The 115343-nt window shown below is 63.2% G+C and carries 107 protein-coding genes and 1 tRNA gene (2 of these 108 cut by a window edge); 44 read left to right on the forward strand and 64 right to left on the reverse strand.

What is annotated here, in order from left to right; translation table 11 throughout:
* On the reverse strand, window positions 1-1540 hold the 5' end (the start) of the coding sequence (locus tag GVL04_RS00445) for a glycosyltransferase (RefSeq protein ID WP_159699018.1). The gene continues 1844 nt to the left of window position 1, outside the view; 1540 of the gene's 3384 nt are visible here — the first part of the coding sequence; the start codon lies at window positions 1538-1540; its stop codon lies off the left edge, out of view.
* Window positions 1540-2085 (reverse strand): WhiB family transcriptional regulator, encoded by a 546-nt coding sequence (locus GVL04_RS00450; protein WP_159697921.1) that lies wholly within the window; start codon window positions 2083-2085, stop codon window positions 1540-1542. Before GVL04_RS00450 ends, GVL04_RS00445 begins: the two co-directional genes overlap by 1 nt.
* 377 nt (window positions 2086-2462) lie before the next feature.
* Between GVL04_RS00450 and GVL04_RS00455 the strand changes: the two genes are divergently transcribed.
* Window positions 2463-3158 carry a TIGR03089 family protein gene (locus tag GVL04_RS00455; protein ID WP_159697924.1) on the forward strand — a complete coding sequence of 232 codons (696 nt, stop codon included), beginning with the start codon at window positions 2463-2465 and terminating at the stop codon, window positions 3156-3158.
* Here GVL04_RS00455 and GVL04_RS00460 read toward each other — a convergent pair.
* Window positions 3145-3714, reverse strand: a complete 570-nt coding sequence (locus tag GVL04_RS00460) for a GtrA family protein (RefSeq protein ID WP_159697927.1) — start codon at window positions 3712-3714, stop codon at window positions 3145-3147. The genes GVL04_RS00455 and GVL04_RS00460 overlap by 14 nt on opposite strands.
* A 179-nt stretch (window positions 3715-3893) precedes the next feature.
* Here GVL04_RS00460 and GVL04_RS00465 point away from each other — a divergent pair, with 179 nt between their 5' ends.
* Genes GVL04_RS00465 through GVL04_RS00485 form a run of 5 tightly spaced genes read left to right on the forward strand, consistent with a single transcriptional unit; the run spans window position 3894 to window position 9520 of the window.
* Window positions 3894-5081, forward strand: coding sequence for a 5-(carboxyamino)imidazole ribonucleotide synthase (locus tag GVL04_RS00465; protein WP_159697930.1), 1188 nt, complete (start codon window positions 3894-3896; stop codon window positions 5079-5081).
* Entirely contained in the window at window positions 5078-5641 is a 564-nt protein-coding gene (gene purE / locus GVL04_RS00470; protein WP_159697933.1) for a 5-(carboxyamino)imidazole ribonucleotide mutase, read from the forward strand. The genes GVL04_RS00465 and purE overlap by 4 nt, the downstream gene beginning before the upstream one ends.
* Window positions 5642-5661: 20 nt before the next feature.
* The gene (locus GVL04_RS00475; RefSeq protein ID WP_159699021.1) at window positions 5662-7278 is read left to right on the forward strand and encodes an LCP family protein; all 1617 of its coding nucleotides are present in this window, start codon (window positions 5662-5664) and stop codon (window positions 7276-7278) included.
* A gap of 52 nt (window positions 7279-7330) precedes the next feature.
* Complete coding sequence (gene manA / locus GVL04_RS00480) at window positions 7331-8581, forward strand: mannose-6-phosphate isomerase, class I (protein ID WP_159697936.1); 1251 nt, start codon at window positions 7331-7333, stop codon at window positions 8579-8581.
* 3 nt (window positions 8582-8584) lie between these two features.
* Window positions 8585-9520: a peptidoglycan bridge formation glycyltransferase FemA/FemB family protein gene (locus tag GVL04_RS00485; RefSeq protein ID WP_159697939.1), complete on the forward strand. Its 936-nt coding sequence runs from the start codon at window positions 8585-8587 to the stop codon at window positions 9518-9520.
* A 268-nt stretch (window positions 9521-9788) separates the two neighbouring features.
* On the opposite strand, the gene glpX is transcribed toward GVL04_RS00485, so the two are convergent.
* Window positions 9789-10811, reverse strand: a complete 1023-nt coding sequence (gene glpX / locus GVL04_RS00490; protein ID WP_011774031.1) for a class II fructose-bisphosphatase — start codon at window positions 10809-10811, stop codon at window positions 9789-9791.
* 200 nt (window positions 10812-11011) lie between these two features.
* On the opposite strand from glpX, the gene GVL04_RS00495 reads away from it, so the two are divergent.
* From GVL04_RS00495 to GVL04_RS00515, 5 genes are all read left to right on the forward strand, one after another.
* Window positions 11012-11713 carry a DUF4245 domain-containing protein gene (locus GVL04_RS00495; RefSeq protein WP_235036101.1) on the forward strand — a complete coding sequence of 234 codons (702 nt, stop codon included), beginning with the start codon at window positions 11012-11014 and terminating at the stop codon, window positions 11711-11713.
* A 69-nt stretch (window positions 11714-11782) separates the two neighbouring features.
* The gene (locus tag GVL04_RS00500; RefSeq protein WP_011774029.1) at window positions 11783-12397 is read left to right on the forward strand and encodes a carbonic anhydrase; all 615 of its coding nucleotides are present in this window, start codon (window positions 11783-11785) and stop codon (window positions 12395-12397) included.
* 87 nt (window positions 12398-12484) lie between these two features.
* The gene (locus tag GVL04_RS00505; RefSeq protein WP_159697945.1) at window positions 12485-13912 is read left to right on the forward strand and encodes a class II fumarate hydratase; all 1428 of its coding nucleotides are present in this window, start codon (window positions 12485-12487) and stop codon (window positions 13910-13912) included.
* A 144-nt stretch (window positions 13913-14056) separates the two neighbouring features.
* Window positions 14057-14743: a TetR/AcrR family transcriptional regulator gene (locus tag GVL04_RS00510; protein WP_159697948.1), complete on the forward strand. Its 687-nt coding sequence runs from the start codon at window positions 14057-14059 to the stop codon at window positions 14741-14743.
* Entirely contained in the window at window positions 14740-16410 is a 1671-nt protein-coding gene (locus tag GVL04_RS00515; RefSeq protein ID WP_159697951.1) for an MDR family MFS transporter, read from the forward strand. The genes GVL04_RS00510 and GVL04_RS00515 overlap by 4 nt, the downstream gene beginning before the upstream one ends.
* 2 nt (window positions 16411-16412) lie before the next feature.
* Here the strand turns inward: GVL04_RS00515 and GVL04_RS00520 are convergent, their stop codons facing one another.
* The 3 genes from GVL04_RS00520 to GVL04_RS00530 form a co-directional block, all read right to left on the reverse strand.
* The gene (locus GVL04_RS00520) at window positions 16413-16889 is read right to left on the reverse strand and encodes an NUDIX domain-containing protein (RefSeq protein ID WP_159697954.1); all 477 of its coding nucleotides are present in this window, start codon (window positions 16887-16889) and stop codon (window positions 16413-16415) included.
* Window positions 16890-16891: 2 nt separating this feature from the next.
* The gene (locus GVL04_RS00525; RefSeq protein WP_159697957.1) at window positions 16892-17248 is read right to left on the reverse strand and encodes an META domain-containing protein; all 357 of its coding nucleotides are present in this window, start codon (window positions 17246-17248) and stop codon (window positions 16892-16894) included.
* Window positions 17249-17363: 115 nt separating this feature from the next.
* Window positions 17364-17909: an A24 family peptidase gene (locus tag GVL04_RS00530; RefSeq protein ID WP_159697960.1), complete on the reverse strand. Its 546-nt coding sequence runs from the start codon at window positions 17907-17909 to the stop codon at window positions 17364-17366.
* A 97-nt stretch (window positions 17910-18006) separates the two neighbouring features.
* Here GVL04_RS00530 and GVL04_RS00535 point away from each other — a divergent pair, with 97 nt between their 5' ends.
* Window positions 18007-18732: a hypothetical protein gene (locus GVL04_RS00535; RefSeq protein WP_235036102.1), complete on the forward strand. Its 726-nt coding sequence runs from the start codon at window positions 18007-18009 to the stop codon at window positions 18730-18732.
* Window positions 18733-18764: 32 nt separating this feature from the next.
* Window positions 18765-19409, forward strand: a complete 645-nt coding sequence (locus GVL04_RS00540) for a GNAT family N-acetyltransferase (RefSeq protein ID WP_159697966.1) — start codon at window positions 18765-18767, stop codon at window positions 19407-19409.
* A gap of 124 nt (window positions 19410-19533) precedes the next feature.
* On the opposite strand, the gene GVL04_RS00545 is transcribed toward GVL04_RS00540, so the two are convergent.
* Both GVL04_RS00545 and GVL04_RS00550 read right to left on the reverse strand, forming a co-directional pair.
* Window positions 19534-21123, reverse strand: a complete 1590-nt coding sequence (locus GVL04_RS00545) for a PhoH family protein (RefSeq protein WP_159697969.1) — start codon at window positions 21121-21123, stop codon at window positions 19534-19536.
* 44 nt (window positions 21124-21167) lie between these two features.
* Entirely contained in the window at window positions 21168-21974 is an 807-nt protein-coding gene (locus tag GVL04_RS00550; protein WP_159697972.1) for an isoprenyl transferase, read from the reverse strand.
* Between the two features lie 108 nt (window positions 21975-22082).
* On the opposite strand from GVL04_RS00550, the gene GVL04_RS00555 reads away from it, so the two are divergent.
* The gene (locus GVL04_RS00555; protein ID WP_159697975.1) at window positions 22083-22724 is read left to right on the forward strand and encodes a hemolysin III family protein; all 642 of its coding nucleotides are present in this window, start codon (window positions 22083-22085) and stop codon (window positions 22722-22724) included.
* A 54-nt stretch (window positions 22725-22778) separates the two neighbouring features.
* On the opposite strand, the gene GVL04_RS00560 is transcribed toward GVL04_RS00555, so the two are convergent.
* From GVL04_RS00560 to mca, 3 genes are all read right to left on the reverse strand, one after another.
* On the reverse strand, window positions 22779-24935 hold the full coding sequence (locus GVL04_RS00560) for a thioredoxin domain-containing protein (protein ID WP_200846702.1): 2157 nt from the start codon (window positions 24933-24935) through the stop codon (window positions 22779-22781).
* Window positions 24913-25194 (reverse strand): hypothetical protein, encoded by a 282-nt coding sequence (locus tag GVL04_RS00565; protein ID WP_159697981.1) that lies wholly within the window; start codon window positions 25192-25194, stop codon window positions 24913-24915. The genes GVL04_RS00560 and GVL04_RS00565 overlap by 23 nt, the downstream gene beginning before the upstream one ends.
* Before the next feature lie 105 nt (window positions 25195-25299).
* Window positions 25300-26205: a mycothiol conjugate amidase Mca gene (gene mca / locus GVL04_RS00570; protein ID WP_159697984.1), complete on the reverse strand. Its 906-nt coding sequence runs from the start codon at window positions 26203-26205 to the stop codon at window positions 25300-25302.
* A 74-nt stretch (window positions 26206-26279) separates the two neighbouring features.
* Here mca and GVL04_RS00575 point away from each other — a divergent pair, with 74 nt between their 5' ends.
* Together GVL04_RS00575 and greA are read left to right on the forward strand one after the other, a co-directional pair.
* Window positions 26280-26738, forward strand: coding sequence for a DUF4307 domain-containing protein (locus GVL04_RS00575; RefSeq protein ID WP_159697987.1), 459 nt, complete (start codon window positions 26280-26282; stop codon window positions 26736-26738).
* Between the two features lie 152 nt (window positions 26739-26890).
* Window positions 26891-27385: a transcription elongation factor GreA gene (greA, locus tag GVL04_RS00580; protein WP_026542824.1), complete on the forward strand. Its 495-nt coding sequence runs from the start codon at window positions 26891-26893 to the stop codon at window positions 27383-27385.
* A gap of 161 nt (window positions 27386-27546) precedes the next feature.
* On the opposite strand, the gene GVL04_RS00585 is transcribed toward greA, so the two are convergent.
* From GVL04_RS00585 to GVL04_RS00600, 4 genes are all read right to left on the reverse strand, one after another.
* Complete coding sequence (locus GVL04_RS00585; RefSeq protein WP_159697990.1) at window positions 27547-28164, reverse strand: rhomboid family intramembrane serine protease; 618 nt, start codon at window positions 28162-28164, stop codon at window positions 27547-27549.
* 14 nt (window positions 28165-28178) lie between these two features.
* Complete coding sequence (ilvA, locus tag GVL04_RS00590) at window positions 28179-29417, reverse strand: threonine ammonia-lyase (protein WP_159697993.1); 1239 nt, start codon at window positions 29415-29417, stop codon at window positions 28179-28181.
* 3 nt (window positions 29418-29420) lie between these two features.
* A complete protein-coding gene (locus GVL04_RS00595; RefSeq protein WP_159697996.1) occupies window positions 29421-30701 on the reverse strand; it encodes an AI-2E family transporter in 1281 nt (426 codons plus the stop codon).
* Between the two features lie 87 nt (window positions 30702-30788).
* A complete protein-coding gene (locus GVL04_RS00600) occupies window positions 30789-31739 on the reverse strand; it encodes an aldose 1-epimerase family protein (protein WP_235036103.1) in 951 nt (316 codons plus the stop codon).
* 98 nt (window positions 31740-31837) lie between these two features.
* Between GVL04_RS00600 and galT the strand changes: the two genes are divergently transcribed.
* The 3 genes from galT to GVL04_RS00615 all read left to right on the forward strand — a co-directional run bounded on the left by galT (window position 31838) and on the right by GVL04_RS00615 (window position 35447).
* A complete protein-coding gene (gene galT / locus GVL04_RS00605; RefSeq protein WP_159697999.1) occupies window positions 31838-32989 on the forward strand; it encodes a galactose-1-phosphate uridylyltransferase in 1152 nt (383 codons plus the stop codon).
* Window positions 32986-34146 carry a galactokinase gene (galK, locus tag GVL04_RS00610; RefSeq protein WP_159698002.1) on the forward strand — a complete coding sequence of 387 codons (1161 nt, stop codon included), beginning with the start codon at window positions 32986-32988 and terminating at the stop codon, window positions 34144-34146. Before galT ends, galK begins: the two co-directional genes overlap by 4 nt.
* 62 nt (window positions 34147-34208) lie before the next feature.
* A complete protein-coding gene (locus GVL04_RS00615; RefSeq protein WP_159698005.1) occupies window positions 34209-35447 on the forward strand; it encodes an acetyl-CoA C-acetyltransferase in 1239 nt (412 codons plus the stop codon).
* Window positions 35448-35601: 154 nt separating this feature from the next.
* On the opposite strand, the gene GVL04_RS00620 is transcribed toward GVL04_RS00615, so the two are convergent.
* Entirely contained in the window at window positions 35602-36513 is a 912-nt protein-coding gene (locus GVL04_RS00620; RefSeq protein WP_159698008.1) for a Bax inhibitor-1/YccA family protein, read from the reverse strand.
* A gap of 475 nt (window positions 36514-36988) precedes the next feature.
* Here GVL04_RS00620 and GVL04_RS00625 point away from each other — a divergent pair, with 475 nt between their 5' ends.
* The 5 genes from GVL04_RS00625 to GVL04_RS00645 all read left to right on the forward strand — a co-directional run bounded on the left by GVL04_RS00625 (window position 36989) and on the right by GVL04_RS00645 (window position 41989).
* On the forward strand, window positions 36989-38266 hold the full coding sequence (locus tag GVL04_RS00625; RefSeq protein ID WP_200846703.1) for a branched-chain amino acid ABC transporter permease: 1278 nt from the start codon (window positions 36989-36991) through the stop codon (window positions 38264-38266).
* Between the two features lie 9 nt (window positions 38267-38275).
* Window positions 38276-39244: a branched-chain amino acid ABC transporter permease gene (locus tag GVL04_RS00630; protein ID WP_159698011.1), complete on the forward strand. Its 969-nt coding sequence runs from the start codon at window positions 38276-38278 to the stop codon at window positions 39242-39244.
* Window positions 39241-40224, forward strand: a complete 984-nt coding sequence (locus GVL04_RS00635; protein WP_159698014.1) for an ABC transporter ATP-binding protein — start codon at window positions 39241-39243, stop codon at window positions 40222-40224. The genes GVL04_RS00630 and GVL04_RS00635 overlap by 4 nt, the downstream gene beginning before the upstream one ends.
* Window positions 40221-40991 carry an ABC transporter ATP-binding protein gene (locus tag GVL04_RS00640; RefSeq protein WP_159698017.1) on the forward strand — a complete coding sequence of 257 codons (771 nt, stop codon included), beginning with the start codon at window positions 40221-40223 and terminating at the stop codon, window positions 40989-40991. Before GVL04_RS00635 ends, GVL04_RS00640 begins: the two co-directional genes overlap by 4 nt.
* A gap of 143 nt (window positions 40992-41134) precedes the next feature.
* Window positions 41135-41989, forward strand: coding sequence for an aminoglycoside phosphotransferase family protein (locus GVL04_RS00645; RefSeq protein WP_159698020.1), 855 nt, complete (start codon window positions 41135-41137; stop codon window positions 41987-41989).
* Between the two features lie 88 nt (window positions 41990-42077).
* On the opposite strand, the gene GVL04_RS00650 is transcribed toward GVL04_RS00645, so the two are convergent.
* The 24 genes from GVL04_RS00650 to GVL04_RS00765 form a co-directional block, all read right to left on the reverse strand.
* Window positions 42078-43433: an ABC transporter substrate-binding protein gene (locus GVL04_RS00650; protein ID WP_159698022.1), complete on the reverse strand. Its 1356-nt coding sequence runs from the start codon at window positions 43431-43433 to the stop codon at window positions 42078-42080.
* A gap of 223 nt (window positions 43434-43656) precedes the next feature.
* A tRNA-Leu gene (locus GVL04_RS00655) sits at window positions 43657-43730 on the reverse strand.
* A 21-nt stretch (window positions 43731-43751) separates the two neighbouring features.
* The gene (locus GVL04_RS00660; RefSeq protein ID WP_159698025.1) at window positions 43752-44672 is read right to left on the reverse strand and encodes an N-acetyltransferase; all 921 of its coding nucleotides are present in this window, start codon (window positions 44670-44672) and stop codon (window positions 43752-43754) included.
* Window positions 44673-44776: 104 nt separating this feature from the next.
* On the reverse strand, window positions 44777-46231 hold the full coding sequence (locus GVL04_RS00665; RefSeq protein ID WP_159698028.1) for an NAD(P)/FAD-dependent oxidoreductase: 1455 nt from the start codon (window positions 46229-46231) through the stop codon (window positions 44777-44779).
* A gap of 38 nt (window positions 46232-46269) precedes the next feature.
* Complete coding sequence (locus tag GVL04_RS00670) at window positions 46270-47661, reverse strand: S8 family serine peptidase (protein WP_159698031.1); 1392 nt, start codon at window positions 47659-47661, stop codon at window positions 46270-46272.
* Window positions 47658-48614, reverse strand: coding sequence for a Ppx/GppA phosphatase family protein (locus GVL04_RS00675; RefSeq protein ID WP_159698034.1), 957 nt, complete (start codon window positions 48612-48614; stop codon window positions 47658-47660). Before GVL04_RS00675 ends, GVL04_RS00670 begins: the two co-directional genes overlap by 4 nt.
* On the reverse strand, window positions 48611-49294 hold the full coding sequence (locus GVL04_RS00680) for a DUF501 domain-containing protein (protein WP_200846704.1): 684 nt from the start codon (window positions 49292-49294) through the stop codon (window positions 48611-48613). The genes GVL04_RS00675 and GVL04_RS00680 overlap by 4 nt, the downstream gene beginning before the upstream one ends.
* A gap of 68 nt (window positions 49295-49362) precedes the next feature.
* Complete coding sequence (locus GVL04_RS00685) at window positions 49363-50115, reverse strand: septum formation initiator family protein (protein WP_159698037.1); 753 nt, start codon at window positions 50113-50115, stop codon at window positions 49363-49365.
* Between the two features lie 132 nt (window positions 50116-50247).
* Window positions 50248-51528 carry a phosphopyruvate hydratase gene (gene eno / locus GVL04_RS00690; RefSeq protein ID WP_159698040.1) on the reverse strand — a complete coding sequence of 427 codons (1281 nt, stop codon included), beginning with the start codon at window positions 51526-51528 and terminating at the stop codon, window positions 50248-50250.
* Window positions 51529-51644: 116 nt separating this feature from the next.
* Complete coding sequence (locus GVL04_RS00695; RefSeq protein ID WP_235036104.1) at window positions 51645-52253, reverse strand: MazG nucleotide pyrophosphohydrolase domain-containing protein; 609 nt, start codon at window positions 52251-52253, stop codon at window positions 51645-51647.
* A gap of 115 nt (window positions 52254-52368) precedes the next feature.
* Window positions 52369-53511 carry an adenosine deaminase gene (locus GVL04_RS00700; RefSeq protein ID WP_159698046.1) on the reverse strand — a complete coding sequence of 381 codons (1143 nt, stop codon included), beginning with the start codon at window positions 53509-53511 and terminating at the stop codon, window positions 52369-52371.
* Between the two features lie 28 nt (window positions 53512-53539).
* Window positions 53540-54262, reverse strand: a complete 723-nt coding sequence (locus tag GVL04_RS00705) for a DedA family protein (RefSeq protein WP_159699032.1) — start codon at window positions 54260-54262, stop codon at window positions 53540-53542.
* 193 nt (window positions 54263-54455) lie between these two features.
* Window positions 54456-55106: a DedA family protein gene (locus GVL04_RS00710; RefSeq protein ID WP_159699035.1), complete on the reverse strand. Its 651-nt coding sequence runs from the start codon at window positions 55104-55106 to the stop codon at window positions 54456-54458.
* Between the two features lie 88 nt (window positions 55107-55194).
* On the reverse strand, window positions 55195-56505 hold the full coding sequence (locus GVL04_RS00715) for a thymidine phosphorylase (protein ID WP_159698049.1): 1311 nt from the start codon (window positions 56503-56505) through the stop codon (window positions 55195-55197).
* Window positions 56502-56906, reverse strand: a complete 405-nt coding sequence (locus GVL04_RS00720; RefSeq protein ID WP_159698052.1) for a cytidine deaminase — start codon at window positions 56904-56906, stop codon at window positions 56502-56504. Before GVL04_RS00720 ends, GVL04_RS00715 begins: the two co-directional genes overlap by 4 nt.
* Window positions 56907-56908: 2 nt before the next feature.
* On the reverse strand, window positions 56909-58198 hold the full coding sequence (locus GVL04_RS00725) for an ABC transporter permease (RefSeq protein WP_159698055.1): 1290 nt from the start codon (window positions 58196-58198) through the stop codon (window positions 56909-56911).
* The gene (locus GVL04_RS00730; RefSeq protein WP_159698058.1) at window positions 58195-59550 is read right to left on the reverse strand and encodes an ABC transporter permease; all 1356 of its coding nucleotides are present in this window, start codon (window positions 59548-59550) and stop codon (window positions 58195-58197) included. Before GVL04_RS00730 ends, GVL04_RS00725 begins: the two co-directional genes overlap by 4 nt.
* Window positions 59543-61060 (reverse strand): ABC transporter ATP-binding protein, encoded by a 1518-nt coding sequence (locus GVL04_RS00735; protein ID WP_159698061.1) that lies wholly within the window; start codon window positions 61058-61060, stop codon window positions 59543-59545. The genes GVL04_RS00730 and GVL04_RS00735 overlap by 8 nt, the downstream gene beginning before the upstream one ends.
* Window positions 61061-61187: 127 nt before the next feature.
* Complete coding sequence (locus tag GVL04_RS00740) at window positions 61188-62426, reverse strand: BMP family protein (protein WP_159698064.1); 1239 nt, start codon at window positions 62424-62426, stop codon at window positions 61188-61190.
* Window positions 62427-62539: 113 nt separating this feature from the next.
* The gene (locus tag GVL04_RS00745) at window positions 62540-63553 is read right to left on the reverse strand and encodes an NADP-dependent oxidoreductase (protein ID WP_159698067.1); all 1014 of its coding nucleotides are present in this window, start codon (window positions 63551-63553) and stop codon (window positions 62540-62542) included.
* Window positions 63550-63981, reverse strand: coding sequence for an organic hydroperoxide resistance protein (locus tag GVL04_RS00750; protein ID WP_159698070.1), 432 nt, complete (start codon window positions 63979-63981; stop codon window positions 63550-63552). Before GVL04_RS00750 ends, GVL04_RS00745 begins: the two co-directional genes overlap by 4 nt.
* A gap of 44 nt (window positions 63982-64025) precedes the next feature.
* Window positions 64026-64460: a MarR family winged helix-turn-helix transcriptional regulator gene (locus tag GVL04_RS00755; RefSeq protein ID WP_159698073.1), complete on the reverse strand. Its 435-nt coding sequence runs from the start codon at window positions 64458-64460 to the stop codon at window positions 64026-64028.
* Between the two features lie 123 nt (window positions 64461-64583).
* Entirely contained in the window at window positions 64584-65789 is a 1206-nt protein-coding gene (locus GVL04_RS00760; protein ID WP_159698076.1) for an amidohydrolase, read from the reverse strand.
* A 110-nt stretch (window positions 65790-65899) separates the two neighbouring features.
* On the reverse strand, window positions 65900-67033 hold the full coding sequence (locus GVL04_RS00765; RefSeq protein ID WP_159698079.1) for a mannose-1-phosphate guanylyltransferase: 1134 nt from the start codon (window positions 67031-67033) through the stop codon (window positions 65900-65902).
* 253 nt (window positions 67034-67286) lie between these two features.
* Between GVL04_RS00765 and sdhC the strand changes: the two genes are divergently transcribed.
* The 5 genes from sdhC (at window position 67287) to GVL04_RS00790 (ending at window position 71721) form a co-directional block, all read left to right on the forward strand.
* Window positions 67287-67667 (forward strand): succinate dehydrogenase, cytochrome b556 subunit, encoded by a 381-nt coding sequence (gene sdhC, locus GVL04_RS00770; protein ID WP_089594138.1) that lies wholly within the window; start codon window positions 67287-67289, stop codon window positions 67665-67667.
* Between the two features lie 3 nt (window positions 67668-67670).
* Complete coding sequence (locus GVL04_RS00775; protein WP_026542860.1) at window positions 67671-68147, forward strand: succinate dehydrogenase hydrophobic membrane anchor subunit; 477 nt, start codon at window positions 67671-67673, stop codon at window positions 68145-68147.
* A gap of 100 nt (window positions 68148-68247) precedes the next feature.
* Window positions 68248-70047 (forward strand): succinate dehydrogenase flavoprotein subunit, encoded by a 1800-nt coding sequence (sdhA, locus tag GVL04_RS00780; RefSeq protein WP_159698082.1) that lies wholly within the window; start codon window positions 68248-68250, stop codon window positions 70045-70047.
* Window positions 70047-70829: a succinate dehydrogenase iron-sulfur subunit gene (locus GVL04_RS00785; protein ID WP_024820061.1), complete on the forward strand. Its 783-nt coding sequence runs from the start codon at window positions 70047-70049 to the stop codon at window positions 70827-70829. Before sdhA ends, GVL04_RS00785 begins: the two co-directional genes overlap by 1 nt.
* Window positions 70830-70944: 115 nt before the next feature.
* The gene (locus tag GVL04_RS00790; RefSeq protein WP_159698085.1) at window positions 70945-71721 is read left to right on the forward strand and encodes a carboxylesterase; all 777 of its coding nucleotides are present in this window, start codon (window positions 70945-70947) and stop codon (window positions 71719-71721) included.
* Window positions 71722-71724: 3 nt separating this feature from the next.
* Here GVL04_RS00790 and GVL04_RS00795 read toward each other — a convergent pair whose 3' ends face one another.
* The gene (locus tag GVL04_RS00795) at window positions 71725-73026 is read right to left on the reverse strand and encodes an ABC transporter substrate-binding protein (protein ID WP_159698088.1); all 1302 of its coding nucleotides are present in this window, start codon (window positions 73024-73026) and stop codon (window positions 71725-71727) included.
* A 117-nt stretch (window positions 73027-73143) separates the two neighbouring features.
* Here GVL04_RS00795 and GVL04_RS00800 point away from each other — a divergent pair, with 117 nt between their 5' ends.
* The 3 genes from GVL04_RS00800 (at window position 73144) to GVL04_RS00810 (ending at window position 77838) form a co-directional block, all read left to right on the forward strand.
* Window positions 73144-74064 carry a glycoside hydrolase family 43 protein gene (locus GVL04_RS00800; RefSeq protein WP_159699038.1) on the forward strand — a complete coding sequence of 307 codons (921 nt, stop codon included), beginning with the start codon at window positions 73144-73146 and terminating at the stop codon, window positions 74062-74064.
* Window positions 74065-74233: 169 nt separating this feature from the next.
* Window positions 74234-76474: a hypothetical protein gene (locus GVL04_RS00805; protein WP_159698091.1), complete on the forward strand. Its 2241-nt coding sequence runs from the start codon at window positions 74234-74236 to the stop codon at window positions 76472-76474.
* Complete coding sequence (locus GVL04_RS00810) at window positions 76471-77838, forward strand: Gfo/Idh/MocA family protein (RefSeq protein ID WP_159698094.1); 1368 nt, start codon at window positions 76471-76473, stop codon at window positions 77836-77838. Before GVL04_RS00805 ends, GVL04_RS00810 begins: the two co-directional genes overlap by 4 nt.
* A gap of 84 nt (window positions 77839-77922) precedes the next feature.
* Here GVL04_RS00810 and GVL04_RS00815 read toward each other — a convergent pair whose 3' ends face one another.
* The 11 genes from GVL04_RS00815 to GVL04_RS00865 all read right to left on the reverse strand — a co-directional run bounded on the left by GVL04_RS00815 (window position 77923) and on the right by GVL04_RS00865 (window position 89388).
* Window positions 77923-79566: an extracellular solute-binding protein gene (locus GVL04_RS00815; protein ID WP_159698097.1), complete on the reverse strand. Its 1644-nt coding sequence runs from the start codon at window positions 79564-79566 to the stop codon at window positions 77923-77925.
* Window positions 79567-79579: 13 nt separating this feature from the next.
* A complete protein-coding gene (locus GVL04_RS00820; RefSeq protein ID WP_159698100.1) occupies window positions 79580-80554 on the reverse strand; it encodes a carbohydrate ABC transporter permease in 975 nt (324 codons plus the stop codon).
* Window positions 80551-81531: a sugar ABC transporter permease gene (locus tag GVL04_RS00825; RefSeq protein WP_200846705.1), complete on the reverse strand. Its 981-nt coding sequence runs from the start codon at window positions 81529-81531 to the stop codon at window positions 80551-80553. Before GVL04_RS00825 ends, GVL04_RS00820 begins: the two co-directional genes overlap by 4 nt.
* Before the next feature lie 153 nt (window positions 81532-81684).
* On the reverse strand, window positions 81685-83604 hold the full coding sequence (locus GVL04_RS00830; RefSeq protein ID WP_159698103.1) for a polysaccharide lyase family protein: 1920 nt from the start codon (window positions 83602-83604) through the stop codon (window positions 81685-81687).
* 259 nt (window positions 83605-83863) lie between these two features.
* Window positions 83864-84016, reverse strand: coding sequence for a glycine zipper domain-containing protein (locus GVL04_RS00835; RefSeq protein WP_159698106.1), 153 nt, complete (start codon window positions 84014-84016; stop codon window positions 83864-83866).
* Window positions 84017-84038: 22 nt separating this feature from the next.
* Window positions 84039-85124 carry a YihY/virulence factor BrkB family protein gene (locus GVL04_RS00840; RefSeq protein ID WP_159698109.1) on the reverse strand — a complete coding sequence of 362 codons (1086 nt, stop codon included), beginning with the start codon at window positions 85122-85124 and terminating at the stop codon, window positions 84039-84041.
* Window positions 85051-85728 (reverse strand): 2'-5' RNA ligase family protein, encoded by a 678-nt coding sequence (locus GVL04_RS00845; protein ID WP_159698112.1) that lies wholly within the window; start codon window positions 85726-85728, stop codon window positions 85051-85053. The genes GVL04_RS00840 and GVL04_RS00845 overlap by 74 nt, the downstream gene beginning before the upstream one ends.
* Before the next feature lie 4 nt (window positions 85729-85732).
* Complete coding sequence (gene trpS / locus GVL04_RS00850) at window positions 85733-86854, reverse strand: tryptophan--tRNA ligase (protein WP_159698115.1); 1122 nt, start codon at window positions 86852-86854, stop codon at window positions 85733-85735.
* Between the two features lie 20 nt (window positions 86855-86874).
* Window positions 86875-87708, reverse strand: coding sequence for an exodeoxyribonuclease III (locus GVL04_RS00855; RefSeq protein ID WP_159698118.1), 834 nt, complete (start codon window positions 87706-87708; stop codon window positions 86875-86877).
* A 10-nt stretch (window positions 87709-87718) separates the two neighbouring features.
* Window positions 87719-88285 (reverse strand): hypothetical protein, encoded by a 567-nt coding sequence (locus GVL04_RS00860; RefSeq protein ID WP_159698121.1) that lies wholly within the window; start codon window positions 88283-88285, stop codon window positions 87719-87721.
* A 65-nt stretch (window positions 88286-88350) separates the two neighbouring features.
* Window positions 88351-89388 (reverse strand): LacI family DNA-binding transcriptional regulator, encoded by a 1038-nt coding sequence (locus GVL04_RS00865; protein ID WP_159698124.1) that lies wholly within the window; start codon window positions 89386-89388, stop codon window positions 88351-88353.
* A 167-nt stretch (window positions 89389-89555) separates the two neighbouring features.
* Here GVL04_RS00865 and GVL04_RS00870 point away from each other — a divergent pair, with 167 nt between their 5' ends.
* Window positions 89556-90665, forward strand: a complete 1110-nt coding sequence (locus GVL04_RS00870) for a C45 family peptidase (protein WP_159698127.1) — start codon at window positions 89556-89558, stop codon at window positions 90663-90665.
* A 42-nt stretch (window positions 90666-90707) separates the two neighbouring features.
* Window positions 90708-92033 (forward strand): MFS transporter, encoded by a 1326-nt coding sequence (locus GVL04_RS00875; RefSeq protein WP_159698130.1) that lies wholly within the window; start codon window positions 90708-90710, stop codon window positions 92031-92033.
* Between the two features lie 27 nt (window positions 92034-92060).
* Here GVL04_RS00875 and GVL04_RS00880 read toward each other — a convergent pair whose 3' ends face one another.
* The 8 genes from GVL04_RS00880 to glyA all read right to left on the reverse strand — a co-directional run bounded on the left by GVL04_RS00880 (window position 92061) and on the right by glyA (window position 99617).
* Window positions 92061-92894: an ABC transporter permease gene (locus tag GVL04_RS00880; RefSeq protein WP_159698133.1), complete on the reverse strand. Its 834-nt coding sequence runs from the start codon at window positions 92892-92894 to the stop codon at window positions 92061-92063.
* Window positions 92891-93718, reverse strand: coding sequence for an ABC transporter permease (locus GVL04_RS00885; protein ID WP_200846726.1), 828 nt, complete (start codon window positions 93716-93718; stop codon window positions 92891-92893). The genes GVL04_RS00880 and GVL04_RS00885 overlap by 4 nt, the downstream gene beginning before the upstream one ends.
* Window positions 93719-93770: 52 nt before the next feature.
* Entirely contained in the window at window positions 93771-94700 is a 930-nt protein-coding gene (locus GVL04_RS00890) for an ABC transporter ATP-binding protein (protein WP_159698136.1), read from the reverse strand.
* 150 nt (window positions 94701-94850) lie between these two features.
* A complete protein-coding gene (locus GVL04_RS00895; RefSeq protein WP_159698139.1) occupies window positions 94851-95171 on the reverse strand; it encodes an SHOCT domain-containing protein in 321 nt (106 codons plus the stop codon).
* 150 nt (window positions 95172-95321) lie between these two features.
* Window positions 95322-95987 (reverse strand): response regulator transcription factor, encoded by a 666-nt coding sequence (locus tag GVL04_RS00900; RefSeq protein WP_159698142.1) that lies wholly within the window; start codon window positions 95985-95987, stop codon window positions 95322-95324.
* The gene (locus GVL04_RS00905; RefSeq protein ID WP_159698145.1) at window positions 95984-97054 is read right to left on the reverse strand and encodes a sensor histidine kinase; all 1071 of its coding nucleotides are present in this window, start codon (window positions 97052-97054) and stop codon (window positions 95984-95986) included. Before GVL04_RS00905 ends, GVL04_RS00900 begins: the two co-directional genes overlap by 4 nt.
* A 222-nt stretch (window positions 97055-97276) precedes the next feature.
* Window positions 97277-98170 carry a bifunctional methylenetetrahydrofolate dehydrogenase/methenyltetrahydrofolate cyclohydrolase gene (locus GVL04_RS00910; protein WP_159698148.1) on the reverse strand — a complete coding sequence of 298 codons (894 nt, stop codon included), beginning with the start codon at window positions 98168-98170 and terminating at the stop codon, window positions 97277-97279.
* Between the two features lie 151 nt (window positions 98171-98321).
* Window positions 98322-99617, reverse strand: a complete 1296-nt coding sequence (glyA, locus tag GVL04_RS00915; RefSeq protein WP_159698151.1) for a serine hydroxymethyltransferase — start codon at window positions 99615-99617, stop codon at window positions 98322-98324.
* Window positions 99618-99853: 236 nt separating this feature from the next.
* On the opposite strand from glyA, the gene purU reads away from it, so the two are divergent.
* The 3 genes from purU (at window position 99854) to GVL04_RS00930 (ending at window position 101984) form a co-directional block, all read left to right on the forward strand.
* On the forward strand, window positions 99854-100705 hold the full coding sequence (gene purU, locus GVL04_RS00920; RefSeq protein WP_159698154.1) for a formyltetrahydrofolate deformylase: 852 nt from the start codon (window positions 99854-99856) through the stop codon (window positions 100703-100705).
* A 21-nt stretch (window positions 100706-100726) separates the two neighbouring features.
* Complete coding sequence (locus tag GVL04_RS00925) at window positions 100727-101392, forward strand: class I SAM-dependent methyltransferase (protein ID WP_159698157.1); 666 nt, start codon at window positions 100727-100729, stop codon at window positions 101390-101392.
* Window positions 101393-101465: 73 nt separating this feature from the next.
* Complete coding sequence (locus GVL04_RS00930) at window positions 101466-101984, forward strand: gamma carbonic anhydrase family protein (RefSeq protein WP_159698160.1); 519 nt, start codon at window positions 101466-101468, stop codon at window positions 101982-101984.
* Window positions 101985-102029: 45 nt separating this feature from the next.
* On the opposite strand, the gene GVL04_RS00935 is transcribed toward GVL04_RS00930, so the two are convergent.
* Window positions 102030-103733 (reverse strand): NAD(P)/FAD-dependent oxidoreductase, encoded by a 1704-nt coding sequence (locus GVL04_RS00935; RefSeq protein ID WP_200846706.1) that lies wholly within the window; start codon window positions 103731-103733, stop codon window positions 102030-102032.
* A complete protein-coding gene (locus GVL04_RS00940) occupies window positions 103730-105160 on the reverse strand; it encodes an amino acid permease (RefSeq protein ID WP_235036135.1) in 1431 nt (476 codons plus the stop codon). Before GVL04_RS00940 ends, GVL04_RS00935 begins: the two co-directional genes overlap by 4 nt.
* 194 nt (window positions 105161-105354) lie before the next feature.
* On the opposite strand from GVL04_RS00940, the gene alr reads away from it, so the two are divergent.
* The gene (alr, locus tag GVL04_RS00945; RefSeq protein WP_235036105.1) at window positions 105355-106587 is read left to right on the forward strand and encodes an alanine racemase; all 1233 of its coding nucleotides are present in this window, start codon (window positions 105355-105357) and stop codon (window positions 106585-106587) included.
* Complete coding sequence (locus tag GVL04_RS00950) at window positions 106577-108181, forward strand: PucR family transcriptional regulator (protein ID WP_159698166.1); 1605 nt, start codon at window positions 106577-106579, stop codon at window positions 108179-108181. Before alr ends, GVL04_RS00950 begins: the two co-directional genes overlap by 11 nt.
* Here the strand turns inward: GVL04_RS00950 and GVL04_RS00955 are convergent.
* A complete protein-coding gene (locus tag GVL04_RS00955) occupies window positions 108178-108981 on the reverse strand; it encodes a carbon-nitrogen hydrolase family protein (protein WP_159698169.1) in 804 nt (267 codons plus the stop codon). The genes GVL04_RS00950 and GVL04_RS00955 overlap by 4 nt on opposite strands.
* Before the next feature lie 235 nt (window positions 108982-109216).
* On the opposite strand from GVL04_RS00955, the gene GVL04_RS00960 reads away from it, so the two are divergent.
* The 5 genes from GVL04_RS00960 to GVL04_RS00980 form a co-directional block, all read left to right on the forward strand.
* Window positions 109217-110407 (forward strand): ROK family transcriptional regulator, encoded by a 1191-nt coding sequence (locus GVL04_RS00960; RefSeq protein ID WP_159698172.1) that lies wholly within the window; start codon window positions 109217-109219, stop codon window positions 110405-110407.
* A 129-nt stretch (window positions 110408-110536) separates the two neighbouring features.
* Window positions 110537-112093 carry a multiple monosaccharide ABC transporter ATP-binding protein gene (gene mmsA, locus GVL04_RS00965; RefSeq protein WP_159698175.1) on the forward strand — a complete coding sequence of 519 codons (1557 nt, stop codon included), beginning with the start codon at window positions 110537-110539 and terminating at the stop codon, window positions 112091-112093.
* A gap of 44 nt (window positions 112094-112137) precedes the next feature.
* A complete protein-coding gene (mmsB, locus tag GVL04_RS00970) occupies window positions 112138-113409 on the forward strand; it encodes a multiple monosaccharide ABC transporter permease (protein ID WP_159698178.1) in 1272 nt (423 codons plus the stop codon).
* Between the two features lie 54 nt (window positions 113410-113463).
* Complete coding sequence (locus GVL04_RS00975; RefSeq protein ID WP_159698181.1) at window positions 113464-114561, forward strand: sugar-binding protein; 1098 nt, start codon at window positions 113464-113466, stop codon at window positions 114559-114561.
* A 200-nt stretch (window positions 114562-114761) separates the two neighbouring features.
* Window positions 114762-115343, forward strand: the 5' end (the start) of a protein-coding gene (locus GVL04_RS00980) for an ABC transporter permease (RefSeq protein ID WP_159698184.1). 885 nt of this gene lie beyond the right edge of the window; 582 of the gene's 1467 nt are visible here — the first part of the coding sequence; it begins with the start codon at window positions 114762-114764; its stop codon lies beyond the right edge, outside the window.

Consider the following 115343-nt stretch of genomic DNA (forward strand, 5'->3'; position numbering starts at 1 on the left):
TCGCGATCAGCAGTGCCGGCGCGGCGGACCAAGCCAAGGCCGCCACCGTCCGGAAACGGCGCTTGGCAGTCAAAGCGCCCGCGGCGAACCACGCACCGACAGCTGACAGCGGCATGGCAAGGATCAACAGCCAGGCCATGGCCGAATCGCCGTCTCCGCCGCCAACCAGGGACAGCAGCCACAACACATAGCCGAACGGATCGCCGTGACCCGGCAGTCCTGCCCCCAGGGATATCCACCACGTGGAAGCGTTGGCCCAAATGTCCGCGGGCGATGCGGCCAGAGGGAGCAGTCCGCCGCCGGCAACGGTGCCGGAACGGACCAGCCCAAGCAGTCCAACCAGTGCCGCGGCAAGGGCAAGCAGCGCGGCAGCAACGGCGCCTGTTCCCACCCAGCCACGTTCGTTTGTTGCCAGCGCCGCAAAGTCGTCCGTGGCATCTCCGCTTGGTTCGGGAGCCAGCAGGTCCGAGACAGCAGAAGTCTCTTCACTCGGACGGATCGCCTCCAGCAAAGACCGCCGGTTGGCCCTGACCTCACGCGTTGATGTTTGCAGGCCCCTGACCACCGAGCGGCGAACGCGGCGTGTCTTGGCAGCAACCCGGCGGCCCCTGCCAATGGCCAAAGGCCGGATCAGAGCCGCAATAGTGGCGGTGAATTGGGAGAAGCCATAGCCGGGTTCTTTCACCAGGATGCTCAACACCAGCCGGACGACTGCACCGAACAAAGCTCCGACCGCCTGGAACGGCACGTTCCACCACGGCGTGTGCTTGAGCCGCATATGGATCTGGGCTTTGCGTGCTGCGGAGGAAGTCCCCAAGCCATGGGGGCGGTGCTCCACATGGAACATGCGGGCGCTGGGAACTACCACTACGCGATTGCCCGCAAGCCAGTTGCGCCAGCAGAAGTCCACGTCATCGCCGCTTCCGGGCAGGGCAGGGTCAAAGCCCTGCAGCTGTTCCCAGACATCGCGGCGGACCAACATACCGGCGGAATTTACGGCGAAGGTGTCAGTGCGGGCATCGTATTGCCCCTGGTCGACTTCGTCCGCGTCGATCAATGTCAGACGCTCGGCCCATCGGCTTGTGGAGAGCCCTACGTCCACCAGGTGCCGCTCGTTGTCCCAACCGAGCTGTTTGCATCCGGCAACGGTTACCGAAGGGGCCCGTTCCACGGCGTGGAGAAGTTCCGCCAGCGCGTCCGGTGCCGGCGCAGCGTCGTCATGAAGAAGCCATAGCCACTTGACCGGGCCGGGTTCACTTCCGCTGCCGTCCTCGGCCCTGCCGTTTTCCGGAGCCAGCTCCTGCAGCCCTGCCTGGATGGCGGCGCCAAAGCCGGACTTCGCCTGCTGAAAGGTGGTGACATTGCCCTGGCCGAAGGCTTCACGGAGCAAGTCCAGCGAGTTGTCCGTGGAACCTGTATCAATGCCAATGGCGGCATCTGCCGAACGCGTTTGGTTCGACAGTGCCGCCAGTGTCCTGGGGAGATAGTTGCCGCCATCGTGGGAAACCACAACGGCGGTAACGTGAACTTCCTTGAGAATTAGACCGCTCGCTTCCTTAGCCGACGACGTTCCCGCTCAGAGAGTCCGCCCCAAATACCGAACCGCTCGTCATTGGCGAGGGCGTACTCCAAGCACTGCGAACGGACGTTGCACGCTCCGCAGACCTTTTTGGCGTCCCTCGTTGATCCACCCTTTTCGGGGAAGAAAGCTTCCGGATCGGTCTGCGCGCACAGCGCATCAGTCTGCCAACCAAGTTCGCCTTCGTCATCGAAATCGCCTTGGCCGGGAAGGCCGATCCACACGGGCTGACCCGGTGTTTCAAGCGGACGACGCAACTCCATGGGAGGGTCATCCACATCTTCGTCCGGTCCAGCGGGCAGGTCACCGATCAGCGCTTCGTGTGCGGCCAGGAGGGCAGTTGCCTGATCCTCCAAAGAGTCCTGCACATTCTGGTTGTATCGGTCTGCCGCTTCCGGGTCCGCTGGGTCGACGTACCAATCCCCCGGTACTTCCCGCGAACGGTATTTCACCGACGCATGTTCTGCGACGACTGCATCTTCCTGGATACGCAACGCTTGCCCCATGGCGTCCCTCCTGATTTTGCAGCTGCTGCTTGGATTTATTTCCGATTCCCGGCGACGTTCCGGTCATCTGTGCAGCGGCGTTTGATTACTAATTACACGCGTGTAACTACCCGCCAGTCAAGCCGCGCCGGGATAATAATCAAGAATCTGTAGAAACGTGGGATGCGCCACGCCCAACATTTTGGCGGCGACGCCGCGTGTACTCGCGGCAAATGGGAGCCCCGCATCGATTTACATGAACTTTCATTGAATTTCCGCGGAAAATAACAGAGACGCCTCAAAGCCCCCAACGATTGGACAAAATCGTATGTGGCGCAATTCACAATCGTCCAGCCAACCCCAAGGACGGCGCGGGATCACCGTGGCAAGATTGACGCATGAGCATCCCGGCAGTGAACCTGATGACCACCCTGCGATCCGGACATTCAACCTCACCACGACTCACTTGGTACGGTCCCGACTCCGAACGGGTAGAGCTCTCGGGCCGGGTCCTGGATAACTGGGTAGCCAAGACCAGCAACCTCCTGCAGGATGAACTGGACGCCGAACCCGGAACGGCAATCCGCCTGGACCTTCCGGCGCACTGGAAGTCCTTTGTCTGGGCATTGGCGGCGTGGCAACTCGGGATGGAAGTGGTCTTTGACGAGACCCCGGCGGATCTTTTGGTCACAGACAAGCCCGACGACGGCGCCGGGGCCGGCTTCGACGCTGTCGTCGCCGTACCGCTCGCTGCACTTGCGATGCGCTGGCCGGGAGAGCTGCCATCCGGCGTCGTGGATTACGCGGCGGAAGTCCGCTCCCATGGGGACGTCTTCATGGCGCACAATGACCCCGGGGCGGAGTTGCCGGCAGTGCGGGGCGCATCAGCGCTCACGCACGAAGCCCTCATCGACGGTTTTGCCGTCGGGCAGGAACCTGGCGTACGCCTTCTGGTTCGCGCCGCCGAAGGCTTGGAACCCTGCCTTGCAGCGTCGCTGGGTGCCTGGAAGGAAGATGGCTCAGTAGTGCTGGTACATCCGGACCTGGAAGTCACCGAGCACCTGCTGGAGAATGAGCGCGTCAGCCGTTCTTGATCGAGGGGAACTCGCCGGTGGCCGGGTTGGCAGCACTTGTTTCCGCGCCGGTCTTGGCCTTGTGGTGAAGCTCGATGATCTCGTGGTCGTGTGAGAACTCGGGCTCTGCATCCAGTTCTTCGTTGAACACCCAGAACCGGTATGCGAAGAAGCGGAAGATGGTGCCCAGGATGAGGCCCACAACGCTGCCGGCGATGAACAGCGAAGGCTTGTCATTGAGGTCCAGGATGTATTTGGCGAACCACACGCAACCAGACGCAATCAGGAGGCCCACGAGGTTCATGATGGCAAACAGCACCGCTTCACGAACCACGTTGGCTTGCTTGCGGTGGCGGAAGGTCCAGAAACGGTTTGCGACCCAGGAGAAAACGCTGGCAACAATCGTTGCAATGGCCTTTGCCCACACTTCACTGCCGTGCATCGGACCGGAGAAGAGCCAGATGAAAACGGCCGAGTCAATAACAAAAGCAACACCGCCGACGGCGCCGAACTTTGCTACCTCACGCCAAAAAAGCGAGGCAAGTCCGCGGATGCGATCTGCAAGTGTGGTGATCATGACCCTCCATGGCCGTTGAAAAGTGGGCCGATGGGCCAAACCCATTTTAGCGCCGATTTCCAAGCGCTGCCTTTGGACGGGCTGTGAGAACGCCGATACTGGCGCTTCACGCAGCGAAAAACGGGCCCGAATGGCGGCAGAATCAGTGATCCTGCCGCCGGTTCGGTAGGCTGAACATTGTGACTTTTCCAGTAATTGGCGTTGTTGGCGGCGGCCAGCTCGCACGAATGATGGCTCCGCCCGCTACCGCCCTGGGCTTCGAACTGCGTGTTTTGGCCGAGGGTGAGGACGTTTCGGCTGTAGCCGCGGTGGCCTCAGCCCCGATCGGTGACTACAAGGACCTGGAGGCTCTCCTTGAGTTCTCCAAGGGCCTGGACGTGCTGACCTTCGACCACGAGCATGTCCCCACCGAACACCTGCAGGCCCTGTTGGATGCAGGCGTTAACGTGCAGCCTGGCCCTGATGCCTTGGTCAATGCCCAGGACAAGCTGGTCATGAGGGCTGCGATCGACCGCCTCGGCCTTCCCAACCCGGAGTGGTCAGCAGTCAACACCGTCGAAGAGCTCGTGGATTTCGGCGACAGGATCGGCTGGCCCGTCGTCTTGAAGACGCCCCGCGGTGGCTATGACGGCAAGGGAGTCAGGATCGTTGACTCCCCGGAAGAAGCCGTGGAAACTGCCGACTGGTTCCAGGCCATGAGCCCCCTGCTGGCCGAAGCCAAGGTGGACTTCAGCCGCGAACTCTCCGCCCTGGTGGCCCGTACTCCCAGCGGCGAGTCCCGGGCATGGCCCGTGGTCCACACCATCCAGGTGGACGGGGTCTGCGACGAAGTCATCGCACCGGCCCAGAACATTCCCCTTGAGGTGGCAGCTGCCGCCGAAGAAGCTGCGCTGCGCATCGCCAACGAACTTGGCGTCACCGGAGTCATGGCTGCAGAGCTGTTTGAAACCCCGGGTGTCGGAGCAGGCTTCCTCATCAACGAACTTGCCATGCGCCCGCACAACACGGGTCACTGGACGCAGGACGGTTCCATCACCAGCCAGTTCGAACAGCACCTTCGGGCTGTGCTGGACCTGCCGCTCGGCGCTACCGACGCGTTGGCCCCGGTGGTGGTCATGAAGAACTTCCTCGGCGGCGAAAACCAGGACCTCTTCAAGGCCTTCCCGATGGCTTTGGCCTACGAACCGGCAGCGAAGGTCCACTCTTACGGCAAGTCCGTTCGCCCCGGCCGCAAGATCGGCCACGTCAACCTCGTCGGCAGCTCGGTTTCCGACGTCGACTCCGTCCGCCAGCGCGCCACAGCCGTTGCAGACATCATCCGTGACGGCCGCATGCCGGCGCAGACTACCTCCGAGGAGACCGCATGACGTCAGAATCAACAGCCCCGCTGGTAGGGCTCGTGATGGGTTCGGATTCCGATTGGCCGGTCATGGAGGCCGCCGCGGACGCCTTGGCCGAGTTCGGCATCCCGTTCGAAGCGGACGTCGTTTCGGCACACCGCATGCCCACGGAAATGATCCGTTACGGCCAGACGGCCCATGAACGTGGTCTCCGGGTCATCATCGCCGGTGCCGGCGGCGCAGCGCACCTCCCTGGCATGCTTGCCTCGGTCACACCCCTCCCCGTGATCGGCGTTCCGGTTCCCCTGAAGACCCTGGATGGCATGGATTCCCTCCTGTCCATCGTGCAGATGCCCGCGGGCGTACCGGTGGCCACGGTGTCCATCGCCGGTGCACGCAACGCTGGTCTCCTTGCCGTGCGCGTGCTGGCCTCCGGAACGGACGAACTTGCGTCAAAGCTCCGTGCGGACCTGCTCACGTTTGCCCAGGAACTGAACGACGTCGCCACCAAGAAGGGCGAAAACCTTCGGCGCAAAGTGGAAGAAGTCTTCTCCCCCGCCAACGCCTCAGCCCGGAGCTCCCGCTAGGAAGGCAGCGGTTGACTACCATGCACAAGACCTCGAATCAGCCCGGTTCCGCCCTGACTGATCCTGTTCGCTATCCGTCCGGTGCAAGCGCCCCGGTACGGACCAAACGCGCCTTCGTGCTGGTCCTGCTCACCCTCTTTATCCCCGGCAGCGCCCAGATCGTTGCCGGGGACAGAAAACTTGGCCGGGTGGCGCTGCGCATCACGCTCACCGTGTGGGCTTTGGCGCTGCTGACCCTCTTCATTGCCTTGGTCAACCGCACCATGCTGCTCAGCATCGTCACCCACCCCGTCGGATCCCTCATCATCATCGTGGTCCTGGTGGCGTTGGCTTTGGGCTGGGCTTACCTGTTCCTCAACACCTTGCGGATCATCAGGCCGACGCTCCTGGCACCGGGAATGCGGCCGATCATTGCCGTGGTGTTGGCGGTCTCCACCATCCTCGCCAGCGGATCCTTGGGCTACATCGCCTACGTCCTGAACGTGAGCCGCAACGCCATCGGGAGCATCTTCAATGCCGGTCCGGCCATCGATCCGGTGGACGGACGCTACAACTTCCTCATGATGGGTGGCGACGCCGGGGACGACCGGACGGGCCGCCGCCCGGACAGCCTTTCTGTGATCAGCGTCGACGCCAAAACGGGCGAGAGCGCCATCATCTCCGTCCCCCGCAACCTCCAGAACGCCCAGTTCAGCGAGGGCTCGCCCATGCGCGAGGTTTACCCCGAGGGCTACAACTGCGGCGACGAATGCCTCATCAATGCCGTCAACACCGAAGTCACCAACAACTACCAGGACCTCTACCCCGGTGTTGCCGATCCTGGTGCGCAGGCCACGCTTGAAGCCGTATCAGGCACCTTGGGCATCACGGTCCAGGCTTACGTCCTGGTGGACATGGACGGGTTCGCCAAGCTCATCGACGCGATGGGTGGAATCCGCATCAAGGCCGGCGGCTGGGTTCCCATCAGTGGTCCCGTCACCGACGAGGCCAACGGAATCCACGGCATGCCCGATGGCTGGATCCCCGCCGGCGATCAGCACTTGGATGGCTTCCATGCCCTTTGGTACGGCCGTTCCCGCGAGTTCGTGGACGACTACGCCCGTATCGCGCGCCAGCAGTGCGTGCAGCAGGCCATGCTCAAGCAACTTGATCCGGCCACCCTGCTGACCAAGTTCGAGGACATCGCCAATGCCGGGACCAAGGTGGTCGATTCCAATATTTCTTCCAATCAGTTGGGCAGCTTCGTGGACCTCGCGCTGAAGTCGAAGAACCAGCCCGTCAAGCGCCTCACCATCGGGCCTCCGGACTTTGATGCGTCCTTCTCCACCGTGCCTGACTTCGACCTGATCCACTCCAAGGTCCAGGAAGTCCTGGCGCCAGCCAACAGCCCCAAGGCGGATGATGCCGTCGTGACCCCCAACGGAGCCGCTGCCGGCACCATCGTGGCTGCAGGACCCCTTGCGGGAAACCTCCCGGCGAGCCAGTTGCCTTCGCCGTCGGCCGATTTCACCCCCGTGACGACGACGCCCGACGGTACCCCCATCACCGAGGAGCTGTTGAACGGCCTCAAAGCCCAGGGCGACGAGCAGGGCATCCGTGACCTCGTCGCCACCAACGGACAGTGCGCACCGCTGTAAGCTTGCAGGTCCGCTCCACCCACGTTCAGCGCAACGATAAGGACTTTCTTTCGTGTACCAAATTGAGAATGTTTTGCGACCCTACGCGTGGGGTTCGACGACGGCGATCGCAGACTTGCTCGGGCGGCCGGCATCGGGTGGTCCCGAAGCTGAAATGTGGATTGGAGCCCACCCGGACTCCCCCTCCACAGCAATTCACCCCAACGGTGCGACACAGCCCTTGAATGCGCTGATCGAATCGGATCCCCTGCACTTCCTCGGTTCCGAAAGCCTGTCTGAATTCGGGCCGCGGTTGCCCTTCCTCGCCAAATTGCTGGCGGCCGAGCAGCCACTGTCCCTTCAGGTGCACCCCAGCCTCGAGCAGGCGCAGGAGGGCTTTGCCCGCGAGAATGCAGCAGGAATCCCCTCAAGCGCCGCCGAACGCAATTACCGCGACGACAACCACAAACCGGAGATGATCTTTGCGTTGACTCCGTTCAAGGCTCTCTGTGGATTCCGTCCTTCCGCTGGGTCCAAGGCCGTCTTTGAGCATCTTGCCCGCATCCTTGATTCCGCTGCCATCTCTGTTCCGCCCGTTATCACGCACGTTGTTTCGGACCTTTCCGCGCCAGACGAGCCCGCTGGCCTGAAGGCAGCCTTCAGCCGCCTCATCGAAGGCGGAAGCCAAGTTTCCGACGCGATCAACGAGGTAGTAGCAGTCTTCTCCGCCGGCGCACCACTGGAGCCGCATCGGGAAGCGCTGACGGCAATGCTGGACATCAACGAAGCCTTCCCCGGCGACCCCGGCGTCCTCATCTCACTGCTCCTCAACCACCTGTCCCTGGAGCCGGGTGAAGTGGTGTACCTGCCCGCCGGTAATGTCCACGCCTACCTCCACGGCTTTGGTCTGGAAGTCATGGCTTCCTCAGACAACGTGCTTCGCGGCGGCCTCACACCCAAGCACGTGGACGTTCCGGAGCTGATGAAGACGGTCCGTTTCGAAGCGCTGGGCGTGCCGCGCATCGAGGCGACGGGAACGGAATTCGGGCAGGAACTGTACCGTCCGCCTTTCAAGGAGTTCCAGCTGCAGCGCATTGAGCTTGGCCCGGGCGCCGAGCCGGTGCCGCTGGCACAGAACGGTCCCGCCGTCGTCGTGGTGGTTTCCGGTTCCGTGATGCTCGACTCCCCCAAGAGCGACCTCCTGCTTCAGCGTGGTGCAGCAGCGTTTATCCCCGACGTCGAGGCCCCCGTTAATGTCCATCCTGTCCAAGGCGCATCGGATGTCAGCATTGCATTCGCCGTGACCACAGGGTTGGGGAACTGATTCATGGAGTTTTTCCTGCAAACCCCGGCATGGGCTGCTGTCCAGCGTTCCTTGGGACGCCGTGTCCATGAAGAGTCCGGCCCGGGCTGGAGCTTCCTCGCGATCGAGGAAAAGAATCCCGCTGGCAAAGTCATTTACGCCCCCTACGGCCCCGTCGCGGAGTCTGTCGAAGCGTTCGACGCCGCCACCGCTGCCTTGGTGGCATTGGCCAGGAAGGAGCATGCGGTCTTCGTCCGGATGGAGCCTGCGGCTGCAGGTTTCACAGCATCCGACGCCGATCCTCACCTCTGGGCGCGCGGCTTCCGGCCGGCGCCAGTCAACCAGCAGCCCGAGCTGAGTTGGATCGTGGACCTGGACGGTGATTTCAAGGACGTCCTGGCGGGCATGAAGCCCACCAACCGGAACCTGTACCGGAATATCCACAAGAAGGGCGTGACGTTCCGGGCTTCCCAGGACCCCGCCGATATTTCCGTGCTCCTCCACTTCCTCCACCTGACCGCTGCCCGGAACGGTTTCAAACCCCAGAGCGATGAATACCTCACCCAGGTAGCCGACTCCCTGCTGCCCTCGGGCGCGGGAACGCTCTTCGTCGCGGAGCTGGAGGGCGAACCGATCGCCGCAGCCTTCGCCTACGACTCCGCGGACACCCGCGTCTACGCCCACGCAGCACTGGACGATACCCACCGCAAGCTCAGTGCAGGCATTCCCCTTCTGGTAACGCTCATGGCCGACGCCAAGGAGAAGGGCCTCAAGCACGTGGACCTCTGGGGCGTTGCGCCGGAGGACCAGCCGGACCACAAATGGGCTGGCTTCACGGCTTTCAAGAAGTCCTTCGGCGGCCGCGAAGTCTCCTACCCCGGCACATGGGACCTCCCGGTGAACAAACTCCGCTATAGCGCCTACCAATGGGCCAGAAAGCTCCGCGACAAGCTGCGCTAAACCTTTTCCAGGGGGCTGACCGTGCCGCCACCACCCACTTTGAAGTCCGTCGGCGCCCCGACACGCCCTAAGTCACGGCGTGTCGGCGGGGACTCCGATCCAAAGTAGGTGAACACGGCACGGCCCTCCCCGCCCTTTATCAGCGCGAAGCCGAACCTGGCCGGACACACAGAAGGACGGCGAGTATCGCGAAAGCGGCATCAAATCGACGAGGTACGAGGAGATAGCCGCCGAGCGATGCTCGCCGTCCTTCTGTTAGCTGCGGGGGTTACGGCTTGCGCGCGTACGTCTCCCACTTGGAAGCGTGGTGCTCAGCTTCGACAAAGCGGACCGTCCCGGACTTGGAGCGCATCACGATGGACTGCGTCATGACGCGGTCCTTCTGGTAGCGCACGCCATGGAGGAGGTCGCCGTCGGTGATGCCGGTCGCTGCGAAGTAGCAGTTGTCCGAGGTGACGAGGTCGTTGGTGGAGAGGACGCGGTCGAGGTCGTGTCCGGCGTCGATGGCCTTCTGCTTCTCTTCGTCCGACGTCGGCCACAGGCGGCCCTGGATGACGCCACCGAGGGACTTGATGGCGCAGGCTGCAACGATGCCTTCCGGGGTGCCACCGATGCCCATGAGGGCGTCCACACCGGTGCCGGAGCGGGCTGCTGCGATGGCGCCGGCCACGTCGCCGTCCATGATGAACTTGGTGCGTGCACCGGCTTCGCGGATTTCTTCCACGAGGGGGCGGTGGCGGTCGCGGTCCAGGATCATGACGTTGAGCTGGTTGACCTTGACGCCCTTGGCCTTGGCGATGAGGTGCAGGTTCTGCTTGACGGGCAAGCGAAGGTCAACCATGTCGGCAGCTTCAGGGCCGGTGACCAGCTTCTCCATGTAGAAGACAGCCGAGGGGTCGAACATGGAGCCGCGCTCGGCAACTGCCAGCACTGCGAGGGCGTTGTTGATGCCGAGGGCGGTCAGGCGGGTTCCATCGATGGGATCGACGGCGACGTCACACTCAGGGCCGGTGCCGTCACCAACCTGCTCGCCGTTGAACAGCATGGGGGCTTCATCTTTTTCGCCTTCACCGATGACCACGACGCCATTGAAGTGGACGGTGTGAAGGAACGAACGCATAGCGTCGACGGCGGCGCCGTCTGCCTTGTTTTTGTCGCCGAAGCCTACCCAGTGGCCGCCGGCAATGGCCGCGGCTTCGGTGACTCGGACGAGTTCAAGCGCAAGGTTGCGGTCGGGTTCGTCGATGCCGACGGCGAGCGACGGCGAAATCGTGGAATACTGCTGGGTCATTGGTGCAGGAGACACTTAAACCTCTTCTTCGAGTGACGATTCACGGGACCGGACATGGTTGCACGGGGCAACCCGGGGTTCCTCTACCAACGATCATAGTCGCCGCATCCCATGGGAGTCGTTGGATGACCACAGCCCGCAATACCGGTGGTGAGGTTGCCGGATGTGTGTTCCCTGCCGCGATAAGGGATCATGGAGGGGTGAGTGAAACGCAGGACAAGCCCGCAGCTGAGAACCAATCGGACGCTGCAGAGGCTAAGCAAAACGATGCCCAGGCCATCCCGGATGCCCCGTATAAACCCGTCATTGCGGCGAAAGCTGCCAAGCGGGCCAACGCTTCTGTCATTGGCATGGTCATTGCCCTGCTGGTCTGCGTCCTGGCGTTCCTCCCCATCGTTTTGATGAACCCGGCTCCCAAGGGTGAGGGCTTCAGGCCCAATGTCGATGTGGCGGCCATCGCCCGGAACGCCACAGGTGTGGCAGGATTCACACCGGTTACCCCGGATACCGGCGACACATTCAAACCCAACTACGCGCGCTGGGAGTCCGGCACAGGATCCGGTGTCCCGACCTGGGAGATTGGTTTCCTGACACCCAAGGAGGCCTTCATTGGCCTCACCCAAACGAGCCAGGCCAACCCCACCTGGGTCTTGCAGCAGACGGAGAACCTTCCCGTCACTGGCACGCGCAACGCGGGCGGTCAGGACTGGGAGCTGCGTGACTCCGGCAAGGAAAAGCGCAGCATGGTCTTGGAGTATCGGGGTACCACCCTCATCCTGAGCGGCACCGCAAGCCTTGACGAGTTCGCCACGCTGGCGGCCGCCGTCGTCAAGTCCGCGGACCAGGCACCGTTGCCGTCCGCTCCAGCCACGGCGACTCCTTCCGCGCAGCCGTCCGCTTAAGACCTGGCATCCGCCTCACTGGCGCAACAGTTTCACGGACTGCCACCTCTGCGCCGTAAAGTAAGGCTCGTGCCTACTTACCTGACTCCAGCCCTGGCGTGGCGCCGTCTCCGCGAGGGCAACGAACGTTTTGTTTCCGGCGAATCCCTGCACCCCAACCAGGATGCTTCGCGACGATCTTCCCTCATCGAGAACCAGAATCCCTTTGCCGTGATCTTCGGCTGCTCGGATTCCCGGCTTGCTGCAGAAATCATTTTCGATCTCGGACTCGGCGACGCCTTCGTGGTCCGTACGGCCGGCCAGGTCATTGATGACGCAGTTCTCGGTTCCCTTGAGTACAGCATCAGTGAACTCCGGGTTCCGCTGATCGTCATCCTCGGCCACGACAGCTGCGGTGCCGTGAAGGCCACCAAGGCAGCCGTTGAGACGGGTGAGATGCCTCCGGGCTTCATCCGCGACCTCGTGGAGCGCATTACACCGTCAGTCCTGACGGCCAAGCGCAACAGCCAGGAGGACGTCAACGACATGGTGGTGGAGCACGTGAAGCAAACCGCGGCCCGCCTGGCGGACAGCTCGCGTGTGATTTCCGACGCCATCGACGACGGCCGCGTTGCTGTTATCGGCCTGTCGTACAAGCTCGATGAGGGCCGCGCGGCCCTCGTTTCCGGGATCGGCAAGCTCTAGGAGGCCGTGCTCCGGCCCCAGCGCCGGAGCACGTAGCACTCCCCTCCGGGTTTTCTGTGGGACGTCCAATCGCCCTAAGCTAGCCCCATGACTTCCACCACTGAGTTCCGTATTGAACATGACACGATGGGCGAAGTTCGCGTCCCCGTGAACGCCCTGTACCGCGCCCAGACGCAGCGTGCTGTGGAGAACTTCCCGATCTCCGGCAAGACGCTTGAGCGCACCCACATCGAGGCCCTGGCCCGCGTGAAGAAGGCAGCCGCACTGGCGAACGCCGAACTGGGGGTGCTCGAAGGCGAGCTTGCCCAGGCCATCGCCGCAGCTGCCGATGAGGTTGCAACCGGCAAGTATGACGGCGACTTCCCGATCGACGTCTTCCAGACCGGCTCGGGTACGTCCTCCAACATGAACACCAACGAGGTCATCGCGGAGCTCGCATCGCGTGCCCTCGCAGCTGCCGGGAGTGACAAGGTTGTCCACCCGAATGACCACGTGAACGCTTCACAATCCTCCAACGACGTCTTCCCGACGTCCGTGCACGTTGCCGCTACCTCGGCCCTGATCAACGACCTGATCCCGGCCCTTGAGTATCTGGCAGCCTCCTTGGACCGCAAGGCTGTTGAGTTCAAGGACGTGGTCAAGTCCGGCCGCACGCACCTCATGGACGCAACGCCCGTCATGCTCGGCCAGGAGTTCGGCGGCTACGCAGCGCAGGTCCGCTACGGCATCGAGCGCATCAACGCAGCACTCCCCCGCGTTGCCGAGGTTCCGTTGGGCGGCACCGCCGTCGGTACCGGCATCAACACCCCGGCCGGCTTCCCTGAGCGCGTCATCGAAATCCTCGCCGCCGACACCGGCCTGCCGCTCACCGAGGCGCGCGACCACTTCGAGGCCCAGGCAAACCGCGACGGCCTCATCGAAGGCTCCAGCCAGCTGCGCAACATTGCGATCTCCTTCATGAAGATCAACAACGACCTCCGCTGGATGGGCTCCGGCCCCAACACGGGCCTCGGCGAGATCGCCATCCCGGACCTTCAGCCGGGCTCCTCGATCATGCCGGGCAAGGTCAATCCGGTCATCTGCGAAGCCTCGATCATGGCCTGCGCCCAGGTGATCGGCAACGACACCACCATCGCTTGGTCCGGCACCAACGGCGCCTTCGAGCTGAACGTCGGAATCCCAGTCATGGCCGCCAACCTTCTTGAGTCCATCCGCCTGCTGGCCAACACCAGCCGCGTCATGGCCGACAAGATGATCGACGGCATCACCGCCAACGTGGAGCGCGCCCGCTTCCTGGCCGAAGCTTCCCCGTCCATCGTGACCCCGCTGAACAAGTTCATCGGTTACGAAAACGCGGCCAAGATCGCCAAGATCGCCGTCAAGGAGGGCCTGACCATCCGCCAGGCAACCGAGAAGCTCGGCTTCGTCGGTGATGGCGAGGGTCAGGTTTCCGAGGCTGAGCTGGACAAGGCCCTGGACGTCACCACCATGACGTCCCCTGCGCACAAGGCTTAATACTCAAAGCACGACGACGGCCGGTACCTTTCGCACGAAAGGTACCGGCCGTCGTCGTATCCGGGAAGGTCAGCCCGGAACTATGAGCAACAGCACACAGTTTTCTTTTTGCACTTTTTGGTCAGGAGTGCAAAACTTTACTTTGTGAGCAATAGTGCAAATATCGACGGTGGTCTCCGCGAGCGCAAGCGGGCCGCCACGCGGACGGCGATTACCGCCGTCGCGCGTTCCATGACCGCTGAGCATGGCCTGAACGGTTTCACTGTTGAAGAAGTTTGCGAAGCGGCGGGGATTTCACGCCGAACGTTCTTCAACTACTTCCACTCCAAGGAAGACGCCGTGATCGGCTCGTTTTCCGACGAACTGCCGGCAGAGGCGCTGGAGGCCTTCAACCAGAATCCTTCCCGCACTCCGGACAGCATCTCCCAAACGCTCCTGGCCGCGCTGCATGTGCTCACGGTGACCCTGATGGAGCGTTCATCCATCAGCCGCACCGAAGTCCGGCAGTTCATTGCTGCCATCACGGCAGAGCCGCAGCTCCTTGCACGGCTCACCCTTGAAGGTGAGGCCCGCGAACGCCAATTCGCAGCGCTCGTTGCGGCCCGCGAGGGGCTGGACCCGGAACATCCTGAAGTCATGACGGCGACTGTGTTGTTCGGTGCTGTCTCCAAGAAGACGGCACAGCAGTTCTTCTCGGAGGACAACACGCGCCCTTACCGCGGGATTCTGGAACAGAACCTCAACGCCGCACGCAAACTCTTTGCCCAGCCGCTGGCCACGAACCACCAGCTGGGCCCCAACCCCCTTGAAACCTCGAAGGACCCCGCATGAGTACTCTCTCGAAGGCAGCCGAACCATTGCTGCTGACCCAGAAACGCATCTGGATCATCTTCTCGGCGCTGATTGCAGGCATGCTCCTGTCCAGCCTCGACCAAACCATCGTCTCCACTGCCATGCCCACCATCGTGGGCAAGCTGGGCGGAGTGGAACACCAAGCGTGGATCACCACGGCCTACCTCCTGGCCACCACCATCGTGATGCCCATCTACGGCAAGTTCGGCGACATCCTGGGGCGGCGCAATCTGTTCCTCGTTGCCATCGCCTTGTTTACGCTCGCGTCCGTGGGCTGTGCTTTTGCCACCGATTTCTGGGGCTTTGTGATCTTCCGTGCCATTCAGGGACTGGGCGGCGGCGGCCTCATGATCCTCTCCCAGGCCATCATCGCTGACATCGTTCCCGCCAAGGAACGCGGCAAGTACATGGGTCCGCTTGGCGCCATCTTCGGCCTCTCGGCTGTAGCCGGACCGCTTCTTGGTGGCTTCTTCGTGGACCACCTCACCTGGGAATGGGCCTTCTACATCAACATCCCCATTGGCATCGCCGCCTTCATTACCGCGTGGTTCACTCTCACGCTGCCCAACAAGAAGGCCGAAAAGAAGATCGACATCCTGGGTGTCATCTTCCTCTCCGCTGCTACCACCTGCCTCATCTTCTTCACCGACTTCGGTGGCAAGAAAGACGAAGGCTGGGATTCACCCCTCACTTGGGCCTTTGGTGCAGGCATGGTCCTGGCGGCCTTTGCCTTCGTGATGGTTGAACGTCGCGCCGAGGACCCCATCATTCCGCTGAGCCTGTTCAAGAACCCCATCTTCATCAACGCAACAGCTATCGGCTTCACCCTGGGTCTGGGCATGTTTGCCGCCATCGCTTTCGTTCCCACGTTCCTGCAGATGTCCTCGGGAACGTCCGCGGCAGAGTCGGGCCTGCTGATGCTGCCCATGATGGTGGGCCTGATGGGTACGTCCATCTACTCCGGTATCCGCATTTCCAAGACCGGAAAGTACAAGATGTACCCCATCCTCGGTGCAGCGCTCACCATCGCTGCGATGCTGTGGCTGACCACGCTCGCAGCGTCCACCCCCATTTGGGTCATCTGCGTGCAGCTGTTCATTTTCGGCGCGGGCCTGGGCCTGATCATGCAGGTCATCGTCCTGGTGGTGCAGAACTCCGTTCCGGCTGACCAGATCGGTACGGCTACCAGCACCAACAACTACTTCCGCGAGGTAGGTGCATCGCTGGGTGTCGCTGTCTTCGGCGCTATCTTCACCAACCGCCTTGCCGAGTCACTGACCGAAGCCTTCACCGGTGCCGGCGCTTCTGCGGAGCAGGCGTCGCAGTCCACAAGCACGCTGGATCCCCAGTCGTTGGCGCAGTTGCCCGAACAATTGCGCGACGCCATCGTCAACGCCTACGCCAACTCCCTGGCGCCCGTGTTCTGGTACTTGGTGCCCTTCATCGCCATCGCGTTGATCCTGGCAATCACGCTGAAGCAAATCCCTCTCTCCGACACCGCCGGCATGGTGGCACGCGGCGAGGCTGTGGGCGGCGCTGAGGCTGACCGTCTTGAAGCAGAACGCTTGGAGACCGCCAAGCTGGAAGCTGATCTGGCGGCGTCGGACGGCCTCGACAAGGACCATGCCGGCGCCGGGCGCCAGTAGTTTCAGTCCTCCAGTTGGTATGCCACGGGGCCTTCGGGCTCCGTGGCAAGCCTGATGGCTTCAAGGTTTCCGTCGCTCATGTCCGGGAGGTCGTCCAATGCGAACCATCCGACGGCCAGCGATTCGTCGTCGTTAACCCGGGCCTCCCCGGACACGTACCGGCACCGGAACGTGATGTCCAGGAAGTCGCAAACGTCGCCATTGGGGAACGTCACCGGCCCTACAACCCCGACACCGATGATGCGCTCGGTCTCGGCCACCACAGCTGTTTCCTCGAAGATTTCCCGCACGAGCCCAGGCGCTGGATGTTCCCCGGGCTCCAGCATTCCGGTGATGAGGGCCCAGTGGCCGTTGTCGGCACGCTGGCCCAACAAAACCCTGCCTTCTTCATCGAAGACCACTCCCCGGACGGCTGGCAGCCATAAGGGGTCGTTGCCGATCTTTTCCCGCAGTTTGAGCACAAATTCGGGGGCACCCATGGTCAGCTTTCCTTCAATTCGACGGTGGCATGTGAGTTGTGCAGGGTAAGGGTATCGCCGTCGAGCTTCCACTGGACGGGCTGCTCAAAGAGCTTCTCTGTATAGGCCTGGTAGCTGCCCGTGGGCTCCTCGCAACCCTTCTCGGTGGCTGCCATCCACAGCTGACTCAGGACATCATCCTGCACTGAAACGGCCACCTGCAGGTGGTTGCACGGTGTGCGGACGAAGATGGTCCACTCTCCGTTGGCGTGCCGCGAGCTCACCCTCAGCGACACCGTTCCGAGCCACGCCACATCTCCCGTGGCATCGGCGCAGAAGATCGACGCTCCCAGCAAAAACCTCAACCGGATCCGCTGCATCGCAACCTCTCGTGGCGCGCCTGAAAACTCGCTGGGCTAAGCATCCCGCACTCCGGTAATCACGGAGAACACGGGGAGGTTGCAGTTTGGCCGCAGTTGGCACTGGATGGACGCTTCACCCAGGCAGCAGCACCATGCTCACGGCGGCACCTGCCAGCATGAAGGGACCAAAAGGGATGGCCGAGCCCAGTGTGCCATGGCGTGACACCAGGATGATCAGGCTCCAGAGCCCGCCCAGGACGAAGGCAGCAAATGTCCCTGCGAATACATGGCCCCACCCCAAGTAGCCCAGGTAGAGTCCGAGCACTCCTGCGAGTTTGACGTCCCCGAATCCCATCCCCGGCGGGTGGATCAGCCGCAACACGAAGTAGAAAAGCCAAAGAACAGCGCCGCCGGCGATTACTCCAAGGCCCGGCACGCCGAGCACCACAGCGCCAACTGCCGGGCCTGCGTCAGAGAAGAACGCGACCAGCGCAGCAGCCAGCAGGAGCACCCCGGCCACGGCGTACGACGGAAACACGATGCGGTTGGGCAACAGGTGGCTCCGAATGTCTACCACCGTGAGCCGGACAGCCATCACCACGAAGTACAGGCAAGCGGCCACAACGAGCCAGAAACCCAGCGGGCTGGCATCCCAGAGTTCGGAGAGTCGTCGGATCACCCTCGGATGCTATCCCGGTTTGGCCCCGAAGCCCGCTTGAACGGCTAGGTAAACTGTGGATATGGGGCGCTACAGTGCAGCTGGATCAGGTTTCGACATGTCCTCCACCTTCCGGAATCTTTGCCGTTCTTCTCCGTGGAAGTGGACGAGCCTCCGCTTCGAGTACCTGGAGCGTCCCGGGACGGGCGCCAGCATGGTCCGCGCCTGGCTGCGGCGCCCTGGCGCGCTTCGCCTGGAGACACCGGATGGCCTGCTGCTGCACAGCACCACCGGCATCAACGATTCCCGGGATGGTCTGTATGTGTCCGCCACACGCCGTTCGTGGTTGCTTCCCGCCCATCTGGTAACCCCCGTTTATGACGACGCCGGTCTGGTCCGCCGTCGCCCGGAGGCCGCCTACGGCGAGCCCTCCTTCGGTAACGGCCGGCTCGCCGCCGCACTGGACCCGGTGGAACTGGCAGGCAACGCCCCCGTGCCATTGGAATTCCCGGACACCAACCGGGTCTTCCTGGAGGAACCGCGGCAGGTGGACCACGAGGGCCGCCCGGCCCTTGAAACTGTAGTGACCCGCAGCAGGACCTACGTACCCTCTGATGCGGCCGAGCCCCTCGCCCACCCCGGCCGGACATTGATAAGGATCGACGCCGGCACTGGAGTTTGCGTTGCGAGCCAGAGCCTTGACGGGGACTCCTCCGGCACGGGCCACTGGCTGAAGATCCTGGCGGTCGACGAGTACATGCTGGACGACCTTTTCCTGGCTGAGTCCATGAACCTCACCGACGTCCGGCGCCACATCCCGTGGGACATCGGCCCCGCGGCCTGAGCGGCAGCCGGATTCCGGGCTAAGCTACGGCGATGACATTGCTGGCAGAAATCTGGCCCCCGTTCGGACTCTCCCTCACCACCCCGAGGTTGACCATCCGTCCCGTTTTTGACGAAGACATCCCCTCCGCAGTGGCCGCAGCCCGATCCGGCGTCCACGAGCCAGGCAAGAGCCCCTTCAGCACCCCTTGGACCGACCTTCCGGACGACGAACTCGCCCCCAACATGGCCCAGTGGTACTGGCGCTGCAGAGCCAATTTCACGCCCGAGTCCTGGACCCTTCTCCTCGCGGTGTGGCACGACGACGAATTTCTCGGAGTCCAGGACATCGGCGCCAAGAACTTCAAGACCCTGAAAACAGTCAGCACGGGCTCCTGGCTCAAGCAGTCCGCACAAGGCCGGGGCTTCGGCAAGGAGATGAGGGCCGCCGTCGTGAGTTTCGCCTTTGATTACCTGGGCGCCGAAGTAGCCGAGTCAGAGGCCGCCTCTTGGAACCAACAATCCCTGGGCGTCTCCACCAGCCTCGGCTACGAACCCAACGGCATCTTCCGCGACGGCTGGGGCGACAAAGTCGAAGAGGTCCAAAAAGTCCGCCTCACCCCCACCACCTTCAAACGCCCGGACTGGACCCTCAAAGTCCAAGGCCACGAAGCCTTTTCCCAACACCTGGGGATCTAGCAACTTCCGGTGAGCGGCTGGCATGGCGAAGGCCAGACATCCGGCAGCGTGCGTCAACAGCGAGGAACGAGCCAGCACGCAGAGGATGCCTGACCTTCGCCAGTACGGCACCTGGCCGACGGGGTTAGATCTCAGCCCCTTCGAGCAACTCCGTCACCAGGGCAGCAATCGGCGACCGTTCGGACCGGGTCAGCGTGATGTGCCCGAACAGGGGGTGTCCCTTGAGCGTCTCAACCACCGCAGCAACACCGTCGTGCCGCCCCACCCGGAGGTTGTCGCGCTGGGCGACGTCGTGGGTCAGGACGATCTTGGAGTTCTGTCCGATGCGGCTCATGACGGTGAGGAGCACGTTCTTCTCCAAGGACTGTGCTTCGTCGACGATCACGAACGCGTCGTGCAAGGAACGCCCACGGATGTGGGTCAGTGGCAGGACTTCGAGCATGCCCCTGTCCATGACTTCTTCCACGACTTCCTGGCTTACCAGTGCACCCAGCGTGTCGAACACCGCTTGGGCCCAGGGGTTCATTTTTTCGGATTCTGATCCTGGGAGGTAGCCGAGTTCCTGGCCGCCCACGGCGTACAGGGGGCGGAAGACCACTACCTTGCGGTGTTCGCGGCGTTCCAGCACGGCTTCAAGGCCCGCGCAGAGGGCCAGCGCGGACTTGCCTGTGCCTGCACGTCCGCCGATGGAGACGATGCCGACGGCGGGGTCCATGAGCATGTCGATGGCCAGCCGCTGCTCGGCTGAGCGTCCGTGGAGTCCGAAGACGTCCCGGTCACCTTTCACGAGCCTGACCTGCTTGTCCGCGCCCACCCGACCCAAGGCGGAGCCTCGGTTGGAGAGGAGAACCAGCCCGGTGTTGACGGGAAGTTCGGCGGCTGCCGGGATGAAAACCGGTTCGTGCCCGTAGAGAGTGGTGATTTCGTCGTCGTTGGCTTCCACCTCGGCCATGCCGGTCCAGCCGGAATCCTTCACGAGTTCGTTGCGGTACTCGTCAGCTTGGAGTCCCATGGCGGACGCCTTGACGCGCATGGGGAGGTCCTTCGAAACCACGGTGACGTTGTGGCCTTCGTTGGCCAGGTTCTTGGCCACTGCCAGGATGCGGCTGTCGTTGTCGCCTCCACGGAATCCTGCGGGAAGCACGTCCGGGGAGATGTGGTTCATTTCCACCCGGAGCATTCCGCCATCTTTTCCGATGGGAATGGAGTGGTCCAGGCCGCCATGTTCGATCCTCATGTCGTCAAGGAGCCTTAGTGCTTTGCGGGCGAAGTAGCCCAGTTCGGGATCGTGGCGTTTTCCTTCCAGTTCGCTGATGACCACGATGGGAACGATGACCTCGTGTTCGGCGAAGCGCAACAGCGCGTGTGGATCGGATAGCAGGACGGACGTATCAATCACGTAGCTGCGGCCTGTGGCAGGTGGTGCGGTCCGCTCTTTTTGTGAGACCCGCTTGGTGCGAGAGGTAGCTGCACTTTCCCCGTCGGAAACCATTGCGGGCAGTTGCTCAGAAATAGCCACATCGACTCCAGCCCCGGGCAGTTCGCCCGGCCTAATGGTGAAGCGGCTCGGCCGGAAGGCCGGGCGCGGCCTCCCCTGTAACTGGTGCGATAGTCCGCTCCATGTACTGGCCTCCCCGATCAGCGGGCGGTTTTGCCTGCTGATGGGATTAACGTAATCCCCGGCACATTCATTTCCGCAATCCGCGGTCGGCAAGTCGCATGTCCGGTTCGTTAAATTTTGGTGAACCGGGGCGCACCCTAGGTTCCGTACCGGCGTTGGCGTCCCGCGTAGTCCCTGAGCGCCCGCAGGAAGTCGACCTTGCGGAAGGCGGGCCAGAGGGCCTCGCAGAAGTAGAACTCGCTGTAGGCGCTTTGCCACATGAGGAATCCCGAGAGCCGCTGCTCGCCTGAGGTGCGGATCACCAGGTCGGGATCGGGCTGGCCGCGTGTGTAGAGGAACCGGGAGATGTCGTCCACCGAAAGTTCATCTGCGACGCCGGACATGTTGCGTCCCTTGGCGACGGCGTCGTGCAGGAGCTCCCTCACGGCGTCGACGATTTCGCGGCGGCCGCCATAGCCCACCGCGACATTCACGTGGATCTTTTCCTGGATGGGCGTCCGGGCAGTCAGTTTGTTGAGCCGTTCGGCCAAGTAGTCAGGGAGGAGTTCGGGGGCGCCCATGGCGTGGACGGAGACGTCTTCGTCTTCATCGAGGCGGTCCATGGTGTTGGCGATGATGCCCATGAGCAGGTCCAGCTCTTCACCGGAGCGGTTCATGTTGTCCGTGGAAAGCATGTACAGCGTCACTACTTTGACGCCGAGTTCCTGGCACCAGCCGAGGAATTCGTGGATTTTGTCTGCGCCGGCCTGGTGTCCCTGGCTCGTGGGTGCGTTGAACTGGCGGGCCCACCGACGGTTTCCGTCCACCATGACACCGATGTGACGCGGGATCTGGTCCTGCTTGAGCGTGCGCTGGAGTTTGCGCTCGTAGAAGCCATAGAGGAAACCGGGCAGCTCCACCGGACTCTCACCTGACTTCCTTGCTTGTACGACGACGGCGCACATCCAAGGCTACCTTCCCCAGCTGCCGGGCCGGTGCAGAAGCCGGTCAAAAATCGTTCCACCACTTGTTACCCTGCAGTAACTTACCGGGACGTAAGTTATTGTTGAAGCATGGCTGAGCTCCTTGAAACCAAGCCCCTCTGGCGAGGATGGATCCACGCGGTTGCCGCTCCTTTCGCACTCGCAGCGGGAATTGTCCTGGTGACGGTTGCCCCTACCACTGACCGCAAAATCACCTCCGCCATCTACGCTTTGACGGGTTTTCTGCTGTTCGGCGTCAGTGCCGTTTACCACCGCGGAAACTGGTCTCCCAAAGTCCGCATGATCCTCAAGCGGCTGGACCACACGAACATCATGCTGGTCATTGCCGGCAGCTATACCCCGCTCGCTTGGTCCTTGCTGGAGCGCTCCGAGGCTGTCACCTTGCTGTGGCTCGTCTGGTCCGGGGCGATCGTTGGCGTGCTCTTCCGGATCCTGTGGACGCATGCTCCGCGCTGGCTGTACGTTCCCGTCTACATCGCGTTGGGCTGCGGAGCATTGTTCTACTTGCCGCAGTTCTTCGCTGCCAACGCCGGTGCCGCGGTCCTTATCTGCGTCGGCGGAGCCCTGTACATCGCGGGCGCGGTGTTTTATGCGATCAAGAAGCCGAACTTCAGCGTCCAGCATTTCGGCTTCCACGAACTCTTCCACGCCTTCACGGTGCTGGCTTTCGCAGCCCACTTCATTGCGATCATGATGGCGGTACTGAGCTAATTACAGAGGATCCGGGCCAGTTACAGAGGATCCGGGCCAGCTACAGGGGATCCGTCAGTGGCCTGAGTCCATCGCCGCAAGGCGCGACTGAACGGCAGCCACATCCCCCAGCCGCCGTTCACACACCATGCCCCGGCACAGGTAGACCTGCGGAGAGCCGTCCGGCGCGCCTGAGCTGTGGAGCAGCAGTGGCACCTCGGGAACCCCGGCCGGGGACGCGCCGTCGTCCGTCTGCACAGCGACCACAAGCCCGGGGCTGGGAGAGGTCAGCAGGGCGCTGTGCAGTTCGCGCTTCAATGGCGAATCCAGGCCTGCGACAGCGGCCTCCACGGGCCCGGCAAGCGCCGCTTGCGCGGTGGCCAGCATCCATCCGGCAACACGCGGTGCCCGCGTGGCGAGGGGCGGGAGCAAACCCAGGATGTTGCCGGCCATGAGTCGGTGCTCGTGGGAGCCGGAGTAAGCCGCGTAGGACAAAAGGACTCCGGCGAACCCGGCCGCACCGCTGGGCGTGGCGTTGTCGAACGGATCCAGCCCCGCGTGTTGGCCCTGCGCGTTGAAGACCTGCGCGGACTCCCCCGTTGAGTCTGCAAGGCGCCCATCCTCCACAAAACGTGAACACGCAGCGAGGACCAGCTCCTCCGCAAACCGGTACCAGCGCTTGGATCCTGTCACAGCAAACAGGGCGAAGAAGCCATCGGCACAGAACGCATAGTCCTCCAGCAGGCCGCCGATGCCGCGAGCCTGGGAGTCATGTGAAACCCGGACCAGCGCCTGCGAACTGCTGCCCCAGTGGACACTGGCGAGGTAGCCGGCCACGGATTCCGCTGCTGCCACCAGCTCCGGACGATCCAGGATGGCACCGGCCTCTGCAAGGGCGGCCACAGCGAGGCCGTTCCAGCCAGCAACAACTTTGTCATCCCTGACTGGTTGGTTCCGAAGATCACGCGCAGTCCGCAAAGCTGGCGCGACCCGCTCCCAGAGGCGCCCTTCGGCGACGGACAGCTTCCTGGCCGGGTGCAGCGGCGACCCCAACTCCGAGACAGTCCCCTCGACGCCGATGGTCATCAAGCGCGCCACTGCCTCGGCGTCGCCGGCCCCCAGCGCGTCCGCCAAGGTTTCCCGGGTCCAAAGGTAGGTGGCGCCCTCTTGATGGACTCCGTCCACCACGGTGTCGGCGTCGAGCGAGGAAGCCAAAGCACCGCCTGGGAGGCGCAGGGACTCCAGCATCCAGTCTGCGCACTGCGAAGCTACCGCCGCCGCTTCGCCTGCCGAATAGACCTCGTTGCCGCCAAGCCGCACCCAGTGCGCGTAGACCCTGAGCAGTTGGGCGTTGTCGTAGAGCATTTTCTCGAAGTGCGGGACCGACCAGTCCGCCGTCACCGAGTAACGGGCGAATCCGCCGTCGAGCTGGTCGCGCAAAGCCGAGCGCGCCATACCAGCCAGGGCACGGCCTGCCATGTCCCTCGCGGCGTCAGCCGTATCGGAAGGTACAGCCGCGTGCCGGATGAGGAACTCAAGAACCGCCGACGGCGGGAACTTGGGCGCGCCGCCGAACCCACCGGCGTCGTGGTCTTCAGAACGGGCCAGCAGCGCCACGACATCCGGAAGGAGGGAAGCATCCAGCACCCCAGGCGGGCCGTCGAGCCGGACTGCTTCGGCAAGTTGCGCGTCGGCCATGGTGGCCGCCAGACCCCTGGCGTTCTGCTCGACACCATCGCGACGCTCCACCCACGCCTCGTGGACAGCTTCGAGGACGTTGCGGAAAGACGGCCGCCCGGGAAGGGGCCTTGGCGGAAAGTACGTTCCCGCATGGAAAGCGAGTCCGTCAGGGGTAAGGAAGACGGACATCGGCCATCCACCTTCACCGCTGATGGCCTGCGTTGTGGCCATGTAGACGGAGTCGACGTCCGGACGTTCTTCGCGGTCAACCTTCACGGGAAGGAAGTGCGCATTCAAATAATCGGCGGTTTCCTGGTCCTCAAAGGACTCGTGGGCCATGACGTGGCACCAATGGCATGCAGCGTAGCCGATGGACAGGAAAACCGGGACGTCACGTTCGGCAGCGAAGGCAAAGGCCTCGTCGCCGAACGGACGCCAATGCACGGGGTTGTCCGCGTGCTGCCGCAAATAGGCAGAAGGTTCCGAGCCCAGGGCATTGCTTGCCCAGGGCAAAGCGTTACCGGTGGCTTCAGCGTGCCCCGGAAGCGGCATCGCCGTTCTCATCTGCTGTGTCGCCCACCTCGCCGGCCTCAGCGGCCAGGCGGGCTTCCTCTACCTGTGCCCGGTACCGAACGCGACGGATACGGCGCACCATGTCCACAATCAGGAACGTCGTGAGAATGACGATGAAGGCCGTGAGGACGAAGCCCCACGTACCCGGCGTCACCTGGTCCTCGGAGAGGCCGGGACGCAGCGTGCCCGAGGGGTTGGGCGACGGAGTGACGGTCAGGGCGAGAATCAAGTGGTGCACGTTCAAACCTTCTATGGGAGCTGATGCATGCCGACAGGCAGCGCGTAGCCGGAAGCTGGTTGGCCATACGGCAATTTCTACGAGCGATAGAAACTACCGGCGGTCCTATCTTATCCCCGCGAACAGGTCCTTCTCCGGCAGCTCGGATGAGACAGTGGACTTGATGAGGCTGTAGTCCTCCCACGGCCATGCAGTCCGCTGCAGGTCCGGTGAAACTGCGAAGAAAAACCCGAGGGGATCGATCTGCGTCCGGTGGGCCCGAAGTGCGTCATCCCTCGCTTCGAAGAAGTCGCCGCAGTCCACCTGGGTGGTGGTCGGGTGCCCGGGGACCGGCGGAGTGTGGCCCTCGGCGTCGGCTTCCAACCATGCGGCAAGCCGTTCGGCGTAGGGAGACTGCAAACCGGCTTCTTCCAACGCAAAGTGCAAGGCACGGAACCGCTCCGGGCTGAAAGCCCGGTCATAGTAGAGCTTGCTCGGTGCCCACGGCTCCCCCATGCCCGGGTAACGGTCAGGGTCACCGGCCGCATCGAAGGCTTCCACAGCCACCTTGTGGGCCATGATGTGGTCCGGGTGCGGGTAACCGCCGTTTTCATCGTAGCTCAGGATCACGTGTGGTTTGAAGCTTCGGACAAGCCTGACCAACGGAGCCGATGCACGTTCCAATGGCTGGAGTGCGAAGCAACCGGGCGGCAACGGCGGAAGGGGGTCGCCTTCCGGCAGGCCCGAGTCCACAAATCCGAGCCAACGCTGCTGGATTCCCAGTACTGAGGCTGCGTTCGCCATCTCAAGGCGCCGGGCCCCGGCCATATCCCGCTTGGGGTGCGGATCGGCTTCCATGGCGGGATTCTGGATGTCACCGCGTGAGCCATCCGTGCACGTAGCGACCATGACATCCACTCCCGCGGCGGCGTACATCGCCATGGTTGCCGCGCCCTTGCTGGACTCATCATCCGGATGGGCGTGGACGGCGAGCAGCCGCAGCTGCTGGTCGGAACTGCTGGACGCTGTCACGTGACGGCTCCTCTTTCGTGTATCAAGCTTGCGGGGCGGTGATGGGGCGCCGGGATCGGCACTAAACTGGATGGGTGACTTCAGAGGACCTATCGGCCACCCAAGTACCGGCAAGCACCAGCCTAGCCAATCGCTACGGCGGTCAAAAGCGCGCCATGGCCCGCAAAACCAAGCGGAACATCGTGATCGCCGCACTGGTTATAGGAATTGTGTTCGCGGCATGGGTCGCAACGTCTTCGGCTCAGGCGCCTGTCACGTTCAAGGACATTGGATACAGCACCGTGGATGGCACCCAGGCTGAAGTGGATTACCAGGTCACCAAGTACCCCGGAGCGACCGCGAAATGCGCCATCAAGGCCATGGACTCCAAGTTCGCGGTGGTCGGCTGGAAGGTTGTCGAAATCGGGCCCAACCAGCCCGAGGCAAGTGCCGACGGCGGCAGCACCACCATTCAACGCACTGTCCTGCGCACCGAGTCCCCGGCAGTCTCCGGCGTCGTAGACAGCTGCTGGATCGTGGACAGCGGTAAATAACAATCGTGTGACCCACGACTCAACCGGTTTGGGTTCGTCCAAAGGATTTACTACAATGGATGAAACCTTCACCCCGTTAAGTTGGTTACTGAGTTCCACGAGTGGCCACCTCGGCGGGGTCTTTTGCATTGTCAGATCTAGAGGAGAAATCCGTGTCTACCACCAATAGCGCCACTGCGGCTTGGCTTACCCAGGAAGCTTTCGATCGCTTGCAGGCTGAGCTGGACCACCTTTCCGGCGCTGGCCGGGCGGAAATCGTCCAGAAGATCGAAGCTGCCCGCCAGGAAGGCGACCTCAAGGAAAACGGCGGCTACCACGCAGCCAAGGAAGAGCAGGGCAAGATCGAGGCCCGCATCCGCCAGCTCACCGCACTCCTGCGCGATGCCCAGGTTGGCGAAGCCCCGGCTGATGACGGAATCGTTGAGCCCGGCATGCTGGTAGTTGCCCGCATCGCCGGCGACGAAGAGACGTTCCTGCTCGGCTCCCGCGAAATCGCCGGAGACTCGGATCTGGACGTCTTCAGCGAAAAGTCCCCCCTGGGTGCCGCCATCATCGGCCACAAGGAAGGCGACAGCCTGAGCTACGTCGCCCCCAACGGCAAGGAAATCCCGGTGGAGATCGTTTCCGCCAAGCCTTACGTCGCCTAAGCTGCGGCTCACCGGCCTGAAATACACGACGCCGGCCCACCCCTTCGCGGGGCGGGCCGGCGTTTTTCGTGCACCTGCCCAACCAGGTCGCAGCAGTGCGCGTTTTGAGAGCTCATTACGCGCACAAATGCGACCCAGTTGGGTTCGAGGGCGCAGTTGGGTTAGTAGATTTCGGGCGTGGACTTGGGACGCAACAGGACCGCGGCGATGATGCCACCAACGGCACCTCCAAGGTGTGCCTGCCAGGACACGTAGCCCATGACCGTGGGCAGTACTCCGAAGAGGATGCTGCCGTAGGCCATGAAGAGCACCACGGAGAGCAGGATCTGCCACCAGTTCCGGTTGAAGAAGCCCCGCACCAGCAGGAACGCAAAGAATCCGAACACCAAGCCTGACGCACCAACGGTCACCCCTCCCCCGCCAATCAGCCACACCGCAAGCCCAGATCCGAGCCAGCTGAACGCCAGCGCAGTGATGAACACACGGATGCCGGACAAGAACACCAGGAAGCCGAAAATGATCAGCGGCAGGGTGTTGGAGAGCAAGTGGTTGAAATTCGCGTGCAGCAACGGAAACGTCAGGATATCCAGTACGCCATCCATGGAGCGGGAGCGCAGGCCAAAGGTGGAGTTCAGGCCATGCCGCATCAACGTGTTGAGGATCTCGATGACGTAGAGCAGGATCACGAAGCCGCCCATGAACAGCAGTCCGCCCTTGGCCCGCCCAGCGAGGGACTCCTTGGCCTCTTCCTTTGAACCTTCAGGCGTTCCAAGCACCATGCGCGCGCCTCCCGTCAGTGCACCACGATTGGCTGGAAGCCCTCGGCCCGAAGTGCGCCGAGAACTTGTTCACCGTGTTCGTGGCCTTTGGTTTCCAGGTTGATGGTGATGGAGACGTCCCCCATGCTGATGGAACCACCCAAGCGGGTGTGGTCCAGTCCAGTGACGTTGGCATCGTTTTCCGCAATGATGCGCGCGATCGTGGCCAGTGAACCGGGGCGGTCGTCCAGCATCATGCGGACGGTCATGAACCGGCCTGCGGCCGACAAGCCGCGCTGGATGACTTTGAGCATGAGCATGGGATCGATATTGCCGCCGGAAAGCACGACGGCGGTGTTCCCCGGGTTCTCGATCTTGCCGTCCATCAGCGCGGCTACTCCGACGGCGCCGGCAGGCTCAACCACCATTTTGGCCCGCTCCAGAAGGAAGATCAGCGCCCGTGCAAGGGAGTCTTCGCTGACAGTGACAACATCATCCACGAGCTCGCGGATGATGCTGAAGGGCAGCTGTCCGGGCCGGCCGACTGCGATGCCGTCCGCCATGGTGGTGACCTTCTTGAGCGGCACCAGGGCGTCAGCGGCCAGCGACGGCGGGTAGGCGGCCGCGTTTTCGGCCTGGACACCGATGACGCGGATTTCCCGGCCGAGCTCCTTGGCCCTGGCTTTGATGGCCACGGCCACACCGGCCAGCAGTCCACCGCCGCCAACGCCCATGAGGATGGTGTCCACGTTGGGAATCTGGTCCAGGATCTCCAGTCCGATGGTGCCTTGGCCAGCTACAACGTCCACGTTGTCAAAGGGATGCACAAAGACTGCGCCTGTTTCGTTGGCGTAGCGTTGTGCTTCTGCCAGTGCCTCGTCCACGTTGTGGCCATGCAGGATGACTTCGGCGCCGTGGCTGCGCGTGGCGGCCAGCTTGGGAAGTGCAACACCGAGGGGCATGTAGATGCGGGCATTGATGCCCAGGCTCTTGGCAGCCACCGCGACGCCTTGGGCGTGGTTACCGGCGGAGGCCGCCACCACGCCACGCTTCTTTTCGTCTTCCGTCAGCCGGGCCATGCGTACATAGGCGCCGCGAACCTTGAAGGAGCCTGCGCGCTGCAGGTTCTCACATTTGAAAAAGACGTTGCCGCCCACGAGGGTGCCCAGAGCACGGGACGACTCCACTGGAGTCTTGGTAATAATGCCCTCGAGCAGCTCCTGCGCCTTGAGGACATCGTCCAGCGTGACGGGCAGGGTTTCGAGGGTATTCACTGACTATTCTCCTTTAGTGGTGTCGGCGGCAGGGCCCTCAAGAGGGGTGCTTCCTGCAGCCTTGTTCTTGCCTGCGATGCCTTTGCCAAGGCGGGATTCGGGCCGTGGGAGGTGGACATCCTTGAAGTTGGCGTCTCCGCCCGACCCCGAGGAAGTGGCTGCTGGCTGCAGCTCCACGCCGCCCAATCCTTCATCATGTTCCCACGTCCTGCCCGCAATGTAGCGAACTGCCGTGTTTACTACGGCGAGCAACGGGACCGCGAACAGGGCACCGGGGATGCCTGCGAGGTAGGAGCCTGCTGCTACTGAGAGGATCACGGCTACCGGGTGCAGCGCCACGGCTTTGCCCATCACCAGCGGCTGCAGGATGTGGCTTTCCAGCTGCTGCACCAGCAGGACGATCGCCAGCATGATCAACGCGTTGATGGGGCCGTTGGCAACGAGTGCCAGCAACACCGCAATGGCTCCTGTGACCAGGGCACCAACTACAGGGATGAAGGAGCCGATGAACACCAGGACTGCCAACGGAAGCGCCAGCGGCACCTGGATGATGGCAGCGCCTACGCCGATGCCCACAGCATCCACGAAGGCGACGAACATCTGGATGCGCACATAGCTGACCATGGACGTCCAGCCGCGACGGCCCGCGCCGTCGGTTGCCCTTCGAGCGGTCTTGGGCAGGAGCCGTACCAGGAAGCCCCAGATCCGGCTGCCTTCGAGCAGGAAGAAAATGAGGATGAAGAGCGCAAGAACAAGTCCTGCGGCAAAGTGTCCGGCCGTGCTGCCAAAGGACAAGGCGCCACTGAGGATGCTGCTGCTGTTGTTTTGCAGCGCGTTGGCGCCATCGGCAATGTACTGGTCGATCTGGTCTGCGGTCAGGTGAAGGGGTCCATCGGCCAGCCAGGTCTGGATTTGTTGGATTCCGGCCAGGGCCTCCTGCCAGAGCTCGCCGAAACCGGAGACAAGTTGCCTGCCCACCAGTGCGAGCGCGCCGGCGATGACACCAATGAACGCGACAACGGTGATGGCGACGGCAGCACCATTGGGCACCTTGCGGTTTCGGAGCCACGCCACCACCGGGTACAGCAGGCCGGCCAGTAGGGCAGCCACCATGACCGGGATAATGAGGAAGCTGACCTTGCCCAGCAGCCAGACGAGCGCGCCAATCATGAGCAGGATCAGGCCCGCCCGCCACGACCAGGCAGCAGCAATGCGCACCCCGTAGGGGATGTCTTCGGCAATTTGGCGGTCAGAACGGGTTTTGGCGTCCGGTGTTGGCGTCATGAACCCATAATTCCGCAGGCCACGCCTTATGGGAAACCGGCCCGCGCAGCAAGCACAAAAAGGCCTACGCAGCAGGCATAAAAAGGCCTACAAGGATGCGGTGATCCCCCACGTCATCGTGAACGTCTCAGCAGGAGCCAGCCACCGGAGCCCGTCGCCGCTGTTGAAGGCGTTGGCCGGGCCAGTCATCGGTTCAATAGCCACGGCTTTGGAGCGGCCAGGGAACGTGTCCGTGACGAAAACATGGACGTACTGGCAGTACTCGTCCTGCTCGAGGCTGACGCTGCGGCCATCCGGCGCGGTCAGCGTGTGACGGGCCACGCCGCCGTCGTACGTCAGGTCCGTCAAGGCGACGTCAATCAAGAGGATGCCAACGGCGGCGCCGGCTGAGAGGTCGTACTCGCCATCCACCGCAGCGGTGCTGCGGGGAATCAGCCTCTCGTCGGCCACCAGCCGGGTCCTTGCCTGTACCGTCAGGACCAGATCCTCGGGGGCGACGTCGCCGAGCCGAAGGTATGGATGCGCCCCGAGAACAAAGGGCGCACTTTCCTGGGAATCATTGACCATGGACTGCGAGACGCGGAGGTCCAAAGCTTCATCCAGCTCGTAGCGAACCTGGTGCCGTACCAGGAAGGGGTAGCCGTGCTGCGGAAAAACGGTGGCCTCCAGCGTCACGGAGAACTCGGACTCGTCCACCAGGGAATACGCAGCGTTGCGCAGCAGGCCGTGGCTGGCGTTGTTGCGTGGGACCTCGGTGATGTCGAGTTGCTGCTTCCGGCCGTCGAGGTACCAGACGCCGTCTTCCACCCTGTTTGCCCAGGGCGCCAAAGTGATGCCCGTGGCGCCGGGAGAAATTTCGTCGTCGCCGTAGCTTTCCGTCAGCTGCACGCCGCCCTTGGAATAGAGGCGCAGCCCTGCCGCGAGCTCGGTAATGACGGCGAGCGCATCCCCACGACGGATTTCGAATTGACGGCCGGTGGCGAAACGGCGGGGTTCGGACTGGAGGGCGTTATCGGCGGGCGATGGCGAGGCAGGCATGGCAATACCGTACTGCATCACTGCGGCCGCCCCGATTCCTGAATGTTAGGTTTTGTTAGAAACTATGCGTTTTTGGTCACTTGTGGAATGATGGATTCATGAGTCGTATCACCAGCACCCGCCTCGCGGACAGCCGCGAGCTGATCTACTTCGACGACCCCGGAACTCCGGAGCGAACACCGGATTCGCTGGTGGACCATCGCGAGCTTCCAGCCCGTGGAGAGCCCGGCGAAGTCAGGTATGACGCCCTGTCAGGTGACTGGGTGGCAGTAGCGGCCCATCGCCAAACCCGCACGCACCTTCCCCCTGCCGACCAGTGCCCCATTTGCCCCACAACGGCAGCGAATCCCTCGGAAATTCCGGCGTCGGACTACGACGTCGTGGTGTTCGAGAACCGCTTCCCCTCACTGGGACCGGCCCTTGGCGACATCCCTCCGCTTCCCGCACCGGGCACCAGCGGCCATGGCACCACCGGCCCCGCGTACGGCCGCTGCGAAGTGGTTGCCTTCACCCCGGAGCACACGGGCTCCTTCGCCGAGCTTGGCGAGACGCGCGCCCGCACGGTCATTGAAGCCTGGGCGCAGCGGACGGAGGCGCTCAGCGCACTGCCGGGCATCAAGCAGGTATTCCCTTTCGAGAACCGCGGCGCGGACATCGGTGTCACCCTGCACCACCCGCACGGGCAGATCTACGCCTACCCGTACGTCACGCCGCGCGCCGCCCAGCTTGGCGCCGTGGCCCGGAAATATTACGACGACGTCGACGCTAAAGAAACACTCGCGGCCTCGCTCCTCAGGGCCGAACGTGAAGACGGCAGCCGCATGGTGCTGGAGGCCGAACACTTCAGTGCCTACGTCCCCTTTGCAGCGCGCTGGCCCCTGGAGATCCACTTGGTCCCCCACCGCAGTGTCCCTGACCTTGCGGCGCTTACGGGCGAAGAACGCGATGAGCTCTCGCACGTCTACCTTGACCTGCTTAAGCGCCTCGACTCCCTCTACCCCACCCCCATGCCGTACATCTCGGCATGGCATCAGGCACCGCTGGATCCGGCACTTCGTCCTGCGGGCCAGCTTCACCTGCAGCTGACCTCGCCCCGCCGCGCGGCCGATAAGCTCAAGTACCTGGCCGGCTCAGAGGCAGCCATGGGAGCGTTCATCAACGACATCACCCCGGAAGCCGTCGCGGAGCGCCTCCGCAGCGTCGCTTCGGCACCCGCTTCCCCCAAGACCCTGGAAGGCACCCGAGCATGACCACCACGACAGATACCGGCGTCCTCGCCGCCCGCTTCCAGGAAACGTTTGGCGCAGCTCCCGACGGCGTGTGGCAAGCACCGGGCCGCGTCAACCTCATCGGCGAACATACGGACTACAACGAAGGCTTTGTACTGCCCTTCGCCATCGACAAGACCGCCAAAGTGGCGTTGCGCGTCCGCGACGACTCCGCAGTGCGTTTGCTGTCCACCTTCGGTGGCCATGGCTTGGTGGAAGCTGACCTTTCGGACTTGGAGCCGGGCACAGGAGAGGGCTGGTCGCGATACCCCCTCGGTGTTGCCTGGGCTTTGAAGGAGCGCGGAATCGATGTGCCGGGCTTCGACCTCCTTCTCGACTCCGACGTCCCCTTGGGCGCTGGCCTCTCTTCCTCCCACGCCATTGAATGCGCCGTCATCAGCGCCCTGAATGAGTTGACCGGAGCCGGTCTCCCAGCCGAGGAACTGGTGCTGGCCACCCAGTGCGCCGAAAACGTGTACGTGGGCGCACCCACCGGAATCATGGACCAGTCAGCCTCCCTGCGTGGCGCCAAGGGACAGGCCGTCTTCCTGGACTGCCGCGACCAGCACGTGGATCTGGTTCCGTTCGACGCCGAGGCCTCGGGGCTGGTGCTGCTGGTCATCGACACCAAGGTTTCGCACTCCCACGCCGACGGCGGTTATGCGTCCCGCCGCGCATCCTGCGAGTTGGGTGCCGAAATCCTCGGAGTCAAAGCACTGCGCGACGTCGGCGTGGAACGTTTGGAGGAGGCCTCCGGGCTGCTGGACGAGACCACGCTGAAACGCGTCCGCCACGTTGTCACCGAAAATGACCGCGTCCTTCAGACCGTGGAAGTCCTGGGCCGCAAGGGTCCTGCCAGCATCGGTGGCCTTTTGGATGCGAGCCACGTTTCCATGCGCGACGACTTTGAGATCTCCTGCCCTGAGCTGGACCTCGCCGTGGACACCTCCCGAGCCAACGGCGCCATCGGTGCCCGCATGACCGGTGGCGGTTTCGGCGGCTCAGCCATCGCACTTACTCCGGTGGGCCAGGAGCAGCAGGTGCGGGACGCCGTCGTGCGTTCCTTCGCAGAGGCGGGCTACAACGCGCCGGACATCTTCACCGTGACTCCGGCGGCCGGCGCCCGTCGTTTGGCCTGACGCCAACCTGCTTTCCAGCAACCGCCCGGCGCCCACACAGGCGCCGGGCGTAAGCTGTGGCCATGACTGAGGCTGTGATTGTTTCCACTGCCAGAAGCCCTATTGGCCGGGCCTTCAAGGGCTCCCTCAAGGACGAACGTCCCGACGACCTCGCAACCGCCATGGTGCAGGCCGCCCTCGCCAAGATCCCCGGTTTTGATCCTGCCTCGGACGACGGACGAGGCCTGGACGATCTCCTCCTGGGCTGCGCAGAACCCAGCGGAGAAGCCGGCTCCAACATGGCCCGCGTAGTTGCGGTCCTCGCGGGACTCGACCGCGTGCCCGCTGCCACGATCAACCGCTTCTGTGCGTCGAGCCTGCAAACCCTGCGAATGGCCTTTCACGCCATCAAATCCGGGGAAGCCAACGCGATCGTCTCCGCCGGAGTAGAGAGTGTCTCCAGGTACCGGAATTGGGCGGGCGCCGGTGAAACGGATACCGCCAACCACAATCCCCTGTTCGAGGCGGCAGCGCTACGCACGGCGTCCCGTGCGGCCTCCAACATCCCGTGGACCGATCCGCGGCTGGGCGGCCGCTTGCCGGACATCTACGTCGCCATGGGTCAGACCGCAGAGAACGTCGCCACCAGCTACGGCATCAGCCGCGCCGAGCAGGACGAGTGGGGCGTCCTGAGCCAAAACCGCGCCGAGGCGGCCATTGCATCAGGGTTCTATTCCCGCGACATCACGCCGTACACACGCAAGGACGGCACTGTAGTGGAGCGGGACGACTCTCCACGCGCGGGCGTGACTCTCGAAGCAGTATCAGCCCTGCAACCTGTCTTCCGTTCGGAGGGTACGGTCACCGCCGGCAACGCGTGCCCACTCAACGACGGCGCAGCGGCAGTGGTTGTCATGAGCGATACCCGGGCACGCGAACTGGGTCTGGAGCCGCTGGCCCGGGTGGTGTCTACCGGCGCGAGCGCCCTCTCCCCCGAACTGATGGGCATGGGGCCCGTGGAGTCCTCCCGCCGCGCGTTGGCGTTGGCGGGGGTGAGCATGAACGACATCGACCTTGTGGAACTCAACGAAGCCTTCGCCGTGCAGGTGGTGGCTAGTGCGCGTGAGCTGGGCATCGACCCCGCCAAGCTCAACGTCCATGGTGGCGCCATCGCCCTGGGACACCCCTTTGGCATGACCGGTGCGCGCATGACCAGCACCCTGCTCAACGGGCTGAAGGAGCGCGACGGAACGTTGGGTCTCGCTACGCTGTGCGTTGGTGGTGGTCAGGGAATGGCCGTGGTTTTCGAGCGTTTGAGCTAGGCGCAAACGCTTGAGCTGGCCGCGAGGGGTTGGATCCCGGCACTTTGGAAGGCAAATACACCCGAGCTCACCCCTCGCTGACGCAAAAATGCCCCCGAAGACTCTTCGGGGGCATTTCGCGTTGACCTACTCTGCAAGTTGGTGCCTGCGGGAGTTAGTCGTCGCCTCGTAAAATTGCCAGCAGGCGGATGATTTCGACGTAGAGCCAAACCAGCGTGACCGTCAGGCCGAAGGCTGCAACCCAGGAGTAACGCTCCGGGGCGCCGGCGCGGACGCCTTCCTCGATGCTGGTGAAGTCCATGATCAGCGAGAACGCTGCCAGGCCGATGGCCAGGATGCCGATGAAGACACCCAGGGGGATGCCTGCAATGGTGATGCTGGTGCGAAGGCCGAAGGGCTCCTGCACAGCGCCGGTCCACATCATGACCAGGTTGATCAGCGCGAAGACTGCGTAGCCGATGGTGGCAATCATGAAGAAGCGCATCAGCTTGGGCGTGGCGCGGACCTTGCCGCTCTTGAACAGCACCAGCGTGACGCCGAAGACTGCGAGCGTGCCAATGACGGCCTGGAGGCCAACACCCGGGTACATGCCATCCAGGATGCGGGTAAGGCCACCGAGGAACAGGCCCTCGAGACCGGCATAGGCAAGAATCAGGGCCGGTGAAGGCTGCTTCTTGAAGGTGTTGACGAGGGCAAGAACGAATCCGCCCAGCGCACCAACGATCATGAGCATGGTGGAGAGGGCAGGAGCCACGAACAGCGTGACGCCGGCGCCGAGAACCAGGACCACCAGGCAGGCGACCGTCTTCATGATGACGTCGTCGTAGGTCATGCGCCCGGTGTCGGCGGGACCGGCAGCGGGCTGGTTGTACATCTGCTGCAGCTGCTCATTGGTCATGTTCTGCTGCTGGGCAGACCATGCTGCGTGGCCGTCCATCACCTGTCCGGGTGCCCGGCCAGGTGCTTGGCTAAACTGCTGGCCGTACGGATTTTGCGGTACAGGCGGGGCCTGCTTTGCTCCACGGAAATTCTTTCCGTTGAAGACTGGGTTTCCGCCAAGTGCCATTGCGGGTGTCCTCCTGAAAAAGGGCTAAGTGATAATTCACGGTACCAATTACCACGCGCGCGTGGCAGGGAAAGTTCCCTTGTTCACCCAGACGAAACGCAACCGTGACACGGAATCGGCAGAGTGGCTGCGGAGGACGGCCCCCTGACCGTTTAGAAACACCCTCAAACAACAAAGGTTTACTTAAGCGCAGCTACATTACCTGTTGCCTATAGCTTCACAGTTGTTATCCGATCGCGATGTTTGCACCCCCGAACTGGGCGTTTATTAAGCCCACCGAGCGGTAACATAGGCCACACATGGGTGACTTAGATCACAATCGAGGCAGCTAGGCAAGAACTGTTCACAAGCCCCATTTACCGTTCGCACCGGCTGCAATGGCGCAGCCGGGACCACCCCCACTGTGGAGGTTTCCATTTTGAGAAGCACACTGCGCGACCCGTCCAAGAGACGGTCCAAGGGACTGCAGAGAGTCGTGGGGGCGTTTTTCGCAGCCCTCATTGCCACTCTGCTGATCGCCGCCCCCTCGGCACAGGCAACCACCCCCTCGCCTTCGCCGTCACCGACGACATTCCAGAACAACATCAGCGGGTTCCTCCGCGATGATGCCCGGGCCCCCATCCCCGGCGTAAAAATCAAAGCCTCAGGCAACGGGTTCGAAGGTGAAGCAACCTCCGGAGCCAATGGCGCCTGGTCCATCGGCGTTCCCGTCCAGGGCACATACACGATTGAGCTGGATACCTCCACCTTGCCGGAGGGCATCAAGCTTGCCGATGGGCAAGACAATCCCCGAGATGTCACTTTCAGCCAAACGTCCAACTTGTCGGTGATCTTCGCCTTCGGCAAGGGCATCGTTGTCCAGCAACAAGACTTCGGCCAGAACCTCCTTAACCGCCTGGTTGCAGGCCTGAGCTTTGGCCTGCTTCTGGCACTCGCTTCCGTGGGCCTCTCCCTGATCTTCGGAACTACCGGCCTCACCAACTTCGCCCACGGCGAGATGGTGACACTCGGCGCTGTGCTCGTCTTCATGTTCAACGGCTTTGGGCTGCCTTTCTGGCTGGCGATCCTCCTGGCACTGGTAGGCGGAGGGCTGTTCGGCTATGTCCAGGACGCCGGACTCTGGCGGCCACTGAGGAAGCGGGGCTCCGGCCTGGTACCCATGATGATCGTCAGCATCGGCCTCGCGTTGGCCATCCGGTACGTCATCCAGTTCTTCTTCGGTGGCGCGACACAGCAGTTGCCCGGCGCGCAAAGTGCAGAGATCCAGATCGGGCCCGTGTCCATCTCCCCGAATAATCTCTGGTCCCTGATTATCAGTGCTGTGGTCATCGCCTTGATCGGCATCGTCCTGCTGAAGACACGTCTCGGCAAGGCAACCCGCGCTGTAGCGGACAATCCCGCACTGGCGGCTGCCTCCGGCATCGACGTCGACTCCGTGATCCGCATTGTCTGGATCGTCGGCGGCGTCCTCGCCTCCCTCGGCGGCATTCTCTGGGCGTACTACCGCCCAGGCGTCACTTTCGATATGGGCTCGCAGATTCTGCTTCTCATCTTCGCCGGCGTCACGCTTGGTGGTTTGGGAACCGTCTTCGGTGCCTTGATCGGCTCGATCGTCGTTGGCATCTTCGTGGAACTGACTACGGTGTTCGGCCTTCCCGCCGACCTCAAGTACGTCGGTGCGCTGTTCATCATGATTGTTGTTCTTCTGTTCCGACCGCAGGGTATCCTCGGCCGGCGTGAGCGTGTGGGTTAGGAGCGGGCCATGGACTTCGGATTCATTTTCTCCAGCGCCCTTGGCGAATTGTTCAGCCCGACGACGGCGGCATACGCACTTGCCGCTTTGGGCCTTGCGGTTCACTTCGGCTACTCAGGCCTGCTGAACTTCGGCCAAGCCGGATTTATGGCGGTTGGTGCCTACGGTTTCGCCATCTCCACCCTGAGCTTCGATGCCCCGTTCTTCCTCGCATTGATCATCTCGGTTCTGTGCTCCGTGATTTTCGCCTTCATCCTCGGTATTCCCACCCTCCGGCTCCGTGCCGACTACCTGGCCATCGTCACCATCGCAGCGGCAGAAATTGTCCGCTACGTGGTCACTACCAACCAGCTCACCAGCGTCACAGGCTCGGCCAACGGTTTGGCAGCGTTTGAGAACACCTTCTATGCCATGAATCCCTTCCCAGAAGGGTCTTACATGGGCATGAACAACCGTGACTTCTTCATCCGAGTGGTCGGCTGGGGACTCGTGATCGTGTGCTGTGTGCTTGTGTGGCTGCTCATGCGCAGCCCGTGGGGCCGCGTCCTGAAGGGCATCCGCGAAGACGAGAACGCCGTCCGCTCGCTCGGCAAGAACGTCTACGCCTACAAGATGCAGGCACTGATCATCGGTGGTGTGCTGGGCGCCTTGGCGGGCATGATCTTCACGCTCCCCCGCGGCGCTGTCCAGCCGTCCAACTACGGTACGGAACTGACGTTCTTCCTGTGGACCTGCCTCCTGCTCGGCGGCATGGCCACAGTCCTGGGGCCGGTCATCGGAGCCATGATCTTCTGGGTTGTCCTGTCGCTGACCCAGAGCCTGCTCTACGGCCTTATCGAATCAGGGGCAGTCACCTGGCTGACCACCGTCCAGGCCGGCCAGCTGCGCTACATCCTGGTGGGCGTTGCGCTGATGCTCCTGATGATCTTCCGCCCGCAAGGCGTCTTCGGCAATAAGAAGGAGCTTGCTTTCGCATGAGTGAGACCAACGAACAAAATATCGACTACATGACCGATTCGCGGCCCATCGCGGTCGGGGAAAACACCCCCGGTTGCAAGAAGCGCGATCCCATTGTGGTGGCGGAGGACGTCACCCGGTCCTTTGGCGGCATCAACGCAGTGGACGTCGAGTACCTCGAGATCCCGCGCCACAAGATCACAGCTTTGATCGGCCCCAACGGTGCAGGCAAGACCACCCTGTTCAACCTGCTCACGGGCTTTGACACCCCCAATACGGGCAAGTGGCAGTTCGAAGGCAACAGCCTGGCCGGCGTTTCCTCCTACAAAGTGGCACGCATGGGCATGGTGCGCACGTTCCAGCTGACCAAAGTGATGGGCAAGCTGACCGTCATGGAGAACATGCGTCTCGGCGCAGCGGACCAGCCAGGCGAACGGCTCTCCAAGGCCCTGTTCAAGGGCATGTGGGGAGGCCGTGAAAAGGAGATCACCGCCCAAGCCAACATCCTGTTGGAGAAGTTCAAGCTGGACGCCAAGAAGGACGACTACGCTGCATCCCTGTCGGGTGGCCAGCGGAAGCTCCTGGAAATGGCGCGGTCCCTGATGGTCCGGCCCAAGCTGGTGATGCTCGATGAGCCCATGGCCGGCGTAAACCCTGCGCTGACACAGTCGCTGCTGGACCACATCAAGAACCTCAAGGCTGAGGGAATGACCGTGCTCTTTGTTGAGCACGACATGAACATGGTCCGGCACATCGCTGACTGGGTTGTTGTCATGGCGGAAGGCAAGGTGGTGGCCGAAGGGCCTCCGGGCGAAGTGATGAAGAATCCTGCCGTCATCGACGCCTACCTTGGCGCCCACCACGATGTCGACCTCGGCGACGCAGAGGGCATTAAGGTGCTCGAGGCAGAACTTGAGGCCGACGAAGAGTCGGTGGTGGGTACTGAAGACGCCGGAATCCTCTCCGACATCGTCGAAACCAAGAAGGAGGATGGGAAATGAGCAGCACAGCCGCAATGCCCGCCTCGGCAGATGCCCCCGCGGGCGATTCGGTCGTCAAAGTCACCAACCTCGTGGCCGGGTACATTCCCGGTGTCAACATCCTCAACGGCTGCAGCATCGAAGCCCGCAAGGGTGAACTGATCGGCATCATCGGTCCCAACGGCGCCGGCAAGTCCACACTGCTGAAGGCTATGTTCGGCCTGGTGAAGGTCCATTCCGGAACCGTGGTGGTTCGCGGGCAGGACCTCACCGGTTTGAAGGCCAACAAGTTGGTGACCCAAGGTGTGGGCTTCGTCCCGCAGACCAACAACGTGTTCGCTGCGTTGACCATTGAAGAGAACCTCCAGATGGGCATGTTCCAGCGGCCGAAGGACTTCTCGGAGCGATTCGACTTTGTCACCAGCCTCTTCCCGGAGCTGGGAAAGCGGCGTGCCCAGCGGGCAGGGTCACTCTCCGGCGGCGAACGCCAGATGGTGGCCATGGGCAGGGCCCTCATGATGGACCCCGCGGTGCTGCTCCTCGATGAGCCATCGGCAGGCCTCTCCCCCGTCAAGCAGGACGAGACGTTCCTTCGGGTCCACGAGATCAACCGTGCCGGCGTTTCCGTGATCATGGTGGAACAGAACGCGCGCCGCTGCCTGCAGATCTGCGACCGCGGCTATGTGCTGGACCAAGGCAAGGACGCATACACGGGTACCGGGCGTGAGCTCATGAAGGACCCCAAGGTCATTCAGCTCTACCTGGGCACCCTGGCCGACGAGGTCTAACAGCCACAACCGCACAGCATAGGAGGGCCCCGGGACTCGTCCCGGGGCCCTCCTCCTTTTAAGAGACCAGGCACCTCTGAGAGTCCACGCACGCCGTGAGCCGCCGGCCGGCCCACCGCAACGCCAAGTGGCATGCTGGACCGATGACCAGAAGCATCACGGACCTGCAGCAGAAGCTACTGACGTCCTGGCTGGGCGATTTCAGAGTGGTGCAGGACCACTCATGGCCCCTCCAAGACACTACGGTCCTGCAGGTGGCTGCCCCGGACGGCCTGGAATTCATCGTCAAGGCCAGCACCACCAGCCATCACATCCGCCGGGAGATCGCAGCCTATTCCTGGGGACTCCACGGGCTTGACGGCAGGGTACCCACGCTGAGGCACGCGGCGCCGGAAGCAGGCCTGTTGGTCACCGTGTACCTCCCTGGGACCCTGGTGGCCGGCACCCCTGCCGAATTCGATCCGGCGACGTATCGCGCAGCCGGTGCGCTCCTGTCAATGTTGCACCGGCCGGCAGGAACCTCCCGGAGCTATGTTCGGGCCATGACGGCCAGGACCAGCGCACTCCTTGACCGTGCCCAGGGCCTTCTGCCCGAGGGCACGCAGCGTGGCGCCAAGGATGCTCTCGCGTCTTTGGAGCCCGGCCCTGCCGAGCTGGTCACCACCCATGGCGACTACCAGCCCAGGAATTGGCTTGACGACCACGGGCTGGTTAAAGTCATCGATTTCGGCCGGGCAGAGCTGCGTCCGTGGGTCCATGACCTGGTCCGGCTCAGCCACCAGCAGCTACTGGCCCGCCCGGAGCTTGCAGAGGCCTTCTACGAAGGTCTGGGCAGGGTCATCACCACCGGGCAGGAACAGCAGCTGTGGACCTTGGAGAACCTGAACCAGGCGGTGGGCACGGTGGTCTGGGCCCACCGCGTGGGAGACCGGGAGTTTGAGCGACAGGGCGTGGAGATGGTGACCCGGGTCCTCGAAGGTTTCCACCCCTACGGCTGATGGAGAGTTGGATCCGCACAGCAGAACAGGCCCCCTTCCTTGTGAGGAAGGGGGCCTGTTGCTGAGTGCGGTCTGGATCAGCTGCGGCTTAGAGCTTGCCGAACTCTTCACGGACCGGCTTGTAGGTGTTGTCATCCTGGTATTCGTAGATACCGATGTACGCCTCGGTGGGGTCGCCAGCGTCGGAGAACGTGACCGGACCGGACTGGCCGTCGTAGTCGATGTCCTTGCCCTCGCGGAGCAACGTGACACAGGCTGCGAAGCTGGTGCACTTCTCGCCGCCTTCAGAGACTTCCTTCAGCTTGGCCGCGATGTCCGTACCCTTGGTGCTCTTGGCGGCCTCAGAGGCCAGCGAGATCAGGTTCACGGCGTCGTAGGACTCGCCTGCGTAGCTGTAATCCTTCAGGGCGGGATCAATCGCGAGGAGCTTCTGCTTGAAGGCGTCCTTGGCGAACGTACCGGGGATGGTTCCCTGTGCGCCCTTCATGGTGCCTGCCTGGAAGTCCTTGCTGTAGTCCGAGGTGTTGCCGTCAACCATGAACAGCTGCGTGGGCTTGATTCCCTTGCCGGTGATCAGGGGGACGATGCTCTTTGCCTGGTCAAAGGTGATCAAGGCGATGGCGTCCGGCTTGGCTGCGAGGACCTTGTCCACCTGGCTGCTGAACTGGGAGTCACCCTCATTGAAGAGTTCTTCAGCTACTACCTTGCCGCCGGCTGCCTCGAAGGCTTCCTTGACGTTCTTCTGGAGGCCGGTTCCGTAAGCGTCGTTCAGAACGATCATGCCAACGGTCTGGGCACCACAGGTAGCCATGTAGTTTCCGAGGACCTTGCCCTGCAGGACGTCGGACGGTGCAGTGCGCCAGTACAGGCCCTTGTCGTCCCACGTGGTGAAGTCAGGCGAGGTGTTGGCGGGCGAGAAGTGGATGACGCCGGCGCCGGTGATCTGGTTGATGACCGTCTTGGAAACACCCGAGGATGCCGCACCAATGACAGCACTCACGCCCTGGCCCAGGAGTGCCGTGGTGGACTGGGTGGCGATGTCCGTCTTCGTGTCACCGGAGTCGCGGTGAACTACAGAAACAGGGGCGCCCAGGACGCCGCCGGCGTCATTGACTTCCTTGATGCCGAGGTTGACACCGGCGATTTCGGGCGGGCCGAGGAACGCCAGCGACCCCGTTGTCGGCAGGAGCGATCCAAGTTTAAGCGGTGTTGCTGTGGTGGTGGTCGAGGGAGGTACAGGTCCCGTGTTGGTGGCAGCCTGGCTGTTGCCGGCTCCCGCCCCGCCGCTCGGTGCCGGGCAGGAGATGCCTGCTGCGGCGGCGGAAGAAGACCCAGTCTGGGTAGGAGTCGAAGACCCACCACAAGCTGTGGCCAAGAGAGCGACCCCAATGCCAAGCGCGGTTAGCTTGGCGGCTCGGGGCGCCGCTGGGGAAAGATCAAACATTCGTTGTCTCCTCGATCGAAAGGTGCGAACTGCCTTTGATGCGATTACTCAGGTGTTCCTGATTAAGACTCAAACTAATGCAATTGGGCGGCGAACATAAGTGATTCAGGTCACATCCCTATAACACTCGTTGCCTGTGGGGAATCTACGAGCCAGCTGGGAATTTGCGCGGAAGATGACACACGCACAGCGGAAGGGAGAATAGGCTCTCACCTGCCGTCCGTGCCCCAGGTGGGACTCGAACCCACAACACGCGGATTTTAAGTCCGCTGCCTCTGCCAATTGGGCTACTGGGGCGCCCGCACCATGGTATCCCAGCTACAGCCCGTTGAACGGCTCCGCGTAGCGGAAGGTGCCCCGGACGCCGTCGGGCCATTCGGGAAGGGTCAGTAACTGGAAGTGGTCGCCCCACATCGCCTCAGGCGGTTGCACGCCCAACGAGGTGGCCGGCACGTAGCCGAAGCGCGGGTAATAGAGCGGACTGCCGAGCAATGCGATCCCGGGTTCTCCAAGAGCTGTGGCACGTGCTGCGGTTTCGCGCATCAGCGCTGAACCGACGCCCCGCTTCTGGAAGTGGGGAAGCACGCCTATGGGGCCGAGGGCAATGAGCTCCAGCTCCCCGATCCAGCCCCGCGTACTGATCGCGTGGCCCACAATCTCCCCACCCATTTCCGCCACGATGCTGAACTCCGGAATGTACTCCTCGCAATCAAACAGCCCGCGCAGCAGCCCGACTTCGATCGGCGTGCCCTCAACAGGCTCACCCGTCACGGGCGAGACGGAGAACGCGCTGGCTGTCAGCTCCAGGATCTCTTCCCGGTCATCGGGCCGCTCAGAACGCAGGACCACACCACGCGCAAGCAGCCGGAGAACGTCCATGGCCCGTTCGGCATCGGCGGAAGGCACCAGGAGGTGGTCATGGTGGAAGCCGGCCAGGACATTGCAGCTGATCCCCGCGTGCGTCAACGCGGCGCTGACGGCAGCGGTGAGTCCTACGGCTTCAAGGGCCGAATGGACCTGGAGCGTGATCCACGTGGCGACAAAGTCGTACCTCAGGCCCAAAGAGTCCGCTTCGTCCCGCCGCAGGACAACCGTGAGGCCCTCGGCTTCGCGAACTGCCGCTTCGACGCCGCCCTCCAGGGGCCTGCCGTGCGGCCACAAGGCGTAAACGTAATCGCCCTCGCGGGCCACGGGGTGAAGGGATTCCAGCAGGGTCTTCAGATCGGTTTCACCGGACATGAAGACAGTCTAGGGGCGCACTGACACGCGACCACCGTAACGCTGCTGGTTAAACGTCGACGGCGACCACTCCCTGAAAGGGGGCGGCCGCCGTCGTGCGTGAACTACTTGGCGTCAGCAGTTACCGGAGTCTTGACTTCTTCGGCAACAGGCTTGGCTTCTGCCGGAGCCGGAGCGGCAGCGGGCTTGGGAGCCGGCGTCGCTGCGGCCACGAAGGCACCGCGCGGGTTGTCGAGATCGATCAGCTGCGTGGTGTCGCGGCCTGCGAAGAAGGCCAGGATCCAGCCGAAGACGACACGGAACTTGCGCTCAACCGTGGGCATGGCCATGCCGTGGTAGCCACGGTGTGCCAGCCAGGCGAGGCCGCCCTTGAGGCCGATGCGGCCGAGCAGGTTGATGTTGGCAACACCCTTCCACTCGCCGAAGCCGGCAACAGCACCAAGGTTCTTGTGCTTGTAGTCGTGCAGCGGCTTGTCCCAGCGCGAAGCCCAGAGGTTCTTGGCGAGCTTCTTGGCCTGGCGAAGAGCGTGCTGGGCGTTGGGGACGCAGGTACCGTCCGGCAGGCCCTTGCCCGTAAGGTCCGGAACAGCGGCGATGTCGCCGGCTGCCCAAGCGTTCTCCACGATGCCTTCGTCGCCTGCGATGCGCAGGTCCGGGAGGACGCGGACGCGGCCACGCGGTTCCAGCGGGAAATCGGTGGAGCGGATCATCGGGTTGGCCTGCACGCCGGCAGCCCATACCAGGGTGTCTGCTTCAACTTCCTGCGCCGGGGTCTTGTCCGGGAGGTTGATCAGCTTGAGGTTGCCCTCGGCGCTGTCAAGGGAAGTGTTCAGGAGTACTTCGATGCCGCGGCTGCGGAGGTGCTCCACAACCCATTCGGCCTGCGACGCGGTGACCTCGGGCATGATGCGGCCCATGGCTTCGACGAGGATGAAGCGGACTTCTTCCTGGCGGATGCGCGGGTTGTTACGGACTGCGGCGCGGGCGAGGTCTTCCATTTCGGTGAGGCACTCGATGCCGGCAAAACCGCCACCGACAACCACGAAAGTCAGTGCCTTGGCGCGTTCGGCCGGGTCCGTCATGGTGGAAGCAGCTTCGATGCGTTCCAGCACCTTGTTGCGCAATGCAACGGCTTCCTCGATGGTCTTCAGGCCGATGCCCTTGTCCGCGAGGCCCTTGATGGGGAAGGTACGGGTGATGGCGCCTGCTGCGATGACAACGTCGAAGTACGGGATTTCGAAGTTCTCGCCGCCATCGGCCGGGGCGATGACCGCAGTGCGGTTAGCGTGGTCGATGCTGGTGACGCGGCCCTGGATGAGCTCAGTCTGCTTCAGGTGCTGACGGTGGGAGACGACGGCGTGGCGTGCCTCGATGTTGCCACCGGCTACTTCCGGAAGGAAGGGCTGGTAGGTCATGTACGGCAGTGGATCAACGACGGTGACGATGCCGCCCGCGTTCGCGATCTTCTTCTGCAGTTTGAGGGCTACGTACAGGCCGACGTAACCGCCGCCGACGACGAGAACCCGGGGACGGTCAATGAGCTCAGGGGTGGTTGCCATGAGTCCAGAGTACAGCACTTTGTGAAAATCTTCACTAACTACTTCCTGGAGGGCGGATCGACCTTCAAAAGAGCGCCCGTCTCAGCTTCTTCGGGAACAGCCGGAGGGTTCCTGGAGACCTTGCGCAGTTGGATCGCAGCACCCGTCACGAGGGCGATAAACAACGCTCCAAAGCCAAGCACGACGGCGGCAGGAAGGGCGTCATCGACGGTCGCCGGCGTCTTCGCAGCAGGAACGGTCGGGTCGGCCAGCGTGGGCGCTGCGCTGGTAGGGCTCGCGACCGGCGCCTGCGATGGCGTACTGAAGTCGCCGCGGCGGTGGACACGTATCCAGTCCGCGATGGAACCGAGCGGATTGCTGCCGGCGGCGGGTACGTCGTCCTTCAATGCCGCTTCGGCGTTGAGGACGCCGTAGCCGTACAGGGGATCCTTGCCCGGAGCTCCCGCGTCCTTTGCGGTGCTGACAATTCTGTTGATGACCTGGGTGGCGCTCATCTCCGGCCACTTGGACCGGATGAGGGCGGCCACACCGGAAACGATGGGTGCCGCACCGGAGGTGCCTGCCCATTCGGCGTACCCACCTCCAGGAATGCCGCCTACCAGGTTCTCGGCCGGTGCCGCCACGCCAATGCTGATGCCCTGCGACGAGGAATCCACGCTGGCGCGCCCCTCGCCGTCGAGCCCGGCGACCGTCAGGACACCGGGAATGGTTGCCGGTGCGCCGACCTGCACATTTCCGCCCACGCGGTTGCCCGCCGCGGCAACGATCACCACGTCCTTCTGCTCGGCATAAAGGAAAGCTGCGTCCCAGCTCTGCGGCCAGTCCGGCGAGGTACTGCCGAGGGAGATGTTGATGACCTTGGCGCCGTTGTCCACTGCCCATCGCACGGCATCCGGAATCTGTTCCTGGTCCGTTTTGCCGCCAGGGTTGGGCGAGCCGAGCCACGTTGAAACCGCAAGGATTTCGGCTTCAGGCGCGACGCCGGTAATCCCGTCCGGTCCCCCGGCCGGCGGGACGGTGGGTGGTCCGGGCGGAGTTGCCGAAGCGCTCGGTGACGGCGAGGCCGTGGGGGTCGTATGGCCGCGCCCGGCGAGCATCGTGGCAACCAGGGTCCCGTGCTCAGTCTTGGCGCCGATGCTCTTCTGCCCGTTGGGTGCCCCGGCCCCCGAGACGTCCGTCCCGCCGACTACGACGCCCTTGAGGTCCGGGTGGTTTCCGTCAATGCCGCTATCGATGATGGCAACCTTGACTCCGGCACCTTTGGATACCTGCCAGGCGTTGGTAATGCCGGATTCCTTAAGCCAGAACTCCTTGTCGCGCCACGCGTCCGCGGTCGCGGCAGGAGCCGTCAACAATGCACCCGCCAGCGCCCCGCCAGCCAATGCTGTGGCAAGGGCAGCGGAAAGACTGCGGCGGAAACGCAGTGTCATTCGGCGTCCCGGATGCTGAGCGCGATGCCGTCCAGGATGTCGTGCTCACTGGAGACGGCCGTATCGATCCTGCCACTGCTGACGCTGGCCAGACGGTCCAGGATGCGGCGCCACACCAGGGCGCCCGCGCCGATGACGTCCACGCGGCCGGGGTGCATGTAGGGAAGCTTTGCGCGCTCATCACGCGTCATTTCCAACAAGTTGGTGCAGGCATCGCTGATGGTTTCAAGATCCAGTGACGCACCGTGGATCCGGTTCGGCTGGTATTCGCTCAAGCCCAGCGCGTGGGCCGTAATAGTGGTGATGGAACCGGCCACGCCCACTACAGCTGTAGCTCGGTCAAGCGGCACTGTCTGCGCGGCAAGGTCCAGTGCGGCGTCGACGTCGGCCTCTGCTGCGGCGATTTGCGCATGGGTGGGCGGATCGCTGCGAAGGTGACGTTCAGTAAGCCTCACACAGCCGATATCCACCGATCGTGCAGCGATGACGCCGTCGTCGTCGCCCAGGACGAACTCGGTACTGCCACCGCCGAGGTCCACCACGAGGATGGGGTCCTTTCCTGTCGCCGGCAGGACGCTGCTGGCACCGGCAAATGACAGCGCGGCTTCCTCGTCACCGGAAATCACCTCCGGTTCCACACCCAGGAGGTCCCGGATGCCGTCCACGAACACCTGGCGGTTGCGGGCGTCACGGGTGGCGGACGTCGCGGCGAAACGAACCCGCCCGGCGCCGTGCACCTTGATGAGTTCTGCGTAGTCACGTGTTGCAGCGAACGTGCGTTCCAGGGCCTCGGGTGCAAGTTCACCCGTGGCATCAACGCCCTGGCCAAGGCGGACCACCCGCATTTCACGTACGACGTCAGCCAAGGGGCCTGATGCCCGGTCGGCCGAGGCGTCTGCGATGAGGAGGCGGATCGAGTTGGTTCCGCAGTCGATCGCTGCCACGCGGCTCATGCAGTGCCTTCCTGGTGGCCCGAAATGTCCGTCGTCGATTTCCGCACCGGAGCAGGGCGTCCAACGATGTCCGGCAATCCCTGCGGGCCGTGCCGGCTCAGGTCGCGCGAAGGAGCTTCCCCAGCTGTATCCCAGGCGCCGTCACAGTAGCAGCGGTCCTTGGTCCACCACTCGGTGATTGATTCCAGTGCTTCGTCCCCCAACGGGTTGACGCCCGGCCCTTCGGCCAATGAGTGGCCAACCAGTACATGCAGGCACTTCACGCGGGTGGGCATGCCCCCGGCGGAAATGCCGTCAATTTCGGGCACTGCACCGGTCCCGGAGCGGTCGGCGATGTCGTTACGGGCCTGAAGATAGGCCTCGTGGGCACTTTGGTAGGTGTCCGCCAACTGTTGGTCAGCAGTCAACCGCTCATTCATCACGTTCATCAGACCGCCCGCTTCCAACCGCGACACCGCGGAGGTGATGACCGGGTGGGTCAGGTAGAACGTGGTGGGGAACGGTGTTCCGTTGCTGAGCCGCGGAGCGGTGGCCGCCACCAGTGGATTGCCGCAGACGCACCGTGCAGGGATCTCAACGACATCCCTGACCGGCCGGCCAAGCTGGCGGCTGAGGACCTCAAGATCGTGTGCTGATGGCTGGCGGGATTCCTGCGGCACGGCTGCCGTGTTCTCTTCCACTTGCGCTGCCAACCTTCCTGCCCTTGTTGCCGTGTCCATTGCGGACACGACGGCGGTGGGCACCGCGTCTAGTCAGTTGCCGATCGTCTGATTGACTCCCAGAGAGCATCCACCCAGGGCAGATTTTCCGGGTTTGCAGACGATCCGGAGCCGGTGCGGCCACCCGGCGTGCCGGCGGCCTCTTCTCCCCCAAACACCCAGTAACCCGTTTCACCCGGCATAACCATGTTAATGCGGTCGCGGGCCTGTTGTTTCACGTAGTTGGGGTCCTGCCACCGGGAAAGCTGCTTGTTCAGCTCGGTTTGCTCTGCTTTCCGGCCGGCAATCTCGGCCTCCAGCGCGGAAATTTCGGCGCGCTTCTCCAGGAAAATCTTCACCGTCGGGGCAAGCATGATGGTGATGGCAATCATGACGACGGCCAGGGCCAGCATCCGGCCGGAAAACGCCTTGGCCGGTACGGGATCGACGTTGCGATCGTCATTGGCCGCGGGAGCCGGTTTGCTGGAGGCATTGTCAGTGGCCCTTGCGCTGGCCTTTGCGGTGGCCTTTGCAGCAGTGGACACCGGCGGCTTCCTGCCGGTCGGAATCTTGCTGCCACCTGCCGGCGTCGAAGATTTTGCTGTGGATCGAGTGCCGCCAAACTCGGCTTTGATGACATCGCCGCCATCGGAACCGGGCCCGGTCGAAGCTGTGCCTGCCGCACTCTTGGCTGCAGTCCGGGGACCGGCGCCGGAGGTACGCGTTTCGCTGGACGGGCGGCCTGAACCGGAACGGCCGCCCAGGGCGTCGGCCCTGGGTACCTTTGGACGACGGGTGGCCATGACACTCCTGTAATGCCCGGTGCTTGCCTGGCGGGTTGCTGCGCTTGCTGTTGCTGACCTGGCCCGCGTTAAACAGAACCGGTGGCCATGGTCATTCCACCATAGCCACCGGTTACGTGTTTTCGCTGAAGGCTAGCCCTTGAAACGCGGGAACGCGCTGCGGCCGGCGTAGCGTGCGGCGTCGTCGAGTTCTTCCTCGATGCGCAGCAGCTGGTTGTACTTTGCGACGCGCTCGGAGCGGGCCGGGGCACCGGTCTTGATCTGGCCCGCGTTGGTCGCAACCGCGATGTCAGCAATGGTGGTGTCCTCGGTTTCGCCGGAGCGGTGCGAGGTGATGGTGGTGTAGCCGGAACGCTGGGCCAGGGAAACGGCGTCGAGCGTCTCGGTCAGGGAACCGATCTGGTTGACCTTTACCAGCAGCGAGTTTGCCGTGGCGGCGTCGATGCCCTGCTGCAGGCGGACCGGGTTGGTGACGAAGAGGTCATCGCCCACCAGCTGGACCTTGTCACCGATGGTGTCGGTGAGGGTCTTCCAGCCTTCCCAGTCGTTCTCGTCCAGCGGGTCTTCAATGGAAACCAGCGGGTAGTCGGCAACGAGTTCAGCGTAGTAGGCGCTCATCTCGGAGGCGGTCAGTGCCTTGCCTTCGAACTGGTAGGCGCCATCCTTGTAGAACTCCGAGGACGCAACGTCCAGGGCAAGGGCGATGTCCGTGCCCGGGGTGTAGCCGGCGTTCTTGATGGCTTCCTGGATCAGGTCCAGTGCAGCGCGGTTGGACGGCAGGTTCGGGGCGAAGCCACCTTCGTCGCCGAGGCCCGTGGAGAGGCCCTTTTCCTGGAGGACAGCCTTGAGGTTGTGGTAGACCTCAACGCCCCAGCGCAGGCCTTCGGAGAAGGTCTCGGCGCCGATCGGGGCGATCATGAATTCCTGGATGTCCACATCGGAGTCGGCGTGCGAGCCGCCGTTGAGGATGTTCATCAGGGGAACCGGCAGGACGTGGGCGTTCGGGCCGCCCAGGTACTTGTACAGCGGCAGGTCCGCGGAAGCTGCGGCAGCGTTGGCAACAGCCAAGGAAACGCCGAGGATGGCGTTGGCGCCCAGCTTGGCCTTGTTGGGGGTGCCGTCCAGATCGATCATGGCCTGGTCGATGCTGCGCTGGTCAGTGGCGTCGAAGCCAATCAGGGCCGGGGAGATCTCGTCGATGACGGCGTCAACGGCCTTCTGGACACCCTTGCCGAGGTAACGGCCCTTGTCGCCGTCGCGAAGCTCAACAGCCTCGTGCTCGCCGGTGGAAGCACCGGAGGGAACTGCTGCGCGGCCGATCTGGCCGTCGGAGAGCAGGACCTCAACTTCTACGGTCGGGTTTCCGCGGGAATCAAGGATCTCGCGTGCGTGGATGGCATCGATAAGCGCCATGGATGTGCTCCTTATGGGCAAATTACAGGAATGAGGAGGGAAATTCTCAACGTCCTCGTCGCTACTAGCGTAGTCGAGAGTGGCTTAGGTTACGGAACAACTTCCAAAGACTCACGTCATGAAGGCTGGGCCTGGCTGTTCTGAAACGATCGAACTGCGGAACGGAGGGCCCGTTCGGCGTCGAGTCCTTGCTCCCGGGCACCGGCGACGACGGCGAGCAGCAACGCCCCGAGCGCTTCTTCCGAGTCCGGAACAGCGGGAATTCCGACGGCGGTCATCGCGCTTTGCGCGTCGACGTCCAAGCCTGCGCGCACAGCACGGTCCCAGGACTTCTGAGCTGCGGCCAACGCCGGAAGGTGCGGCGGGATGCCCACGAAGGGATCTTTTCGCTCCGGTTTCTCCGCACGTTTGGCGGCGTCCCACTTGACGATGATTTCCTCGACGCTGGCAGGGAAACTCTCCTGCAGGGAACCGTCTGGCTTGAAGACGTGCCGGTTCCGGCGGACCATCTTGGCGTTGATCCCGCGCGCTACCGCCTCAAAGTCGAAGCTGCCGCGCTCCTCGGCGAGCCGGGCATGAAGCACTACCTGTAGCAGCACATCTCCCAGCTCGCCGCGGAGCTCGCTGTCCCTCGCCGGGGAGTCACCGGCTTCTATCGAATCCACCACTTCGTAGGCTTCCTCGATCAAGTACTCCGCCAACGACTCGTGCGTCAGCGCACCCATCCAGGGGCAATGCTCCCGCAGGGCCGCGATTGTCCCCAGCAGCTCCCCGACCTCGCAAGCTCGGCCAGGGACCCCGGCTGCTGTGGGCCCATGCAGCTCCGGGAGGCTGGAATTATTAGCCGAGGTTGGCGTAGGCATCGTTGATGTACTCAACCAAGGCTTCACGCTCGTCCAGCGGCAGGAAGGCTGCTTCGGCAGCATTGAGTGTCAGCTCAAGCAGATCATCGAGGTCGTAGTCGAAGGTCTCCACGAGCAGTTCGAATTCGTCAGTCAGGGTGACGCCACTCATCAGGCGGTTGTCCGTGTTGATGGTGACGTTGAAGCCCAACTGGAAGAGCATGTCCAGCGGGTGGCTTTCGATGCCGTCGCCAAAACCGGAAATGGCACCGGTCTGGAGGTTGGACGACGGGCAGATTTCCAGGGCGATTCCGCGGTCGCGGACCCAAGCCGCAATGCTGCCGATGGTCACCATGCCGATAGTGTCTTCGCCGTCGTCGTCCGAGTTGTCCTCGAACTCCACGCTGATGTCCTCGGCGATCCGTACGCCGTGGCCCAGGCGCAGGGCGCGGCCATCTACCAAGGCGGACTGGATGCTTTCCAAACCGGCAGCCTCACCGGCGTGGACCGTGGCGGGGAAGTTGTTTTCAGCGAGGTAGGTGAAGGCTTCCTTGAAACGGGACGGCAGGAAGCCATCTTCGGCGCCTGCAATGTCAAAACCGACCGCACCGTTGGCGCGGTGGCGGACTGCGAGCTCCGCGATCTCCTGGCCGCGGTCAGCGTGCCGCATGGCGGTGATGAGCTGACCCACCTGGATCTGCTGGCCGCGCTCTTCGGCAGCGTCCACGCCGGCTTCGAGGCCCGTTTGGACAGCCTCTACGACCTCGTCCAGGGAGAGGCCCTTCTGCAGGTGCTGTTCGGGTGCCCAGCGGACTTCGCCGTAAACCACGCCGTCCTCGGCGAGGTCTTCCACGAATTCCTTGGCGACCCTGAACAGGCCTTCCTTGGTCTGCATGACGGCGATGGTGTGGTCGAACGTCTCAAGGTAGCGGACCAGCGAGCCGGAGTCGGCGGACTCGCGGAACCATTCGCCAAGCGCCACGGGATCGGTGGACGGCAGCGAGTGGCCGACCTCCCCAGCAAGCTCAATGATGGTGGCGGGACGGAGGCCTCCATCCAGGTGGTCGTGCAGGGAAACCTTGGGGAGGCTCTTCAGATCGAAGTCAAGGGCAGGGGCGGCGTCAAGTATGGGCTCAGTCACGTACTAACTGTAGGGGGACTGCAGGAGCTTAGCCAGCAGGCTTGGAGGCGTCGACACCTGCAACAGCTTTCCGGGTCACATCCGCCGCATCCACGATGGGCGCTTCGTCCCTGGGCACATCTTCCCTGGGCACTTCTTCCCTGGGCGAGGCGCCTCGGGCGATGTCCTTCTTTTCCAGGTACTTGTGCCACCAACGCAGGGCGTGATCCACCACAATGCCCAGCACCACAGCGAAGGCCACGGCAATCCCTACGCCCAGGAGCGGGTTGTGGTGCACCCACTGCCCCGCGAGCAAGCCTATGCCGATGGAGTAGGCCACCCACGTGACGCAAGCGAAGGCGTCCAGCCAGAAGAAAGTGCGGTGGCGGAAACCCGTTTGTCCGGCCACGTAATTCACAGCCACGCGGCCCCACGGAATGTAACGGGCCGTGAAAATAAGCACAGCGCCGCGCTTGTCCAGCTCATACTGCGCCCAGGCGAACATTTTCTGGACCTTGGGCCTGCGCATCCACTTCCAGCGGGTGAGGCCGATCTTCCGGCCGAGCATGTAGGCCATGTTGTCGCCCGCCATCGCGCCGACCAGCGCGGTGGCGCCCAGGATCCAAAGATTGGGTTCTCCGCTGTGAAGGGACAGCGCCGAGAGACCCACAATGGCTGTTTCGCTGGGGAGGATGGTGGCGAATCCGTCAATAAAGAAGAAGACCAGGAGTACCGGGTAAATCCATGGCTGCCCGGCTGCATGCTCGAGCATTAGGTTCAAAGACTCCACGCGGTGGTAGCTCCTAGACGAATATGACTTGACACTGTGACCAAAGTCGCTCTTAGTGTCCCACGGCCAGGACGTCGTTCGCTACGCCCCGGCCTTGGGATCACGCGTTTAACGCTACTGGGGAGGTTACGGTTCCGTCGTCAACCGCCGGGCTGATCTTGCCGGCCACGCAGCGTCATACCGTGGGTGGAGGCGGGACGTCTTCGCCGGGCATGTTTTTCCGGTCCAGGGGCACGGATCCGCGGACCCTGCTGATGATGCGGTCAATAATGACGCCCAGGATCACTGCGACCACTATCGCGATGACGGCACCCAGCAAGTGGTTGTGTTCGAACCAGACGCCGAAGAAATACCCGAGGACAACCGAATAGCTGGCCCAGAGGACAGCTGACATAGCGGTGAGGGCCACGAAGCGGCGGTGGTTGAAGTGCGTAGCGCCTGCCGTCAGGTTGACCGCTACCCTCCCGATGGGGATGAACCGGGCCACCATAATGAGCGAGGCCGACCGGCGTCGGAGTTCCTTGCCTGCCCAACGAAAGGCGCCCTGCATCCTTTGGGTGCGCATCCAACGCCAGCGCTGGATGCCGATCCGACGGCCAATAATGTAGGCAATGTTGTCTCCGGAGAATGCCCCGAGGGCTGCCATCAGTCCAAGCAGCCACACGTTGGGTGAGCCGCTGCTTCCGGACACTGCGCTGAGGCCCACCACAACGGATTCGCTGGGGATGGGCGGGAAGAAGCCATCGATTACGCAGCAGGCGAGCACAAGGAACAACACCCACGGCTGCTCGGCTGCGGCGAGGATGAAATCGTTGATGCCCTGCACGGTTTCCTTACGGTAGCCGGCTCCCCCACAGGCGCCGGATGACTGGTGTTCCGGGCTGTCCTTGGCGAACAACCCGGAACACTTAAGCCTAGGCGATACGGTCGATGATGAGCTGGTGCGCCGGGCGCGAACCCTCGGGTGCGATCACCACTGCATCCCGCAGGGCTTCCTTGGCCCGGTCGAACTTCTCCGGAGTATCCGTCAACAGGGTCATTAACGGCTCGCCGGCACGCACCAGGGCGCCGGGCTTGGCGTGCATCCTCACGCCGGCACCGGCCTGGACCTGGTCTTCCTTGCGTGCGCGGCCAGCGCCGAGGCGCCAGGCCGCCACACCTACGGAGAGGGCGTCCAGCTCCACCAGGACACCGTCCGCGGGAGCGTAGATGACCTCGGATTCCCTGGCCACCGGCAAGGCAGCACGTGGGTCTCCTCCTTGGGCTTCGATCATCCGGTTCCAGACGTCCATGGCACGTCCGTCCTTCAGGGCCGCCGCCGGATCGGCGTCGTGGATGCCGGCGCCTGCCAGCATCTCCTCTGCCAGGCGGACGGTCAGCTCGACGACGTCTTCCGGACCGCCGCCCGCGAGGACCTCCACTGATTCCTCAACTTCGATCGCGTTTCCAGCGGTCAAACCGAGAGGCGTGGACATATCCGTTATCAGTGCCACCGTGTGCACGCCGGCGTCCTTGCCCAAGGCCACCATGGTCTCGGCAAGCTCGCGGGCACGGGCCTCGTCCTTCATGAAGGCACCCGAGCCAACCTTGACGTCCAGCACCAACGAACCCGTGCCTTCCGCGATCTTCTTGCTCATGATCGAGGAGGCAATCAGCGGGATGGCTTCCACCGTGCCCGTGACGTCGCGCAGCGCGTACAGCTTCTTGTCAGCAGGCGCGAGCCCGGACCCTGCGGCACAAATGACCGCGCCCACGTCCTGGAGTTGCGCCATGATTTCATCGTTGCTCAAGTTGGCGCGCCAGCCGGGGATGGCTTCGAGTTTGTCCAACGTTCCGCCGGTGTGGCCGAGGCCGCGGCCCGAAAGTTGCGGGACCGCGACGCCGAAGACGGCTACCAACGGGGCCAGCGGCAGCGTGATCTTATCCCCTACCCCGCCGGTGGAGTGCTTGTCGCTGGTAGCCTTCGTGCCGCCGTCGGGCCTTGTCAGGGACGAGAAGTCCATCCGCTCGCCCGAGGCGATCATGGCGGCTGTCCACCGTGAAATCTCGGCGCGGTCCATGCCGTTGAGCAGGATGGCCATGTTCAGCGCGGCCATCTGCTCCTCGGCAATGACCCCGCGGGTGTAGGCGTCGATGGTCCAGTCGATCTGCTCGGGCGAGAGAGCGCCCTTGTCGCGCTTGATGGAAATGATCTGGACGGCGTCAAACGCTTCAGTGCTGGTCACGTGGTTTCCTCCAGGTTTTCGGGACCAAAGGCGTCCGGCAGGACCTGGTCCATGGTTTTGATGCCCTGCGTTGTCATGAGCTGCATGCCCGGCGCCCTGAATTCGTAAAGCAGCTGGCGGCAACGCCCGCACGGCATGAGGATGTTGCCTTGGCCGTCCACGCAATAGAACGCAGCGAGCCTGCCGCCACCGGACATGTGGAGCTGGCCCACCAAGGCACATTCAGCGCAAAGCGTCAGGCCGTAACTGGCATTCTCCACGTTGCAGCCGCTGATGATCCTGCCGTCCTCGGTGAGGGCCGCAGCCCCCACCGGGAACTTCGAATATGGCGCGTAGGCGTTTTCCATGGCCTGCTTTGCAGCCTGTTCCAGGGCGTCCCAGTCAACGTCTACCGTAGGCATCGTCAACCCTTCACATACGGTATGCCGCTTGCGGCCGGTGGCCGCGACTTACCCACCAAACCGGCGACGGCGAAGATGGTCACCAGGTACGGCAGCATGGCCATGAACTGGCTGGGCACCGGGGTACCGATGATGCCCAGGATCGACTGCAGGTTGTAGGCAAAGCCAAACAGCAGCGAGGCCAGGAAAGCGCCGATCGGGTTCCATCGTCCGAAGATCAGGGCAGCCAGTGCGATGAAGCCGCGGCCGCCGGAGATGTCCTTGGTGAAGGAGTCGATGGTCACCAGCGTGAATACGGCGCCACCGATACCGGCGATCGCACCACCCAGGGTGACGTTCCGGAAGCGGGTGGCATTGACGTTGATACCGAGGGTGTCGGCAGCCTGCGGGTGCTCACCGACGGCACGGACCCGAAGTCCCCAGCGGGTCTTGAACAGCCCAAACCACACCACTGCGACGGCGATGTACATGAGGTAACCGGCGATGGACTGCTCAAACAGGATGGGCCCGATGATGGGGATGTCAGAAAGCAGCGGGATCGGCAGGATGTCCAAGCGTCCCGGGGTGTTGAACTGTTCCTTGTTGGGAACCATCAGCGTGCCATACAGGAAGCCCGTAAGACCCGAAACGAGCACGTTCAGGACAACGCCAACGATGATCTGGTTGACCAGGTACTTGATGCTGAACACGGCAAGAACCATGGACACAGCAGCACCGGCAGCGGCCGCGGCGATCAGGCCGATGTAGGGGCTGCCCGTCATGGTGGCTACCAGAGCGGCGGTGAAGGCCCCGCCCAGCAGCTGGCCTTCGATGGCGATGTTGACCACGCCCACACGCTCACACAACACGCCGGACAATGAGCCGAAAACGAGAGGAACGGCCAGCGTTACCGAACCTGCAACCAGGCCCGCCAAGGAAATGGACGGCTGCCTGGCGCCGGCCACAATCCACACCAGCAACGCGAACACGAACACCACGGCAAACGCGATGGGCAGCCACTTAGGCGAGCGCTCCCCCTGTGTCCAGAGGTAGATCGAGTAGGCAGCCATGGCAAGGAGCAGGATGCCCAGGACAACACCGCCTACTTGCCCGGGAATCATGAGGGCGGGGACGGCAACGGCGTCACCGGCGTCGCTGATCTTCATCTCGGCAGTCTGGTCCGGACCAAGGAAGCCAAAGAAGACCAGGGCGATGAGCGCCAGAATGCCCAGCGACAGAGGAACCTTCATGGAAGGGCGGAACGCCGGCAGGGCCGTCGAACCCGGCTTCGGAGCGGTAGTTGTCGCGCTCATTTGGCACCTCCGGAGGCGTTGACGAGGGCAGCCTTGGGAGCCGCTTTCGGTGTCTTGTTCTTCTTCTTGGGTTCAAGCCTGAAGATCGACCTGATGAGGGGCGGGGCTGCGATGAACAGGACGATCAGCGACTGAACGACCAACACGATGTCGATGGGCGTGCCCGTTTGGATCTGCATCTGCACGGCCCCGGCACGGAATGCGCCGAACAGCAGGCCTGCGAAGAACGTTCCCCACGGCGTGCTCCGGCCCAGCAGGGCAACGGTGATTGCGTCGAAGCCGATCTGGGCAGCGACGCCGCCGGTCAGAACCTTTTCGGTACCGGCCACCTGTGCGACGCCACCAAAAGCAGCGAGTGCACCGGCCATGGCCATCACCAGGATAGTGGCGCGGGATACCTTGACGCCGGCGGTGCGTGCTGCGACGGGGTTGGCACCAACTGCACGGAACTCGAAGCCAATGGTGGACCGGTTCAGCAGCCACCACACGCCGTAGGTCAGGGCTATTGCCACCAGGAAGCCCAAGTGGAGCCGGGACCCGGGGATGAGGACCGGATAGGTTGCGGATTCGTCGAGGCGTGGCGAGATGGGGCTGTTGTCCCCGGGACGCCGGAACGCCGGAGTGTTCAGCAGGAAGTCCAGCAAGAACAAGGCCACATAATTCAGCATGATGGTCACAATGACCTCATGCGCACCGGTCCGTGCTTTGAGGATGCCAACAATCGCGCCCCAGAAGGCACCGCCGAGGACGCCCATGATGATGACCACCAACAAGTGCAGGCCGAACGGCAGGTGCCAGGTGAAGCCGACGTATGCGGCGAGCGTGGCGCTGATAATGATCTGGCCTTGGGCACCAATGTTGAACAGGCCCGCCCGGAAGGCCAAGGCGACGCCCAGGCCGGCACAAATGAGGGGTGTGGCCACCGTCATGGTCTCAAGCAAGGGCTTGAAGCCCTCGCGGGGATTGAACACCGCGCCTTGGAAGAGCGCGGCATAGCTTTCGGTCATGGCGCTCCACAACGCGCTCAGGAAATCCGTGGGGCGTGCGAACAAGTAGCCCGCGGTCTTGGCAACCTGCGCATCTGTGCTGGCGATCAACAGGCCGCCGAGGAACAGCGCCACAATGACGGCCAGGACGGACACGAAGCCGTTGCCCATCACGATCCGGCGGATGAGGCTGCCCTGCTGCTGCCCTGAATCTCCGCTTTGGGACGAAACCGGCACAATGGACGGTTCAAGCATGCCGCCTGCGGTATCGAGGGAGACATCTGCCGCACGGAGGTCCGCTGTGGACTGGTCCTCAGCGGGAAGGGCGGGTGTTGGTTCGCTCTTGGACTGATCGTTCTCAGTCATCGGAGCCTCCTTCCGGGCCGACGCCGGCCATCATCAAGCCGAGGGTGTCGCGGGGTGTTCCAGCTGGGACGATGCCCACGAGCTTGCCCTTGTAGAGCACGGCAATCCGGTCGGCGAGTTCAATGACCTCGTCAAGTTCAGTGGAAACGATCATCACGGGGGTTCCAACATCCCGCTCGGCAACGATGCGCTTATGCAGGAACTCGATGGAGCCAACATCCACGCCGCGGGTCGGCTGGCTTGCGATGAACAACCGCAACGGCCGGGACAGTTCCCGCGCCATGACCACTTTCTGCTGGTTGCCGCCGGACAGTGTTCCGGCAGCCGAACCTGCGGAAGGGGTCCTGATATCAAATTCTTCGATCTTGGCCTTGGCGTGCTCGGCAACCTTCGCCGGTTTCATGCTGATGCCGCTGGCAAACGGGGCCTGGTCATACAGGTCCAGCACCAGGTTCTCGGCTACAGAGAACGGTCCGACCAGTCCATCCACGGTCCGGTCTTCGGGGACAAAGCCAACGCCCGAACGCAGTACATCCTTGACCGGAAGGCCCAGCAGCTGTTTGCCGTCCAGGGTCACCGAACCTGTGACGTGCTCCTGCACGCCCAGGATGGCTTCGGTCAGTTCCGTTTGGCCGTTGCCCTGGACACCGGCGACGGCGAGGATCTCGCCCTGGGCGATGGTGAAGCTGATCCCGTCCACCACGTTGGTGCCATTGGCGGCGCGGACTGTCAGGTTCTCCACCACGAACGTGGTTTCCTTCGGCTGGGCCGGGGCCTTGTTCAAGCTCAGGCTGACTGGGCGGCCCACCATCATGGAAGCCAGCTCGGTAGCTGAGGCCGAAGGAGGAGCATCACCCACCACCTTTCCGCGGCGGACCACCGTGATGACGTCCGATACAGCCTTCACTTCGCGGAGCTTGTGCGAAATGAAGACAATGGAGGTGCCGCCGGCTTTGAGCTGCCGCATGATGTCCAGGAGCTCATCGGTTTCCTGCGGCGTCAACACGGCCGTGGGTTCGTCCAGGATAAGGACCTTGGCTTCGCGTACCAGCGCTTTGATGATCTCCACGCGCTGCTGGACACCCACAGGCAGGTCCTCCACCAGGGCGTCCGGATCAACGTCGAAGCCATACTTATCGGAAATCTCCCGGATCTTTTTCCGGGTTTCGTCGATGCTGAGGACACCGCCGAACGTGGTTGGTTCCGCGCCGAGGGCCACGTTCTCTGCAACCGTGAACACGGGGACCAGCATGAAGTGCTGGTGCACCATGCCGATGCCCGCCGCCATCGCATCACCGGGGCCGCGGAAATTGACGGGCTGGTCATCCACCAGGATCTGGCCCGCTGTGGGCTCATACAGCCCATACAGCACATTCATGAGGGTTGATTTACCGGCACCATTTTCGCCGAGGAGGCAATGGATCTGGCCGGATTCGACCACGAGGTCGATGTCTTGGTTGGCGTAGAAGGTCCCGAAGGCTTTCGAGATCCCCTTCAATTCGAGTTTCACAACTCCCACCGTTCTGTGAGTCCAGGGACTTACTGCAGACAAGCCTTTGGCTTGGCATCAGCCTAGTCAGGGCAAAAACGCGCCGCCAGTACCGGGGCTCGGTACTGGCGGCGCGTCCAGGAATTGTTTACTTCTTGGGGCTCGCTGCCGATTCGACAACCAGCTTGCCGGAGACGATGTCAGCCTTCAGCGCATCGAGTTCGGACTTCGTCTCGGCGGAGACGGCGGAATCAAGGTCGTGGAACGGTGCGATGGCAACGCCGTCGTTCTCCAACGTGCCAACGTAGGCTGCGTTGCTGAACTTGCCGTCCTTGTCGTCCTTCACCACGGTTTCAACAGCTTCACCCATCTGCTTGACCACGGAGGTCAACATGAGGTCCTTGTATTCGGGAGCCGTGAGGTAGCCATCGGAGTCGACCCAGACGAGCTTGACGTCCTTGCCTGCCGCTTTGGCTTCCTTGAGCGCAGCGCCTGCACCCTTGCCAACCGGGCCGGCGACGGGCATCACGATGTCCGCACCCTGGTCCAGCAGGTTGATGGTGACCTGCTTGCCGGTGTCCTGCTTCTCGAAGTCGCCCGTGAACGAACCGTCCTGGGTGTTCTTGTCCCAACCGACAACCTGGACGGACTTGCCCTTGGCCTTGTTGTAAGCCTGGACGCCGTCATAGAAGCCATCCATGAAGATGGTGACGGTGGGGATCTTGATACCGCCGAAAGTACCCACCTTGCCGGTCTTGGACGTAGCGGCGGCCGCGTAACCGGCCAAGTACGCCGCCTGTGCCGTGTCATACACGATCGGCTTCACGTTTGCGATGGGGGTTTCGTACGAGTAGTCGATGATCGCGAAGTGCTTGTCAGTGTTCGCCGCAGCGGCAGCCTTGGTGGCATCGCCCAGGAGGAAGCCCACGGTAACCGTCAGGTTGCAGCCTGCCGAGACCATGCCGTTCAGGTTGGTCTCGAAGTCGCTGTTGGCCTTGGACTCGGCGGACTTGACCTGGATGCCGAGGTCGGTTTCAGCCTTCTTGAGGCCTTCGAACGAGGACTGGTTGAAGGACTGGTCATCGAATCCGCCCGAGTCGGACACGATGCATCCAACAAAGTCGCTCTTGGTGGCGGCGCCGGATCCGGCGTCGGGAGCCTGTCCACAACCGGTCAGCAGGAGCGCTGCCGCTCCAACGGTGGCAACCCCGGCCATTGAACCGCGCTTCAGGGTGGCACGCAGTGGTTTCTTCAATTTTCCTCCAGGAAGAAAGTGATTGGCGCTACGACGGATGGTCAATGAGTGTCCGTTTCCTATACCTGAGGCAGAAATTCTGTTTTCACTGATGCTCGCAGCTGCGACTAAGCGCATTGATGTCACCAACACTAGTGGCCTGGAACACACCCAGCTACCACAAATGATCACTCCAGGTCAGATTGTTGACCTTTTGTTACCAAGCAGTAGCCGGGTGTGCAAGTCACACGCGTTCCATCCCTTGATTACAGGCGGACGAGCATCTTTCCGGTGTTCGCGCCATCAAGGAGGTCAATGAAGGCCTGCGGCGCATTCTCCAGTCCATCGACGACTGTCTCGTCGTAGCTGACACTGCCATCGGCCAGCCAACCGGCCATGTTCTGCGCGAACTCCGCAGCGTGCTGGCGCTGTCCACCTACCAGGAACCCACGCATCGTGAGCTGCTTCCCGATGGCCACGGCCAGGTTCCTGGGTGCAACCGGGGGCTCGGTGGAGTTGTACTGTGCGATGGCGCCGCACATGGCCACCCGGCCGCCAACGGTGAGGGTAGCCAAGGCTGCCTCGAGGTGCTCGCCGCCGACGTTGTCGAAGTACACATCGATACCGCGCTCCCCCGCTGCCTCACGGAGCTGCTCCAGCACCGGGGCGTCGTTGTAGTTGAACGCGGCGTCAAAGCCAAGCTCCAGCAAGCGGGCAACCTTTTCCGGCGATCCGGCACTGCCGATGACCTTTGACGCTCCCATGGCCTTGGCGATCTGGCCTACCATCGAGCCGACGGCACCTGCCGCACCTGACACGAAGACAACATCGCCCTCCTTGAACTCTGCCACCTTGAGCAGTCCGGCGTAGGCAGTCAGCCCGGTCATGCCAAGGGCACCGAGGAACGCGGAGGTCGGAGCGAGTCCGCTCGGGACCGGCGTCGTCGCTGCGGCGTCCACCACTGCGTGCTCACGCCACCCCAGTTGATGCACGACGACGTCACCCACCTTGTGCGCGTCCGAACGGGACGCGATCACCTCACCGACCGCACCGCCGTCGAGCGCTGCATCCAGGCGGAAGGGCGCCGAGTAGGACTTGACGTCGTTCATGCGGCCGCGCATGTAGGGGTCCACGGACATGAACTGGTTCTTCACCAGGAGCTGTCCCTCGGCGAGCTCGGGAAGCTGGGCTGTTGCCAACCGGAAGTTCTCCGGGGCCGGCCTGCCAACCGGGCGGGAGGCGAGCTGGATTTCGCGGGTTTCGGTTGCTGCGGCGCTCATGCTGCGAACTCCACGAGCTTGAGGTCTACGGCCATGTTGCCGCGGGTGGCGTTGGAGTAAGGGCAGATCTGGTGCGCTTTGGCCATCAGCTCTTCAGCGGTGGTGCGGTCCAGTGCAGGCAGGGCGATCTCGAGTTCGGCGGCCAGACCGTAGCCTTCGCTGTCCGTCAACGCACCGAAGTGGATCTTTGCAGCAACAGCCGAATCGCTGAGGTCGGCGCGCTCTTTGCGGCCCACCAGGCGGAGCGCGGAGTGGAAGCACGCAGCGTAGCCGGCAGCGAAAAGCTGCTCCGGGTTGGTGCCTTCACCGTTGCCACCGAGTTCCACGGGGCTGGCAAGTGCTACATCCAGTTTGCCGTCATTCGTGCGGGCGTTGCCGTCGCGGCCTTCGCCGGAGGCCAGTGCCTCGGCAGTGTAGAGAGTCTTCATGGTGTTTCCGTTTCTCTTCGGGAATGGATGGCTTGGAAAACTTTTCAGAGTGAGTTGTTCAGCGCTGCCGTGAGCTTGCCGAGGGTGGCGTGCAGCTGTTCGATCTCGTCGGCAGAAAGGCCGGCGGCGTCCGCGAGGCGCTGGGGCACTGCCTGGGCGCGGTCGCTCAAGGCGGTCCCTGCGCCGGTCAGGACGACGTCCACGCGACGCTCGTCCTCTGCGGAGCGGCGGCGTTCCACCAGGCCCAAAGCTTCGAGCCGCTTGAGCAGGGGCGAGAGCGTTCCGGAATCAAGGCCCAATTCGGCACCGAGGTCGCGAACGCTCCGAGGCTCCTGCTCCCACAGGACCAGCATCACCAGGTACTGCGGGTACGTCAGGCCAAGGTCCTCCAGCACGGGGCGGTAGACCGCCGTCGCAGCCTTGGAAGCCGAGTACAGCGCAAAGCAAACCTGGTGGCGGAGGCGGGGTGCATCACTCATGAATAAAACGATAGTGCACAATTCAATTGTGCACAACTCATCTACGCCGAGCGCACCCAACTGAGTAACAGCACCTGTCCTAATGAGGGCTCAATGGAGCAGGTGCTGTTACTCAGTTGGGTATTACTGCTCGAGGTCGCGGATGGTGCGGAGGGCAGCTGCGGTCAGGACGCGGATGGCGTAGCCGAGGGCGCGTTCGTCCACGACGAAGTCGCCGCGGTGAAGATCGTATTCTTCGCCGCCGGGCGTGTGCGTGCCGAGGCGCATCATGGCGCCGGGAATGTCGGCCAGGAACCAGGCGAAGTCCTCCCCACCCATGGACTGCGGGGTGAGGACCACTGCGTTCTCACCCAACTCCGCGCGGGCAGAGGCTTCGATGAGGGCTGTCTCGTGCTCGGAATTGACCACCGGGGGCACGCCGCGGGTGTGCTCCATGTGGACGTCCACGCCGTAGGGCGCGGCAACCTGCTTCACCACTTCGTCCAGCAACTCCCCCGCACTGTGCCAGGCGTCGCGGTCAAGGCAGCGCATGGTGCCGGCCATATAGCCGGAGCCGGGGATGGCGTTGGGCGCAGAGCCCGCGGAGATCTGGCCCCAGACAACGGACACGCCACTGCGGACATCCACCCGGCGGGAAAGAACGGCGGGGACGTTGATGGCGATCTGCGACAAAGCGAAGACGAGGTCCTCGGTCAGGTGTGGCCTGGACGTGTGGCCGCCCCTGCCGGAGAGTTCAATCTTGATGGTGTCCGACGCCGAGGTAATGGCACCGATGCGGGTGCCGATCTGGCCCACGTTGATCCGGGGATCGCAGTGCAGCGCCAGGATACGCGGCACGCCTTCAAGCACGCCCTGCTCGATACAGGACAACGCGCCACCGGGCATGGTTTCCTCGGCAGGCTGGAAGATGATCCGGACCGTGCCACCCAGCGGATTGTTCTTGTGCATCCGCTGCAGCGTCAAGGCAATGCCGAGCATGGCAGTGGTGTGGACGTCGTGCCCGCAAGCATGGGTAACGCCATGGTTCTTCGACGCGAATGGCAGGCCGGTTTCCTCAATGATCGGCAGTGCGTCAATGTCCCCGCGAAGGGCCGTGGCAATGGGGCCTTCGCCCACATCAACCGTCAGCCCGGTCTCCTCCAGCCGCCGCGGCTTCAGCCCGGCTGCTTCAAGCCGCTCCACGAGCTTGTCCGTGGTGCGGAATTCCTTAAAGGACAGCTCCGGGTGCGCATGGAGGTCACGCCGGAATTCGATGAGGCCGGGAAGCAGTTCATCAACCCAAGGACTCACCACGGGAGCGGGCTCGGTTTCAGTCGTGTAATTGCGCACGTCACAACTCTAGTCATCCGTGGCCCGCGAAGAACGAAAGCCACCTCTTGGTTACGCTGCGTTCAGCGGCAGGACAACCAAAGAGGTGGCTCACGGTATAAGCGGTTGCCTTACAGAACGTCCGTATCGCCGCTGGCTTTGAGGGCGTCAACCGTGCCCTTGACCAGTTGGGCGTGTTCCTTGGTGGTGACCAGGAGTGCGTCCGGGGTGTCCACGATGACTACGTCCTTGATGCCGATCAGGGCAATAACACGCTTGGTATCGGATACCACCACTCCGCTGGCATTTTCAGCAAAGACGCGCGCGCCTTCACCAAGCACCGTCACTTCGTCGACGTCGCCGGCGTTGTTGAGGCGACCGATCGCGGCAAAGTCGCCAACGTCGTCCCACCGGAAAGTGCCAGGCACGACGGCGACATCGCCGGCCGCCGCTGCGGGCTCGGCCACCGCGTAGTCAATGGCAATCTTGGGCAGGGTGGGCCAGACACGTGCGGTCACTTCGGCGCGCTGCGGCGTATCCCAGGCCTCGGCGATTTCCTGCAGGCCCGCGAAGAGCTCCGGCTGGTTGGCTTCCAAGTGCTTGAGCATGAGGGCCACAGGAGCGACGAACATGCCGGCGTTCCAGACGTAGTCGCCTGCCTCGACGTACTTGTTGGCAACTTCCTGGCTGGGCTTCTCCACGAACTCCGCAACTGCAAGGGCGTTGGGGGCGCCTTCGACGTGGAGGGCCGCGCCGGAACGGATGTAACCGAAGCCAGTGGACGGGTGCGTTGGCTTGATGCCAATGGTGACGATCTTGCCCATGGCGGCGGTATAGATCGCCTCGCGCACGGTTTCCTGGAAGAGATCGTCAGGACTGATGACCTGGTCTGCTGCGAAGGAGCCCATGATGGTGTCCGGATCGCGGCGATACAGGATGGCAGCGGCCAGTCCGATGGCAGCGCCGGAGTCCTTGGGTTCGCTTTCGAGCACCAGTTCGTCGTCCCCTATTTCAGGGAGCTGGCGGCACACTGCGGCACGGTGTGCCTCGCCGGTTACTACGAGCACCCGCTCGCCGGCCAGCGGCTCGAGGCGGTCATAGGTGGCCCTCAACAACGTGCTGCCGGAACCGGTCAGATCGTGGAGGAACTTGGGCGCGGCGGCACGCGAGAGCGGCCACAGCCGGGTCCCCACACCGCCCGCCGGAATGACCGCATGGAAGCGGTTCATGGGCGATTCCGGGTATTTCGCGTCTTCTGTACTCACCGCAACACTTTATCCGACGCAGCCGGGAAGCCCCGCAGAACGCCACGCATGTGGTCTTCGTCTCAAGCGCTGACGAAAAACGCCTGAATACGGGCAGGAAACATGGAATTAACAAGCAGAGAAGCCAGTCCTAAATTGAATATGCTGTTAGCGAAGCCTAGATTTAGGCGTGAGCTACGAGTGCTCTCGCAGCAGGCGTTCCCCCCGCATGGATCCCATGCCAGCGCCGCTGTGTTGCAGGAAGGTTTAATCAGTGCCGACAAAACCAGCTGGCACCTTGTACCGCGGCCGTGAAGGCATGTGGTCCTGGGTTGGACACCGTATTACCGGTGTAGTGATCTTTTTCTTCTTGTTGGTCCATGTGCTGGACACCTCATTGGTGCGCGTGTCCCCTGAGGCCTACACGGCCGTCATTGGTGCTTACAAGAACCCCCTCATGGCCCTGGGGGAAACGGGCCTGGTCGCTGCGATCATTTTCCACGCCTTCAACGGCCTGCGCGTGATTGCCATCGACTTCTGGAAGAAGGGCGCGAAGTACCAGCGCCAGATGCTGTGGATCGTGCTTGCGCTGTGGCTGGTCACGTTCGCCGGCTTCGCCATCCGCCACCTTTCCCTCGCGCTGGGAGGCCACTAAGCCATGACAACGATCGAATCCCCGCGCAGCGGGAAAATCGGCTCCGGCAAGATCGCACCGAAGTACAACCGCACCGGCTCCAGCCGCGGCAACTTCGAGATGATCGCCTGGCTCTTCATGCGCCTCTCCGGCATCGTCCTGGTGGTGCTGATCTTCGGCCACCTCTTCGTGAACCTGCTGGTGGGCGAAGGCATCCACGCCATCGACTTCGGCTTCGTAGCCGGCAAGTGGGCCGATCCCTTCTGGCAGTTCTGGGACCTGGCCATGCTCTGGCTTGCCATGCTGCACGGCACCAATGGCGTCCGCACCATCATCAACGACTACGCCGAGAAGGACTCCACGCGCTTCTGGCTCAAGATGGTCCTTTACGCGGCCACCCTGGTCATCATCATCCTGGGCACGCTGGTGATCTTCACCTTCAACCCGTGCCCCGTGGTGGACGGCGTTCAGCTTCCCGGCGGATTCTGCCCGGCCCCGTAGAGGCCGAGCCACAGCGGCGATGCCGGTTTGATACGGCACGCCTGACGTAGCGGAGCAGCCTCCGCCGACCATCTGAATTTTGAAAGAGAGAGCATCTGGTATGCAGGTCCATAAGTACGACGTCGTCATTGTCGGTGCAGGTGGCGCCGGCATGCGCGCCGCGATCGAGTCCGGTCAGCGCGCACGCACAGCGGTACTGACCAAGCTCTACCCCACCCGCTCGCACACCGGTGCGGCCCAGGGTGGAATGTGTGCAGCACTGGCCAATGTCGAAGAAGACAACTGGGAATGGCACACCTTTGACACCATCAAGGGTGGCGACTACCTGGTTGACCAGGACGCAGCCGAGGTCATGGCGAAGGAAGCCATCGACGCCGTGCTGGACCTGGAAAAGATGGGCCTGCCGTTCAACCGCACGCCCGAGGGCCGGATTGACCAGCGCCGCTTCGGCGGCCACACCCGCGACCACGGCAAGGCCCCCGTCCGCCGTGCTTGCTATGCGGCCGACCGTACCGGCCACATGATCCTGCAGACGCTGTACCAAAACTGCGTCAAGCACAACGTTGAGTTCTACAACGAGTACTACGTCCTGGACCTGCTGATCGTCGAAGAAGACGCAGTGCGCGAAGACGGTACTCCGTACAAGCAGAAGCGTGTTGCCGGCGTGGTCTCCTACGACCTCGCTTCCGGTGAACTTCACGTCTTCCAGGCCAAGTCCGTCGTGTTCGCCTCCGGCGGCGCCGGCAAGGTCTTCAAGACCACGTCCAACGCCCACACCCTCACGGGCGACGGCATGGGCATCGCGTTCCGCCGCGGCATCCCCCTGGAAGACATGGAGTTCTTCCAGTTCCACCCGACCGGCCTGGCCGGCCTGGGCATCCTCCTCACCGAGGGTGCACGTGGTGAAGGTGCCATCCTGCGTAACTCGGAAGGTGAGCGCTTCATGGAGCGCTACGCCCCCACCATCAAGGACCTTGCACCCCGTGACATCGTGGCCCGCGCCATGGCGAACGAAGTGCGTGAAGGCCGCGGTTGTGGTCCGAACAAGGACTACGTCCTCCTGGACCTGACCCACCTTGAGCCGGCGCACATCGAAGCCAAGCTCCCGGACATCACCGAATTCGCCCGCACCTACCTGGGTGTGGAACCGTTCACCGACCCGGTCCCCGTTTTCCCGACGGCGCACTATGCCATGGGCGGCATCCCCACGAACATCACCACCGAGGTGCTGCAGGACAACGACACGATCGTGCCGGGCCTCTACGCAGCCGGTGAAGTTGCCTGTGTATCCGTACACGGCTCCAACCGACTCGGCACCAACTCGCTCCTGGACATCAACGTGTTCGGCAAGCGCGCCGGCATTGCCGCCGCTGAGTACTCCAAGACGGCCGACTACGTCGAGTTGCCCGAGGATCCCGAGGCAATGACCCGTGGCATCCTGGGCGGCCTGCTCAACGGCAACGGCACCGAACGTGTTGCACAGATCCGCAAGGAACTGCAGGACACCATGGATGCCAACATGCAGGTGTTCCGTACCAAGGAATCGCTGGAGCAGGTCCTCAGCGACATCGCGTCCTTCGAGGAGCGCTACAAGAACGTCACTGTCCAGGACAAGGGCAAGCGCTTCAACCTGGACCTCCTGGAAGCAGTGGAACTGGGCTTCCTGCTGGACATGGCCAAGGTCATGACCGTCGGTGCCCTGCACCGTGAAGAGTCCCGCGGTGGGCACTACCGTGAGGACTTCCCGGACCGCAATGACGAAAAGTTCATGAAGCACTCCATGGCTTACCTGGACAATTCCGTCACCGTCGACTCCTCGGCGGAATCCGTCGCGGGCATCCGTCTTGAGACGAAGCCCGTCATCTTCACCCGTTACGAGCCGATGGAGCGTAAGTACTAATGACGACCGAAATGGCAGAGCCCGCTTCCAAGATCGAGCTCCCGGCAAGCGTTGCCGGCGACGGTGAAATCCCCACGTTCCACATCACGCTCCGCGTGCGCCGCTACGATCCCGAAATCTCGGACGAAGCACGCTGGGACGACTACAAGCTGACCATGTACGGCACGGACCGCGTGTTGGATGCCCTGCACAAGGTCAAGTGGGAAATCGACGGCACCGTTTCCTTCCGTCGCTCCTGCGCCCACGGCGTGTGTGGCTCCGATGCAATGCGCATCAACGGCCGCAACCGCCTCGCTTGCAAGACGCTGCTGAAGGACCTGGACACCACCAAGCCCATCACCGTCGAGCCGATCAAGGGCCTCCCCGTGGAGAAGGACCTGATCGTGGACATGGAACCCTTCTTCCAGTCCTTCCGCGAAGTCATGCCGTTCCTGATCAACAAGGGCCACGAGCCCACCAAGGAACGCCTGCAGTCCGTTGAGGACCGTGAGCGCTTTGACGACACCACCAAGTGCATCCTTTGCGCAGCCTGCACCTCGTCCTGCCCGGTCTTCTGGACCGACGGCCAGTACTTTGGACCGGCAGCAATCGTCAACGCACACCGCTTCATCTTCGATTCCCGTGATGACGCCGGCGACATGCGCCTTGAGATCCTCAACGACAAAGAGGGCGTGTGGCGTTGCCGCACCACCTTCAACTGCTCGGAAGCATGCCCTCGTGGCATCCAGGTGACCCAGGCAATTGCCGAGGTCAAGCAGGCCATTCTGGCCCGCAAGATCTAGCCACCGTTCTTCAAAGAACAAACACGACGACGGCGCCACTCACCACTGATGGTGAGGGGCGCCGTCGTCGTTAATCACTTTCTTCAACCGGTCAATGCAACGCAAGGAGACCAACGTGTCACGCTCCGAAAAGATCAGCTTCACCGGAAGCACCGGCGATACGTTGGCGGGCGTCGTGGACGTTCCTGAGGGCCCGGTACGGGGCTGGGGCCTCTACTCCCACGGCCTGACGCTCGGCAAGGACAGTCCTGCCGCTTCCCGTATCTGCAAGGGGCTGGCCGAGCAGGGCATTGGAATGCTGCGCTTCGACAATCTGGGCTTGGGCGGCTCAGCAGGTGAATGGTCGGCGGGATCGTTCAGCGTGAAGGTGGCCGACACCATCCTGGCCGCGGAATTCATGCGGGAACAGGGCCGGGGAATCTCCCTGCTGGTGGGCCACTCCTTCGGCGGTGCTGCTGTGCTTGCCGCTGCCCGCGATGTCCCGGGGCTCAACGCCGTGGTGACTGTTGGCGCACCCTACGAGCCCAAACACGTTGAGCACATGTTCGACGCCGAAATTGAGGACATCCTGCGCGATGGCAGCGCTGTGGTGGACCTCGGTGGACGTCCCATGGAGGTCCGCCGCCACTTTGTGGAGGATGTGGAACGCGCCGATCTGCGCGACTGCATCCGCACCCTCCACAAGCCGCTCATGGTGATGCACTCCCCCACCGACAACACCGTGGGGATCGATAACGCCAGTGAGATCTTCCGTACCGCCCGGCACCCCCGGAGTTTTATATCGCTGGAGGGCAGCGAGCATCTCCTCACCGGGAAGGGCCAGGCAGCACGGGTTGCCCGGATTATCAGCGCGTGGGCGGATCCCTATCTGGAGATCCGCGACGCCGGTTAGCTGCTACTTGCCGATTGCCGCTTTGCTTTCGCTGAGCCACTGCTCGGCCGCCTTCTCCGGGGTCAGTCGCTTGAAGAGGACCTCGGTGTTGATGCGGGCCGTGATCTCGGAGACAGCCGTCGAACCGGTAGGACCGATAAACGTGGGGGCAAAGTCCATCTTGCCGATCTGGTCAATGTAGGCGGCCTCAACCTTGCCCTGGGGCGTCAACAGGTCCTGGATGGCCGTGCGCATGCCGGAGTTGCTGGGCACACCACGGTCGCTCTGGATGATCTTGGCCGCAGCCTCATTGTTCACCAGGAAGTTCACCAGCTTGGCGGCGGCATCTGTGTGCTTGCTGCGTGCGGAGATGGTGTAGAACTGCGAGGACTGGAGCCAGATACCGGGCGTAGGTGTCTCACCGGGCAGCTTCAGGAGCTTCAATTCGGCCCCTGAAGCCTTGCTGAGCGCAGAGAGCGAGTTGCTCCACGTGAGCATCATGCCGGCCTGCCCCATGCCCATCAGCGTCTGCTCCGTACTGACGTTGAGCTTCTCAACGGTCTCCGAAGCACTGGGCGCTGCGCCGGACTCACTGAGCTTCAGCGAGAAGTCGAAGTAGTCCTGGACGGTTTCCTTGTCCAGTCCCAGCTGGCCGTCTTGCGTGTAGAGCGACTTGCCACGTTGGCGGGCGAAGGCATCCAGGGAGTCATGAGTGAGGACGGTCGCCGTGCCATAGGTGCCCTTGGGGCTCTTGGCCGTGACGTCCTCCGCGATCTTTGCGAACTCGTCCCAGGACCACTTGCTGTCATCCGGCAGTGCAACACCGGCGGCCTGGAAGACGGCAGGGTTCACTACGATTGCCAAGGCGTTGGCGCCTGTGGACACTCCGAACTGCTTGCCCTGGACCTGCCCGTTTTCCAAGGCTCCCTGGTCAATTTTGGAAAGGTCCAGGGAACCGCTCACTTTGGACAGATCCAGCAGTGCGCCGCGGTTGGCGTATTCGGCCGGGTAGGCGCCGCCCATCGTGATGACATCGGGAGCGTCGTTTGCTGCCACCTGGGTGGCCAGTTTGTCGAAGTACCCCGTGATGTCGCCGTATTCCGGTTTGACCTTGATGTTGGGGTTGGCTGCCTCGAACTCCTTGATCGCTTTGTTGGTCAACTCGGCACGGTTGGCGTTGCCCCACCACGAGAACCGGATTTCAACCGGGCCGTCTTCAGGCTGGTTGGTGGAGGGGCTGGAACAGGCTGCAGTGAGCCCGAGCATGCTGACGGCTGCTACGAAAGCTATGGACTTCCGGATACGTCGGAGGGATTTACGCGTCATTGGGTAAGCTTCTTTCAGGCTCAAGAAAACGGTTCCTGAAACGTATCAAGGCCGTGTATATTCGTCAATAGTTTTGAATATGAACTATTTAAATCCACTGAGGAGTCCGCCTTGACCATGCGCTTGGACCAGATCCAGATCCGGGACCCATTCGTGCTTACCCAGCAGTCATCCGGCTGCTATCTGCTCTTCGGCAGCACTGACAAGAACATCTGGTCCGGGCCTGCCACAGGGTTCGACTGCTACCGAAGCAGCGACCTTGCCACTTGGGAAGGTCCGCTGCCCGCCTTCCGCCCATCCCCCGAATTCTGGAGCCACGAACAGTACTGGGCTCCTGAGGTGCACCAGTACCAAGGGCGCTACTTCATGTTCGCGACGTTTACTGCGCCCGGGCGTTTCCGTGGAACGCAGGTACTTTCAGCAGCTGCGCCTGAGGGCCCCTACGAGCCGTGGAGCGATGGTCCTGTCACACCCGGTGACTGGGAGTGTCTGGACGGGACGCTCCACGTGGACGATGCCGGGACGCCCTGGATGGTGTTCTGCCACGAATGGAAGCAAGTACACGACGGAGCCATGATGGCCCAGCGGCTCAGCCCGGACTTGCGGACAGCTGAGGGCGTGCCCGTCTTCCTCTTCAGCGCTTCGGAGGCACCATGGTCCCGCGCCCTGGATGTTCCGTCCGTCCAGGACAGTGAGTTTCCCGTCCACGTCACTGACGGGCCCTTCCTCTTCCGGCTTTCCAGCGGAAAGCTCATCATGTTGTGGTCGAGTTTTGGCGACCACGGCTACGCAATGGGGATCGCGCGAAGCGAATCCGGAACAGTCTTGGGCCCATGGACCCAGGAACCGGAGCCCCTCTGGAGTACTGATGGTGGCCACGGCATGATCGGCCGTGCACTGGATGGCAGCCTTTTCCTGACACTTCACCAGCCCAACAAGAGTCCGCACGAGCGGGCTGCGTTCTTCCCGCTCATCGAAGGTGAGGACACCGTAGTTCTGGCCCTGAGGGAATACGATCCCGCCAACACCGGCGCCTGAGGGGTTGACAGCTCCTTACTCCAAGGACAAGGATTGAATCGTTTCGGAAAACGGTTTCTCACGTAGGCAAATCACGCCGCATTCCGTGTGGACGGCCGTTTACGAGACCTATTTGACCGGATTGTCCCCAGCAGCAGTCAAAGCAGACAGCATCAGGAGGGCGTGCACAGTGCACAGCCAAAGCACCATACATAGTCCGCAATCCCCCGCAGCCATCGACCGCAAGGTCCTCGTGCGGCGCCACAACGTCCGGCAGGAACACCTTGACCCCAGGAGCCCAGTGTCCGTGGGCAACGGAGAATTCGCCTTCACCATGGATCTCACGGGGCTGCAGTCGTTGCCCGACGCCTATCCCGTTGGCGCCCGCGACGAGCTGCCACCGGGAACGCTGCTGGGTACGCAAGCCCAGTGGGGTTGGCACTCGGTCCCATCTGAGCAGCCTTATGACCTGGCCGGTTCCACTGTCCTTTACGATTCACCCCGCGGCCCCGTGCCCTACGTGGACATGGTGGGCGACATCGTCAACGATCGCGAGACGGATACGTCGTTGGCGGAAACCTGGCTGAGGGCGAACGCCCATCGGCTGGACCTTGGGCGCATCGGTTTCCGCTGGCTGGAGGACGGCGCTGAACGCCCCCTCACAGCAGCAGACATCGCTGACACCGAACAAATTCTCGACCTGTGGACGGGGATCGTCACCAGCCGCTTCACGCTGGCGGGCCACCCCGTGACAGTTACGACGGCGTGCCACCCCGACCGCGATGAACTCGCCTTCCGAGTTGAATCAGAGGCGCTCGGTGCTGGCTTGGTTGTGGGCATCGGCTTCCCGTACGGTTCCGAAGCCTGGCATGACGCCGCGGACTGGAACAGCCCGGAAGCCCACGCCACGAACCTTGCGGAGCCGTCCAGCGCCGATGAATACCCGGGCACCCAGGTCTGGCAAGCCCATCGCGAGATGGATGACTCCCGCTACCAGGTGCTGGTCACCGGGCAGGACCTGACGGTCAAACAAACCGGGCAGCACCACCTCCGGATAGAGCCAGCTGGATCAGGCCGCCCGGTTAGCGCCGGAGTGTTGGACTTCACCGTTGCCTTCCTCTCCGCGGGCGATGGTGACTGCATCCCGAGGGGTGACAACAGGCTTATTGCCGAGGCACCCAAGCCGAAGCCTGCCGCGAACGCCAGCACCGGCGTCGTGCTTTCACCTTCCACCAGCGTAGTAGCAGCAGCCGAGGCCTATTGGCCGGCGTTTTGGGCTTCGGGTGGGGCAATCGAGCTCGATGCGACCGCCGATCCCCGCGCAAAGGAGTTGGAGCGCAGGATCGTGCTGTCCCAGTACCTGACGGCGATCAATTGCTCAGGCTCGTTGCCTCCACAGGAGACCGGGCTTGTCTGCAATTCGTGGCGTGGCCGCTTTCATCTTGAAATGCACTGGTGGCACGCCGCGCACTTCGCGCACTGGAACCGCGTGGAGCTGCTCCTGCCATCCTTGCGGTGGTACTCCACGGTGCTGGAGACCTCCCGCCAGACCGCCAAGGCCCAGGGCTTCGAGGGCGTCCGCTGGCCCAAGCAGGTAGGGCCCGACGGAAGGGAGAGCCCCAGCCCGATCGGAACGTTCCTGATCTGGCAGCAGCCACACCCCATCCACCTGGCCGAGCTGGTATATCGGGCCAACCCCAGCCGGGAAGTGCTGGAAGAGTTCGCGGAGATCGTGTTCGAATCGGCCGCTTTCATGGCGAGCTTTGCGCATCCAACATCGCGCGGCTTCGAGCTGGGCCCACCCCTGATCCCGGCGCAGGAAAGCTACGGCTCCATCCGGGCCAAGGTCACCAATCCGACGTTTGAGTTGGCCTACTGGCAGTGGGGCTTGCGGACGGCGGCTGACTGGCGTGAGCGGCTGGGCCTGGAACCCGTGCCGGAATGGTCTGACGTAGCCGATGGCATGGTGCCACCTCGCGTGATCGACGGCGTCTACGCTGCGATCGATGTGGAGCCCTTCACCATCCGCACGGACCACCCGTCCATGTTGTGTGCCCTCGGCGTCCTCCCGCAGACCGACCTCATTGATCCGGACATCATGCGCGCCACCCTGTCCGACGTCCTGGCGGACTGGGACTGGGGCAGCACCTGGGGCTGGGACTATCCAGTGATGGCAATGACCGCTGCCCGGCTGGAGGACCCCGAGGCAGCCGTGGACACTCTCCTTCAAAGCGCCGGCAAGAACACGGTTCTCACCAATGGACACAACCGTCAGACGGATTCCCTGCCGCTCTACCTGCCGGGAAACGGAGGGCTGTTGGCCGCCGTCGCATTGATGGCGGCGGGCTGGGACAACGGGCCGGAGCGGCATGCCCCGGGATTCCCGGCCGACTGGACCGTTGCGTGGGAAGGGCTGGTGCAGGCGCCATGAGCACCACCAGACAATCTCCTCGCCGCTACGCGATGATCGGAACGGGCAGCCGCTCCGAGATGTACGTCCGGGCCCTGTTGGGCAGCCATTCCGACGTCGGCACTCCGGTAGCGTGGGTGGACTCCAATCCCGTGCGGATGGCCTACTACGACCGACTCCTCGGCGAATTGCGGCCGGGAGCCCCACTGCCGCCGTCGTACTCCCCTGCCCAACTGGAGCAAATGCGCGAGGAAACGGGCGCCGATGCGGTAGTCATCACGACTCCGGATTTCACGCACCACGAGTACGTGATCGCGGCGCTGAAGCTCGGGATGGACGTCGTGGTGGAAAAACCCCTGACAGTGGACGCACAGAAGGCCGCCGCAATCGCTGACGCCGCCGCTGCGTCCTCGGCCAATGTCACCGTCACGTTCAACTACAGGTATTCACCGCGGAACACTCTGGTCCGGCAACTGATCGACGCCGGCGAAATCGGCAGTGTCACCTCGATCCACTTCGAATGGCTCCTGGACACAGGGCACGGCGCAGACTACTTCCGGCGTTGGCACCGGGAAAAGGAGAAGTCGGGCGGCTTGCTGGTTCACAAAGCAACACATCACTTCGACCTGGTGAATTGGTGGACGTCCGGTATTCCGGAGACCGTGTTCGCGTTGGGAGGGCTGAACTTCTATGGGGAGGGCAATGCCGGCTCGTCATCTCCCGGGGCGTCGGACGGGCGGTTCGGCCTTGACCTCGGCAAAGACTCCAGAATGCAGCAACTGTTCAAGGACGCTGAACACGTGGACGGGTATCGCCGCGACCAGGACGTCTTTGCCCCGGGCGTCACCATCGAGGACAACATGAGCGTCCTGGTGGGCTACCGCAGCGGAGCCAGCCTGGCGTACACCTTGCACGCGCATGCACCATGGGAGGGTTACCGGGTGGCCATCAACGGCACACGTGGTCGGTTGGAATTGGATGTGGTGGAGAAACCCCACCGCGCCCGGGACGCAGACCAGACGGTGGATCCCAGTGCGCAGGATGAGGCGGCCACGGCCGCCTCGGCGGACACCGCTGCCCGCGATTCCCTGCGCCCACGATCCAGCACATTACTCCTCCAGAAGCACTTTGAGCGGCCGGTCGAGATTCCCATTCCCGTGGGCGTGGGCGGACACGGGGGCGGCGACCTGAAACTGCTCGACGACGTCTTCCGTGGTGCCGTTACTCCGGGCTCGGCTGGTGCCATCCCCGGCGAGGAAAACCTTGCCCGACGCGCCGGCTACCTGGACGGACTACGGAGTATCGCCGTCGGAATCGCAGCGAACACGTCAATAGCCTCAGGCGAAGTGACCCGCATAAGTCAGCTTGGCTTCCCGATCGACTAGCTGGCTCTGACGTTGCAGGCCCGCTGTTTCGTCGCTGGGGGAGCGACGAAACAGCGGGCCTCCGACGTATTGACGGGATGCGTGTCACGCCTTGCTGGCCGCGAGTGCCTCTTCGAGTTCGGCGCGGATCTTGTCCCCACCGCCAGAGCGCCAATCCTTGACGGCATCGTCCCAGGCTGTGACCGCCTGGCGGCCCTGAAGGATGTCGTCGCGGACTGAACGGAGCTTCTTCTCGAGCTGGCCGCCCTTCCTGACTTCGGTCTCGGAATAGAGACCTTCCACCGGGCTTGCTGTGCCATCAGGCAGGACGCGGTTCATCTGCTCGTACTGGGCTTTCACCACATCCTCCTCACCGGGGAGATACAGCACTGTGGGTGCGTCCGCCAGGTACTGCTGGCCGAGTTGTGTCTGGCCTACCCCGGAGTCCAACGGCACGGGGTCGGTGCCGGACAAGGCGTAGTGCACGCCCTCCACTCCGTACTTACGGAACAGATACTCCTCCGTGCCGAACGGTGCGGCCAGCCAGTTGGCCACGTGCAGGAAGGTCTCCAGTCTGTCCCCTGCGCCCTTATTGAAGGCCACCACGCTGTGGGTTGGTGAGCCAATCCAGAGCGAGCCCTTGCCGCCGTCGAATCCTGGAACGTCCAGGGCTGAGATCTTGAATCCTTCCTGCCCTGCGGCTTGCTGGTAGTAGGCCGGCCAGGCGCTGTACGAGTCGCCTGTGAAGTAGGCAGTTCCCGCCAGGAACCACTGCTTGAACTGGCCGGCATTGGCGGCGAAGGCATCCGGATTCACCACCCCGTCAGCAAACATCTTCCGTCCTGCCTCCAGCGCCTCCTTCATTTCCGGCGTCTCATCCTTGCTGGTCAGCTTCCCGCCTTCCTCGCGCCAGCCGTTGGGGACATTGAGCGTCTGCGCGATGAAGTTGATAGGGACTTGGGTTAGCGCCCACGTGTTGCCCTTTGGGTTGCTCAGTTCCTTGCACAGTGAGAGGTACTCCTGGAAGGACGTAGGTTGGGCTGTGATGCCCTTCGCTGCGAGAAGGTCCTCCCGCCGGTATTGGATGGTGCTCTGCAGCACGCCCCGGGGAATGGGGATGGCGAAGATTTCGCCACCGAACATGGCCGCAGACCAGGACTCCGACGGAATGTTGGCCAGGAACGGGTAGTCCTTGATGGCGCCGCCGGAGAGGTGCTTGGTGAGGTTTGCGGCTTTTGCTTGGAGCAGCTGGGGTACGGAGTTGGCGCCGCGGGCCACCTGGAAGATATCCGGCAGCGAGTCGCCGGCCACCACGGTGGCGAACTTGCTGGGGTAGTCGGTGGCCGGTGTCATGGATATTTGGAGGTCGGAGCCCAGCCTGCGGTTCAGTTCCTGCCAATAAGCGTTCTTGTCCACGCCGGGCGGAATGGGCGAGGACGTCTGCACCATGGACGTTATGGCCTTCCCGTCGCCGGGCGCCTGCCCCAGGGCCTTCACAGGCTGCGCCGGGTACCGGTAGAAGACATCCGGGATGCCAAGATCGGTACCTTTGAGGTCCGGAGTTACCCCTTCATAGCGGATGAAGTCCGGCAGCGTGCCCTTGGCCTGGGCGGCCGCGCCTCCCCCTGACGCGCCCGGCGAGCAGGCTGACAGCAGGGGGCCTCCCAATGCTGCAAGTGCAAGCACTCCCAGGGAGCCGCGACCAAAGTTCCTGCGGCTGAACTCTTTCTCTGTAGCGAATTCGTGCATTACCAAGACCTTTCTAACCTTTGACGGCGCCGGTCAGGACGCCCTTGGCGAAGTGCTTTTGAAGGAAGGGATAAACAATGAGGATCGGGACGAGTGAGAGCACCAGGATGGCCATCTGGATGGAGGGCTGCGGCGGCATGCTCTCCATGACCCCGCTCAGGTCGCCTTGATCCAGTTGCGCGTTGTTCACCACGTAGGTACGCAGCACCAGCTGGAGCGGCCACTTGGCGCTGTCATTGAGGTACAGCAGGGCATTGAAGAACGCGTTCCAGTAGCTCACTGCGTAGAACAGGCCGATGACAGCCAGCACGGCCTTGGACAAGGGCAGGCAGATCCGGCTGAAGATCTGCCACTCCCCTGCGCCGTCGATCCTTGCCGATTCCAGCAGTTCCGATGGGATCTGGCTGAAGAACGCGCGGATCACGATCACGTTGAAGCCGCTCACCAATGACGGCACAATCAGGGCCCAAAGGGAGTCGATAAGGCCTACCTCCTTGACCACCAAATAGGAGGGAATCATGCCAGGCGAGAACAACAGGCTGAAAAGCACCAGCAGCAACATCGCCTTCATTCCAAAAGCACCCGGCCGGGCCAGCGCATAACCCAGCAAACTGGTCACGAACAGGGACAACAGCGTCCCGGCGATGGTGACGAAACCGGAGACAGCCAGGGCCTGCGTCACCACGCCGCCGGACAGGATCGACTGGTACGCACCAAAGTTCAGCGTGTCCGGCAGGATGACGAACCCGCCGTTGCGGGTCACATGTTCGGGGCTGGAGATACTCGTGGACAGGATACCGAGGAAGGGAAGTACGACGGCGGCACACGCTGCCGTCAGGACCACGCCTTTGATGGCGCGCATTATCAGTCCGGGAGGCTCAACGCCGTTAACAGTCCTGCGCCTCCGGCGTGGCGGCGGGGGCGCCTTTGTCTTCCGGCCGGACGCTCCTGATGATGCCTGACTCGTGGAGTACTGGGTGGTCGTCATGCTTTGTACACTCCGTTTTCTCCGAAGGCGTGGGCGATCTTGTTGGCGGCCAGGACAAGGACCACGCCGATGAGCCCCTTGACCAGTCCGACGGCGGTGGATACACCCCAACTCCCGCCGACGATGCCGTTGTTGTAGACGTAGGTATCCAGCACTTCCGAGGCTTGGACTCCTACCGCGGCCTGCTGCAGGATGATCTGTTCGAAGCCAACGCTGAGTGAGTCGCCGAGCTTCAGGATGAGGAGCAGGATGATGATGCCCCGCAGTCCGGGGAGGGTGATGTGCCAGAGTTGGCGCCAGCGGCCGGCCCCGTCCACTGCCGTGGCTTCATACAGCGAGGAATCAATCTGGGAAAGCGCGGCAAGGAACAGGATGGTTCCCCAGCCGGTGTCCTTCCAGATCACCTGGGACGTGAGCAGTGCGAAGAAGGTGTCAGGGTTACCGAGGATGTCCAATGCCGCCCAGCCGTTGGATCGGAGGAAGTTGTTCACCATCCCTGAACCGCCAAACATCTGTTGGAAGATGGCCACCACGATCACCCACGAGAGGAAGTGGGGAAGGTAAAGGATGGACTGGACGAGCTTCTTGATGCGCTCGGACAGCAGGCTGTTGAGGAGCAGTGCGAGGACGATGGGCACCGGGAAGACGAAGACGGTCTGGATAAAGGTAAGCACCAGCGTATTGCGGAGGGCATTCAGGAAGTCCGGGTCACCATTGAACAGGACGTCGAAGTTTTCCAGCCCGGTCCACACCGACTCCCAGATGCCCAGGAAGGGCTGGTAGTCCTTGAAGGCTATGACGTTGCCCAGCAGGGCGACGTAGTGGAACAGCAACAACAGGACCATGCCGGGCAAGGCGAACGCCAGAAGCATCCTGTCCCGCCACATGCGCTGCCACCAGGACTGTTTCCGACGCTTCACCGGCGTCGTGGTTTCCCCTAGGGGAGACGGAGGTTTCCGACGGGTTTCGATGGACATGCAACACCTTTCACAGGCTCGGCGGCTGGGAAGCGAGCAGGGATTGATACGTTTCAGAGGTGTTGTGACCGGAGCGGACACGCGCATCGGGAAGTTCCCAGCAACTCCGATGCAACCGGTAAGGAGCCCGGTCGGTGTCCGCTCCGGAACCTGTTAGTCCAGTTCGAGCCGTATGGCGTCGTAGGCCGCCTGGTTCACGGCCGCTGGATCCGCACCCTCGTTGATGGTGAACGTGATGGTGTTGGCGCCCCGCTTCAACAGCGCCGCATCGAACCGGAACTCCCGGTAATAGTTGCGCCCGGCGTGGGAGCTCCGATACGTGGCCCCCTTGGCATCCGAGGGCTGGAACTCCCATACGAAGGGCTGCCCATTGACGCGGATGGTGAGATTGCTGGTGACATTCGGGACGGGTATGGCAGATCCCATGGCCCACGCCGCCAACGCGACGGTCAACGTTGCCTTCTGTCCTCGCCGCGCAGCCTTCTGCGGGTCGAAGGTGTCGAGCTCGAAGGAAATGGACCATGGAGCCTGGGGCTGACCGTCCAGGACCTGGTGCTGAATATAACCCCAGCCCTCAGGGTCGCTTTTACCCACCACGTAATTCACCCCGTTGGGAAAATCTTTCGGAAAGAGCATGAACGCGTCATACCGCCGGGATTCCTCGCCACGACGGTATTCGGCCGACGTCCTGTCCGGCGTGCCCAGCTGCCAAAGGGTCTTCCCGTTGACAGCAGGCTTCCACTCCACGTTCTTCAGCTTCAGCGCTCTACGGCCCACAACAACATCATCCGCATGGTATTCACCCCAGACCCCGGGCTTGGTGACCGTGAGCCGGTAAGTTCCTGGACGAACATTGCGGAGTCCGAATGCACCATTCCGGTCCACCTCACCCCAGTACTGGAAGCCTTCGGTAGTGTCCTGGGCCGGCACCCCGTTATCGGAGAGGATGACCAGCGCCCCTGCCATGGTCTTTTCGCCGGGCACTTTCACCTTCCCGGACACGGTGACACGGGCCGCACTTGGCACCCACCCTTCCAGCGCCACACGATCATAGAACGCAGCATGCTTCCCGAATGCGGCATAGGACAACGCCTCTTCCCGCATTCGAACAACGTCCGTACCTTGGGTGAACAGCACGAAGTAAGGACCATAGGTCTTGGCCCAGTCGCCGTAGGTGTCCACGGGCATCGCTCCGAAATGCGTCGCATGGGGCTCTACCAGGAGCACCGGCGCCTCAGTGGTCTGGTGCAGGGTAAGGTCCTGGCGAAACGGGCCACCGTTGAAGGACTCACGATTGGGCGCGACCGACCAGATCCCATATCCGTTGCCGTAGAGGCCATGGACTGTGTGGTCCTTCATGGAAACAGCCCAGTCATACTTGGTGTAATAGCGGCGGGCGTAGGCACTCCCCGTCCCGGAGAGATCATGCGTAGCATCCATGACCACCGGCCCGGCCTGCAGCTCCTGCGGCGTTGGCATCTGCGCGGCGGCAGCACGCCACGGGGCGCCGAACGAATCCTCTTCGACACTGGCGTGCGTGAAGATGTCCGGATCCATCCAGGCGACGAACCTGTGCTGCTCAACGTGGACGCCGGCATGCTTCGCGCTGTGGGAGAACCGCGGCGCAAGGTGGAATCCCGGCTCGTCGGCGCGGAAAATGAAGTTCCACTGCCGCGTGTACGGACCCGACTCAGAGGCATTGAGCACGGCCGAGACCACCACAAAGTCCTGCTCCCGACGCACCATGAAGCTGGTGCCGGGGGTGTAGTCGCCGCCCGGGGTCCCCAGCACGCTGGTCACTTGGTCGAACCTGCCACGGCCGGTCTTGCCCAGCAGTTCCCGGCCGTCCAGCTTCAGGGATACCAGGCGGGCATTGCCGGCCTTGTCGAAAATGGCTTGCACACGTCCGTTGTCCACCGCGATTTGCGCGGCGTTCTCCGTATATGTTGGCGCCGGACCGGTGGGCAACGGGTCCGTGGACGCTGCGGCCGGAGTCTGGGACGTGGAAACAGCAACCAAGGCCAAGGCCGTTCCTGCTGCACCAAAAGTGTGGAATTCCCTACGGGAGATCATCGTCGATCCTTTTGCGAAGGTGGTGGGGTCAACAACATTCATCCACCGCATGACAAGACCGTCAAGACCTTTGACACGATTCAGACGCATCTAAGAAACCGTTTTCCCCGAAATGACGCGGGAAACGGTACATCCGATGTTTAATGAGGTATCTCATAATGTGAGACGGAAAGGGGGATAAATAGCGGACTGACATCACTTACATCCGATGAATATGATGGCTTCTGCCCCTACGGCCAGCATGGACAGCGCCAGCAGATCAGCCCCTGCGGGGACCCACCGCTGCCCCCACAAGCGCCCCGAGCCCCACTCCGATAAGGATGCCCAGGAACGGGGAATTGAAAACCAGTTGGCCAACGATGAGGCCCACCGCAGCCCCCAGGAGGCAGCCGATCCACAGTTGGTTGTTCATGGGGCCTCCAGGACTGAAACTGTCAGGTACGGGGCGCTGCGCGGCGCGAGCCAAGGACTCTCTTGCGTGGGAGCTCCCCCGACTCCGTGTCTGCCTCGCGAACAGCTGACCATGACGCCGAGACGAGATAGACCTGGCTCACCAGGTTGAACCAGATCAGCAGACCAATGATGATGGCGAAGGATGCCAGGACGGGGTTGTTTCCGGACCTTGCCAGGAGTTCGGTGCTGAAGAACTGAAGCACGGTGGTCCCGACGCCGGCAAGCACGACGCCTTCAAGCAGTGCACGTCTCCCCAGTTTGAGGCCACCGGCAATGCGGAACAGGACTGCCGCCGTCGCGCAGTTCAGCAGGAGTGGAACCACGATCTTGACGGTGGCGGCGATGGGGGCGGCCACCGCCTCGTCCAGCTTCAGCAGGCCGATGAGCCAGTCGGCGGCGGTGCCAAAAATCAGCGAGGCCCCGGCGCTGATGACCAGGATGACGCCCAGGAGCAGCAAGGTGCCGGCGTCGATGAGTTTCTGGAGGAGGCCGTTGCGTTGGAGCGGATCAGCGTTCATCACTCCCCGCAGGCCTTCCCTGACGCTGGCTATCCAACCAAGGGACGTGAAGATGGTAATGGCAGCTGCGATCAATGCGGTCCAACCGAGCCCGGACGGATTAAGCAGTGACTGCGGATCTACCAGCCCCTCGCCGCCGTTTACTTGGAGAAGTCCGGGCGCAGCGGAGGCCACGCTTCCGATCACGGCATCTTCCAAGACCGGATTGCCGCCCAGGACAATGCCGGCAATGGCGAAGCCCGTAGTCAGCAGACCTGTGACGGAGAAGAACATGTTGAAGCCGATACCTGCACTCAACAGTGGCCCGTGCTGCCGTGAATAGTGCTGGAACGATCGCATGGCGCGGTTGGTGTTCAGCCTGGCCATGAACAGGGCGAAGAATGCTCCTGCCTTCTTCGGCAGCCCCTCGCCGGCGCGCTTGGCCTGGCCCCAGTCCTGCCTCTTGCGCAGAAGTTGTAACTTGAGCTTGGCCAGCTCAGTTGGCAGCGGAGGAGCGTCCGCCTCTGTGGCGTGAATCCGCTTGCTGTTCTTCGTCAGTATCGCCGCCAAAGTCGAGCTCTTCCCGTAGCTGCCAAATTCCATTGGTGTCGTGCTCGTAAAGTCCCATGCTAACCACAGGGAAGGTCGCCCGGTAATCTCTGAGGACCGTTTCGGCTTCGTCGAGGTTTTCCTGGGCTACATCGTGCGCCACCGTGACGTGCGGGTGGTACGGGAAAGGCAGCAAGCGCTCGAGCGGACCGCTTTGAAGTTTCTCGTGCAACTGCACGCACTCTTCAAAGCCTTCTTCCACGTTGACGAACACCACGGGTGAGACGGGCCGGAAGGAACCGGTGCCCGAAATGGTGATGTCGAACGGTTCCTGTGTCCGCGCCACCTCCCGCACATGTTCCCGGGTAGCTGCCCAGTCCTGGGTGGGCGTGGTGGTGATCAGCGTGATGTGGGCAGGAATGACCTCGGCCATCGGATCACCGAAAGAGGCCCGCCATTCCTGCAGTTCACGGGCGATCTCCGGCGGGAAACCGAGGATGACGCCCACGCACATGGTGTCACCGGCACCGCAATCGGTGCCGGTGACAGCGGGCTGGCGAGAGTCGTCCGGACCGACACCCTTGCGGGCATCGGTCTTGACGTTGAGCTGGCCAGCGGAGCACATGGAGTTAGCGGGCTCCCAAGTCGCGGTGTGCATCGCCGCGGTAGGGAAGGAAACCAACCTTGGAATAGACATCGGCCAGGGTGGCTGATGCAATTTCGCGTGCCTTGTCCGCGCCGAGGGCCAGGAGCCGGTCCAGTTCTGCGGGATCGGCCAGGAGTTCGTTGGCTCGCTCGCGGATGGGTGCCAGGTGTCCGGAGACGAGTTCGGCGAGGTCAACCTTGAGGTGGCCGTACATCTTGCCCTGGTAGTCGGCCACGATCTTATCCACCGGAGTGCCGCTGATGGCCGAGTAGATGGTCAGCAGATTGGAAACACCTGGCTTGTTCTCGCGGTCGTAGCGGATCTCGGTTTCAGTGTCAGTCACGGCGGACTTGATGCGCTTGGCCACAGTCTTGGGATCATCGAGGAGGTTGATCAGGCCGGCCGGTGATTCCGCGGACTTGGACATCTTGGCGGTGGGGTTCTGGAGATCGTAGATCTTCGCGGATTCCTTCTGGATGAAGGCCTCGGGAACCTGGAAGGTCTCCCCGAACCGGCTGTTGAAGCGGTTGGCCAGGTCCCGGCTGAGCTCCACGTGCTGGCGCTGGTCTTCGCCCACCGGCACGCCATGCGGCTGGTAGAGAAGAATGTCGGCGGCCTGCAGGATCGGGTACGTGAACAGGCCAACGCTGGCGTGGTCCGAGCCCTGCTTCTGTGCCTTGTCCTTGAACTGCGTCATGCGGGCGGCTTCGCCCATGCCGGTAATGCAGTTCAGGACCCACGCAAGCTGGGCGTGCTCTGGTACCTGGGACTGGACGAACAGGGTGCACTTGTCCACGTCCACACCGCCGGCGATGTACTGGGCAGCTGTGACCCGGGTGCGTCGCGCAAGCTCCGCCGGATCCTGCGGAACGGTGATGGCGTGCAAATCCGGGATGAAGTAGACGGCGTCATACTCGTCCTGCATCCGAACCCAGTTGACCAGGGCGCCGAGGTAGTTGCCCAAGTGGAGGGAGTCGGCGGAGGGCTGCATGCCGGACAAGACCCGGTGCTTGGCACCAACGGCCAGTTTGGTGGACGTCACAGGCTTGGGTTGGGCCGCAGCATCAGCTGGTGCGCCGGTTTCAGTCGTGGTGGAACTAGTCATGGAGGAAAACCTTAGGGAGCTTAGAGCCGGTAGTCGACTACCAGCGGTGCGTGGTCGGAGAAACGGGTGTCCCACGAAGGCGCCCGGTCCACTACAGCCGAAAAAGCGGCTGCTGCGAGATCCGGCGTGGCCAGGTGGTAGTCGATGCGCCAGCCTGTGTCAGTGTCAAAGGCCTTACCGCGCTGGGACCACCAGGTGTAGGGGCCGGCGACATTTCCTGCCAGGCCCCTGTGGACATCCCTCCATCCGATTTCTTCGCCGAGGAAGCGGTCAAAGTACGCGCGCTCCTCCGGGAGGAAGCCGGCACGCTTAACGTTGCCCTTCCAGTTCTTGATGTCGAGTTCAGTGTGTCCGACGTTGAGGTCGCCCACCACCAAGGCGTGGTCGCTGTGCTTGGTGAGCTCAGGCAGGCGCACGGTCATGGCGTCGAGGAAGCGGAACTTGTCGTCCTGCTTGGGTGTCCCCACTTCGCCGGAGTGCACGTAGGCACTGACGACGGTGAGGGTGGCGGGTTCACCGGCAGTGTTCGTGACGGAAAAATCCGCCTCAACCCAGCGTCCGGACTTGTCGAAGTAATCGTCACCGATGCCAACGCGGGTGGCAGTCGGTTCCTCACGGGAAGCAATGGCAACCCCGGCGCGGCCCTTGGCCTCAGCTTCGGAGTGGAGGATGTGCCAGCCCTCGCCGATCAGCTTCCTGACGATGTCATCAGGTGCGCGGACTTCCTGCAGGCAGAGAATGTCTACCTCGCGAGGCTCCAGCCACTCCGCCATGCCGTTCTTGTAGGCAGCCCTGAGGCCGTTGACGTTAACTGATGCGATGCGAAGGAAGTCCTTCTTCAATGCCGTACTCACCCGGTCCACTCTAGTCGATGATGGTGCCGGCTACGGGCTCGTCCGAGCCGCCGGAGGACTTGATCATGTCACGCGCATTGGTGGCCGTGATGGCAATGGTTTCCAATGCGCGGTTGATGGTGTCCTGGTCCGCGGAGCCGCCCTTGGCACGTTCCTCATCCACCACGCGGACCTGCACCTGGACGATCTTGAATGAATGGTCCAGTTTGAGGTCCCGGACCTCGTCTGCCTTGCTGCGCTCGGCTACTACGCGCGTGCCGCCGCTGTCTGCCGCGGACGACGACGGCGCGCGGCCGGCTGCGGCGTTGAACGCGTTCTGCGCTTCGGTCAGCTTTGCACCGGCCCGCTGCGCGGCCTTGCGAATGCTCAGCACGACGAAGGTGGCCAGGGCCAACCAACCGAAAGCCACTACTGCGACGACCCAGCCCACAACGTCGTTCTGGTTGGCGGCGAAAATGACAGCTACCAGGAAGGCGATGATGACGACGGTCATCCCCAGGCCGCCGATGCGGAAGCCCTTGAACATGCCTTTGCCGGCGGGGGACGTGGACGGGTGCGGGTCACCGAGAGATTGCATGAACCTATTCTCTCAAACGCACAAAGGTGCCCATGCCCGCTTCCACGGACGGCGAACAAACTGCATCAGCGCGAAGGGGTTGTCTGCGGCCGGGTGGATTCGCGTTCCAGGAAACGGGCGGGGAGCAGGACGGGCGCGGGCTCCTTTGCTCCGTCCATGACATCAACGAGTTGCTGCACCAGCGCAGCAGCGGCGGCCGGGATGTCGACGTCGAGCGCCGATATCGGCGGTTGGTGCTGCCGGGAATGCTCGGAGTCCGAGCCCGTGCACACCAACACGTCCCCGGGGATGCTGAACCCGCGCTCCTGCATGGCCTGGGCGACGCCTGTTGCGTGCCTGCCCGTCAGGCAGAACACGGCCCCCGGCAGGCCGTCAGCCAGGATTCTGGCGCCTACCTCCTGCCCGCCCTCCACGCCGTCACGCTCAGGAACGTGATGGATCCGCGGTTCGGCGCCGGCCTCCAGGCACCACGCAACATAGGCGGCCTCGCAATCGAAGTTCCAGGCATTCCTGTCCGTGCCGCCCACGTAGGCAATGGATACAGCTCCCGCGGCTGCCAGATGGTCCAGGACGATCAGTGTGGACGCTGCGTCGTCATGCGCCACCCAGTTCCGGAAGCCGGGGCGGCCAGGGTCCCGGTCCCAGGAGACGTAGGGGATGCCACGCTTCTCCAGCAGGGCAATCACGGGGTCATCCAGGTGCGGGGCGAAGACGATGTAGCCATCCAGTGAGAGGGAGAACGGGGGCAGCGGAGCCCGGGTCAGGTCCGGCACCAGCATCAAGCCGAGGTTTCTATTGAGTGTTTCCGCAGCCGCCGCTCCGGCCAGCTTCATAAAGACGTCCACGCCGTTGGGCCCGTAGTTCCCGAGGCTGTCCAAGGACCGGAACACCAGGCCGATGGCATTCATCCGAGAGTTGCGGAGGCCGCGCGCCATGGCGTCCGCAACGTAACCCATCTCCGCTGCGACGGAGCGTACCCGTTCCCGGGTGGCGTCGCTGATGTTGCCCTTGCCGTTGAGCGAGTGCGACACCGTGGTGATGGAAACCCCGGCTTTGCGGGCGACATCCCAGATGGTGGCTCCGTGCTGAAGTTCGCGGGCCATTGGCTCCCCCTCTGTCGTCGCCGTGGGATCGACGCGCGAAATTAACAATAAATCTTCGGAGCCAGCTACACAAAAACGTTTTTGTTCCGTACTTTGAGCGTCACAAGTGATCCACATCATTCCGGCGCCGCCCATCGCATACCGGGCTGGCCCCCTCAAGGAGACCCATGCAGCTTCACCGCCACACATCCACCGCGCACAATCCCCGCGAGCGCGGCCTGGACATCGGCCGCATCTGGGATGCGCAAACACGCAACACAGCAAAGCTCTACTACGACTTCTTTGCCACGCTCGGCGTCGCCCCCCAGAAAGTGCGCGCCATCGCGGAGCAGAGCCACGAAGCCCTCCGTTCCTGGTGCCCGGCGCTGGCCGAGGAAGCCGAAGGCTGGGCCGACGGCGCCGGACTCGAAACCTGGCAATTCGGTGTGGTCAACGCGCGCACCGAGATTTTGGCCGCCGCGCCAAAGAAGCCCAGCTCCCATGAGTGCTCGACGGCGGTTTACGCACCTGCCGCTCACGGCTTACCGCAGACCCTGCAGACCTGGGACTGGCACGACGACCTCGCGCCGGAAGGTTTGCTGCTTGAGCTCGCTCCTGCCCCCGGCCGGACGACCAAGACGTTTACGGAGTTCGGGACGCTGGGCAAGATCGGCGTGAACAGCGAGGGCCTTGGCTTGCACTTCAATATCCTTGCCCACGCCAGCGACGACGATTCCGCGGGCGTGCCGGTCCACGCGATAGCCCGCCGCATCCTCGATGAGGCCTCCAGCATCGACGAGGCGATCGCGATCGCCTCGTCAGCGAGGGTGAGTGCCTCAACCGTGTACACGGTGTTCACGGCGGCGAGCGCGGGCACCCAGGCCGCCGCCGGCAGCAGCACCCCACGCCGGGCTGCCAGCATCGAGGTCTCCCCCGCGGGCACCGCCGTCGTGGATGCCGGCAGCGACGGTTGGCTGCTCCACACGAACCACTTCCTCGATCCGCATCTGGCACTGGAGGATGCAATCGACGACGGCGCGTTGTCCCCTCAGCGGCTGGCCCACCTCGGGCAGGTGCGGACTGAGCTGGCTGGGCTGGGTGTGGTGGACCGGGCCCTGCAGTTCTGCTCGTCCAAGGGAGCATCGTCGGTGGTTTGTTTCCACCCGGATGCGTCCGCGCCACGGCACGAACAATGGCAGACGCTGCTGACCATCAGCGTCAATGCCGGCGATTGCTCCCTGGACTATGCGGCCGCCAACCCTGCAGACGCCGCACGCGATGGCTTCCAAACTTTCTGACCTCATCACTCCCAACAAAACACCCCAATGAAAGGCACTTCCATGCCACAATCCCTGCAGCCCGACGTCGCGCTGGAGCCGCAGAAGCCTCCGACCGAGGGCTCCGCGTCCGCCCTGCGCACTTTCTTCGTGTCCTGCTTCGGAACCGCCCTGGAGTTCTACGACTTCACCATCTACGGTTTGGCCGCAGCGCTGGTGTTCCCTCAAGTCTTCTTTCCCGATCTGGACCCGCTGACCGGGACATTGGTGGCGTTCGCTTCCTTCGGTGCGGGATTCCTGGCCCGTCCGTTGGGCGGAATCGTGCTGGGCCACTTCGGTGACCGCCTCGGCCGGCGCAGAATCCTGATCCTGACACTCCTGCTGATGGGCAGCAGCACCTTCCTGATCGGCTGCCTCCCCAGCGCCGGCTCCATCGGCGCAGCAGCTCCCCTGCTGCTCATTGTCCTTCGCCTGGTTCAGGGGTTCTCGGCCGGCGGTGAATGGGGCGGCGCTGCCCTGGTGGGTATCGAAGCGGCACCGGCAGGCCGACGCGGTTTCTGGGGCAGCTTCACCAGCATGGGCATCGGGCTGGGCGTGCTGTTGGGATCCGGCGTGTTCTCACTGACGGACGCAGTTGCCGGTGGCGACGTGGCCGGTTTCGCCTGGCGTGTCCCGTTCTGGATCGGCGGCTTGTTGGTCGTAGCCGGCCTGGTGGCACGTTTGACGCTCCCGCAGGACGAGCGGCCCACTACGGCCGAGACACCGCGCATTCCGTTGCTCGCGGTCATGAAGTCGCACCCCCGCCGGATCCTTCTCTCTATCGGCGTGAGCTATGGCTACAACACCTTCACCTACATCGCCACCGTGTTCCTCATGTCCTATGTACTCCAGCATGGATACTCCGGCAGCGAATCGCTGCAGTTCCAGTTGTGGGGTGCGGTGGCCAGCGTCGTCTCCGCTCCCCTCGCAGCGATCCTTTCCGACAAAATCGGCCGCAAACCGGTGATGGTGGGTGGCGCGGTGATGCTCATCATCTACTTCGTGGCGTTCTTCCCGGCTATCGAGACGCACACCGGGTGGCTGGCCCTGCTGATGTTCACCCTGGGCGGCGCGCTGAACACGGTGCCGCAGGGGCCCCTGCCCGCCTTCCTGGGCGAGCAGTTCCCGGCGGCATCCCGCTACTCCGCCATCTCTGCCAGTTACCAGATCGGCTCTGCCCTGGGTGGCGGTACGGCAGCCACCGTGGCCACGGCGTTGCTGATCGCCACCCACGGTGACCCGATCGGCGTCGTGATTTACACGGTTTCCGCGCTGGCAGTGATGGGACTCTGCTCCTGGGGCCTGCGTGACAACGCCAAGCTGACCATGGCCGAGATCGAGACGGCCTAGAACCGGTACGGGCTGCGCCGGCCGTTCCTACTTGAGGAACAGCTGGCGCAGCCTTCCGGTAGTCAGCATGATGCCGAGCGCAATCATCACCACGTAGTAGCCCACGTGGATGGCGGTAGCCGGACTGAACGAGCCCACGCTGATCTGCCGCAGCAGCTCCACGCCGTGCCACAGGGGCATGGCCTGGATGAACCACTGGATCACCTGCGGGTAGACGCTGAGCGGGTAGAACGTGGCACTGAAAAGGAACATGGGCAGCAGGAAGAAGTTGATCCAATCCATCTGCTGGAAGGTCTTCATGAAGCTGGTGATGCCCATCCCGAAGCTCGCGAACCCGAAGGCGATCAGCACCGAGGCGGGAATGACCAGGATGGCCCACCAACTGGTGAGCAACCCCATCACCCCCATGACGGCCGTGAATCCTGTGGCATAAAGCAGCCCGCGCAGGAGGGCCAGGAAGATCTCGCCGATGGCAACGTCCAGCGGCCCAAGGGAGGTGTAAAGCATGCCCTGGTAGAGCTTGGCGAAGTTCATCTTGAAGAAGACGTTCCACGTGGAGTCGTAAATGGCTCCGTTCATGGCCGAGACCGCCAAAAGCGCGGGAGCAATGTAGGCCGCATAGCTGATTTCCCCGCCGCCCGGACCTTGGACCGTGCCGACGATCGAGCCCATGCCCACGCCCATGGCCAAAAGGAACAGCACGGGCTCAAAGAATCCGGACACCATGACCAGCCAGGTGCTGCTCTTGGCCGCCATCAAACCGCGGCCCACCACGGCCTTGGCGTTGCGAGAGTACAGGGAACCGAACTTCCGCTCACGGGCAAGATCCGTGGCGCTGTGGCCACCCGTCAAGACACTCATGAGCCCATCCTTTTCACGAACTGGCGCCGGACAAGCAGCCACCCTACGGTGGCGGTCACCACCAGGAACACCACGTGGATGATGGTCAGCACAGGGTTTTGGTCCATTCCATAAGTGAAGACCCGCCCCAATTCGGTTCCGTGCCACACTGGCGAAATCCAGCCGATCCAGCGGACCGCGATGGGCAACGAGTCGAGGGGGAAGAACGTCCCCGAGAACAGGAACAGTGGCATGACAATGAATCGCTGCACCAACGCGAACTGTCCCTTGTCCTGTTTGATGCTGGCGGCATAGGCCATGAGCGGCAGCCCGAAGGACAGTGCCGCCACCGTCGCCACAATGGCCGATACCCAGCCCCAAGGGCTTGGGGAAGCACCGAAAAGTGCCACCACCACGAAGTACACCACCGATTGCAGGAGGAACCTGAGGGTGCTGGCCATGATGTGGCCACTGGCAATTTGCTCGGGAATCAGCGGCGAGGCATGCGGACCATAGAACACCCGTCGCCATTTGAAGCCGTCCATGATGGGGTAGGAAAACTCCCCCGACGCCGTCATCACGGCTGCGGAGACCAGCAAGGCCGGCGCCACGAACTCCAGGTAGCTGACACCGCCAAATGTGGCTTCGCTGTTGGCATCCACCAGGCTGGCGAGCCCAACTCCCATGGCGAACAGGTATGCCACCGGCTGACCCACGCTGTACAGCACTACGGACCAGCCGTAGTTCCGCATGACGCGGAGGACCTGCTCCGCATAAAAGAAGGCACCCCAACGGCGCGCCCTGGCAGCCGAAACCTCAGGTGAGTGTGCCCGCAACGGGTGCACCGCCGTCGTGAGTTCAGTTCCGCCAGTCAACGGTTCCCTGGTCAACCGATCCCTAGTCAACGAGGCTCCTGCCGGTCAGCCGCAGGAACACGTCCTCCAGCGATGAGCGGCGCACCAGCGACGTCACGGGACGCAGCCCGCGGGCACTGACCTGCTCCAGCGCGGCCTCGCCGTCGTGCGCGTAGATCAGCACTCGGTCAGGCAGCGTCTCCAACCTCTCGCCAATGCCTTGAAGTTCGACGCCGATGGTCGCGTTCCGCTCGGACCCGAACCTGAGCTCGAGTACTTCGCGCGAGGAGTGCTCGCGGATGAGGTTGGCCGGAGATCCCTCTGCCATGATGCGGCCCTTGTCCACCACGATCAGGCGGTCGCAGAGTTGCTCGGCCTCGTCCATGTAGTGCGTGGTGAGGATGAGCGTGACACCGCTTTCCTTGAGCCGGAACAGCCGGTCCCAGAGGATGTGGCGGGCCTGCGGATCAAGGCCCGTGGTGGGCTCGTCCAGGAGCAGGATGCGGGGCTCGTTGATGAGCGACCGGGCGATGGTGAGCCGCCGCTTCATGCCGCCGGAGAGCGCGTCCACCTTGGAGTTGGCTTTGTCCGTCAGCTGCGCGAATTCCAGGAGCTCGTCCGCCTTGGGCCGCAGGTAGCTCAGCGGCAGGCCGAAGTAGCGCCCGTAGACGATCAGGTTCTCCCGGACCTTGAGCTCTTCGTCGAGGTTGTCCTGCTGCGGAACCACTCCAAGGTGTGCCCTGACCTCGGGACCATGGGATTCAGGATCCAGCCCCATGATGGTCAACGAACCGGACGTGCGCTGGGAGACGCCGCCGATCATCTTCATGGTGGTGGATTTGCCTGCGCCGTTGGGGCCCAGCAGCCCAAAGGACTCCCCCGCAGGTACGTCAAAGGAGATGTTGTCCACGGCGGTGAGCTCACCATAGGTCTTGGTGAGGTTCCGCGCGCTGATGACGGTTGGTCGGTTCATGTCGACGCTGGTTTTCGACGATTCGGCTTGTGTTTCAGAGCGGGTTGCTTCATTGTGCACCCTCAGCAGACTAGTAGCGCCCACCGACATGTGAAAGGGCTCTTGCACATATTGTTGCAAGAGCCCTCTCGTTTCAGGCTTGGGATTAGCTCAGCTGCTGGGCTGCGAGCGCAATACCTCCAGCCGCTGCCGGAACTCGGTTTCGTCAATCTCCCCGCGGGCATAGCGCTCACGGAGTACGCCCTCCGCGCCCTGAGTCGCGGCCCAGTGGTGGTTGCGGCGCCACGTCCGCCGCCCGAGGAAAATGAACAGGCCGATCACGAGGATCCAGAACAGCGGGAACAACAGGAAGAAGGGCCAGGCGGCACCGTCTCCCCACGGACCATGCGCGGCGACGGTTGCCGGCACCTGTGCCAGCGCTCCCCCGAGCGTCGTGGTCTCCCCAACGATTGAAGTGATTGCTGTGAACATGTCGGTGATCCAAACTCTCTCCGCCGGTGTACGGCGTGAACCGTCTTTCGGCTCTGGTTCGAGTCTGGCTCTGGGCGGCCGGCGAGGCGTCCGCCGTCGGGAGTCACCTTGGGGTGGCCTGCTACTCCCGGCGGAGTCGCGTTCGCCGGGTCAGCTGCTCCAGCCCGGCTTCACCAAACCAGACTCGTACGCGAGGACCACCAGCTGGGACCGGTCGCGGACCATCAGCTTGGTCATGATCCGTGAGACGTGGGTCTTGGCCGTGAGCGGTGTGATGAACAGCCGTTCCGCGATCTCGGCGTTGTTCAGGCCCTCACCCACCAGCGCCAGCACTTCGCGTTCGCGCTCGGTTACTTGCCCCAGCGGGACCACTTTTGCCGCTGCCCTGCTCTGGGACGCCAACTGGGCCATGATCCGCCGTGTCACTGAAGGTGACAGCAGCGCATCACCGTCGTGAACCACGCGGACAGCCCGGATGAGCTCAGCGGGCTCGGTGTCCTTGACCAGGAATCCCGCCGCACCGGCCCTGACGGCTTCGGCAATGTACTCATCGAGCTCAAAGGTGGTGAGGATGATGATCCTTGTTCCGGCGAGGTTGGGGTCGGCCAGGATGTTTCGACTGGCGGTGAGGCCGTCGTCGTCCGGCATGCGGATGTCCATGAGGATGACGTCCGGCCTATCCCGCGCGGCCAGCCGGACGGCATCCCTGCCAGTGCCGGCCTCTGCCACCACTTCCATGTCTGGTTCCGCGTCCAGGAGGGCGCGGAAGCCTGCCCTGATGAGGGTTTGGTCGTCGGCGAGGAGGATGCGGATCACGGGAGGGTTCCTTCTTGATGTGTGGGCACGGTTGCTTCGACGCGGAGGCCCGGTTCCAGTTCCTGCAGCGTGAGCGTGCCGCCCAACGCGACCGCCCTCTCCCGCATCCCCGTGAGCCCGTTGCCGGGCAGCGCGCTCCGCATGCCGCCGCCGTCGTCGTCTATTGTCACCGTCAGCGCCCCGGCGGCTTGGACAAGACGCACGACGGCGGTCTGGGCGCCTGAGTGCCTCCCAACGTTTGTCAGCGCTTCCTGGACGATCCTGTAAGCGGCTTCCTGTTGAGCCGGGCCGATGAGCTGGTGGTTTGAATCGTCCTGAAGGCGCACGTGCAGGCCGCCGAGTTCGGCATTCCTCACCAACTCGGGGACTCTGGCCAGGCTGGGCCGGGCTGCCGGAGCCAGTGGGACGTCCTCCCGCAGCACGCCGAGGAGCTGGCGGACCTCGGTGAGTGACTCCTTGCTGGCAGCTTTGATGGCTTCCAGGGCGGGCCGGAGTCTCTCCGGATCATCGGCGCCGACGTGCAGGGCCACCGACGCCTGCACGTTGATCATGGACAGGGAATGAGCCACGACGTCATGGATGTCCCTGGCCAGCGTGAGCCGGTATTCGTCGCGCTCCGCCTTCTGCGCTTCCTCGCGGCGCCGCCGGTAGTCAGCCATCCGTTCGCTCCGGCGTCGGAATCCCTGCCCGATGAGCACCAGGATCGCCGCCCAGGCCACACCCGCGGAGGCACGCACAGGCCAGTTGACGTCGCCGGCCAGTGCGGCGCCTGTGATCACGGCGGCTGCTGCAATCCCCGCCCCCGTCCACGCCTGCCAGCGAAGCCCGGCGGCTGCGGTCAAGACAATAGCCAGCGCCAGGGACAACACAATCGGCCCCCACGCGTAGCCCAGGACGAGGTAGATTCCCGTGGCAAGGAGGGCGACAGGGAGCATCACGTGGGGCGCGCGCCTCCGGAAAGCCAAGCCTGCAGGTCCGGCCAGGAGCAGGAGGATCGCCAGCGCATCCAAGGGCCGTGGCGCATCCTGATGGCTCGCGGAGAAGAGGGTCCCGACTCCCTGGATCACGGCCACCGTGATGACGATGAAACTGGTGGGCGGACCAGCGAACCGGCGCTGACCTGGAATTCGCTCGGACCCCGGCCGCCGTCTGGACCCCGGATGCCTCTTTGACTCTGGGAAACGGGGCTGCATACACAGAGCCTAGCTTCGGTGGTCGCGCGGCGTCGTCCGTTTAACGGAGCAGGGCGCCTACTCCCCGAGGAGTAGGCGCCCTGCTTTTGGTAACTACTAGGCGATGCCCGCCTGGCGCTCTGCGCTCTCCACGACATTCGCGAGCAGCATGGCACGGGTCATCGGACCCACGCCGCCCGGGTTCGGGGACAGCCAAGCGGCGACGTCGGCAGCGGCCGGGTCCACATCTCCGGTGACAACAGCTTTGCCGTTGCCGTCGTCCACCCGGCTGACACCGACGTCGAGCACGATTGCACCCGGCTTGAGGTCTTCAGCCTTGATCATGTGCGGCACGCCAGCGGCGGCAATCACGACGTCGGCCTGCCTGAGTTCGGCGGGCAGGTCCACCGTTCCCGTGTGCGCGAGGATGACCGTTGCGTTGACTTCCTTGCGGGTCAGCAGGAGGCCAATGGGGCGGCCGATGGTCACGCCGCGGCCAACCACCAGGACACGCTTGCCTTTGAGTTCAATGTTGTGGCGACGCAGCAACTCCACACAACCCTTGGGCGTGCAGGGCAGCGGGGACTTCATTGCGCCGTTCACGTTGGCCACCAGGCGGCCAAGGTTCATGGGGTGCAGGCCATCGGCGTCCTTGTCAGGGTCCATGGCTTCCAGGATGACGTCCTGGTCGATGTGCTTGGGCAGCGGAAGCTGGACGATGTAGCCCGTGCATTCCGGATTGTCGTTGAGCTCGCGGACAACCGTCAGGAGGTCCTCCTGGCTGATGTCCTCAGGGAGGTCGCGACGGATGGACTGGATGCCAACCTCGGCGCAGTCCTTGTGCTTGCCGCCGACGTACCAAGTGCTGCCGGGGTCCGAGCCCACCAGGATGGTGCCCAGGCCGGGGACGATTCCCTTGGCGGCGAGGACGGAAACGCGAGTGGTCAGTTCTGCCTTGATGGCTGCGGCGGTGGCCTTGCCGTCAAGGATCTGTGCGGTGGACTGTGTCATTCCATCTGCTCTTTCTGGTGGGTGACCTATTTTCGAAAGCCTTTGAGCAGGCTCATGCCAACGGGATCCGCCGCCGTAGGTGTGGCGGCGGATCCCGTTAGCTCCGGTTCAGTGCCCGGGTGATGCGTTGCTTAGCCGCGGAAACGCGGATTTACCACTGCTCGTGCTGCGGGTACAGCGGGAAGTCAGCGGCCAGTTTGTCGACGCGTGCCTGGAGGGACTCGACGTCGGCGGCGGCGCCCGCCTTCAGCGCAGTGGCGATGATCTCTGCAACCTCGGTGAACTCGGTGGCACCGAATCCGCGGGTAGCCAGTGCAGGCGTACCGATGCGGAGGCCGGAGGTGACCATCGGCGGGCGGGGGTCGAACGGAACAGCGTTACGGTTCACGGTGATGCCCACGGAGTGCAGGAGGTCTTCGGCCTGCTGGCCGTCCAGCTGCGAGTTGCGCAGGTCAACCAGGACCAAGTGAACGTCGGTACCGCCGGTGAGGACAGAGACGCCGGCTTCGGCGACGTCGGACTGGTTCAGGCGGTCAGCGATGATCTTGGCACCTTCGAGGACGCGCTCCTGGCGCTCCTTGAACTCTTCGCTGCCGGCGATCTTGAAGGCAACAGCCTTCGCGGCGATGACGTGCATGAGCGGGCCGCCCTGCTGGCCGGGGAAGACGTTGGAGTTGAGCTTCTTGGCCCACTCCTGCTTGGCCAGAATCACACCGGAACGCGGACCTGCGAGGGTCTTGTGCACAGTGGAGGTGACGACGTCGGAGTACGGGACCGGGCTCGGGTGCAGGCCGGCTGCAACCAGGCCGGCGAAGTGTGCCATGTCCGTCCAGAGAAGCGCGCCAACTTCGTCGGCAATGGAGCGGAAGGCAGCGAAGTCGAGGTGGCGGGGGTAAGCCGACCAACCAGCGATGATGACCTGCGGCTTCTCGGCGATGGCCTGCTCGCGGAGCTTGTCCATGTCAATGCGGAAGTTGTCTTCTTCAACCTGGTAAGCAGCTACGTTGTAGAGCTTGCCGGAGAAGTTGAGCTTCATACCGTGGGTCAGGTGGCCACCGTGTGCCAGGGACAGGCCAAGGATCTTGTCGCCCGGAGTGATCATTGCGGAGAGCGCAGCGGCGTTTGCCTGTGCACCGGAGTGCGGCTGCACGTTGGCGTACTCGGCGCCGAACAGTTCCTTGACGCGGTCGATGGCGAGCTGCTCAGCGATGTCGACGTATTCACAACCGCCGTAGTAGCGGCGGCCCGGGTAACCCTCGGCGTACTTGTTGGTCAGGACGGAGCCCTGGGCTTCCATGACGGCGCGGGGGGCGAAGTTTTCGGACGCAATCATTTCCAGGGTTCCGCGCTGGCGGCCAAGTTCCTGGTTGAGGACTGCTGCGATCTCGGGATCGAGATCGGCAAGCGACTGGTTGCTGACAGACGCGGAAGTGGTTGTGGTAGTCACGGAGATCTCCTGGCTAGGCAACGGGTGGTGCTACAGGTCAGGCTACCGGCAGCAGCATTCCCGCGTCCCATTATTGACGGAGGGATCGGTCACGTGCGTGCAGCGGTAAGACATGACCCTCGGCCCAGGCGTACGATCCGTGGTCTTCATGATTGCCGCTCCCTGGTGGTAGTCCACCCAACGCCAGTTGCGACCCGTTAACAGTACAACAACGCAGCACGGGTAGGCTTGATCGTGTGACTGAATCCACCGCTTTCGTAGTAACACTTTCCTGCCCCGACCGCCCCGGCATCGTCCACGCGGTAGCCGGAGCCCTGCTGGAGGCTGGCTGCAATATCGCCGATTCCCAGCAGTACGGAAGCCCCAGCACAGGCAATTTTTTCATGCGCGTGGAGGCATCGACGTCGTCCTCCCAGGACGAATTGGCGACCGCGCTGCGTCCGGTAGCCGAATCGTTCGGTATGACCTGGCAGATCAATCCTGTTGGCGAGAAGGTCCGCACCATCATCCTGTGTTCCAAGGACGCGCACTGCCTGAACGACCTCCTGTTCCAGCAGCGCACCGGGACCCTGCCCATCGACGTGCCGGCCATCGTGTCCAACCACCGGGACCTTGAGTCGTTGGCGGAGTTCTACGGCATCCCGTTCCACCACATCCCGGTGACGCCGGAAACCAAGCCCCAGGCCGAGGCGCAGCTCCTGAAGCTCATCGCCGAACACGACGTGGAACTGACCGTCCTGGCCCGGTACATGCAGGTCCTCTCCAACGATCTCTGCACGGAGTTGAACGGCAAGGCCATCAACATCCACCACTCATTCCTTCCCTCCTTCAAGGGCGCCAAGCCGTACCACCAGGCCCACGCCCGCGGTGTGAAGATCATCGGCGCCACAGCCCACTATGTGACGGCGGACCTGGACGAGGGGCCGATCATCGAGCAGGAAGTCATCCGCGTTGACCACGCCCGCACGGCTGCCCAGTTCGTCCAGATGGGCCGCGACGTCGAAGGCCGTACGCTGACCCAAGCAGTTCAGTGGCACGCCGAACACCGCGTGCTCCTGGACGGCACCCGGACCGTGGTGTTCAACTAACGCCGCTCCTATGCTGAGGGTATGCACGGCATTCCCGAGGCCGACCACGAAGGCGACCTGGCTGCCTTCTACGACCGCCAGGCTCCGGTCCGGAACACCCGCGCGCTGACGCCGCATCGGGTTCGATGCCGGGAATGGTTCATCCGGCTGCTGAAGACCGAACACCGGCATTCATTGTTCGAGCTCGGCTGCGGCACGGGTATTGAGGGCGTGGAGTTCGTCCGCGCCGGTCTGCACTACACCGGGGTGGACCTGTCCTCGGAGAGTGTTCATGTGGCGTGCTCGGCCGGGCTGGAGGCCTCGGTTGCGAGCGGACGAAGCCTGCCGTTTAAGGCTTCAGTCTTCGACGCTGTCTGGACAATGAGCACCCTCCTGCACGTCCCCAACAGCGGAATCCACGACGTCGTCCGCGAACTTGTGCGGGTGGCCGCACCTGGTGCGCCAATCGCCGTCGGGCTCTGGTCAGGTGAGGACTGCGAGGTCCTCAATCCGGAGGACCTCGACGAACCGCGGCGATTCTTCAGCCGCCGCAGCGACGACACCGTGCGCAGGATTTTCGGTGAGCACGGCTCGATTGAGCATTTCCGCACGTGGCCGGAAGGTGTGGGCGTGGAGTCGGGTCCGGGTGCGGGCAACTGGGTGCAGCACTACCAATTCCTGGTCCTCCGCACCCCCGCACCCAACTGAGTCGCATTTGCGCGCGTTTTGAGCACTCATATCCCGCTCAGCTGCGACCTACTTGGGAACTAAGCTGGGCTGCATGGCTCCCTCTTACACTTTCGCCGGGGACACCCCGGCCATCCATGAATCCGCCTTCGTGGCACCCACTGCGTCCATCATCGGCAAGGCCACGTTGGCCCAGGACTCCAGCGCCTTCTACGGCGTATCCGTCCGCGCGGACACGGCTGCGATCAGCGTCGGCGCGGGTTCGAACCTCCAGGACAACGTAGTCCTCCACGCCGACCCGGGCTTCCCCTGCACAGTGGGCGAGCGCGTCTCCGTGGGGCACAGCGCAGTCGTCCACGGGTGCACTGTGGAGGACGACTGCCTCATCGGAATGAGCGCCACCATCCTCAACGGCGCAGTGATTGGCACGGGCTCGCTCATTGCTGCCGGCGCGGTGGTGTTGGAGGGCACGGTCGTTCCCCCGCGCTCACTCGTGGCTGGCGTGCCCGCAAAGGTCCGCCGTAAACTCACCGACGAGGAATTCGAGGGCGTGAAGCACAACGCAGCCCACTACAAGGAACTCGCGGCGGCACACAGGGAAATGCACGCTTAACGCCGAATGCGGGGCCCGCTCTGCAGGCCCCGCAACGTAAAGGGCCTAGTCCAGGGAGATCGGGCCCAACTCGTCCAACAGCTCGCCCGGTCCGGGGTTCCCTGCAGCGGACGAACCACCCAGGTGGTTCAGCACACCCCACACAGCATTGAGGCCCGTGGTCACGGCACCCTCGGCCCAGCCGGCAGTGAAGGAAACGTCGTCTCCGGCGAGGAAGATGCCGCGCTGGCTCTCCGGCAATTGGTCCTGTTTGAAGTGGGTGAACAGCCGCTGCTGGTAGCGGTAGTGCCCGGGCAGGTTGGCCTTGAAAGCGCCCATGAAGTTGGGGTCGGCCTCCCACGACACGGTGATCGGCTGCCCAACGATGTGGCTGGCAATGTCCACGCCCGGGTAGATCTGTTCCAGCGAGTGGAGCATCAGCTTCACGCGCTCTTCGGCGCTGAGCGCGAGCCACTTCAGGGCGTCATCGTTCCAGGTGTAGGACAGGAGGATGACAGCGGGCTTGTCCGGGCCGTCGTCGAGCAAGTACGTTGCCCGGTTGAGGCGGTCGGTGAGCGTCATTGACAGGACTTCGCGGCCTGTCTCCGGGTCGATGTCCTTCCAGAACGGCCGGTCCACCATCACGAACGTCTTGGACGACTGCATATAGTGCGAGCGCTCGATGGCGGTCCACAGCTCGGCCGGGAACAGCGCTTCCTCTGTGTGGATGCGAGTGGACAGCAGCCACGACTGGCAGGTGGTTACGACGGCCTGGTACGTGGCTTCGCGACCCCAGTTTTCGCGGACCAGGAGGTCGCCGTTCTCTGCCCGGCGGATGTTGTCCACGGCTCCGCGGGGCGAACCGGAGTGGAGCGACGCGAGCGAGGTGCCCTCCGGCCAGTACTTAAGGCCCGACGGCGCGTGGTTCCAGAGTGCCTCGGGGAGCCTTTGCGCCCCTCCCGCGATGGAGCGGTGCTGGTCATCCGCGTCCGTGTAGACAACGCGGAGGATTTCAAGGATGGAGTTGGGGAAGTCGGTGTCCCAGCCACCGGTGCCGAACCCCACTTGCCCGAACGCTTCGCGGTGCGCGAAGCCGGCTTCCTTGAAGGACTTGCTGGCCGCGATGAAGCCGTAGAAGGTCTGTTCGTCGAGCTCCGGGAGCAGGGCGTTCCAGAGTTCCTTGATCCGCTTGGTGTCGCGGGCTTTGATGGCTTCCTGCATTTCGGCGAAGGCTGCGCCGTCATTGACTGCTGCCTTCCAGGCGTCGGCCACTTCGCGGAAGAATTCCGGCAACTCATCGGCCGTCGTGGCGTAGTGCTTCTTGCCCGCCAGCTCGATCACGGTGCTGGACGTGGCCGGCGCCATGGGGTTGGGAAACTCGTTGGTGTCCAGGCCGAGCAGGTCCACGTAGTGGTAGAAGGCCTTGCCGGAGACCGGGAAGCGCATGCCGCCAAGGTCCGCCACGACACCGGGAGCCGACGGGAAGCTGGCCGTCCGGAGGCGGCCACCGATCTGGTCGGCCTCGTAGATGACCGGCTTGAGGCCGAGCTTCATGAGTTCATACGCAGTGACCAGCCCGGACAGGCCTGCGCCGATGATGGCCACCTCCGTGCCGTATAGCTCTTCGGGGACTGAGCCCAAGCCGTCCGGGTGCGCCAGATAGTGGTCATAGCTGAAGGGGAAGTCCGGGTTCAGCATGGTGATAGGTGCTTGCGCGGCTGCGTCTGCGGCGCGGGCATCGACGGCGGGGAGTTCAGTGGCGATGGTCATGAGTTTGCTGCTTTCACAGGTTCCGGGCTCACGGCCCTGGTGGTTAGTTCACGGTAGTCCTGCTCGCTGAGCGCGGCTACCTTGGAGTTCCGGCGTCCGTAGCCGAAGTAGATGGCGATGCCCACCAGCATCCACACGCCGAAGGTGATCCACGTGTCGGCGCCCAGGTTGAGCATCAGGTAGGCACACATCAACGTGCCCAGGATGGGAGTGATCGGGTACAGCGGGACCCGGAAGCTCCGCTCAAGATCGGGGCGGTTACGCCTCAGATAGATGACCGCGACGTTGACCAGGGCGAAGGCAAAGAGCGTGCCGATGCTGGTTGCGTCCGCCAGCGCACCAAGCGGGACCAAGCCTGCGGTGAGGGCGACGGCGGTACCAATGATCAGTGTTCCGGCCACCGGAGTGCCGGTACGGCGGGAAACGCGGCCGAAGACCTTGGGAACCATGCCATCGCGGGACATGGAGAGCATGATGCGGGTTTGGCCGTAAAGGACGGTCAGCACGATGCTGGCGATGGCCAGGACGGCGCCGATGGAGAAGACCAAGGCGATCCACGGCTGGCCGGTGATCTCGTGCAGGATCTGTACCAGGGCAGCTTCCGTACCGTCGAACCAGTCCCAGGGGCGGGCTCCGATGGCTGCGACGGCAACCAGGACGTAGATGCTGGTGACGATCACCATGGAGAGCATGATGGCCCTGGGCAGGTCGCGCTTGGGGTTTTTCGCTTCCTCGCCGGCGGTGGAGGCGGCGTCAAAACCAATGTAAGAGAAGAAGACGCTGGACGCGGCAGCAGAAACACCAGCGGCGCCCATGGGCAGGAGTGGCTCGAAGTTACCGGCATTGAAGGCGGTGAAAGCCACAGCGCAGAAGAAGATCAGAATGCCCACCTTGATGATGACGATCGCCGTGTTGATCCACGCGCTCTCACGGGCACCGCGCACCAGCAGGATCATGGCCAGCACCACGATGACCATCGCGGGGAGGTTGACTATGCCACCATCGCCCGGCGGCTGGCTCACTGCGTCCGGCAGGAACTGTCCGAAGGCGGCCAAGGTTTCGTTGACGTACTGCCCCGCGCCCACGGCAACAGCCGCCACGGAGACTGCGTACTCCAGCACGAGGCACCAACCACAGATCCAGGCCATGCCCTCGCCCATGGTGGCGTAGGAGTAGGAGTAGCTGGATCCTGCCACGGGGACCAGCCCGGCCATCTCGGCGTACGAAACCGCCGACAGGAGGGCTGCCAAACCGGCGATGACGAAGGAGATCCAAATAGCCGGCCCGGCCAGCGGCACGGACTCGCCAAGGATGACCAGGATGCCGGTGCCGAGGGTGGCGCCAACGCTGATCATGGTCAGCTGGAGGACGCCGAAGCTGCGGACCAGCGGCGTACCGCCTTCGCTGCTTCCGGCCTCGCTGACCATCTGGCCAATGGGCTTGCGGCGCAGAAGCTGGGCTCCGAGGCTCGGCCTCGTGGCGCTCACCGCCGCTTGGTTTTTGGTGTTCACAGGCACAGTCACCCTTGACGTCCCTTCAAAGTAGTTTCGATTTCCCCTCCACAAGACTGGCATGTGAGCCACCTCTCACCGCGGTGCAAAATGACCTATAGTGTTCAACCATGAGACGTAATGCACACTATCAAGCGGCTGCCCCGGCAGCCCTTTCCGGACAGGTCACTGTGGACCTGTCTGCTATTTCAGACAATGTCAAAGCCTTGAAAAAGCGCACCGAAGCGCCCCACTTCATGGCTGTGGTGAAGGGCAACGCCTATGGCCACGGGTTGGTGGAAGTGGCCCGCACAGCAGTGGATTCCGGGGCAGATTGGCTCGGAACCGCACAGCTCACCGAAGCCATCGCGCTCCGCCAAGCGGGTATCACGGTACCTATCCTTTCGTGGCTGTATCTGGCATCCCAGACAAGTTCCACCATCCTTGAGGCGCTTGAAAACGACATCGATGTGTCCCTCGGAAGCGTCAACCAACTGGAGGTACTGGCAGGCATCGCCAAAAGCCTTGGCCGTCCCGCCGTCGTACACCTGGAACTGGACAGCGGCCTGAGCCGCGGCGGTGCACGCAAGGAAGATTGGGCCGAACTCGTGGCCGAGGCCAGAAGGGCCGAACTGGAGGGGACCCTCCGTGTCCGCGGTCTGTGGACCCACCTCGCATGGGCGGATGTGCCTGCCCACCCAGGAAACGCCACCGCCGTCGCGGAGTTCGAGGATGCTGTCAGGGAGGCACGCGAAGCCGGACTTACCCCCGAACTCCGGCACGTTTCCAGCTCCGCGAACATCCTGGACCGGCCCGAATTCCACTTCGACATGGTCCGTGCCGGGCTCGCCATCTACGGCCTCGCACCAGCTGACCACCTCAACCCGGCGGACTTCGGCCTGCGGCCGGCGCTCAGTGTGACGGCGCCCCTGGTCATGGTCAAAAAGGTCCCGGCCGGGACAGGCGTGAGCTACGAACACCAGGCCATCACCTATGAGCCGCGCTACCTGGGCCTCATCCCGCTTGGCTATGCGGACGGCATTCCCAAGGGCATCAGCGGCCGATCCGTGGTGAACATCGCGGGCCGCAGCGTGCCGGTGATTGGAAAGGTTTGCATGGACCAGTTCATGGTGGACCTCGGCCCGGATGCTTCCGGGATAGACGTCGGAGACACTGCCGTTTTGTTCGGCGATCCGGCCAACGGGGCGGCGAGCGCCGACGACTGGGGTGCTGCGATCGGCAGCCACGGGGACGAGATCATCAACAGGATCGCGCCCCGCCTCCCCAGGGCGTACGCAACCAGTGCATACCGGTGCCCCGACTACCAGGAGCCGGCAGCCGCCGGGCAGGGCAATGTCGCCTGAGCCCGCCAGCGCCCGCCTGAGCTTCGTCACGCTCGAACAGTTCCTGGAGCAGCTGCCGCCCGAGTTGAAAATGCTTCACGACGGCGGCAGCGGCGCCTCGCTGCTCCGGTGGGTGGAACCGAGCGAGCTCGAGGACCCCACACCCTACCTCCCGGAAGGTGAGTTCCTCCTGACCGCCGGGCTGCCCTTTCTTGGAAAAGGTGGCTCGGCGGCCAAGGTGGATGCCTATGTCCAACGGTTGGTTGATGCCAAAGTGGCGGCGCTCGGGTTCGGCATCCGGCCCTATTTCGACGCCGTTCCCCACGCCCTGCTGGACGCTTGCCGCAGGCACAATCTCACCTTGTTCGAGGTGCCGGAGTCGTTGCCGTTCGCGGCAATAGGGCTGGAGTTCTCGCAGCTTCTGGAAACAGACAACGCGAGGGTCTTCAGGCAACTGGCCGACACCAACCGCCAACTCATGCGGGCGGTCCTCTCCCCCAGACCGGAACACGAACTGCTCGCGGCCCTGGTGCAGCGGGTGCCTGTGTGGGCTGTCCTTGTTGGCGCGGACGGGCGGGTCAGGGCCCGCGGGCACAATGCCGGCGGCAGCAACGGCGTCGAACATTCTTTGCTGGCACCCATGCTGGAGCGACTCCTGTCCGGCAGCGGGCCGCGTGTGGAAATGGACGGCTTTGACCATCCAGGATCGGCGCTGGTGTTCGGGCATCCGCTGCGCAGCACCAAGGATGCGAACCTGGGTGCCTTGATCCTCGGCTCGGATGCACCGCTGACACCTGCGCAGAACAACGTGGTGCAAGGAGCCGTGGGCCTGCTGGAATTGCTGGTGCGGCAGCGGACCAGCGGGTCCCTGGCGCCCAGCCAACTGGCCACCGCGGTTCTGTTGCACCCGGATTCGCTGTCGTCCGGCGGCACGAAACACCTCAACGGGCTGAAGGACCTGCTGGCGCAGAGCCTGTCCTCCACCCGCTCGGCTCAGATGCGCGTGGTGCAAGGCGTCAGGGTGGATGGAGCCGCTGACGACGGCCCGGTTCGCGAGGTGCTGCAATGGCGGAGGCTGTTCGACACCAAACTTGTGGAGATCACCGAGTACGGCTTCGCGGCCATCACACGCCTGAGGGTTGATGATTCCCTGCTGGCCGACGTCGAGAAGCTGGGGTGGCGTCTGGTGATCGGCGAACCAACGGAACTTCTTGGGCTCACTGCGGCATATCAGCGTGCCAGTTCGCTCCGCAGCCGGGTGCTTTCCAGTGGCATGAGCGCGCGCGTGGATGAAGTGACGTGGTCCGTCGCGGGCCTTTTGGGGCGCGAAGCGGGAACCATGCTGGCTGGGCGGCTCCTTGGACCGGTGCTCTCGCTGGAACCGGACCGGCGTGAACCGTTGCTGGCCGTCCTTCGCGGCTGGCTCAGCGAAAACGGCAGCTGGGACGGCTCGGCGAAACTGCTGGGGCTGCACCGCAACAGCGTCCGGCGGCAGATCGGCGTGCTGGGCGAACTTTTGGATATGGACCTCAACCAAGCACAGGTGCGTGCCGAGCTCTGGTTCGCCTTGCAGTATGTGGACGAGCCGGCGGGGTCCGCGGAGACAGCGGTCTAGGCGCGCTGGTCCCATTTTTTATAAAGTTCCGGCCGGCGTTCGCGCAGGTACGGGACTTCGTTGCGTGCCGCTTTCACGGTTTCAGTGCCGACCTCCGCGAACAACAACGTTGGGAAATCTCCCGCGGCAGCCAGCAAGGACCCGTCCGGTCCGGCCACCACGCTCCCGCCCAGGAAGCTGTAGACATCCTCGTGGCCGGAGTGGTTGGCATAGGCCACATTGAGCTGGCTTTCCAGCGCACGGGCGCGGATAAGCACCTGCGGGACGTTGTTAAACCCGGCGGACAGGGCTGTTGGGACGAGCAGGAGTTCGGCACCGCGGGTTGCCGCTGCCCGGACTGCCTCCGGGAACTCGACGTCGTAGCAGATGAGCATCGACGTCCGGATTCCGTTGAAATCCACGACGGCGGGAGGTTCCTGGGCGCCGACGAACGCTTTGTGCTCCTCCGGACCAAAGAGGTGGACCTTGGCGTAGTTGAGGACTTCGTTGCCCTCGGCATCCAGGAGTGTGGCAGTGATGTGCCAGGCATTCCCGTCGCCGGCGACGGCCGGGAGGCTGTACACCAGGCCGATGTTGTGCCGGCGTGCGATGTCCGCCAGTCGTTCGCGGATACCGGGGAGAGTGGCCGGATCCAATTCGGCATGCAGCCGCAGTGGCGCGTAGCCGACGGGGAACAGCTCCGGGGTGAGCAGCAGGCCGGCTCCGGCCTGGGCGGCGCGGTGGGCGGCGTCGTCGATGGTGCGCAGGTTGGCCTCAACGTCCATGACGGAAGCGTTTGCCTGGAGGACGGAGAGCAGCATCTTTACCACCTTGGTTTTCGCCTGGTCCCGGCGCCCATGAGCGCCGGGAAGTTTCTTGGTTCCAGCGTAGGCGGGGTGATGGGCTACGCGGCCGGGCATTTGGACCTGCACGCAAGGCAATCGGGACGCATTGCCCGTTGCGGGGCCCGTTCTTGCGTTGGAGTATGTCGGGGAGTGTTGACTCCTTGTGTTCACTTCTTGACTACAACGTTGCTTGTGGGGCAATCTTCTTGTCATGCCCGCTACGCAGCGCTCAACGAAGAGCCACCCAAGAAAACCCGGCTCGCAGTCCGCGCTGCGCCACCTGAACCAGCAACGCATCATCGAGTGCCTGCTGAGCGGGCCTTCCACGCAAGCAGAGCTTTCGCGGCAGACCGGGCTTTCGACGGCAACAATCTCGAACATCGTGAAAATCATGCAGGACGCCGGCCTGGTTTCCACGGAACCCACTACCAGCTCCGGCCGCCGGGCAACCAATGTGAGGCTGAACAGCAACGGCGCGGTCGCCGTCGGAATCGATTTCGGCCGCCGGCACCTGCGCGTGGTCCTTGCCTCGCTGGGCTATCACGTCATTGCCGAGGATTACATCGAATTGCCGCTGGGTCACCAGGCCGAAGAAGGCATCGCCGCCGCAGTCCGCCTGCTGGAAAGGCTGCTCCAGGAAAACGGTATCGACCGCACTGCCGTGGTGGGAGCCGGCGCGGGCATTCCCGGCCCTATCGATCGCCGCTCCGGCACGGTTGCGCAGGGAGCCATCCTTCCGGAATGGGTAGGCATCGACATCCTTCATCGGCTTGAGGAAGCGCTCAATTGCCCCGTCTTCGTTGACAACGACGCCAACCTGGGCGCGCTGTCCGAAGTAACGTGGGGACCCCACAGCGGAGTCTCGAACCTCATGTTCCTCAAGATCGGCTCGGGCATTGGCGCGGGCCTGATCCTCAACGGATTCCCCTACTACGGCAACGTGGGAATCACCGGCGAAATCGGCCATGCAACCATTCACGAACACGGCCTGGTGTGCCGCTGTGGGAACAGGGGTTGCCTCGAAACGATAGCGTCCACCACCACCATGATCGAACTGCTGGGGCGTGGCCAGGAGACCCTGCTGACGCCGCAGGATATCGTCCGGAACTGCCTCTCCGGCGACTCCGCGACGCAGCGCGTTGTGGACGACGCCGGGCTGGCGGTGGGTCGCGCTTTGGGCAACGTCTCCAACCTCATCAACCCTGAAGTGATCGTAGTGGGCGGACCTTTGGCGGGCCTCGGGGACCTCCTGCTGGACCCCATCCGGCGCGGCCTGGTCAGGCACGCCGTACCCGTTGTGGGCGAGACAACCCACCTCGCAATGTCGTCCCTCGGGGCACGCGCAGAAGCACTCGGCGCCGCCGCTTTGGTGTTCCAACACGCAAGTATTACCGGTAGGTAACGAAATCGTTAGCTGGATCATGCGTTCAAGTCTTGACGACAAGACGGGTGATCCAGTTTACTTTTTCATCAGACAGCCTCGCCATTGCGGGGCCGACAACGAAGTCATGCATTGGAGGCGTAAGGGCTGATGACATCCCTCGACACGCAAGGTGATCCCATCCTTTTGGAGATGCGCTCGATCACGAAGGAATTCCCCGGCGTGAAGGCCTTGTCGAACGTGAGCCTGCGCGTTATGGCCGGCGAAATCCACGCGATCTGCGGGGAGAACGGTGCCGGCAAGTCCACGCTCATGAAGGTTCTTTCCGGCGTTTACGGCTACGGAAGCTACACGGGCGACATCGTGTACCAAGCCGAAACCCAGCAGTTCAAGGACATCCGCGCAAGCGAAGCGGCCGGCATCGTGATCATCCACCAGGAACTGGCACTGATCCCGGAACTGTCCATCATGGAAAACATCTTCCTCGGAAACGAACCCACCAAATGGGGCGTGATCGACTGGACCGAGGCCCGCAAGCGTTCCCTTGAACTGCTGGCCCGCGTTGGCCTGCGCGAGGATCCCGATACCCCCATCAAGGAAATCGGCGTCGGCAAGCAGCAACTGGTGGAAATCGCCAAGGCCCTGAACAAGTCCGTTCGCCTGCTGATCCTGGACGAGCCCACCGCAGCGCTGAACGAGTCGGACTCCCAGCACCTGTTGGACCTGATCCTGGGGCTCAAGGGCAAGGGCATCACCTCGATCATCATTTCCCACAAGCTCAACGAGATCGAACAGATCGCGGACGAGATCACCATCATCCGAGACGGCAAGTCCATCGAGACGCTGAACGTCAAGCGTGATGGCGTGGACGAGGACCGCATCATCAAGGGCATGGTTGGCCGGACGCTCGAGTCCCGCTTCCCGGACCACGAGCCGAAGATCGGCGAGGTGTTCTTCGAGGTCAAGGACTGGACCGTGGGGCACCCCCAGATCTCGGACCGCTTGATCTGCAAGGGCTCCAACTTCTTTGTGCGCCGCGGCGAAATCGTCGGCTTTGCCGGCCTTATGGGCGCCGGCCGCACGGAATTGGCCCGCTCCCTCTTTGGACACTCCTACGGCCGCTTCATCAAGGGACAGGTGTACAAGGACGGCAAGCAGGTCCACCTCCGCAGCGTCAAGCAAGCCATCGACGCCGGCCTGGGCTACGTCACCGAGGACCGCAAGTCCCTGGGACTGAACCTGCTGGACGACATCAAGACCACCACGGTTTCCGCGGCACTGAACAAGATCAGCAACTACTCGGTGGTGGATACGCGCAAGGAGTTCTCGGTCGCGGAGGAGTACCGGAAGTCACTGCGGACCAAGACCCCGTCGGTTGAGGAAGGTGTAGCCAAACTCTCCGGTGGCAACCAGCAGAAAGTCGTGCTGGCCAAGTGGATGTTCACCGACCCCGACCTCCTGATCCTGGACGAACCCACCCGCGGAATCGACGTAGGTGCCAAGTACGAGATCTACGGAATCATCCAGAGGCTCGCGAACCAGGGCAAGGGAGTGATTGTCATTTCCTCGGAACTCCCTGAGCTCCTGGGCCTGTCCGACCGTATCTACACCATCTTCGAAGGCGCCATCACCGGCGTCCTGGACAAAAACGAAGCAAGCCAGGAAAGCCTCATGAAACTCATGACTTCCGCCCGCAAATCCGCCTGACCGTTGGCCCAGACTCGCCCCATCCTGACACAAGGACCAAAACAATGAACGCGCTCAAGAAGCTATTTGGTGGCAATACCCGCCAGTTTGGCATGATCTTCGCCCTGGTGGCACTTATCGTCTTCTTCCAGATCTTCACCGGGGGCCGCACGTTGACCCCCGGAAACGTGATCAACCTGTTCAACGGCAACTCCTACATCCTGATCTTGGCCATCGGCATGGTCCTGGTGATCATCGCCGGCCACATCGATCTCTCCGTGGGTTCCGTAGCCGCGTTCGTGGGGGTTTCGGTAGCCCTCGCCATGCGGGACTGGGGCCTGCCTTGGTGGGCAGGCGTGCTCTTCGGCCTGCTCCTTGGAGCAGTGATCGGTGCTTGGCAAGGACTGTGGACAGCGTATGTGGGCATACCTGCCTTCATCGTGACGCTGGCAGGCATGCTCTTGTTCCGCGGCTTTAACCAGTTCGTCGGCAAGTCCAACACCATCCCGGTTTCCAAGGAATTCCAGTTCATTGGTTCCGGGTACTTGCCCGAAATCGGCCCGAACACCGGCTTCAACAACCTCACCTTGCTCATTGGCATCGTGGCGGCAGCGTTGGTGGTCATCATGTCCCTGCGGACCCGTGCCGCCAACAAGGCTCTTGGCGCCGATGTTCCCGAGCTCTGGGTTGAGGTCACCAAGCTGGTCCTGATCTGCGGTGCCATCCTCTACGCGACGTACCTGTTCGCTACCGGCCGCCCCGGAACGTCCTTCCCCATCCCCGGCCTGATCCTGGCCGTGCTGGTCCTCATCTACGGCTTCATCGCTGACAAGACGGTCCTCGGCCGCCACGTCTACGCCGTGGGTGGCAACCGCCACGCAGCCGAGCTTTCCGGCGTGCAGTCCAAGAAGGTCAACTTCCTGGTCATGATGAACATGTCCATCCTGGCCGGCCTGGCCGGCATGATCTTCGTTGCCCGCTCCACTGCTTCCGGCCCGTTCGACGGCGTCGGTTGGGAACTGGATGCCATTGCGGCCGTCTTCATCGGTGGCGCTGCCGTTACCGGTGGTGTTGGTACCGTGATCGGCTCGATCGTCGGCGGCCTGGTCATGGCCGTCCTCAACAATGGTCTCCAGCTCCTGGGTGTTGGCGCCGACCTCACCCAGATCATCAAGGGCCTGGTGCTCCTGGCTGCAGTCGCTTTCGATGTCTACAACAAGTCCCAGGGTAAGAGGTCCATCACGGGCATGCTGATCAAGGGCTTCCAGCGCAATAACAACGAGATCAAGCCGGACGAAACCACATCCACCAAAGAGGTCATCTCCAAGGAAGCGTGATCCGCTTCCTGACAGACTCGCTCCACCCCACCCACACAGAAAGTGAACCAAGATATGCGAATGTTTGGTAAAGCAGGAAAGGCAGCAGCAGTCGCTGCCATCGCGGCACTGGCGCTGACAGCCTGCGGCCGCACTGACAGCGGCTCAAGCACCAGCACGGCAGGCGGGGAAGCGTTCCCCAAGGACTCGCTGATCGGCGTCGCACTTCCGCAGAAGACCAGTGAAAACTGGGTCCTCGCGGAGAAGCTGTTCAACGACGGCCTCACCAGCGCCGGTTTCAAGGCGGACGTCCAGTTCGCCAACGGCGGCGTATCCGAGCAGCAGAACCAGATCAGCGCCATGGTCACCAAGGGTGCCAAGGTCATCATCGTGGGAGCCATCGACGGCGCCCAGCTGGGTACCCAGCTCCAGCAGGCCAAGGAATCCGGCGCCACGATCATCGCCTACGACCGCCTGCTCCTCAACACCGAGAACGTGGACTACTACGTGGCCTACGACAACTTCAAGGTTGGCGAACTGCAGGGCCAGGCCCTGCTGGACGGCATGAAGGCCAAGAAGGCGACGGGTCCGTACAACATCGAACTCTTCGCCGGTTCCCCGGATGATGCCAATGCGAAGGTCTTCTTCGACGGCGCCATGAGCGTCCTGAAGCCGAAGATCGACGACGGCACCCTCAAGGTTGTTTCGGGCCAGACCTCGTTCGAGCAGGCTGTTACCCAGGGTTGGAAGGCAGAAAACGCCCAGCGTCGCGCTGACACGCTGCTTACCGGCAGCTACGGCACCGCTTCCCTGGACGGCGTCCTGTCCCCGAACGACACCTTGGCCCGTGCAGTGCTGACGTCCGTCAGGGCCGCCGGCAAGCCGCTCCCGGTTGTCACCGGCCAGGACTCCGAAGTTGAGTCCGTGAAGTCGATCATGGCCGGCGAGCAGTACTCCACCATCAACAAGGACACCCGCAAGCTCGTTGAGCACGCCATCACCATGGTGAAGGACCTCCAGGCCGGCAAGGAACTGGAAATCAACGACAAGGACTCCTACAACAACGGTGTCAAGACCGTCCCCGCGTACCTCCTCCCGCCACAGATCGTGACACTGGAGAACGTCAAGACGGCTTACGTTGACGATCCGGTACTCGGCCCGATCACCAAGTAACACCTCTTCACCGCAAGACAGCAAGCCCCGGTCCGCCAGCAGGCGGGCCGGGGCTTTCTCTTGCCTCAAACGGCGGGCGCGCGCGCTTTCACAGCCCACGCATAGCTTCGGCTGGTGTACCGCACAGCAGCACTCAGCAGTCTTGGATCTGCGGCCCGCGTCCAGCGGGACCAACGAACATGCAGGTCAAGAGGAGAAACGTGAGCGTCCTTGCCCGAAGCGTAGGCAATGCCTTCCGCAACAAAATCAGAACGGCGGCGGTTGTTGCCGTGCTGGCCGTAGCCATCGGCCTGGCATTGGCCATGCTCGTGGCCAACCAGGCCGTTGGTGCCAAGGTCCAGGAGCTCAACGCTTCCGTGGGCACCACCCTGACGGTGAACCCGGCGGGCGGCCAGGGATTCGAAGGCGGCGGCGAACCACTCACGACGGCGGAGGCTGAGACCGCGGCTTCGGTCGCCAACGTGACGTCGGTCGTTGGTACCAAGGCACTGCGCCTCCAGACCGCAACCACGGGAACAACGGATACAACCACCGGCGCCACCGCCCAGCAGGGCCCGGGCGGCGGTTTCGGTCCCGGCGGGCAGCAGGCGACGGTCAGCACCAACCTGACGGCCGCCGTCGACGCCGGTACGCTCGGCAACCGCAACGGCTCCGCCGGAACAACAACAGGAACCACCGGCACAACCCAGCCCGCGCGCACTCTCCCGATCACGGCGACGGGCATCGGGGCCGAGGTGGACAGCACGGGTAAAGCCTTGGACATCACCAGCGGCAGCGGGCTG

Origin of the sequence: Arthrobacter sp. 18067 (assembly GCF_902706295.1) — a bacterium.
Taxonomy (GTDB): Bacteria; Actinomycetota; Actinomycetes; order Actinomycetales; family Micrococcaceae; genus Arthrobacter.

Excerpts from the sequence above, each read along its gene's own strand:
- GVL04_RS00450 (WP_159697921.1), bottom strand. The coding sequence starts at position 2,085 with ATGGGGCAAGCGTTGCGTATCCAGGAAGATGCAGTCGTCGCAGAACAT.
- GVL04_RS00455 (WP_159697924.1), top strand. The coding sequence starts at position 2,463 with ATGAGCATCCCGGCAGTGAACCTGATGACCACCCTGCGATCCGGACAT.
- GVL04_RS00460 (WP_159697927.1), bottom strand. The coding sequence starts at position 3,714 with ATGATCACCACACTTGCAGATCGCATCCGCGGACTTGCCTCGCTTTTT.
- purE (WP_159697933.1), top strand. The coding sequence starts at position 5,078 with ATGACGTCAGAATCAACAGCCCCGCTGGTAGGGCTCGTGATGGGTTCG.
- GVL04_RS00475 (WP_159699021.1), top strand. The coding sequence starts at position 5,662 with ATGCACAAGACCTCGAATCAGCCCGGTTCCGCCCTGACTGATCCTGTT.
- GVL04_RS00485 (WP_159697939.1), top strand. The coding sequence starts at position 8,585 with ATGGAGTTTTTCCTGCAAACCCCGGCATGGGCTGCTGTCCAGCGTTCC.
- glpX (WP_011774031.1), bottom strand. The coding sequence starts at position 10,811 with ATGACCCAGCAGTATTCCACGATTTCGCCGTCGCTCGCCGTCGGCATC.
- GVL04_RS00505 (WP_159697945.1), top strand. The coding sequence starts at position 12,485 with ATGACTTCCACCACTGAGTTCCGTATTGAACATGACACGATGGGCGAA.
- GVL04_RS00515 (WP_159697951.1), top strand. The coding sequence starts at position 14,740 with ATGAGTACTCTCTCGAAGGCAGCCGAACCATTGCTGCTGACCCAGAAA.
- GVL04_RS00520 (WP_159697954.1), bottom strand. The coding sequence starts at position 16,889 with ATGGGTGCCCCCGAATTTGTGCTCAAACTGCGGGAAAAGATCGGCAAC.
- GVL04_RS00525 (WP_159697957.1), bottom strand. The coding sequence starts at position 17,248 with ATGCAGCGGATCCGGTTGAGGTTTTTGCTGGGAGCGTCGATCTTCTGC.
- GVL04_RS00535 (WP_235036102.1), top strand. The coding sequence starts at position 18,007 with ATGTCCTCCACCTTCCGGAATCTTTGCCGTTCTTCTCCGTGGAAGTGG.
- GVL04_RS00540 (WP_159697966.1), top strand. The coding sequence starts at position 18,765 with ATGACATTGCTGGCAGAAATCTGGCCCCCGTTCGGACTCTCCCTCACC.
- GVL04_RS00550 (WP_159697972.1), bottom strand. The coding sequence starts at position 21,974 with ATGTGCGCCGTCGTCGTACAAGCAAGGAAGTCAGGTGAGAGTCCGGTG.
- GVL04_RS00555 (WP_159697975.1), top strand. The coding sequence starts at position 22,083 with ATGGCTGAGCTCCTTGAAACCAAGCCCCTCTGGCGAGGATGGATCCAC.
- GVL04_RS00560 (WP_200846702.1), bottom strand. The coding sequence starts at position 24,935 with ATGCCGCTTCCGGGGCACGCTGAAGCCACCGGTAACGCTTTGCCCTGG.
- GVL04_RS00585 (WP_159697990.1), bottom strand. The coding sequence starts at position 28,164 with ATGGTGCTTGGAACGCCTGAAGGTTCAAAGGAAGAGGCCAAGGAGTCC.
- GVL04_RS00595 (WP_159697996.1), bottom strand. The coding sequence starts at position 30,701 with ATGACGCCAACACCGGACGCCAAAACCCGTTCTGACCGCCAAATTGCC.
- GVL04_RS00600 (WP_235036103.1), bottom strand. The coding sequence starts at position 31,739 with ATGCCTGCCTCGCCATCGCCCGCCGATAACGCCCTCCAGTCCGAACCC.
- galT (WP_159697999.1), top strand. The coding sequence starts at position 31,838 with ATGAGTCGTATCACCAGCACCCGCCTCGCGGACAGCCGCGAGCTGATC.
- galK (WP_159698002.1), top strand. The coding sequence starts at position 32,986 with ATGACCACCACGACAGATACCGGCGTCCTCGCCGCCCGCTTCCAGGAA.
- GVL04_RS00615 (WP_159698005.1), top strand. The coding sequence starts at position 34,209 with ATGACTGAGGCTGTGATTGTTTCCACTGCCAGAAGCCCTATTGGCCGG.
- GVL04_RS00620 (WP_159698008.1), bottom strand. The coding sequence starts at position 36,513 with ATGGCACTTGGCGGAAACCCAGTCTTCAACGGAAAGAATTTCCGTGGA.
- GVL04_RS00630 (WP_159698011.1), top strand. The coding sequence starts at position 38,276 with ATGGACTTCGGATTCATTTTCTCCAGCGCCCTTGGCGAATTGTTCAGC.
- GVL04_RS00635 (WP_159698014.1), top strand. The coding sequence starts at position 39,241 with ATGAGTGAGACCAACGAACAAAATATCGACTACATGACCGATTCGCGG.
- GVL04_RS00640 (WP_159698017.1), top strand. The coding sequence starts at position 40,221 with ATGAGCAGCACAGCCGCAATGCCCGCCTCGGCAGATGCCCCCGCGGGC.
- GVL04_RS00645 (WP_159698020.1), top strand. The coding sequence starts at position 41,135 with ATGACCAGAAGCATCACGGACCTGCAGCAGAAGCTACTGACGTCCTGG.
- GVL04_RS00650 (WP_159698022.1), bottom strand. The coding sequence starts at position 43,433 with ATGTTTGATCTTTCCCCAGCGGCGCCCCGAGCCGCCAAGCTAACCGCG.
- GVL04_RS00660 (WP_159698025.1), bottom strand. The coding sequence starts at position 44,672 with ATGTCCGGTGAAACCGATCTGAAGACCCTGCTGGAATCCCTTCACCCC.
- GVL04_RS00665 (WP_159698028.1), bottom strand. The coding sequence starts at position 46,231 with ATGGCAACCACCCCTGAGCTCATTGACCGTCCCCGGGTTCTCGTCGTC.
- GVL04_RS00670 (WP_159698031.1), bottom strand. The coding sequence starts at position 47,661 with ATGACACTGCGTTTCCGCCGCAGTCTTTCCGCTGCCCTTGCCACAGCA.
- GVL04_RS00675 (WP_159698034.1), bottom strand. The coding sequence starts at position 48,614 with ATGAGCCGCGTGGCAGCGATCGACTGCGGAACCAACTCGATCCGCCTC.
- GVL04_RS00685 (WP_159698037.1), bottom strand. The coding sequence starts at position 50,115 with ATGGCCACCCGTCGTCCAAAGGTACCCAGGGCCGACGCCCTGGGCGGC.
- eno (WP_159698040.1), bottom strand. The coding sequence starts at position 51,528 with ATGGCGCTTATCGATGCCATCCACGCACGCGAGATCCTTGATTCCCGC.
- GVL04_RS00695 (WP_235036104.1), bottom strand. The coding sequence starts at position 52,253 with ATGGGTGCGCTGACGCACGAGTCGTTGGCGGAGTACTTGATCGAGGAA.
- GVL04_RS00705 (WP_159699032.1), bottom strand. The coding sequence starts at position 54,262 with ATGCTCGAGCATGCAGCCGGGCAGCCATGGATTTACCCGGTACTCCTG.
- GVL04_RS00720 (WP_159698052.1), bottom strand. The coding sequence starts at position 56,906 with ATGCCTACGGTAGACGTTGACTGGGACGCCCTGGAACAGGCTGCAAAG.
- GVL04_RS00725 (WP_159698055.1), bottom strand. The coding sequence starts at position 58,198 with ATGAGCGCGACAACTACCGCTCCGAAGCCGGGTTCGACGGCCCTGCCG.
- GVL04_RS00730 (WP_159698058.1), bottom strand. The coding sequence starts at position 59,550 with ATGACTGAGAACGATCAGTCCAAGAGCGAACCAACACCCGCCCTTCCC.
- GVL04_RS00745 (WP_159698067.1), bottom strand. The coding sequence starts at position 63,553 with ATGAGCGCCGCAGCAACCGAAACCCGCGAAATCCAGCTCGCCTCCCGC.
- GVL04_RS00750 (WP_159698070.1), bottom strand. The coding sequence starts at position 63,981 with ATGAAGACTCTCTACACTGCCGAGGCACTGGCCTCCGGCGAAGGCCGC.
- GVL04_RS00755 (WP_159698073.1), bottom strand. The coding sequence starts at position 64,460 with ATGAGTGATGCACCCCGCCTCCGCCACCAGGTTTGCTTTGCGCTGTAC.
- GVL04_RS00775 (WP_026542860.1), top strand. The coding sequence starts at position 67,671 with ATGACAACGATCGAATCCCCGCGCAGCGGGAAAATCGGCTCCGGCAAG.
- sdhA (WP_159698082.1), top strand. The coding sequence starts at position 68,248 with ATGCAGGTCCATAAGTACGACGTCGTCATTGTCGGTGCAGGTGGCGCC.
- GVL04_RS00785 (WP_024820061.1), top strand. The coding sequence starts at position 70,047 with ATGACGACCGAAATGGCAGAGCCCGCTTCCAAGATCGAGCTCCCGGCA.
- GVL04_RS00795 (WP_159698088.1), bottom strand. The coding sequence starts at position 73,026 with ATGACGCGTAAATCCCTCCGACGTATCCGGAAGTCCATAGCTTTCGTA.
- GVL04_RS00800 (WP_159699038.1), top strand. The coding sequence starts at position 73,144 with ATGCGCTTGGACCAGATCCAGATCCGGGACCCATTCGTGCTTACCCAG.
- GVL04_RS00810 (WP_159698094.1), top strand. The coding sequence starts at position 76,471 with ATGAGCACCACCAGACAATCTCCTCGCCGCTACGCGATGATCGGAACG.
- GVL04_RS00815 (WP_159698097.1), bottom strand. The coding sequence starts at position 79,566 with ATGCACGAATTCGCTACAGAGAAAGAGTTCAGCCGCAGGAACTTTGGT.
- GVL04_RS00820 (WP_159698100.1), bottom strand. The coding sequence starts at position 80,554 with ATGACGACCACCCAGTACTCCACGAGTCAGGCATCATCAGGAGCGTCC.
- GVL04_RS00825 (WP_200846705.1), bottom strand. The coding sequence starts at position 81,531 with ATGTCCATCGAAACCCGTCGGAAACCTCCGTCTCCCCTAGGGGAAACC.
- GVL04_RS00830 (WP_159698103.1), bottom strand. The coding sequence starts at position 83,604 with ATGATCTCCCGTAGGGAATTCCACACTTTTGGTGCAGCAGGAACGGCC.
- GVL04_RS00835 (WP_159698106.1), bottom strand. The coding sequence starts at position 84,016 with ATGAACAACCAACTGTGGATCGGCTGCCTCCTGGGGGCTGCGGTGGGC.
- GVL04_RS00845 (WP_159698112.1), bottom strand. The coding sequence starts at position 85,728 with ATGTGCTCCGCTGGCCAGCTCAACGTCAAGACCGATGCCCGCAAGGGT.
- trpS (WP_159698115.1), bottom strand. The coding sequence starts at position 86,854 with ATGACTAGTTCCACCACGACTGAAACCGGCGCACCAGCTGATGCTGCG.
- GVL04_RS00860 (WP_159698121.1), bottom strand. The coding sequence starts at position 88,285 with ATGCAATCTCTCGGTGACCCGCACCCGTCCACGTCCCCCGCCGGCAAA.
- GVL04_RS00865 (WP_159698124.1), bottom strand. The coding sequence starts at position 89,388 with ATGGCCCGCGAACTTCAGCACGGAGCCACCATCTGGGATGTCGCCCGC.
- GVL04_RS00870 (WP_159698127.1), top strand. The coding sequence starts at position 89,556 with ATGCAGCTTCACCGCCACACATCCACCGCGCACAATCCCCGCGAGCGC.
- GVL04_RS00875 (WP_159698130.1), top strand. The coding sequence starts at position 90,708 with ATGCCACAATCCCTGCAGCCCGACGTCGCGCTGGAGCCGCAGAAGCCT.
- GVL04_RS00880 (WP_159698133.1), bottom strand. The coding sequence starts at position 92,894 with ATGAGTGTCTTGACGGGTGGCCACAGCGCCACGGATCTTGCCCGTGAG.
- GVL04_RS00890 (WP_159698136.1), bottom strand. The coding sequence starts at position 94,700 with ATGAACCGACCAACCGTCATCAGCGCGCGGAACCTCACCAAGACCTAT.
- GVL04_RS00895 (WP_159698139.1), bottom strand. The coding sequence starts at position 95,171 with ATGTTCACAGCAATCACTTCAATCGTTGGGGAGACCACGACGCTCGGG.
- GVL04_RS00910 (WP_159698148.1), bottom strand. The coding sequence starts at position 98,170 with ATGACACAGTCCACCGCACAGATCCTTGACGGCAAGGCCACCGCCGCA.
- GVL04_RS00925 (WP_159698157.1), top strand. The coding sequence starts at position 100,727 with ATGCACGGCATTCCCGAGGCCGACCACGAAGGCGACCTGGCTGCCTTC.
- GVL04_RS00930 (WP_159698160.1), top strand. The coding sequence starts at position 101,466 with ATGGCTCCCTCTTACACTTTCGCCGGGGACACCCCGGCCATCCATGAA.
- GVL04_RS00935 (WP_200846706.1), bottom strand. The coding sequence starts at position 103,733 with ATGACCATCGCCACTGAACTCCCCGCCGTCGATGCCCGCGCCGCAGAC.
- GVL04_RS00940 (WP_235036135.1), bottom strand. The coding sequence starts at position 105,160 with ATGGTCAGCGAGGCCGGAAGCAGCGAAGGCGGTACGCCGCTGGTCCGC.
- alr (WP_235036105.1), top strand. The coding sequence starts at position 105,355 with ATGAGACGTAATGCACACTATCAAGCGGCTGCCCCGGCAGCCCTTTCC.
- GVL04_RS00950 (WP_159698166.1), top strand. The coding sequence starts at position 106,577 with ATGTCGCCTGAGCCCGCCAGCGCCCGCCTGAGCTTCGTCACGCTCGAA.
- GVL04_RS00955 (WP_159698169.1), bottom strand. The coding sequence starts at position 108,981 with ATGCTGCTCTCCGTCCTCCAGGCAAACGCTTCCGTCATGGACGTTGAG.
- GVL04_RS00960 (WP_159698172.1), top strand. The coding sequence starts at position 109,217 with ATGCCCGCTACGCAGCGCTCAACGAAGAGCCACCCAAGAAAACCCGGC.
- mmsA (WP_159698175.1), top strand. The coding sequence starts at position 110,537 with ATGACATCCCTCGACACGCAAGGTGATCCCATCCTTTTGGAGATGCGC.
- mmsB (WP_159698178.1), top strand. The coding sequence starts at position 112,138 with ATGAACGCGCTCAAGAAGCTATTTGGTGGCAATACCCGCCAGTTTGGC.
- GVL04_RS00975 (WP_159698181.1), top strand. The coding sequence starts at position 113,464 with ATGCGAATGTTTGGTAAAGCAGGAAAGGCAGCAGCAGTCGCTGCCATC.